We start from the raw sequence: 110,953 nt of genomic DNA, 5'->3' as shown, positions 1-110,953 counted from the left end.
GAACCGCGCCGATGGCCAGCCCGATCAGCACCTCGGCGGCGGTGGTCAGCGCGTGTTCCGCGATCAGCGCGCGGCTGGTCCACAGCGTCGTCAACACCCGCCCCGGGCCGGGCAGGATGTAGGGCGGCAGCCCCGCCAGCGTCACCAGGGCCTGCCAGGCCAGCAGGCCGAAGGCGACGCCGACCGCGATCTTCGCCGCCCGTCTCATTACGCCTCCATCAGCCGCCGGTGCAGCCGTCCCTGAAGCGCCAGCGTCGCCGCCGCGTCGATCGGGCGGGGCGGGGCGCATTCGGGCGGCGCGATGGCGCTGAGGCCCGCCTCGGTCAGGATCAGGACGCGTTGGCCCAGCCGCGCGGCCTCGGCCGGGTCGTGGGTGACATGCAGGACGGTGCGGCCGCTCAGCAGTTCCGCTGACAGGTCCTGCATCCCGGCGCGGGTGCGCGCGTCAAGCGCCGAGAACGGCTCGTCCAGCAGGACCACAGGGCGCTCCTCCATCAGGGTGCGGGCCAGCGCCACGCGCTGGCGCTGTCCGCCCGACAGGGCGTCCGGCCTCTTTGCCGCGTGGCCGTCGAGGCCGACGCGCGCCAGAACCGCGCGCGCCCGGTCCCGGTCGGGGCGCAGGCCGCGCAGCCGGGCGCCGAGGGTGACGTTCTCCAGCGCGCTCAGCCAGGGCATCAGCAGGTCGTCCTGCGCCATCAGCGCCACGCGGCCGGCAAGCGGCGCGCCGTCGCTGGCCTCCGCCGTGCCCTCCAGCGCCACCTCCCCGGCGAGCCCGGCGAAGAGGCGCAGGATGGTGGACTTGCCCGCGCCCGAAGGGCCGAGCAGGCAGGTCCACTGCCCCGCCGGGGCCTCCAGCGACACCGGCCCGAAGACGATCGTGCCGCCGATCCGGGCCGTGCCCGACAGGTGCAGCGCCGGCGCCGCGCTCATCCGCGCAGGCCCATCTGCCAGAACCCGACCTCAAGCCGGGTGGCGGTGGCGAAGCGGTGGCAGAGCCGATGCCAGCGCGGGCTGTCCTCGGGCCGCTCTCCCAGACGGCGGACCACCGCCGCGTCGATCAGCGCGCCGACCTCGCGGCAGGTCTGCTGGTAGTCCGCACCGCCATAGGTGGCGATCCAGTCGGCATAGGGCGTCGCGCCCGCCTCCCCTTTCAGCCGCGCGCCGATCTCGCCATAGCCCAGCACGCAGGGCGCCAGCGCCGCCATCAGGTCGAGGAAATCGCCCGAATGCCCGGCATCGAGCACATAGCGGGTATAGGCGAGGTTCTCCGGCGCCTCCTCGGCCGCGAAAAGCTCCGCCTCGCTGATGCCTTCGGCCGCGCAGGTCGCGACATGCAGGCGCATCTCGCCGTCGATCAGCGCGTTCACGGTGGCCGCGCAGGCGCGCATCTCGTCCAGGGTCTCGGCCTTGGTCACGGCCAGCGCCCAGGCGCGGGAGAAATGGATAAGGAAGACATAGTCCTGCACCAGATAGCGCAGGAAGGCCGCGCGCGGCAGCGTGCCGTCGCGCAGCCCCTCGACGAAGGCATGGCGGGTGTAGTCCCGCCATGCCCCGCCGGCCGCCGCCCGCCACAGCGGGAAGGTCCGGCCATACGCGCTCATCTTGCGCCCAGATCCACGGCGATCCGCTCCACCGGCTTTGCCTCGGTCAGCAGACCGGCCTCCACGAGGAAGCTTTCGAAGCGGGCGTAGCGGCCCCGGTCCAGCGCCGCGGGGCGCAGCGCGAAGCGCGGCAGCGTGTCGGCCCAGGCCTTTTCGTTCAGCTCGTCCCGCAGTTCGGCCGAGGTGCCCGAAAAGATCTCCCAGCTTTCCTGCGGGTGGTTCACGATGAACTGCGTGGCCTTTTCCGTTGCGGCGAGGAAGCGGCGGATCCTGTCGGCATCCATCGTCTCGGGGTTGGCGACATAGACCAGCTCGTCATAGGCGGGCACGCCGTGCTCCTCGGGGTAGAAGCAGCGTCCCTCGACGCCTTCGATCTCCATCTGGTTCAGCTCGAAATTGCGGAAGGCGCCGATCACGGCATCGACCTGGCCGGACATCAGCGAGGGCGAGAGCGACCAGTTGATGTTGATGAGTTCGACATCCTCGGCCGAAAGCCCGCTCTGGCCGAGCATCGCGCCCAGAAGCGCGTCCTCGAAGCCTGCGACCGAGAAGCCCACCTTGCGGCCCTTCAGATCGGCGACCTCCTTGACCGGGCCGTCGGCGCGCACCAGCAGGCAATTGAGCGGCGTGGCCACCAGCGTTCCGACCCGGGTCAGCGGCATGCCCTCGGCCACCTGCAGATGCAGCTGAGGCTGGTAGGAGATCGCCAGGTCCGCGCGCCCGGCGGCGGCCATCTTGGGCGGATCGGAAGGGTCGGCGGGGGCGATGATTTCGACCTCCAGCCCCTGATCCGCGAAATAGCCCTTTTCCCGGGCCACGATGATCGGGCCGTGATCGGGGTTCACGAACCAGTCCAGCATCAGGGTCATCCTGTCCTGCGCCAGCGCCGGCGTCGCGGCGAGCAGGGCCGCGATGAGTGTCACGAGTTTCATGTTCTTTCTCCTAGGGTGTCGCCGAGGGCGACGAGCAAAATCTCTCCGTCCCAGACCGCGGCCAGCCGTTCGGCCGCCTGCCAGGCGCGCAGGCCGGAGCGGCAGCACAGCACGGCGCGCTGACCGGGGGCGGGGACCGGCCCGCCGGGCCCGAAGGCATCGGCCGGCAGGCGCCGGGCGCCGGGGTGCGGCAGCGGGCCTTCGGCCTCGGCCCGCAGATCGGCCACGAAATCGGCCTCGCGGATCTCCCACGGCGCGAGGAAGCGGGGCTGCCGCTCCGGCTCGGGTGCTGCGTCGAAGCGGAAGCCGCCGAAGCGGTAGCTGCGCGCGTCGAAACTGACGAGGCGGCCGAGCGGCGAGGGGGCCATGCCGGCCAGAACCGCCATCGCCATCTGTGCCTGAAGCGCGCCGATCACGCCCACCACGGGGCCGAGCACGCCATCCTCGGCGCAGCTTCCGCCGCGGGCGGGAAGATCGGGAAAGACGGCGCGCAGGCTGGGCGCGCCGCCGCAGAAGCCGCCCGCGTAACCCTCCATGCCCGTAACCGAGGCGCTGATCAGCGGCAGGTTCGCGGCGCGGCAGCTGTCCGACAGGATGTAGCTGGCGGCGAAGCTGTCGGCGCAGTCGAGCACCAGGTCGGTGCCCTTGCAGAGCGGCCCGGCATTCGCGGGATCGAGCGCGCCGCGCACCGGCTCGACCCGGCAGTCGGGGTTGAGCGCGGCGAGATGCGCGGCCGCCGCATGGGCCTTGCTCTGGCCGAGATCGCTTTCGCGAAACAGCGTCTGGCGGTGCAGGTTCGACGGCTCCACCCGGTCGGGATCGACCAGCCGCAGGTCGCCGACCCCGGCACCGGCGAGATATTGCAGCGCCGGCGCGGCCAGCCCGCCGGCGCCCACGACCAGCACGCGGGCCGCGCGCAGCCTAGCCTGCCCCTCGGGCCCCAGTTCGGGCACCGCGATCTGGCGGGCGTAGCGGCTCATCGCGTGGCCTCCAGCCAGCGCCGCATTCGGGCCTCGGGGTCGGCGTGCAACGTGATGTCGGTGACGGCCGAGACGATATCGGCCCCGGCGGCGAAGGCGCCGGCGGCGCGCTCCACGCTCATCCCACCGATGGCGACAAGGGGAATGTCCCCGATCAGGTCCTTCCATGCGCGCACGCGGTCGAGGCCCTGCTGGTGCCATTTCATCTTTTTCAGGATGGTCGGATAGACCGGCCCCAGCGCGACGTAATCGGGCGCCAGCGACAGGGCGCGGTCAAGCTCGGCATGGTCGTGGGTGCTGACGCCCAGCCTCAGCCCGGCGCGGCGGATCGCGGGCAGGTCGGCCTCGTCGAGGTCCTCCTGCCCCAGATGCAGCCAGTCGCAACCGGCCTCGATGGCGAGGCGCCAGTGGTCGTTGACCACCAGCACGGCGCCGTGCTGGCGGCACAGCGCCTGCGCCGCCACGATCTCCGCGCGTAGCTCCGACTCGGGCCTGTCCTTGACGCGCAACTGCACCAGCCTGACACCCAGCGGCAGCGCCCGCGCCAGCCAGTCCACGCTGTCGAAGATGGGATAGAAACGGTCGAGGGTCATTCGAGGAACGCCTTTCCGACAACCGGGGTGGAGGGGGCGGCCATGTCGCGCGGCTCCATCGGGTCGGCCGCGTAGGCCAGGCGCCCGGCCTCGACCGCGAGGGCGAAGCCCTCGGCCATCGCCGCCGGGTCGCCCGCCTTGGCCACGGCGGTGTTCAGCAGCACCGCGTCGAAGCCCATCTCCATCGCCTGCGCGGCCTGGCTGGGCAGGCCCAGACCGGCATCGACCACCATCGGCACGTCCGGGAACTGTGCCCGCAGGGTGCGCAGCCCGTAGATGTTGGTCAGCCCCAGCCCGGTGCCGATCGGCGCGCCCCAGGGCATCAGCACCTCGCAGCCTGCCTCCAGCAGGCGCTCCGCCAGCACCACGTCCTCGGTGGTGTAGGGGAAGACCTGGAAGCCCTCGGCGGTCAGGATGCGCGCGGCCTCGACCAGACCGAACGGGTCGGGCTGGAGGGTGTCGGCATGGCCGATCACCTCGAGCTTGATCCAGTCGGTTTCGAACAGTTCCCGCGCCATCTGCGCCGTGGTCACCGCCTCGCGCACCGAATGGCAGCCGGCGGTGTTGGGCAGCACGCGCACGCCCAGCTGCCGGATCAGCGCCCAGAAATCCGCGCCGGCCCGCTCGCCGCCCGCCTCGCGCCGGACGGAAACGGTGGCGATCCCCGCGCCCGAGCGGCGGAAGGCCTCGGCCAGCACCGCCGGCGAGGGGTATTGCGCCGTGCCCAGCATCAGGGACGAGGCGATCTCGGTTCCGTAGAAGCGTGGCATTGCTCAGCCCCCCTGCCGCGGCGCGACGATTTCCAGCCGGTCGCCCGGGGCAAGCGCCAGTTCCGCCCGCGCGGCGGCGGGCACGAAGGTCTCGTTGACGGCGGTGGCGACCTTTTCGCCGCCATAGCCGAGTTCCTCCAGGATCTCGGACAGCCTGCCCGCGGTCACCGCGACCGTCTCTCCGTTAACCGTGATAATCATCCATCAACTCCGGTGTTGTGCCGTCCAGAACATGCGCTGCAACCATCTGCGCCACGGCCGGCGCCAGCAGAAAACCGTGGCGGTAGAGGCCGTTGACGAAGACGGTGTCGCCGCGCCTGCGGATATGCGGCAGGTTGTCGGGAAAGGCGGGGCGGACATCGGCGCCGATTTCGACGATCTCCGCCTCGCCGAAGGCCGGGTGCAGCGCGAAGGCCGGGTTGAGCAGTTCCAGCACCGAGCGCACGGTCGCGCCGCCCTGCGCGTCGCTCTCGATCATCGTGGCGCCGAGCATGAAATGGCCGTCGCCGCGGGGCACGATGTAGAGTGGGTGGCGCGGGTGCAACAGCCGCACCGGGCGCTTGAGATGCAGGTCGGGGCAGCGCAGCACCACCATCTCGCCCCGGACGCCGCGCAGATCGTTCAGACGCGCGCGCGCCGCCAACCCGCGGCAGTCGATGGTCAGACCCGCGCCCTGTTCGCGTTCGGCGGTCTCGAAGACGACGCCCCTGGCCAGCAAACGCTCGGTCAGCGCGGCCAGCGCCTTGCGCGGGTCGAGATGCGCTTCGGACGGGACATGCAGCGCCCGGCTGAAGCGGCCGCCGAGATCGGGCTCCAGCGCCGCCAGCGCGTCGCCGTCCAGCCATTCATGGCCCTGGGTGCGGCGCGCGAAGCGGTCCAGCTCGCGCCGGTCGCGGCCCAGCGCCACGACCAGCGTGCCGGCGTGGGTGACCACGCCTCCCGCATGCCGCTGCCACCATTGCGCGGATGCCTGGCCGAGCCGCACCACCGGCTCCTCGGCGGTCTCGCCTTCGCAGAACGGGGCCAGCATCCCGCCCGCCCACCACGAGCAGCCATGCGGGCCCGGCGGGCCGTGGCGGTCCACCACCGTCACCTCGCAGCCGCGCGCGACCAGTTCGGTGGCCACGCATAGCCCGGCGACGCCCGCGCCGATGACCGTAACGGCGGCGCTCATGTCCAGACCTCGTGGAAATGATGCACCGGCCCGTGGCCGGTCCCGATGCCCAATTCGTCCGCGGCCCGGATCGCGCCGTGCAGCCAGGCCTGCGCCCGGCGCACCGCCTCTTCCATCTCGGCACCCTTGGCCAGTTCCGCCGCAATGGCGGAGGAGAGCGTGCAGCCGGTGCCGTGGGTGTTGCGGGTGGCGATGCGCGGTGCGGCGACCTCGATCACCGCGTCACGGGTCACCAGCCGGTCGGTGCAGACCGGGCCCTCGGCATGGCCGCCCTTCATCAGCACAGCCCGCGCGCCGAGATCGAGCAGCGCGCGGCCCTGCGCCGTCATCTCCGCCGCGCTGCCGGCGGGCGCCGTGCCCAGCAGGCGGGCGGCTTCGGGCAGGTTCGGGGTCAGCAGGTCGGCGCGCGGCAGCAGGCGCTGCGCCAGGGTCTCCACCGCCGCGTCCTCCAGCAGCGCGTCGCCGGATTTCGCCACCATCACCGGGTCCAGCACCACCGGGCCGGCATAGCCCTCAAGCGCGCCCGCCACGGCGGCGATGATGGCGGGGCTGGCGAGCATCCCGATCTTGACCGCGCCGATCCCGATGTCGTCCAGCACCGCCGCGATCTGGGCGGCGACCATGGCGGGCGAGACCGGCTCGACGCCGTGGACGCCCAGCGTGTTCTGCGCGGTGATGCCGGTGATCGCGCTGGCGCCGTAGACGCCGAGCGCCGAGAATGTCTTGAGGTCCGCCTGAATCCCCGCACCGCCCCCGCTGTCGGAGCCGGCGATCGTCAGTGCTGCCGCTGTGGTCGTCATCTCTTCCTCCTGTTCCGGCGCGGGGATCTGGAGAAAGAGGGTGCAGGAAGATTGCGCCTGCCGATCATGCTCCGTTCCCTACGCCGGTATTGACCGGATCAGGTTCGATGGGTTGGCGCTTTGCCTCTCAGCCCCTTGCGGGGCACCCCAACGGATTTGCAGGATTGGTACTCCTTTGGTTTTCCCAATGCAAGCGGCAGAAACCCCGCGCCGGGTCCGGGCGCGGACCGTCCGGGCCCGCGGGACGCTGCGCGCCGCGCCGGGCCACGAGCGGGAATTTGACAGAAACCGTTGATCTAAATAACCCTGTGGGGTCAGGGAAATCATTTCACGCCAAGGGGGAAGATGAACAAGCTGCGCGCCATGACCGCCTTCCGGCGCGTCGCCGAACTGGGCAGTTTCAGCGCGGCGGCGGCGGATCTTCGGATCTCCAACGCGGCGGTCAGCAATTACGTCAGCCAGCTCGAGGCGGAGCTGGGCGCGACCCTTCTGGTGCGTTCGACCCGGCATCTGGCGCTGAGCGAGATCGGCCAGGCCTACCTGCCGCGGGTGCAGGCCATTCTCGACGAGATCGACGAGACAGAGGCGGCGGCGCGGGGCCTGCAATCCACGCCGCATGGCCGGCTGCATGTCAGCGCGCCGGCCACCTTCGGGATGCTGCATGTCGCGCCCTGCATCCCCGCCTTCGCGGAGCGCCATCCCGAGCTGGTGCTCGACCTGTCCTTCAACGACCGGGTGGTGGACCTGGTCGATGAGCAGGTGCATGTCGCCCTGCGCATCGGCTCCGGCCTGCCCGATTCCAGCCTCGTTGCGCGCGCGCTGATGCCGATCGAGCGCGTGGTCTGCGCCGCGCCCGCCTATCTGGAGCGGCACGGCGCGCCGACCACCCCGGCCGATCTGGCACGGCACAACTGCCTGACCTTCAAGCATTCCGACAGCCGCTACAGCTGGCCGCTGGGCGGAGAGCGCCAGCCGGTCTCGGGCTCCATAACCGCCGACAGCTCGATCGCGCTGCGCGAGGCGGCGCTGGCCGGCGCCGGGATCCTGCTCGCGCCGCGCTTCCTCACCGCGCCGGAGATCCACGCCGGCCGGCTGGTGCCGCTGCTGCGGGACTGCCCGGTCGAGGCGCATACGCTTTACGCCGTGTTCCCGCCCGGCGCGCGGTCCCCGACCAAGGTGCGGCTGTTCCTCGATCACCTTATGGGCTTTCTCGGCGACCCGCCCCGCTGGGAGGCCGGCGGCGGTCAGGCGCCGTCGCCCTCGGCCGGCAGCGCGACCTCGGCGCCTGCCTCGCAGAGCATCCTGTAGATCTCGGCGAAGGCGGTGTCGGCGGGGGCGCTCTCGCCCTTTCTCTGGGTCAGGAAGCGCTCGGCCGGGGCGAAGAAGCGGATCGCGGCGTCGGTCTCGGGGTCGGTGCCCTGCCGGTAGGCGCCGATGCGGATCAGTTCCTCCATGTCGTAATACTTGGCCAGGATGCGCCGGGCGGCCTGCAGGACGGCGTATTCGGCCGGCGAATGGCAGTCGGGCAGCATGCGCGAGATGCTTTTCTGCAGATCGACCGCGGGATAGCGGCCGCGTTCCGCGATGCGCCGGTCGAGCACGACATGGCCGTCGGTGATCCCGCGCACGGAATCCGAGATCGGCTCGTTCATGTCGTCGCCATCGACGAGCACGGTGAAGATCCCGGTGATGTCGCCCGCCCCCACGGGGCCGGGCCCGGCGCGTTCCAGCAGCCGCGGCAGTTCGGAGAACACGGTGGGCGGGTAGCCCTTCGAGGTCGGCGGCTCGCCGCTGGCCAAGCCGATTTCGCGCTGGGCCATGGCGAAGCGGGTCAGCGAGTCGATCATCAGCAGGACCTGCAGGCCCTGGTCGCGGAAATGCTCGGCCACCGCCGTTGCCGTCCAGGCGGCCTGGCGGCGCATCAGCGGCGGCTCGTCGCCGGTGGAGACGATCAGGACCGCGCGTTTCATGCCCTCCTCGCCCAGATCCTCCTGGATGAAGTCCTGCACCTCGCGCCCGCGTTCGCCGATCAGCCCCACGACGATGACATCGGCCTCGCTCTTGCGCGCCAGCATCGCCATCAGGGTCGATTTGCCGACGCCGGAGCCGGCGAAGACGCCCATGCGCTGACCACGGCAGATCGGGGTGAAGATGTCGAAGGCCTTGATCCCGGTTTCCAGCCGCGCGCCGATGCGGCGGCGATCGAAGGCGGGGGGCGGGGCGGCCTTGACCGGGCGCGGCACGGCGCCCTCGTGCAGCGCCCCGCGCCGGTCCAGCGGCCGGCCCAGCGCATCGACCACCCGGCCGATCCAGGTGGCGTCGGGACGCACCGTCGCGCCGAGCGGGCTGAGCTCCACCCGGTCGCCCGCGCTCACCCCGTCCCAGGTACCGAAGGGCAGAACATGGGTGCCGCGCGCGTCGAGGCCCACCACCTCGCCCAGCACCGGCCCGTTGCGGCCATGCACCGCGCAGCGCTGGCCGATCCCCATGGCGCGCTCCAGCCCCGCCACGGTCAGCGAAAGGCCGAGAACGGCGCTGACCGTTCCATTTATCCTTGCTTCCTCAAGGTTTCGCGCGAAGGTGGACAGCTCGGAAAAGACGGTTTTCACGGGATTTATCCGGTAGTCAGCATGATTTATTCATGTTATATCAAGAATAGACTGGAAGGAACCTCAAATGAAACTGGACTCGCTGTCCTTCTTCAAGATCGCCTCGCAGCGGATGCAGTGGCTGAGCACGCGCCAGCAGGTGATTTCCGAGAATATCGCCAATGCGGATACGCCGGGTTTCAGGGCGCGCGAGGTCAGCGGGTTTTCCGAGATGCTGGACGATTCCGCCCGGCCCTCGGGCGTGGTGACCACCAACGCCAGGCATCTCGGCGGCGCGGCGCAGGCCGGCAACGTCCGGGTGCGGGTGGACGACGGGGCCTGGGACCAGAGCATGGACGGCAATACCGTGGTGCTGGAGCAGCAGAGCATCAAGGCCGCCGAGGTCAGTGAGAATTACCGGATGGCGGCGCAGCTCTACCGCAAGGGGCATGAGTTGCTGACCCTGGCGGTCACCGGCATCCGTTGAGGGCTGAAGGACAGGGAGGCAGCACATGGACCCGCTCAAATCCATCTCTTCGATCGCGGCCAGCGGGATGCTGGCGCAGGGCGAGCGCCTGAAGATCGTGTCCGAGAACGTCGCCAACGCCGATTCCCGCGGCACCGTGCCGGGCGAAGATCCCTATCGCCGTAAGACGATCTCCTTCGCCGAGGTGCTCGACCGCGAGACCGGCGCGTCGATGGTGCAGGTGTCGCGGGTCGGCCGCGACGACACCCCTTTCGCGATGGTCCACGACCCGTCGCACCCGGCGGCCGACGAGAACGGCTTCGTCAAGACGCCCAACGTGAACCCGCTGCTGGAGATGGCCAACATGCGCGAGGCCTCGCGCAGCTACGAGGCGAACATGAACATGTTCGAGGCCGGGCGCCGGATGCGCAGCCAGATGATCGACCTGTTGAAGTGAAGGCCAGACCGGCATGACCGAAACCACCCTCCTGTCCACCGGCGCCATCCGCGGCGCCTACCGTTCGTCGCAGGATCTGCGCGCGGATTCCGCCGAAACGGCGGGCGATGCCGCGCAGGCCGGCGGCGCCTCCTTCTCCGAGATGCTGCGCGAGGCCTCGGTCAACGCGCTGCACGAGGCGCGCGCGGCGGATGCGATGGTGCAGGCCGGGCTGCAGGGCGAGGTGAACACCCAGCAGGTGGTTCAGGCGGCGCTGGAGCTGGAATCGACGGTCAAGCTGGCGGTCTCGGTGCGCGACAAGTTCGTCGCCGCCTACCAGGAAGTGATGCGGATGCCGATCTGATGGCCGGGGGCCAAACCGATGAGCGAGAGCGACGTCTACGAAATCCTGTCGGAGGCCTTTCTGACCGTGCTCTACGCCTCGGGGCCCGTGCTGGCGCTGGCGTTGGCGATCGGTCTTGTCATCGCCTTCTTCCAGGCGCTGACGCAGATCCAGGAAATGACGCTGACCTTCGTGCCGAAGATCGTGGCGATCTTCCTCGGGCTGGTGGCCTCGACGCCGTTCATCTATTCGGTGCTGCGGAAACTGTCGGACCAGGTGTTCGACCTGATCGCGGGCGGCGGGCTGTGAGGGTGCGCGCTGCGCTGCGCGCGGGTCTTCTGGCGCTGCTGCCGGCGCTGGCGGGGGCGCCGGCCGGGGCGGGGTGGAGCGGGTTCTACACCAGCACCCGGAGCGCCGCGGCCCGGCGCGAGGCCGCGCCCGCGCCCTCCGGGCCGGTCCCGGCGCAAAGCGTCTGCGTGCGGGAGATCCTGCGCGCCCAGCTGCGCCACGGCATCCCCGACAACATCCTGCTCGGCATCGGGCTGCAGGAGGCCGGCGTGACCCGCAGCGGCGCGCTGACGGTCTGGCCCTGGGCGGTCAACGCGGCGGGCGACGGGCGCCTCTTCGACAGCCGCGCGGCGGCGCTGGACTGGGTGCGGGCGCAGCAGGCCGCGGGCGTCAGCTCGATCGATGTGGGCTGCATGCAGATCAACCTGCGCTGGCACCCCGAGGCCTTCGAGGGCGCGGCCGAGGGGTTCGATCCGGCGGTGAACGTGGATTACGCTGCGCGGTTCCTGAAACAGCTTCATGACCAGACCGGCGACTGGAAGACGGCCGCGGGCTCCTACCATTCCTTCACGCCGGAAAAGCGCGAGACCTACCTCGCCGCGCTGACCCGCAACGTGGCGGTGGCCAATGACCGGATCGACCAGTTCCGCGCCATCGCCGCCGGCGGCGCGGCGGCGGAGACGGAGCAGCCCGCGCGCGCGCCCGAGGCGGCGCGGGATGCCGATGCGGCGGGCGGCGGCATCTGGTCGGCCGGGCTGAGCGCCCGGGCGGACGGCAAGGCGCGCCGGCGCAGCATCTACAGCGAGGCCGAGCTTCAGCCGATCCTGCCGAATTTCCGGCAGGGGTTCTGAGGGGGGCGGGGATGAGCAGCCAGGGCACCAATCCGGCAGGCAAGGGCGATCTCCTGTCCCTGGGGCTGGCCAACCGCGACGTGGGCTTCGCGATCGGCGTGACCCTGGTTCTCGCGGTGCTCTTCGTGCCGCTGCCGCCGGTGATCCTCGATTTCGGGCTGGCGGTGTCGCTGTCGGTCTCGGCGCTGATCCTGATGGTCGCGCTGTGGATTCCGCGGCCGCTGGATTTCAACTCCTTCCCGACGCTCTTGCTGGTGGTAACCATGCTGCGGCTGTCGCTGAACGTGGCCTCGACGCGGCTGATCCTCAGCCAGGGTCATACCGGCACCGATGCGGCGGGCGGCGTGATCGAGGGGTTCTCGCGCTTCATCGTGGCGGGCAGTTTCGTCATCGGGATCGTGATCTTCGCCATCCTCGTCGTGATCAACTTCATCGTCATCACCAAGGGTTCGACACGGATCGCCGAGGTTTCGGCGCGGTTCTCGCTGGATGCGATGCCGGGCAAGCAGATGGCGATCGACGCCGATCTCGGCGCGGGGCTGATCGACGAGGCCGAGGCGCGGCGGCGGCGGAAGGAGCTGGAGGACGAGAGCGGCTTTTTCGGCGCCATGGACGGCGCGTCGAAATTCGTGCGCGGCGACGCGGTGGCCGGGATCATCATCACCCTGATCAACGTCATCGGCGGCATCCTGATCGGCACCGTGCAGCACGGGATGAGCGTCGGCGAGGCCGCGAACAACTACACCACGCTGACCATCGGCGACGGGCTGGTGTCGCAGGTGCCGGCGCTGATCGTGTCGCTGGCCGCCGGCCTGATCGTGACCAAGGGCGGCACAGTGGGCGCGGCGAACGAGGCGGTGCTGGCGCAGCTGGGCCGGTTTCCCAAGGCGCTTTACATGGCGGCGGGGTTGCTGTTCGGGATCGGCCTGCTGCCCGGTTTCCCGGTGCCGGTCTTCGCGGCGCTGGCGCTGCTGATGGCGGGGCTTGGCTATGTGATGCAGCGCAAGGCCGCCGAGGCGGAGCTGGCCGCCCGCCGCGAGGCCGCCGCGGAGGCCGGCGCCGGCGCGCTCAGCGAGGAGGACAGCCTTCAGGAGACCATGAAGCTCGATGAGCTGCGGCTTGAGCTGGGCGAGGCGCTGGTGCCGCTGACCGACAGCGCCGAGGCCGCGCTGCCCGGCAAGATCAAGAGCCTGCGCAACCTCTTCGCCCGCGAATTCGGCTTCGTCCTGCCCTCGGTCCGCATCAAGGACGCGCCGGGCCTGCCGATCAACAGCTACGCCATCCTCGTGCAGGGGGTGGAGGCGGTGCGCGGCGACATCCGGCCGACCAAGCGCATGGTGCTCAACCCGGCCGAGGCGCCGATCGCGCTGCCGGGCGAGCGCACCAAGGATCCGGCCTTCGGGCTGGAGGCGGTCTGGGTCGACGCCGCCCACGCCGCCGAGGCCGAAAGCCAGGGTTATACCGTGGTCGACCCCGAAAGCGTGATCACCACCCACCTGACCGAGGTCATCAAGGACCACATGTCCGACCTGCTGACCTACGGCGCGACGCAGGCCCTGATCGAGAGGCTCGACCGGGACTATCAGAAACTTGTGGCCGACCTGTCGGTGCCCGCGCCGGTGATCCTCGTGCAGCAGGTGCTGCAGGCGCTGCTGACCGAGCGGATCTCGGTCCGCAACATGCCGCTGATCGTCGAGGCGATCGCCGAGATCAGCCGCACCAGCAGCAATGTCACCACCGTGACCGAGCATGTGCGCCGGCGCCTCAGCAACCAGATCTGCAACGCCCTGACCGACGTCTCCGGCTATGTGCCGGTGATCGCCCTGTCGCCGGCCTGGGAACGCGAGTTCAACGATGCGGTGCGGATCAACGGCGACGAGCGCAATTTCCTGATGTCGCCGCAAAGGGTGCAGGAATTCGTGCTGGAGGCGCGCAAGGAGATCCAGAAACACGCGCAGCAGGATCAATGGCCGGCCCTGCTGGTCAGCCCAGAGGTGCGGAGCTTCGTCCGCTCGATGCTGGAGCGGGTCAGCCCGATGACGCAGGTGATTTCGCATAACGAGATCCACCGCAAGGCATCGCTGCGGACCGTGGGCACGATCGGCGGCTAGGGCGATGGACCTGAGCGCCTTTCTCACGTCGCAGGTGATGGGCTTCGTGTTGGTCTTCGCCCGGCTGGGCAGCGTGATGGTGTTCATGCCCGGCTTCGGCGAGACGCAGGTGCCGGTGCGGTTCCGGCTGATGCTGGCGCTGGTGCTCTGCGCGGCGCTGCTGCCCGCCACGCCGGTCGGGCCGATGGCGCTGGGCACGCCGCTGGAGATGCTGCCGGTGCTGGCGCTGGAGATCACGCTGGGGCTGTGGATCGGGATGACGGCGCGGATCCTGATGACCGCGCTGCAATTCGCGGGCTACCAGATCGGGCTGGTCTCGGGGCTGGCCAACGCCTTTGCGCCCAGCACCGGATCGTTCCAGGGCGCGACGCTGATCGCCTCGGCGCTGATGATGGCGGGGGCAACGCTGATCTTCGTCACCGACTTGCATCACGTCATCATCCGGGCGCTGCTGATGAGCTACGAGGTGTTCCCGGTCGGGCGGATCATGCCCGGCGACCTGGCCGAGCAGACCGTGCGCGCGGCGGGGATGAGCCTCTATCTCGGGCTGTCGCTGTCCGCGCCCTTCTACGTCATGGGGCTGGTGCTGAACGTCGGGCTGGGGCTGGCCAACCGGATGATGCCGACGCTGCCGGTGTTCTTCGTCGCCGCGCCCGTGCTGATCGCCGCCGGCCTGTTCGTGCTGGTCGTCGCCGCGCCGTTCCTGCTGCGCGGTTTCCTCGATGCCTTCGCCGACTGGCTCGGCCTTCTGGCCTTCTAGGGGCGGGCGATGTCGGAGAACGAGGACAAGAGCAGCAAGACCGAAGAGCCGTCCGAGCGAAAGCTCCGCAAGGCCCGCGAGAAGGGCGACGTGCCCAGCTCGCGCGAGACCGGCAACATGATGAGCGTCTTCGCGCTCTTCGTGCTGACGCTGTTCATCCTGCCGCAGGCCGGGCCGCAACTGGCCGGCGCGCTGCGCGGCGTGTTCGAGAGCGCGGGCCAGATCGGCGTGGGCGAGGGGCGGCAGGGGTTGGCCGACCTCGGCGCGGTGGTGCGGGCGCTGGGCCGGGCCATCGCCCTGGCCCTGGCGCCCGCCCTTCTGGTGATGATCGTCGCGGCGATCTTCGGCGTGCTGATCCAGGGCGAGACGGTGGTCTCGCTGGATCGGATCCGGCCGAAACTGTCGAAGCTCTCACCTTTGTCGGGGCTGAAGAAGATGTTCTCGGCCGACAGTTTCGTCGAGTTCGCCAAGAACGTGGCCAAGGTGCTGGTGGTTGCGGTGATCGCGGTCTGGGTGGCGCGCGGGGCGGTGACGGGGATATGGCAGAGCCGCGGCTTCGTCCCCGAGGAACTGCCGGGCTACCTGCGCGGCGAGGTGGCGAAGCTGCTGATCGCGGCGACGGTGTTCCTGGTGCCGGTCGCGGTGATCGACATCGTCTGGAAGCGCATGCAGTGGATCAAGAAGCAGCGCATGTCGCTCAAGGAACTGCGCGACGAGCACAAGGAGTCGGAGGGCGATCCCATGGTGCGGATGCGCCGGGCCGAGATCCGGCGCAAGCGCGCGCGCCAGCGCGTGGCCCAGGCGGTGCCCACCGCCAGCGTGGTGCTGACGAATCCGACCCATTACGCGGTGGCGCTGCGCTACCAGCCGGGGGTGGACACCGCGCCGGTCTGCGTGGCCAAGGGCACCGACCTGATGGCCGCCCAGATCCGCCGCCTGGCACGCGAGAACGACATCCCGTTGGTCGAGAACCGGCCGCTGGCGCGCGCGCTGCACGCCAGCGTCGAGGTGGACGACCAGATCCCGGTCGAGCACTGGCAGGCGGTGGCCGAGATCATCGGCTATGTCATGGACCTGCGGCGCAACATCCGCCGCCGCCCGCCGTCCGGGTCGAGCCTGCGCGTGGCGGAGTGAGCGGGCGCGCCGCTATTGCAGCCGCACCCCGACGAGTTTCTGGTCGCCCGGCAGCTTGGATCGTTCGAGGATGATCTTGGAGATCGCCCGCGCCCGCACCGGGTTGAGGCTGGCCAGGATCGGCGCCGCGTCGCGCTCGCTCATCGTTCCCAGGACCATCACCGAGACCTCGATGTCGAGGTCATCCATGATGAAGGCCGCCTCCTTGGGCTTCATGTTGCGGTAGAGGTTCACCAGCCGCTCGACATCGGCGGTCTGGGCCTGCTCGACCCGGGACAGCAGAGTTTCGACCTCCTGCTTGAGATCTTCGAGACGCGCGGTCTCGATCGCGAGGCGCTCGGCCGCCAGCTCCACCTCGGAGGCGCGCTGCGCCAGCGCCTCCTTCTGCGCCGCCAGCAGGGCGCGTTCCTGCTGCACCGCGCCCAGCATCTCTTCGGGGGTCTCGCAGGTCCGTGCCGCGGCAGGCGCGGCCGGAGGGGCGGCTTCCGACGAGGGGGCGGCGGCGGAGGCCGCGGCGACGAAGGCCGTCTCGCGCGGGGCCTCGCGGGGATCGGCGGCATCGAACACGGCGATGCCAGTCTTCGCCGCGCCGGCCAGCGCCAGCGTCACGATGACCAGCCGGAGCGGGTGCCGCAGACTCATGCCCCGCGGCTCCGCGCGGCCTCGAAGAAGCTGCGCACCAGGTCTGACTTGCCGCCGAGGCTGGTGACGCCGGCGCCGGCGACGCGCCGGGGGGCGCGGACCGAGCGGAAGGTCAGCGTGCTGCCGCCGCCTGCGGCCTCCGGTTGCGGGGCGGCGGGGCGGGGCGCGTCGGCCGCCACCTTCTCGGCCACCGATTTCAGCGCCACCACCGAGCTTTCGGAGCGGTCAACGGCGTTCGACAGTTCGCCGACGACGGGTTGCAGCTCCTTCAGCGCGGCCATCAGCGTGCGCACCCGGCGCTCCACCATGAACGCATAGCCCAGCGTCCCGGCGAGGAGCAGCAGAATCAATGTGTCAATCAGCAGTGCCATCATGGGGAAGCCCGTCCTTTCCGTTCAGTGTGCGGGTGACGCGCAGCGCCACCGATCCGTTCCGGCGCCGGCCCATCGCGGCGTGGAACATCTTCTTGCCGCTGACATTCACCGTCACCTCGGCTTCGGTGTCGATTCCGAGGTCCAGAACATCCCCGGGCCGCCAGCCCAGCACCTCTGCCAGAGGCAGTTTCAGCTCGTGCAGCAGGGCCACGAGATCGACGCTGGTGTCCTGGAGGGACTCGGTCAGCAAGCTCTGCCAGCTGCTGTCGCCGCCGATCTGACCGCCGAGGAAGGTCTGGGCCAGCAGCGCGCGGGCGGGCTCGAATGTCATGTTGGGGATGACGAGGACCAGCTTGCCGCCGCGTCCCTCGACCGACACGTCGAGGGTGATCTTCACGCAGGCGCTGCGCGGCGGGGCGAGCACGGTGGAATGCGGACTGTTTTCCAGGTGATCGACGGAGAAGCGGACCTCGGCGACATTCGCGAATGCCTCGGTCAGTTCGCGCAGCGCGACCTCGCAGAGCCGCGTGGCGAGCCGCTTCTCGATCGAGGTGAAGCTGCGCGGCACCCAGCCCGCCTTTTCCGCGCCGCGCCCGCCCAGCATCGTCTCCAGCATGGTGAACAGCAGGTCCGGGTCGATCACCAGCGCCAGAGAGCCCTCCCACGGCTTGGCCGAGCTGACGGCGACGAGCCAGGGCGCGGGCAGGCTTTCCAGCGCTTCGTTGCAGCTCATGTATTCGAAGGCGTCGAGCGTCACCTCGGTCGGCGCCGCGCTGAAGCTTTTCAGGGCGCCGCCCAGCGACAGGGCGAAACGGTCGAAGATCACCTCCATCATCGGCAGCCGCTCGTAGCTGAGCGTGGCCATGCGGATGATCTGTTCCTCGACGCTGGCGGTTTCCAGTCCGGGCTCGGGGGGGCGGCCGGTGCGCGTCGCGGTCATCTGGCCGGGCTCCTCACTGCACGATCAGGTCGGAGACCAGCAGTTCCTGCGGGGCCTCGCTGTCGGTGATGGCGCGGGCGCGGCGCAGCAGTTCCGCCTTGAGCGTGACGAGGCCCATCGTGCCCTGCAGGTCGCGCTCGGTGAGTTGGCGCAGGTAATCCTGGAAGGAATCCCGCAGATAAAGCTTGCGCGCCTCGATCCGGTCGGCCCCCTCGGCATTGGCGTCATAGACCAGCGCGAGGTTGAGCTTGAGAAACCGCGTGGTTCGCCGCCCGGTGGCCGTGGTCGCGGTGATGTTGACGATGATTTCCTTGAAGGGCGTGACCACGAGGGACGGCCCGGCGGCGCCGTCCGCGGCCGATGCCCCGTGCCCGGCCGGGGGCGCCGCGGTGTCCTCGGCCGGGGCGGGCTCTTGCGCGATCTCGGTGCCGGTGAGCAGAGCCACGAAGGCCTTCGGCCCCATCGAGACGGCAAGCCCTGCCGCCAGCGCGGCGCCCGACAGCAGCGTCAGCGCCGCGACCATGAGGATATGCCGGCCCAGCGACTTGCGCGCCGGCGCCGCCCCTTGCGCCCCCTGTTCGGTCGTGCTGCTCATGTCGTCCCGGATGATAGCATGTTTTGCACGAATAAATATGTCGATTGCGATGCGAATAAGCAAGTATAAACTGCAATATATACTTGATTGACAAGAATAGATCAGGCTACCCTCCTGTAGGGCAAGGGGCCATGCAGGGTGCGCGCGTGAAGTCCATCATCGACAATCTGGCAGCTCTGGGCCGGACCCGGCTGATCGCGCTCGCGGCGACCGGGCTGGGGCTGATGCTGGCGCTGTTCTTCGGGCTGTCGTCGGTCATGGCGCCCAGCTTTGTGCCGCTTTACAGCGACCTGACGCCGGCCGGGGCCAGCCGGATCGTCAGCACGCTGGAGCAGGCCGGCTTCGAGGTGGATCTGTCGGGCGGGGGCGCGATCGTCAGCGTGCCGCAGGACGACATCGCCCGCGCCCGCATGACCCTGGCCGACAACGGGCTGCCGAACGAGGGCACGCCGGGGTGGGAGCTGTTCGACAACAGCAGCGGCCTGGGCATGAACAGCTTTCTTCAGCGGGTGAACCGCCTGCGCGCGTTGGAGGGAGAACTGGCGCGCTCGATCCAGACGATCGACGGGATCGACGCGGCGCGGGTGCACCTGGTGCTGCCCGAGCGCGAGGCGTTCTCGCGCTCCCGGCCCGAGCCCACCGCCTCGGTGATCGTGCGCAGCCGGGCCAACCACCAGATCAGCCGCCGGCAGGGGCTTGCCATCCGCGCGCTGGTCGCCTCGGCGGTGCCGAGCATGTCGCCGGAGCATGTCACCGTGCTGTCAGCCAGCGGCGAGACCATCCTGGCCGACGACGGCGACGGCATGGGCGACCTGTCGCTCCAATCGCGTCGCGCGGCCATAGAGGAGCGGCTGGCGCGCAACATCACCGGCATCCTGACCGCGCGCGTGGGCGCCGGCAACGCGCGGGTGCAGGTCAGCGTCGATCTCAGCAGCGAACGGCAGGTGATCCGGCAGGAAAGCTACGATCCGGCGCAGCAGGTGGTGCGCTCCACCGAGAGCCGCGAGGAAACCAGCGAGGGGCGCGAATCCGCGCAGGGCGAGGTCGGCGTGGCCGACGACCTGCCCGCCGAGCTGGCCGGCGGCGGGACCGGCGGCGCGGGATCGTCGAACAGCCGGACCCAGAGCAACGAAATCGTCAACTACGAGATCGGCGCGACGCGCAGCGAGACCATCCGCGAGCCCGGCGAGATCGAGCGCATCTCGGTCGCCGTGCTGGTCAACGGCATCTACAGCGTGGCCAAGGACGGGTCGGTCAGCTACGAGGAGCGCGGCGCCGAGGAACTGGAGCGGCTGGGCCGCCTGGTGCAGTCGGCGATCGGCTACGACCAGGCGCGCGGCGATGCCGTCTCGGTCGATTCGCTGCGTTTCATGGATTACTCGATGGACGTGGGCGAGCCGGTGGGCACCTCGGTGGGCGAGGTGATCTCGGCCAACATCATGTCGATCCTGCGCGGGGTCTTCGCGCTGGCGCTGGTGGCCGCTGTGCTGGCCTTCGGCGTGCGTCCGATGATGCGCCTCCTGCCGGCGGCCGACGCGGGCGGCGCGCTGGCCCTTGCCGGTGCGGAAGCCGGCGCCGGCCCGGCGGCGCTCACCGGCGCGGCGCCCCGCCCGCTTCTGGGTGCGGAGGGGGCGGCGGGCGGCGCGCCGAAGGCGCTCGCCTCGGCGCAGGCCGCGCCGTCCCAGGCGGCGGAGGCCCCGCGCACCGGCACCGTGCTCGAGGCGCTGGACGAGGACGAGGGCGACCTGATCGCGCTGGCCTCGGTGCGCGGCGGCGTGCGCCGGCGGCGGCTGACCTCGATCGGCGAACTGGTCGAGGCCGAGCCCGAGGAATCGCTGAGGGTCCTGCGGCACTGGCTGGCAGAGGAGGTGTGAGGCGGTGAGCTATATCTTCGACCGGAATTTCGACCGCGAGCTGGACCACGAACGCCGCGAGGCAGAGCGCCTCGCCCGCGCCTGCTACACCCCCGAGGATCTGGAGGCCGCGCTCGCCGAGGCGCGGGACGCGGCCTTTCTGGAGGGGCACGCGGCGGGCCGGGCCGAAGCGCTGGCCGAAAGCCTGGAGGCATCGGAGGCCCGCCGGGCCGAGGCGCTCGCGGCGCTCGGGCCGCAGCTGGAGCGGCTGATCGCGGAGGCCGACCGCCACCGCGCCGCGCTGGAGGCGCAGGCGCTGGATTTCACGCTCTCAGTCTGCGAGCAGGTCTTTCCCGAGGTGCTCCGGCGCTGTTCGCGCGATCGCGCCCTGGACCGCGTGAAAAAGACGATCGCGCTCGCGCTCGGCAGCGCCTGCCTACGCGTGGCGCTGTCGCCGAGCGCCCTGCCGCTGCTGCGCCCGGACATCGAGGCGGCGGCGCGCGCCGCCGGGCTGGAGGCCCGGATCGAGATCGCCGTCGATCCGGCGCTGGCGGAGGGCGACGTGCGCATGGAGTGGAACAACGGCTTCATGGACTACAGCTGTGCCGCCATCTGCGACCGCATCCTGACCGCGCTCAGGCAAGCGCAGGCGGGGAACCGTGACACCATCCTGAGGGGAAGGGACGCCAATGTCTGAAACCGAGAACGACGCCAAGGACGCCCCCGGCGCGCGCCTCCAGGGCGGCATCGCCGAGGCGTTGCCCGAGATCGACACGCCGGACGCGCCAGGCACGGTGATCGACAGCATGCTGGGCGGCGGGACGCCGGAGCCAGGCGGCGCGGGGCGCAACATCGACGCCATGCTCAATGTCGGGCTGAACGTGCAGATCGTGCTGGGCCACAGCCGGATGCCCATCGCCAACCTGCTGAAACTCAGCCGGGGCTCGGTGATCGAGCTGGACAAGAAGATCGGAGAGCCGGTGGACGTGGTGATCAACGACCGGCTGGTGGCGCGCGGCGATCTGGTCAAGCTGGAGGGCGAGCGGATCGGCGTCTCGCTGACCGAGATCGTCAAGGACTACATTTCGGGAACCTGACCGCGTGACACACCCCCGCGCCCCTTTCCGTCTGTGCGGCTGCGGCCTGGCTGCGGCGGTGCTGGCCCTGTTCTGGGCGGCGCCGGCGGCGGCGCAGGATGCGGGCGGTTTGCTCGGCTCGCTGTCGCAGGCACTGGGCGACGCGCCGCCGGGGTCGGACGCGCAGGCCTCGCTCAGCGGGCGCATCCTGCAGCTGATCGCGCTGATGACGGTGCTCAGCATCGCGCCGGGGCTGCTGGTGGTGATGACCAGCTTCACCCGCTTTGTCATCGTGTTCTCGATCCTGCGCTCGGCGCTGGGGCTGAACCAGACGCCGCCGAACATGGTGCTTTCCTCGATGGCGCTGTTCATGACCTTCTTCGTGATGCAGCCGGTGTTCGAGGACGCCTGGGAGGGTGGGGTCCAGCCGCTTCTCGACAACGCGATCACCGAGGAGCAGGCGATCGCGCGGGTCGGCGCGCCGTTCAAGACCTTCATGTTCGCCAATACGCGGCCCAAGGACCTGGCGCTGTTCGACGACATCGCCGCGCGCAGCGGAGGAGCGGAGGCCGCCGCGCCGCTACCCGCGCCGGAAAGCGCGGAACAGGCCGGCTGGCGCAGCCTCGTCCCGGCCTTCATGATCTCGGAATTGCGCCGCGCCTTCTCGATCGGGTTTCTGATCTATCTGCCGTTCGTGGCGATCGACCTGATCGTCGCCTCGGTGCTGATGAGCGCGGGGATGATGATGCTGCCGCCGGTGCTGATCTCGCTGCCGTTCAAGGTGATCTTCTTCGTGCTGATCGACGGCTGGTACATGCTGGCGGGCAGCCTGATGGAAAGCTACCTGCCGCTCGCGGGCGGCGGCTAGGCGGGGCGGCGGCGCGCCCCGGGGATGCAATGGAAGGACAGGGCCCATGAACATGGCGACCATCAGGCGGACCACCACCGGCACGGCCTCCGGCCGGGTGATGGGCGAGCGCAGGCTGCGCGGCCCGGAAAAGGCGGCGGTGCTGTTCCTGTGCCTCGGTGAGCAGCGCGGCTCGGAGCTGATGAAGAATCTCGACGAGGCCGACATCCAGAAGATCACCCGCGCGATGGCCGGGCTCGGCGTCATCTCGGCCAAGGCGGTTGAGGAGGTGATGGTCGAGTTCTCGGAAAGCGTGACCAATGGCGGCGGCGTCGTCGGCTCCTTCGCGGTGGCCGAGACCATGCTGCGGAAATTCCTGCCTGACGAGCAGGTGGACGGCATCCTCAAGGAGGTCCGCGGCCCGCTCAAGGAGCGTGACCTCTGGGCGCGGTTCAGCTCGCTCAACGAGACGGTGATCGCCAACTACCTCAAGGGGGAGCACGCCCAGACCGCCGCCGCGATCCTGTCCAACGTCGACCCCGAGGTGGCCGCTAGGGTGCTGCCGCTGATGGGGATCGAGCGGATGCAGGAGGTGGTCGAGCGGATGATCCGCATGGAGGCGGTGCCGCAGCACATGATCAAGCAGATCGAGGAGACGCTGCAGAGCGACATCATCGCCGCCGCCGCCCAGCCCACCGCCGCCGAGCGCCAGCAGCGCATGGCGGATCTCTTCAACCGGCTCGACCGCGACCTGTTCGAGAACATGGCGCCGGTGCTGGAGGAGCGGCTGCCCGACACCTTCAGGAGCATCAAGCAGAAGATGTTCACCTTCGACGACCTGGTGAAGCTCGACATACAGAGCCTCGCGCGGATCATGCGCGGCCTGCAGGGCAATACCCTGCCGATGGCGCTGCGCGGCGCGCGCAAGGAGGTGCGCGATCATTTCCTGAACGCCCTGCCGACCCGGCCGCGCGACATGCTGCTGGAGGAGATGAACACCATGGGCCCGGTGCGCGGCCGCGAGGTGCGCGCGGCGCAGTCGGCGATGGTCGACTACGCCAAGGAACTGGCCGAGGACGAGGTGATCCAGCTGCCCATGGCCGAGGACGACGACGAGATCATCGAATAGGCGGCTGTGGCGCCGTCGCGCCCGGTTCAGGCGTAGGGCAGGCGCGGGGTGGCGCTGATCGCGGCGATGTCGATCGTGACCGGCACGAACCGCCCGCCCGCGCCCGCGGCGAGGGCGCCGTTCATCAGCTGCACGGCGGCATTCTGCTGCAGGGCCGCGGCATTGGTGGCGTCGCTGATGGCCACATATCTTGCCACCAGCTTCTCGACCTCCTTCGGGTCCTGCAGCTTGCCCAGGTCGAGCTTGCCGCGCAGGATCTCGGCCTGGCGGTCGATGTCGAGTTGCACGGTCTCCTCCGGAATGCCGAGGGCGGTGCGCAGGAAGCCGGCCAGCTGTCTGTCCTTGAGGATGTCGAAGGCGTTCCTGACCGTGCCGGCCTTGCGCCGGAATTCCAGCACGCTGCCCACGGTCTCGTTCTGATCGGCCTGGGCGTTGATGAACTGGCGCTGGACGTAGCGATCGACCATCGCCTCGCGCCATTTCCTGCTCAGCGTGTTGAGATTGCCCACGCCGTTCGGGCCGAAGCCAAGGACCTCGTGCATCTCGCGGAACCGCGGGTCGGTCAGGCGGTTGACCAGCGACGAGCGGTCGCCGATGTCGCTTTTCAGGACCTTCCCGATCATCGCCTTGCCGAAGATCTGATCCTCTAGGTCGAAGGCCTTCATCACGAAGACATAGAGGTCGCGGTCGGCCATCAGCTGATCGACCGTTTCGATGGCGCTAACCCGGTCGCGGAAGGTGGTGATGGCGCGCGCGTGCTGGGCGGAATTGCGGATCATCTCGGCCTGGCGGGCGCTGGTCGCGTCCACCAGTTGCAGCCCGAGCCGGGCGTTCATGCCCGAGATCGGGATCATCGCGCCGCGCCTCCGGCCACCGCGCCGGGGGCCGGCGCCTCGGCGATGTCGGGCGCGGCCTCCGGGCGGCGGCCCGAGAGCAGCAGCTCCTCGTGCCGGATCACCGGGCGCAGCGCGCGCAGGGCCTTGTAGTAGTCCGACTGGCTGACATAGTTCGCGGCCTCGAAGATCTGCACCAGGTTGGTGCCGCCGAAGACGGTGGCCAGCGCGGCCAGGTTCTGCTGGATGACCGGCACCAGCTTTTCGCGCAGATCGGCGCGGATCAGAATCGTCTGGATCAGGAAATAGGCCTTGCCCACCGGCGTGGCGGCGGCGTCCTCTTCCAGCAGGTCCTGGCCGCGGATCACATCCGCGTGGCTTTCGATCATCAGCACATGGCGGCGGCCGGAATTGCGGATCGCGCAGCCGTTGACCACGATGCGCTCATGGGGCTTGAGGGTCAGCGTGAGGGCCATCGGATCAACCCTCCGGCCGCGGGGGCTGGCCCGACAGGCCGGCGACGATGCTGCGGTTAATGGCGACAAGCGCGCCAAGGCCCCGCGCGCCGCCCATCACCGCTGTGGTCTGGCGGTCGACCCACAGCGCCAGCGACAGCAGCGAGGCCCGCATGTCTGGCGGAAGGGCGTTGCCCTCGGCGGCGAGGTCGTGTTTCAGAGCGCGCCACATCGCCTGGTTCTCGGTCAGGCTGGCGCGCAGCCCGCCGGCCAGAAGCGCCTGGCGCTCGGATCTGGTTTCGGCGGCGTCGAAGGCCCGGGCATGCTGTTCGAGCTGCCCGGTGAGACGCGACAGGATGCGGCGCTCGATCTGGCGGGGTGTTTCGCTTTCGCGGATGGTCTGTTTGTAGGCGGCAATGCTCATGCGTTCTGCGTCCTTTGCCTTCCGTCATTCTGAACGGGGGAAAACCGCTTTGGCCGTGATCGGCCCGGGTGGTCGGGCCCCGGTTCTCCGGGACCCGTTCACTCGTGGTACGCGACCTGACCCGACTTAGCGGAACAGGCTCAGGATGTTCTGGGGCGCCTGGTTGGCGATCGACAGCGATTGCGTGGCCAGCTGCTGCTGAACCTGCAGCGCCTGCAGACGCGCGGCCTCTTCCTCCATGTCGGCATCGACCATCGCGCCGACACCGCCATCGAGGTTCTCGGTGAGGGCGCCGAGGAACTCCTGCTGCGTCTCGATCGACTTCTCGGCGACGCCCAGCGAGGTGGCCGCGGAGGTCGCGAGCGCGAGCTGGCCCTCGGCCGTCGCGAGATCGGCCGCGAGGTCGATGGAGGTGCTGACGTCGATCGCGGCGAGCGTGTCCTTGATCGCGGTGAGGTCGACCGAGTTGAAGGTCATGGTCGTCGTCGCAAAGGTACCGCCCGAACGGGTGATGCCGGTGACGACGCTGACCGCGGCGCCGCCCGGGGTGGCGCCGTCGGCGTTCACCAGGTCGTCGCCGTTGAAGGTCGACTGGGCGATGGTCGTGGTCATACGCTCGATCAAGCCGTTCAGTTCCTTCTGGATTTCGGTGCGATCCACGGCGTCGCCCTGCGAGAAGGCCACGCGCTCGGCGAACTGGTTGGCAAGATCCATGACCGTCTCGGCGCCGAGGCGGGCCGTGGCGACCGAGTTCTTGGTCAGGGTCAGGCCCTCGTCGATGGCCTTGTACATGCCGCTGTCGCTCTTCATCGTCTCGGAGATGGTGAAGTAGGCGGCGTTGTCCTTGCCCGACTGAACCTTGAGGCCGGTCGAGATCCGGTTCTGGGTCTGCGAGAGGGACTGGTTGATGTTGCGCAGCGTGGAAAGCGCGCTCATCGCGGAGTTGTTCGTGAGAATGGAAGACATGTTCTGCTCCGTTTCTTTCTGAGTCACGATTCATCGTCATTCTGACGAAAAACGGCACCTGCCGTGATGGTGATGTTGGAGCGCAAGGTTTCCAGAAAGTTAACGTTTCAGACCTGCTGGTCGAAGCGTTGCGGAGCCGTCACGGTGCCGTTCCGCGGTTCGCCCCTTGCACCGTAAAGCCCCTTGAGCCCGTGCCGGTCCCGGATCCGGGTGATTTCGGCGACAAGGCCGCCCGTGGCGTCTCGCATCCGCGCGAGCAGCGCCGCGTCATTCTGGATAAGTGACTGTAGGATCTTGAGTTTATCCGGCAATCCGGGCTCTTGGGCGCCGCCTTGACGGACGGCGTTCTCCAGCGCCGGCGCGGCGGCCTCAAGGGCCTCCAGCAGCGCCGTCTTGCGCGGGAAAAGCGCCGCCAGCTTGGCCGTGTCCCCTTGGCCGATGGCGGTGATCTCCTCGCGCAGAAGCGCCGTCAGGGCGTCGATTTCGGCGGATGCCCCGGCGCGCGCCGCATTCTTGTTCGTCCCCGGCATCATCCCTCTCCCTGTGTCGCGGCGGCCTCATAGGCCCCGATTGCGGATTGCACGCTCTGCGCGAGTCCGGTGCGCCCCTGCGCTGCGATCTCGTCGGCCACCGCGCGCGCGAGAAAGCTGCGCCAGGTCTCTTCGGCCTGGCCGCCGCCAAAGCTGCCGGTATCGACGCTGCGCATCATTTCCTCGACCGCCTGAGTCAGGAACAGCGCCTCGAATTCCCGCGCCGCGCTCTGTGCCGCGTCCGGGGCCGCCGCGCCGGGGCGGGCATGCATCCGGGCCGTGACCTGCTGCGCGGCGATGGCGGGCTTTCCGGTGACGTTCATCGCGGTCCTCCTCAGATGATCTCGAGATCGGCATGCAGCGCGCCGGCGGCCTTGATCGCCTGCAGGATGGATATCGTCTCGCTTGCCCCCACGCCGATGGCGTTCAGCCCGTCCACCAGCCGCTGCAGGCTGACATCGCCTTCGAGCATGGTGAAATGCGCCTGTTTTTCCTGCACCTCGACGGTGGTCTGCGGAACCACGACCGTGGTGCCGCCGATGGAGATCGGCTCGGGCTGGCTGACCTCGATGTCCTCGCGCACCATGATGGTCAGCCCGCCCTGGCTGACCGCCACCTTGTCGATCCGCACGTTGTGGCCCATCACGATGGTGCCCGAGCGCGCGTCGATCACCACCTTGGCCACGCTGTCGGGCTGCACGCGCAGGTTTTCGACGCGGGCCATGAATTCGGGCAGGTCGGTCTTGTCGTGGGGACGCACCTCGATCGTGGTGGGGTCGAGCGCGGTGGCGCTGCCGGGGCCGAGGGCCGCGTTGACGGCCTCCTCGACCCGCATGGCGGTGGTGAAATCGGGCGTGCGCAGGGCGATCTGGATCGAGTTCAGGCTGTTGAGGCTGAAGTCGATCTCGTTCTCCACGGTCGCACCGTTCTCGATCCGCGCCACCGTCGGCACGCCCTCGACGATCGAGGCGTTGGCGCCTTGCGCGGCGTAGCCGGCCACGGCGATGGGGCCCTGCGCGACGGCGTAGATATCGCCATCGGCCCCCGACAGCGGGGTCACGATGAGCGTCCCGCCGCGCAGCGACGAGGCGTCGCCCAGCGAAGACACCACCACGTCGATGGTCGAGCCGCGCCGCGCGAAGGGCGGCAGCATCGCCGTGACCATCACCGCGGCGGTGTTCGCGGTTTTCATGTCGTCCTCGGACAGGTTGCCGACGCCCAGCCGCTCCAGCATCCCCTCGATGCTTTTCTGGGTGAAGGGGCTGTTGCGCAGGCGGTCTCCGGTGCCGTTCAGCCCGACCACCAGCCCGTAGCCCACCAGCTGGTTCTCGCGCACGCCCTCGAAGGTGGCGATGTCCTTGATCCGCACCTCGGCCTGCGCCGGTTGGGCGGGCGCGAAGGCCAGCAGCGCCGCCAAAATACCGGCGAGCGGGGCGAGGTGGGGGCGGTGTCGCGTCATGGAGGCCGTCCAATTTGCCATCGGGGTGGGATCAGTCTCGCAAGATTAAACAGCAATAATGTCTGTTGTAGCAAGAACAGATTGAATAAAGTAAAGCAATATATGTGCCAATACTTGACTAATCTTGCATCAGGTTCGTATCATCCCTGGAAATGACCTGACGATGCCCGGCGTCGTCGGGACGCGACCGACCGAGGGACGGATGCATATCTACCTCTTTGAACCACGGGCAGAGCGCCGCCCCGGCGTGATCGCCGAACTCCGGGCCGCGGGCCTGAAGCCAGTGGAAATCGGAGACGATTTCTTTCTTGGGGATCTCGCGCTGCTGACGCGCAAGGGCAGTGAGACGCGGCCCTTCCTGCTGGCCGACACGCCCGGCACGCTGGACAAGATCCGCCTGCTGCGCGAGGCCGGCTGCCGCAACCCGGTGCTGGTGATGCGCGATTTCCGCAACGCAAGGCAGACCGCCGAGGCGCTGGATAGCGGCGCCGACGACGACATCGTGATCCCGCTCAAGGCGGTGGAGCTGCGCTCGCGCATCAATTCGATCACACGGCGGGCCTATGGCCATGCCGCCGAAAGTGTCACCATCGGCGAGGTCACCGCCTATTTCGACGGCCGCGATCCGGAGGTGCAGGGCCAGAGGGTGAAGCTGTCGCGGCGCGAGCACGCGATCTTCCAGCATCTGGCGCTGAACGCGCCGCGCGTGATCTCCAAGGGGGCGATCTATGACGCGGTCTACGGCATGGCCGACGAGCAGCCCTTCGACAAGGTGATCGACGTCTACATCTGCAAGATCCGCAAGAAACTCGGCGGCGCCGCCGCCTCGGGGCATCCGTATATCGAAACGGTCTATGGCCGCGGCTACAAGTTCGCGCCGGCCGACCCGGCCGACCCGGCCGCCGCGGAACCGTTGGCCGGGGTTCTGTCCGCGGCCGAATAGGTGCCACCACCGGCCCCGGCCGCGCCTCACATGAAGTTCAGAAAGCTCAGCCGGGACAGCCGCGCGGTCACCGCATAGGTTGCCTCGAGCTGGGTCTGAAGCGTGGACAGGCGGCTCGCCGCCTCATAGGGATCCACCCCCTCCAGCGACAGGATCTGGCTGTTGTAGAGGTCGTTGCGGTCGGTCTGGGTGGCGATCGTCTGGGCCAGCAGCTGTTGCTGGCCCCCGAGCCGCGCCTCGGTCTCGATCAGTCCCTCGACCCCGGCGCTCACGGCATCGACGGCGGCGCCGACCCAGGCACGGTAGGCGTCCGGGTCGGCGATCTGGGCCGGGTCGGTGGCGGCCAGCATCGACAGGCCGCGCAGCAACTCGGTGAACGGCGCGTCGTTGGCCTGCACCCCGTAGGACAGCGTGACACCCTCCTCGACATGCGCCGTCAGCCGCGGCGACGGCGCCCCGCCCGCATCGAGCCGCGGCGTGCCGTTGTAGAAGGTCGCCTCGAAATTGCGGGCGGGCTGCCCGGCATCGGCGCTGGCGAAGATCGTCTCCAGCTCGGCGGCCTTGGCCGCGGCGTCGGCCGCCCCTGTGAACCCGCCGCCGATCACGCCCTCGACCACGTCGCGCGGCGACAGGCCGGACCGCGGATTCACCTCGTCCCAGCCCTGCAGTGGCGGCTGACCGCTGTCGACGCCGGCAAACAGCGCCGCGCCGTGATAGGAGGCGTTGATCTGGCTCTGCAACTGGTCGAGCGCGGTGCGGGCGGCCGTCTGCATCGCCTCGACGGTCGCGCCGGGCGCATCGCGGCTGGAGATCGCGAGGTCAAGAACGCCCTGCGCCGTGCCGCGGATCACCCCGAGCAGCTCCGCCATCATCTCCATCCGGTTGCCCAGAACCTGGTTCGATGCGATCAGCCCCGCGTTGCGGTCCATCCGCGCGCGCAGCGCCAGCGTCTCGGCTGATCGCATGCCCAGCGAGCGGTAGACATCCGCCCGCGTCCCGGTCGAGACCTCCTGCGAGGCCCGACCCATCTGGTCCTGCAGGTCGGCGGCGATGCGCCGGCGCGTCAGCAGCGCCTGCAGGGTCGAGACCGTCGATATCGGGGTGGTCATCCTCGCATCCCTTCCGTTCAGACCGCGGCCAGCAGCGCGTCGAGCATCTCGCCCAGGGTCCGCATGACCTGCGAATTCGCGGCATAGGCCTGCTCGATCGCCGTGAGCTGCTGCAATTCGTCGTCCACGTTGACGCCCTCGCTGCCCGAGCGCGCGGCGGCGATCGCTGCCGCCCCGGCTTGGAGCCTGTCCAGCCGGTCCTGAGCGTCCACGCGGACGAATTGCTGGCTGGAGATCAGGCTGGCGGCATAGCCGGTCAGCGTCGCCGTGTCGCCCAGCCCGGCCTGCGTGTCGAAGCCGTGCGCCGTCTCCAGCGCCGTGAGGAAGGCGTTGATCTGGCTGGCGTCGCTGGCCGCGCCCGGCGCGGCGGCGCCGACCCCGTCGCGGATCCGCCAGAGCGCGCCGCCCGCCTCGGGGCGCACGGCGGCGTTGACGGACAGCCGCCCGGCCAGCCCCTCGCGCTGGGCCGGGTCATAGGCGGCGCCGGCATCGGTGAACAGCCCCGCCTGCCCCGGCGCGCGCGAGGTATCGGCCGCCTGGAAACCTTCGACCAGCGCGCGGGCGAATTCGTCGAGCTGCAACTGCATCTGCGGCAGCATCTCGTTCTGCAGCGCCAGCGCGCCGGCCAGCCGTCCCTCCTCGAAGCCGCGCACGCCCGCGGCGCCCGGCGTAATCTCGATGCCGCCGGCCGTCAGCCGTCCCGCGGCCGCGTCATAGCTGACCCGCGCCACCGTGCCGCCCTCGATCAGCGGCGTGCCGCCGGCGCTGTGCAGGGTCACGCGGCCTTGAGCGTCGCGGCTCACCCGCAGGTCCATCAGTTCGGAGATCGCGTCGAGGCGCACGCCGAGCGCGTCTTCCAGCGTGGCCCGAGTGGCGGTCGCGCCGTCCTCCCGCGCGATCCGGTCGTTCAGCCCCGAGACCTCGCCCAGAAGCCGGTTCAGGCTCTCCACGTCGCGCCGGACCCCCTCGCGCGCGGTCGCGGCCGCTTCGGCCAGTCCGGTCGAGGCATCGTTGAGCGACCGCGTCAGCGCCTCGGCGGCCTCCAGCGCGGCGCGCTGGAGCGACGGGTCCGCCGGGTTGTTGGCCAGGACGTCGAAGGTGGTCTGGAAATCGGTCAGCCGGGTGGTCAGCGCGTGGGTGTCGCCGGGTTGGCCGAGCCGGGCGGCGTAGGCCTCCAGCCCCTCGGCCACGGCGTCCTGCCGCGCCATACGCCCCAGCTCCAGCCGGTGCATCCTCTCCAGCGCGCCGTTCACCTCGCGGCGCAGCCCGGTGACGGCCACCCCGGCCGTCCTGTCGCCCGCGCCGCCGGACAGGGTCAGCCCGCGGCGCACATAACCCTCTCGCTGGGCGTTGGCGATGTTGCCCGAGGTGACCTCGGCCCATTTTTCAGTCATGCGCAGCCCGCTCTGGCTGGCGGTGAACGCGCCGGTGATGCTCATGCCGGGGGTGCCTCCTTGTTATCGGCGCGCCCGCCCGGCCCCGCGGGGCGACGGGCGGGCGCACCCTGCTCGATCAGCGTTTCAGCCGCATCGTTTCGTCCAGCATCTCGTCCACGGTGGTGATGATCTTGGCGTTGGACGAATAGGCGCGTTGGGTCTGGATCAGGTCGGTCAACTCCTGCGCCACCTCGACGTTGGAGCTTTCAAGGGCGCCGGAAACGATCTTTCCGGTCGAGCCGCTGCTCGCGGTGCCAAGCTCCATCGGGCCGGAATCGCGCGACAGCGTGTAGGCGTTGCCGTCCTGTGCCAGCAGGCCGTTGGGGTTGGTCACCTCGGCCAGCGGGATGTTGTAGAGCAGCTTGCGGCCGCCGTTGTCGAAGATCCCGAAGACATCGCCGCGCTCGTCGATCTCGGCGCGCACCAGCGTGCCGGTCTGGAAACCGTCCGTCTCGTATCTGGGCGCCGAGTAGTCGCCGGCGAACTGGGTGATGCCGTCGTGGCTGCCGGGGGCGCCGATGGTCAGGTCGATCACCTGCGGCACGGCACCGTTGTTGATCGTCAGGGTTGCGACGCCGGTGGCCGGGTTGAAGGCGAAGTTGGCGGGCGCGGGCGCGGTGTTGGTGATGTTGCTGTAGGCCAGCGGGGCGCCGGCGAGGGCGCCGCTGTCATGGAAATCCACCGTGACCGTGCCGTAGCTCGTGCCCGCCGCATCCGAAATGGTCAGGTCCCATTGGTTGGGCGTGGCGCTGGGCTGCCAGGACAGCCGCATCTGGTCCGCCGCCCCGAGCGGCGAGAAGAACTGCGCAGAGGACACGAAGGGCGCGCCGGGCGTGGCCAGGCCGGTTTCCTGCGCCGGCAGGTTGCCCGAAAGGCTCATCGCCGAGGTCGCCTCGCCCGGCAGGGTGAAGCTGCCGACATTCACCGTCTCCAGATCGCCGAAGCCGGTCCGGTTCACCGTGCCCAGCGTGCCGCTGGAATCATAGGGAAAGCCCGCCAGGTAAAGGCCCGCCGCGTTGCGCAGGTTGCCGTTCTCATCGGGCTGGAACGCCCCGGCGCGGGTCAGCGAGTAGTTCGATTCGGCCGGATCGTTGGGGTTTTTCGACACGACGAAAAAACCCGGTCCGCCGATGGCCAGATCGGTGGCGCCCGAGGTGGGACGCAGGGAGCCTTCCTTGACGATCTCGGCGCCTTGCACGGCCTGCACCCCGGCCGGGGCGAAGCCGTTGGCGTTGCTGCTGGTCGAGGTCACCATTTGCGCGAAGGTGCGCCGGTAGCCGTCGGTATTGGCGTTCGCGATATTGTCCGAGATGCGTCCGACCCTGGTGGAATTCGCCTGGAGGCCGCTGACGCCCGTCTGCATGGCGTTTGAGATGCTCATGGAAGGTCTTCCTTTCTTCTCTGTGCCACTTCCTTGGTCTGAAAGATAAAGCGCAAACTTTTCTTGCGGGTTAAAGAATTGGTAAATTCTCGCCGGTTTGCGTATTCTTGCTAATTCAGTTCAGTTCGACACCGCCTGTATGGCCCTCAGGCGGTCGAGGGTCCGGCCCGCATCGTCGACCCGGGCCCGCGCCGCCTCTTCGCGCAGCGGCAGCGTGGCGGGCGCCTCCTGCATCAGGCTGGTGGCGATCTCGGCCCATTGCGGGATGTCGGTGAGTGCGGGAAAGGCCTCGGCCAGGGCCAGCGTCTGCGCGCGGTCCCCGGAGCGGTGCGCCGCGAGCAGCAGGTTGATCGCGTCGCCAAAGCGCAGCGCGTCGCCCTGCCGGTGCCAGAGCCGCGCGTAGGCCGCCTTGGCCGCCGTCCAGTCCTCGCGTGCGAAATGCGCCTCGGCCTTGATCCGCAGGTAGTCCTCCGAGGGCAGGGTCACCTGGGTCTCCAGCACGCGCTCCGGCGCGCCCGTCGCGTCGAACAGCCGCGCCTGGAGCAGGTTCAACCGGTCGCGCAGCGCCGTCGAGTCCGTGTCGATGCCGCGCGCCAGCAGCGCCGCGACCGCCTCGTGCTGGCCGCCCGTCAGCAACGCCTCCGCCTGTTTCAGGCGCAGCGCGTCCAGCCGCTCCGGCGCGACCTCCGCGAGGCCGAGGTCGCGCGCTACCGCGAGGTAGTCATGGATCATCCCGTATTCCCGCGCGGCCACGTCGCTGGCCCCCGCCGCGAGGAACCGCTCGGCGAAGACTTCCGCCAGCCGGTCGAAGCCGGGCGCGAGCCGGTAGTCGCGCGAAATCTGCCGGTGGCCCAGCATGAAATCCGACAGCGGTATGTCGCCCTCGGCGGCGCGGGCATAATAGGTTTCGAGCAGCCCCTGTGCCCGCGTCCGGGCCGCTTCGGCGGTGGGGGTGTCGGGGTAGCTGCTGAAAAGCTCGCCCAGAACCTCCAGCGCCGCCACGCTGTCGCCCAGCGCGATCTCGGCCTCGGTCAGCGCCTGCAATGTCTCCACCGCCAGCGCGTCGCCGCGCCAGATCTGCCGCGCCTGCGCCAGCAGCACCCGCGCCTCGGCGGCGGTCAGCGTGCCGGTCTCCTGGCCCAGGCGCACCAGCGCCAGCCGGGCCCGCTGCGCCCAGCGGTCGCTGCCCGCCGCGACCAGCGCGTAGCTGTCGAAGGCGGCCAGAAGTTCGCCTCCGGCATGGGCCGCGCGGCCCAGCAGGAAGTGATAGGCACTGCCGTCGCGCAACTCGGCGTGGTCCTTGAAACGCGCGGCCAGATCGCGGGCCATCTGCCAGTGCCCGGCCTCGATCGCGGCCTCCAGCAGGCCCGGCAGGACGGCGGCCTGAAAAGGCGCGGGATAGGCGTCAAGCCGGAGGAGCGCGCCGTCCAGATGCGCCGCCGCCTCCGCAGGCGAGCCCCGCCGGAGTTCGTCCAGCGCCAGGAAAAGCGGCCGGTCCGCCCAGCCCTCCCAGCCCGCGTCGAGCCGGGCGCGGTCCGCGTCCCGCAGCGGCGCGCCGCGCGGGTCCAGCAGGTCGAGGGCGAGCGCCACGGCGTCCCCGCGCGCGGCCGGCGCGGGCGCCAGCGGAAGCCCGTCGAGGCCCGACAGGATCGACCGCCCCTCCGGAACCAGCGCCTGAGCCAGGTAGAACTCCGCCATGTCGAGCAGCGCGGCGCCTGCTGCCGCCGCGCCCTCCGCCTGCGCGAAGGCCGCCTGAAGCGCGGCGCGCCGCTCCAGGAAGGGCGCGGCGTCGTGGCGGGTCAGGTCGAAGGCGGGGGGCAGCGCCTGCGCTGCGGCCGGCGCCTGTGCGGGCAGGGGGGCGACCGGCAGATCGGACGCGCGCAGGGTGCCCGGAAAACCCGCGAAGGCCAAGATTATGCAAAGATTAGCGCGCAAGGTCAGCCTTCAGTCCATAAAAAACTTGCGATATCCTAGAATAAAATACACAGTATTCAAGAACAGAGCGAATATCTGTGCGATTTGTTCTTAGGAGTTGCGGGCAAGCACATGGACAATTCCATCTATGTCTCTCTCTCCCTCGCCACCGCCATGCGGCGCGAGATGGATGTGACGGCGAACAACATCGCCAACGCCAACACCGCGGGCTTCAAGGGGGAGCGCGTCGTCTTCGACTCCTTTCTGCATGACGCGCAGGGTCCGGGCGCGGAAGGCGGCACGAGCTTCGTGGTCGATCGCGGCTCCTACCTGGATGAGCGGCAGGGCGCGGTGACGCAGACCGGTAACACGCTGGACGTGGCGCTGCAGGGGCCGGGCTGGTTTTCCTACCAGACCCCCGAGGGGCGGCTGGCTTATGGCCGCGACGGCCGGTTCGGCCTCGACTCGCAGGGCAACCTCATCACGCTGAGCGGCGCCCGCGTGCTGGATATCGGCGGCGGTCCCATCGCGCTGCCCCCCGATCTGGGAAGCAATGTCACCATCACCAAGGACGGCAGCATCACCGCCGAGGGCCGCGGGGTGATCGCCCAACTCGGGGTGTTCACCCTGCCCGACCTGCAATCCTACGAACGCATCGGCAACGGCCTGTTCGTGCCGCCCGAAAGCCGCCCCGGCCAGGCGCGGCCGGTGCCCGATCCCGACACCGAGGTCGTGCAGGGTGCGATCGAGGCCAGCAATGTGCAGCCGGTCGTCGAGATGACCCGCATGATGTCCATCCAGAGAGCCTATGAACGGGCGGCCAAGCTGATGAGCGGCGCGGACGACCTGCGCCGCGACACGCTGCGCCGCCTCGGCCAGACCGGCTGACCCGCCTAACGCGAAGGAGCCCGCCATGAAAGCCCTCGGAATCGCCGCCACCGGGATGCTTGCCCAGCAGACCAACGTGGACGTGATCTCAAACAACATCGCCAACGCCAACACCACCGGCTTCAAGTCCAGCCGCGCGGCGTTCCAGGACCTGATCTACGAGACCCGCGAACGCGAGGGCGCGCTGACCTCGCGCGAGGGTTCGACGCGCCCGACCGGCGTCGATGTCGGGTTGGGCGTGCAGACCGCGGGCACCGTGCGGCTGAACACGCAGGGCGGGCTGGCGCAGACCGAGAACCAGCTCGACATGGCGATCGACGGGCGCGGCTATTTCGCGGTCAACCTGCCCGACGGCAGCCGCGCCTATACCCGAGACGGCTCGTTCCAGCTCTCGGCCGAGGGTCAGCTGGTGACGCTGCAGGGCTACGAGGTCGATCCGGGCGTGGTCTTCCCCGACAACACCGTCAAGGTAGAGGTCAGCGAGCAGGGCACCGTCATGGCCTTCGTCGAGGACGATCCCCAGCCGGTCGAGTTGGGACAGCTGACGCTGGCGACCTTCACCAATGACGCCGGGCTGAAGCAGCTGGGCAACAACCTGCTGCGCTCCACCGTCGCCTCGGGCGATCCGGTGCAGGCCAATCCGGGCGATCCTGGCGTCGGGATGATCCGGCAGGGCTACCTGGAGAATTCGAACGTCAACATCATCCAGCAGATCACCGACCTGATCTCGGCCCAGCGGGCCTATGAGATGAACTCCAAGGCGATCGAGACCGCGGATCAGATGATGTCCACCGCGAACCAGATCAAGTAGATGAAACGCCTGGTTTTCTTTCTGGTGCTGGCGCTGCTGCCCGGCCTCGCCGGGGCCGAGGCGCTGGACGTGCTGATCGAGGAAAAGGCGCGCGCCGAGTTTGGCGCCACCCTGCCGGACACCGGCGAATTCGAGATCACGCTCAAGGCCGGCGGGTTGGAGGAGGCGGTGATGCTGTCGGCGTTCTGGATGGACAGGGCCACCGGACAGTTCGTCGCCAACGCCGTGACCGGCGAGGGGGAACTGCGCCGCGTCACCGGGCTCGCGCTGCTGACGGTGCCGGTGCCGGTCCCCGTCCGTCGCCTGATGCCCGAAGAGATCATCGCCGAGGCTGATCTCAGGGTGCTGCGCCTGCCGCATGGCCGGGTTGGCAGCTTCGCGGTGACGCGGGTCGAGGATCTGGTGGGCATGCAGGTGCGCAGCCTGCTGGCGCAGGGCCGCCCCGTCATGGCGCAGTCGGTGCAGGCGCCGCGGATCATCGACCGCGGCGACAAGGTCGCCATCCGCTACACCGACGGCCTGCTGGAACTGACCGCTCCGGGCCGGGCGCTGGCCGACGCGCACCGCGGCCAGGAGGTCAAGATCGTCAATCTCGTCAGCAACGCCTCGGTGGTCGGGATCGCCACCGCCGAGGGAGTCGTGGAGGTCACCCGATGACCCGTCATCCGTTCCAGGCTGTCTCGCTCCTCGCCCTTGCCGCCGCCGCGCTCAGCGGCTGCGGCGAGCCGGTCTTCGACCGCGACCCGCGGGTGTCAGGCGTGGGCATGGACGTCGAGGCCATGCCCGAGGTCGCCCGCATCCAGGTGCCGATGCCCCCGCAGGAGCCGCGCAAGCTGCGGAAGCGTGCCGAGGCGGCCTCGCTGTGGGAGCGCGGCTCGGGCGGGTTCTTCGCCGATCAGCGCGCCTCCCAGGTGGGCGACATCCTGACCATCAACATCGAGATCGACGACGAGGCGCAGCTGCGCAACGCCACCCAGCGCGAGCGGCAGGGCGGCAGCACGATCGGTTTCCCGGTGTTCTTCGGCTATGGCAGCCAGATCGACAAGATCCTGCCCGGCGTCGGAGCCGAGGATCTGCCCTCGGGGGATATCGTCGATCTGTCCTCCGGCACCCAGGCTTCGGGCTCGGGCGCGATCAACCGCAACGAAACGATCAGCCTGAAGGTTGCGGCGCTGGTGGTGCAGGAGCTGCCGAACGGCAACCTCGTGGTCGCCGGGCGCCAGGAGGTGAAGGTGAACCAGGAACTGCGCGAATTGCGCGTGGCTGGCATCATCCGCCCCGAGGACATCCAGATGAACAACGCCATCGCCTACGACAAGATCGCCGAGGCTCGCATCACCTATGGCGGCCGCGGCCAGATCTCGCGCCAGCAGGCGCGCGGCTACGGCGAGGACGTCATGGACGTAATTCTGCCGTATTAATCCAGAAAAATTGCCCAACTTCGCTGGGATTTTTGCCCCAATGCGGTGCCAGAGATGGACCGCAGAGGCAAATTGACACCGGGTGGACATGAGACAGATGCTGGTAATGATGGCCGCCGTGCCGGCCGCCTGCCTGGCGGCGGGCTACGGCGCGGGCAAATATCTCGCCCCAGCCCCCACCAGGGCCGCGGCGATCGAAAGCGCGGCCGAGGCCCCTTTCGAGGCCGCGGCGGGCGAGGCGGCCGTCCCGACCGGCGAGCGGGCCGCGGCGGGCCCCCATCTGGTCAATCTCGGGCGCATGACGGTGCCGGTCCAAAAGCCGCGCAGCGTGACCTATGTGGTTGCGGATCTCGGCGTTTCGCTGCCGGATTCCCGCAGCGCCAACCACTACCGCCTGGGCGAGAACGCGGCGCGGCTGCGCGACGCCATCCTCGCCTCGCTGACGCGCGCGGCACAGGGGCCGATCCTCAAGGGCGTGGCCGTCGACACCGAGGCGCTGTCGGGCATGATCCGGGCCGACCTCAACGCCAGTTTCCCCGAGATCGAGGACGTCCTGTTCCTGTCCTTCTTCAAGAAGGACGTTCCGCGCGGCTAAGCGCCCGTCACTCGATGCCGAGCACCTGGGTCGAGCGGACCTCCTCGCCGTTGCGCAGGACCAGCATTGGCGCGCCGTCGCGGAAGGCCAGCTGCTCGACCCGCGTGGTGGCGTAGCCGGCGTAGGAGACCGGCGCGTCCTCGGCATCCACCGCCTCGATCGCCACCTCGAAGACGCCGTCGGGCACCGGCAGGCCATAGCTGTCCTTTCCGTCCCAGACCAGGTCGTGCCGGGTGCCGGGATCGGTCGGCAGGCCGCGGATCTCGCGGATGACCGTGCCGTCGGCGTGGCGCAGCACGGCCTTGACGCTCTGCGCCGCCTCGCTCAGCCGGAAGGAGAAGGTTCCGCTGCCGCCCTGCAACTCGATCCGGCCGCTGGGCAGGGTCACGTCGCGCCCGATCAGCTGCATGTCCGCCATCGCCCCCACGCTCGACAGCTGGCTGCTGATACCCTCCAGGTTGGCATTGGTCACGATCGACTGCTCGACCTGCGACAGCTGCGCGAGCTGCGAGACGAAGGTCGTCGAATCCATCGGTTCGAGCGGGTCCTGGTTGGCGATCTGCGCCGTGAGCAGCCTGAGAAAGCTGTCGTAATCGGCGCCGAGCTTGGTCATCGCGCTGCGGCTGGCCGCAACGGGGGCCGCGGGCTGCGCTGCGCTGGTGCTGTCGACGGTCATGGGCTCTCCTGCTCTCAGGTGATGATGTCCAGCCGCCCGGATCCGGGCAGGTGGGCCGCCCGGCGCGGGGCCGGCTCGAGGGTGTTGTTGTCGTTCTCGTCGGGGCCTCCCTGGCGGGGCGCGGGCGGGGCCGTGTCGTCGCGCTGCTGGCGCGGCTGGCCGAACGCCTCGAAGTCGAGGGCGCTGTCCTCGACCGCCACGCCGCTGTCGCCGAGCACCGCGAGAAGCGCGCCGCGGTGATCGCGCAGCGCATTGAGAACGTTTGGATTTTCAGCCCGTAACACCAGCCGCAGCTTGCCGGCCTCGTCGGCGTGCAGGTCGATCTCGATGGTCCCAAGGCCGCGCGGCGACAGTTCGATCCGGGTGTGACCCTCGCTGAAGCTGGTGCCGCGGATCTGGTTGGCGATGCTGCGGGCGAAGCCGCTGGGCGCGGCCGAGGGCTGCTGAGGCGCGTGGGCGCTGCGCGTCTCGGCGGGGTCGGCCGGGCCGGGCGCGCGCAGTTCGGCCGCGGGGGCCTGCGGTATCTGCGCCTGCGGCAGGGGCGCCGCATCGGCGGCGGGGGCCTTGGCCTGTAGGGCGGCGACCAGCAGCTCGGCCGCGCGCGAATGCGGCGCGGCGGGCGTGCTGTCCGCGGCGCCGTCCGCGCCGGGCGGCTGGGGTGTCATCCCCGCGACCGGAGGGTGCGGCGCGGGTCGGGCCGCCTGGACCGGCGGCGCGGGGATTGCGCCCTGTTGCTGTTGCGTGGCCAACGCGGCCAGCGTGGCCGGACGGGGGGGCGCCTCCGCGATTGCCGCCGTCCCCGCGACGGCCCGCGCGGGCGGGACGGGCGGCAGCGCGGCCTGGGCAGGCGCGGGGCCGGACGGGGCCGACGCAGACGCGACATCGCTCAGCCCGAGCAGGCCGGCGGCGAGCGCGAACATGGCCTCGGCCACCGCCACCCCGGCGGCCTCGCCATCGGCCGGAACCGCGGCGGGCGGGGTGGCCGGGGCGGTCAGCAGCGCGGCGAGATTGGCGCCCAGCGTCTGAAGGCTGTCGGCGCCGGTCGCGGCGTCGAAGGCGTGCAGCATCTCGCCCAGCCGGGCGGCCGCCTGGGCGAGGATCGCCTGGGCCGCGTCCAGCCCGCCGCCACCGGCCTCGGCGTCTTTCAGTGCGGTCGTGGTGGCGCTGGCGAGGGTTTCGAGGCCGGCCATCAGCCCAGCCAGGGCCGCGTGCCGGGCCTCCGCGCCGCCGGGGGTCGCGATCTGCCGGGGCAGGGAGAGGGCCGGAGACGCGGCGGCCCCGGACGCGCCGGCGCGCAGCCGGGCGAAAAGCGCGGCGAAGCCCTCTGCCTGCCCGGCCGCGCCGCGGGGTTTGGGGCCTGTCGCGGCGGCCGTTGCGGACGGCGCCGTGCGGGCCGTGAACACCATTTGCATCGCTTTCGCCCGCCTCCTAATTCAGCAGCGCCAGGTGGAACCCGGATTCGAGCAGCTGCCGGCGCAGCCGCATCAGCGCCCGGTTCTCGACCTGCCGCAGCCGTTCGCGCGGCATGCCGAGATCGGTTGCCACCACCGCGACGTGGTCGGGCATGGTTTTCAGCTTGCGGCGGCGGATGATCTCCGCCTCGACGGGATCGAGTGCGTCGAGTGCCTCGTGCAGCATGCGCTCCAGCAGGCCCTGCGAGGAGCGGGCCACCACCGCCTCTTCCGGCGTCAGGTCCGGGCTGGGCAGGCGGTCCGCCGCTGGAATGCCATCCTCGCCCAGCGGTGCGTCCAGCGCGACCTGTCCATGGATCGCCATCTGCGCCTGCGCGGCCTCCTCGCCGATCAGTCGGCCCATGCGGGCGTCGATATAGGCGCGGGGCGGGATGTCGATCACCGTCTTGACCCGGGTCAGCGCGGTCGAGATCGAGGTCATGACCCACCACGAGGAATAGGTGGAGAAGCGCACGTCGAGGGCGCGGTTGAAATTGTCCGCGGCGCGCATCAGCCCGATCATTCCCTCGGCGGCGAGATCCTCGAGATGCACGGGGTTGTTGGTCCAGCGTGACGCCTGCGACCAGGCCTGACGGGCGTGCGAGCGCAGCAACAGCTCCAGCGCGTTGCGGTCGCCGTCTTCCTGCCACCTGCGCAGGGCGTCGCGCTCCTGCTCGACAGGCAGGAGCGGCTCTCTCATCGCTGCCAGGTAGGTGATGGACATAGAAAGAATGCCTCGCACTATCCTTGTCTCGCAAGAATAGAGAAGCACAACCGGATGCTACTTGAAAGAAAACTCTGGTTAACTGTTGGTTAAAGTCCGGCCCGCCGACGCGCTGGCGCTGCCGCTCAACTGTCGCAGAGCCGGGCGGTATGCGCGCCAAGCCGGTCCATCACCGCGTTCTGAACCAGCCCCAGCCATTGGTCGTAGCTGCGCGCGCCACCAGGGAAATGCATCAGCCCCGCGCCGATCTGCTCGGGTCTGGGCGCGGAGAAGCCGGCGTCGATCGTCGCGAGGTAGCGGCGCAGCCGCGGGCTGGCCAGGAAGTCCTGCTGAAGGAACAGGCCGCTGGTCTCGACCCGGCTGTGCTGCGCGCCCGACCAGAATGCGCCCAGAGAGGCCGCGAGCCCTGCCCGGAAATGCGCGGGCTTGAGACCGAGGTGCTGCAGGCCAGAGCCGCTGGCCATGCTGTGATAGGAGCAACCCATGACGTAGAGTGCGGAGCTTTCCCGGTGCAGGGGAAAGACATTGCGGCTGATGACGTCGAGCAGCGCGTTGCCCACGACCATGCCGAGATTGTAGGACATGTCCTCGTCCGTGGTCGGCCCGTCCTGGCCGTCCTCCTCGCTGATCACGATCGCGGTCCCGTAAGGGACGTCGATGCCCAGTTCCTCGACCAGAACATCGCCCAGGGGCAGCCCCGGCAGCAGCTCGGTCTCGTCCGACAGGATGCAGACCCGGTCAACGCCCGCAGTCGCGCTCAGATGCACGGCGCGCACCGGCAGCAACCCCTTGAGCAACCCGGCCATGCGGCGTGTGGCGTTACTCCCTGAGGTTGTAACATCTCCTTGCCAAATCAGTTCGAGCAGCCGCACGTTTCGCATCTGTGGTCCGATTCTGAGTGCAATGTTGGAAACATTCTTAATGCCTCGAATAGGCCTCTGAAAAGCCCAAGATTGAAAATTCTCTACTACATGCATGGTGTTGTTATGCATGGATGCCAAATATGTTGTGTTCGCCCCTATGCAATTCTGGCCGATTTCGTTTCCAAATCTGAGGTTTCTCCGGGTTTGGAGGGATCTGAAGGGTTATTTCAGGTCGAATAGGCGTCCTGTGGATAACTCGCGCAATAGTTGTCAATGCGCCGCAGGTTCGGGCGATGTGGCTCTGTCGCTTGACCGCGGCGCGGTCTTCCTTGCCGCAGGGGCAGGGCGATTCGTTTTCAGGCATAGGGTGGGCTGACGCCGCGCGCCTAATCGCCGGCGGCGGTCAGGGCGGGATCGGGATATTCCAGCAGCACGCTGATGCGGCGGTTTTCCGGCGCCTCCGGGTCTTCGACGTTCAGCGGCGCCGTGTCGGCCAGGCCGGAAATCCGCGATATGCGCGCCGGGTGGACGCCCGCGTCCAGCAGGATCCGGCGCGTGGCGTTCGCGCGGTCGGCGGACAGTTCCCAGTTGCCGTATCCGGCGCGGCTTGCATAGGGCACGGCGTCGGTATGCCCGGAAATCGCAAGCGGATTCGGCAACTCGACGACCGCGGCGCCGATGATGCGGATCAGGTCGCGCGTCTTGTCCTCGATCCGGGCGCTGCCGGAGGCGAACATCGGCCGGCCCTCCCGATCGACGATCTGCACGCGCAGCCCCTCGGGCGTCCGGTCGAAGCGCAGGTTTCCGGCATATTCCTCAAGGTCCGGGCGGGCCTTGATCGCCTGCTCGATCTCGTCTTGCAGCACCTCGAGCCGCGCCTCGCGCTGCTTGCGCTGCCGCTCGATCTCCAGCTGCTCGGGCGTGACCTCGGCGGCGGTTTCCGCGATCGACGCGCCCTCGCGCGGGGCCGGTTCGTATTCGATCACCGTCTCGCGGGCGGCTTCGTCGCGGAGCCGGCTGTCGAAGACCGCCAGGGGGTTTTCCTGGCCGAAGCTCGGCAGTTGCACCTCGCTCTTGGGGCCCTCCGTGCCGCTCATCACGCCGTCGGGGCCGAGGACCTGCCCGTCGAGCACACCCTGTCCGCGTCCGCCCGCCTCGGAGAGGCTGGGGGTGAAGTAATCGGCCAGGCCGCGCAGCTTTTCCTCGTCGGAGGCGGCGAGGATCCAGAGCATCAGGAAGAACGCCATCATCGCGGTCATGAAGTCGGCATAGGCCACCTTCCACCCGCCGCCGTGATGGGCGTGGTGCCGGTCGTCGTCGAGCTTCTTGATGATGATGGTTTCTCTTGCCATTCACTCGGATCCGGGATGGGCGCGCGCGGCCCGCGGAGGGCGCCTCAGCAGGCGCTCTCCCCTTGCGCCGCGCCGGCCGTCCGGCCCGAAGGGACGGCCTCGCGCGCGTATTTCCCGAAGCCCGCCTTCTTGGCGTAGTCGGCCTTTTTCTCGGAATAGCTGGGCGCGACCAGCGGCATGTCCTCGGGCAGGTCGAAGAGGCGGCGGTAGTCCGCCTCCGTCAGGCCGTGCTCCGCCCCGAGATGGCGCTTGAGCATCTTGAACCCCTTGCCGCAGCACAGGCAGTAGACCTTGTCGCGGGTGACCGCCTCGTCGATCGGCAGCGCGGGCCTGGGTTTTTCCTCGGTGGGGGCGGCCGCCTCGGGGGCGGGCGCCGGAGCGGCCTCGGCGCGCAGTTCCCGCTTCAGCTTGGCGAGGAGTTCAACGATCTGGTCCGGTGTCACGTCCGGGCGGGCGGCGTAGGCGGCGACGATCGTCGCGATCACGTCGTCCCTGGTATCTGATGTCGTCATGGCATGACCTCAGTTTCGGGCGATCCGCGCCGGCCGGGCGGCAGCTGTGCGCGCGGCTCCGGGCGGCGTTCTGTGCATCGCCGTGGCATGTTTCTTTGCCGGATAGTCGAATTCTTCGACAAATAGTACTTGTTATTCTTGCACCAATTCGCAGCGTTCTCAACTCTGTTTCTGCTGGTGCATGTTCAATACCTTGTCGCGGTGCTGAATGTAAGTCGCCGCCGCCATCGGATAGTCCCCCGGCAGGCCCCATTTCCTGCGGTATTCGTCGGGACTCATCCCCAGCTGCTCGCGCAGGTGGCGGCGCAGCAGGATCTGCCGTGTTCCGGTTTCGAGGCAGATCAGGAAATTCGGGGTCACGCTGTCTTCGACCGGGACGGCGGGGGCGGAATGCCGCTGCGCCATGTCTTCGGTTCGGCGCGGCCGTGCGGCCCTGCCGGGCAGACCCTCGCGCCACCTGTTCATCAGTTCGTTCAAGGCACTCTTCCCTGTGCACCAGCGCGGCCCACATGGCCATCGCGCCCTCGCTACTCTCGTTTGTCAGGTATGGTCCGGAGGTTAAGGAACTTTGAAAAGCTGCGGAAAAATCGCGCGGCAGTCCCATGATTCCGGCGCAGTGCCGCCGACGCCGTCCGCCGGTCGCGCGATATCGGGCCGTTCAGCGTGGGAGGAGGCGAAAGCCGCGCGTCCCGGTTACCGCGCGGCATCGCGCGAATCGGCGCGCGCGAAGCTCTCGATCATGGTCAGCGCGGCGTGGTCCGGCGCGCCCGGCTGCACCGGCCCCGGACGGGGGGGCGGGGTCGTGTCCTGCCAGGCGGAGACGACGGTACCCGAAACCAGCCCCACCGCCGCAAGGCCGGCGAGGGCCAGGCGGAACGGGGTGATCAGCCGGCGCGGACGCCTCTGCGGCGGGGCCTCGCCCGGGGGCAATGCGGCGCCCGGCGTCACGAACACCCCGGCGGGGGTCACCACCGCCTCCGCCGCGTGCGGCTGGCGGCAGAACCGCGTCGCCAGCGCCTCGGGGAACTGGCTGGCCGGGATGTCCAGCAGCGCGCCCGCGCCGGGCGTCCAGCCGTCGAGCGACCGGCGCGGCAACACGAAACGTTGGAAATCGTCGCGGAGGCCGATCTGCGCCACCGGCAGAGGCTGCGCGTTCTGAGGCCCCTTGCCGGGCTCCAGCACCAGCCGGATGCGGCCGCCGGCGCCTTCCAGGCGGGCCGGCAGAAGGTGACTGCCGCGCCGCGCCAGCACGCTGGCCGGGGCATAGCCCGGCGGCAGATCGGGCACGCTCTCGCGGGGCGGCTCGGAGGGTGGCTCGGTCGCGCGGCGCTCGGGCTGCGCGAAGGAGAACCACGGCGCGGGCGTGGAGGGATCCTGCCGCTCCGGCACCCGCCGGCCGACGGCGGCGTCGGTCATCACCTGGGGGTCGAGCCCCTCCTCCAGCGCGAAGCGGTAGTTGATCGCGTAATCCGAGGCTGTCTCCAGCAGCCGCTCGGCGCCGCTCACGAGGGTCAGCAACTGCTGCCGTTCCGAGAACAGGATGCGCAGGGTGGGGTGGCCGGGCCGTTCCGGCACAACGCTGAAGCCCCCGGCCGGCCGTCGAAGCAGGGCGGCGACGCGGGCCAGGACCCTGTCCTCCTCGTCGCGGTGGTGCACCAGCATGTCGCAGCCGCCGTGCTCGTCCAGGCACAGCACGAGCTTCATGTCCTCCGGCCAGTCGGGCAGAAGCTCCGCGAGGTCGCTCTCGTCGATGAAATAGGCAAGGGCCCCGGGTTTTTGCATGTTGATGCTTCGCTGAGCTTTGGAAAATCTGAAACAATCCTTGCTTATGCTTGTATTATTGTCAATTATTCTTATCAGAACCGCAGGGCGGCCGGCCGCCCAATCGAATTTCTCGCGGCAAGGGTGGCGCAGGATGACATTGTTCCTTGGTCTGATCATGGTGTTCGGCCTGGTCTTCGGCGGCTTCGCGCTGTCAGGCGGCAAGCTGGACATCGTCCTGCACGCGTTGCCCTTCGAGGGCATGATGATCGCCGGCGGTGCGCTGGGGGCCTTCGTGATCGCCAACTCCTTCCTGGTGATCAAGAACTCGATCAAGGGGATCGGCAAGGTCATCAAGGGGCCGAAATGGAAGGCTGAGGATTATGCCGACCTGCTCAACCTGATGTTCGAGTTCGCGCGGGTCTACAAGACGCGCGGCATCATCGCGCTCGACTCCCATATCGAGAGACCGGGCGAAAGCGCGATCTTTCAGCGCTATCCCAAGATCCTCCAGGATCACTTCGCGACGGAGCTGATCACGGATTCGCTGCGCCTGCTGCTGATGCAGTTCGACGACAGGTATCAGACCGAGGATGTCATCAACCGCAAGATCAAGAAACACCACGGCGAGGCGCTCGCCGCGTCGCGGGCGATCCAGACCATGGCCGACGGGCTGCCGGCGATCGGCATCGTGGCCGCCGTCCTGGGGGTGATCAAGACCATGTCCTCGATCGATCAGCCGCCCGAGGTGCTCGGCGCGATGATCGGCGGCGCGCTGGTCGGCACGTTTCTCGGCGTGTTCCTGGCCTATTGCATGGTGCAGCCGATCTCCGGGCGGCTGATGCAGATAGAGGAGGAGGACAGCGCCTTCTACATGGTCATCCGCGACATCATCGTGGCGATGGTGGCCAACCACCCGCCCAGCATCTGCGTCGAGATCGGCCGCGGCAATATCCCGAGCAGCAAGCAGCCGGATTTCTACCAGGTCGAAGGCGCCCAGAAGGAGCTGCCGGCGGCATGAGGCGCTGGGGGATCGCGGCCGCCCTTGTCGCCTGCGCCGGCCCGGCCGTCGCGGCGGGTCCCGGCGGGGACGCGGCGCCGCCGCCGCAGGGTGCGGCCACGACCGTCACCGCCCCCGTCGCGCGGAATCCCCTGCCGCCGGCCATCCTGAAAAAGATGCGCGAGCGGCTGCAAGAGCGCGCGGGACAGGCGGCCCCGTCTCCCGCCGCAGACACGCCCGCGGGGCACTGACATGGCGCGCCGCCGCATCGCCGCGCTTGCCCTGCTGGAGCGGCTGCGGCGGCACGAGATCGAGGAACAGGCGCGCGAACTGGGCGCGTTGCGGGCGCGCATCGCGGAACTGGAGCGGCAGCGCGAGGCGCTGCGCGAACGGCTGCGCCGCGACGCCCATGTGTCCACCATCGAGGCGGCGCCCTATCTCGGCGATTTCATCCGCTCGATCCGCCGCGAGATCGCCGTGCTGGAGGCCGAGATCGCCCGATTCTCCCCCCGCATGGACGAGTTGGAGGCGATCATGCAGGGCAGGTTCGCCGAGCTGAAAACCTACGAGACGGTGCGGCTCGAAAAGGAATGGGAAATGCTCCGCCAGCTACAGCGGCGCGAGGCGGCCGAACTTGAGGAGCTGGCGCTGCAGCGTTGGGCGCGGTGATCCCGGCGGCCGCGCGCGCTTTTGCGCCGTGGTGCGCCCAAGACGCTTTCGACGCCCCGGCTATGCGGAGGAACGGCGGATCGTGCGTGAGAAAATGGCCGGAGTGAGAGGATTCGAACCTCCGACCCCTGCCTCCCGAAGATCGGTGCAGGCGGCCAAGTCATTGATTTCTGGTCAAAGGAGCCCTGTTTTTCGGATGGTTTGGCCAAGGAAGCCAACCAAGTTCAGGTTCGACAGGTTCATTGAACCTAGGAGCACTGTCTACAGAGTTTGCAGTTTGAGATCGGTCAGCGGGACGCTCAAGGGCTCTGTTGCACAAATCGTCTGATGGCCGGGCTACCCCCTTCCCTGGACGGACTTATCCCACAGCTTCAGTCACGGGTATGCCGAGCGCGGTGTAGCCGTTCAGGACGGCGAAACGGACCTGGATATCTGCAACCTGACGCTCGAAGGCGCGTGCCATAAGGCGCTGGCCGAGTAGTTTCACGCAATGCATCTTCGTCTCGACGCGGCTTCGGCGGTGATAGCCGCTCCATCGTCGCCAGAGCGCACGGCCCAGGTATTTCGATGCCCGCAGGGCCTCGTTGCGCGCCACGGCGCCGGCAGTGACGGTCTTCCATGGCTTGGCATTCTTGCGGGGCGGGATGACGGCGGCGGCACCGCGGTCGGCGATGGCATTGTGGCACTTGCGCGTATCATAGGCGCCGTCTGCCGTGACGCTGCCGATCTCCTGATCGGCCGGGATCTGGCTGAGCAGGTCGGGCAGTACCGGCGCATCGCCGATGTGGCTCCCGGTGATCTCGACCGCCCGGACCTCCAGCGTCCAGCACATCTCGGGATCGAACCAGATAGCCAGGGAGCCCCGCTTCTTCAGCACGTCGTTGTCATCAGGCCAGTTCGTGGTCTTGTAGGTCGGGGGTGTCGGTCTGCTCATGACCTCCAGCTATCACGCTGGATTCCCAAGGTGAATCCCGTCACCAATTTGTGCAACAGAGCCCTTCTACAGCCTGCGCGAGGCGCAAATCCTAGTCGAACAATGGAGGAAACACTACAACACGAAGCGACCCCACAGCGCTCTGGGCTACCGCCCACCGGCACCGGAACCCATCGTCACGATGGAACCGCGGCCAATCATGCACCAACAATCAAATTGGACCACTCAAGCGGGGCTGATCGGGGCGATCCGGATCATCCATGTCGCCGGAGGGGCACTCTATATGTGCTCGTCCTGGGGCTCTCCAAAGAATCCTGCAATTTCAATCGGTTTGATGGAGATCAAGTTCGAGGAGGCGATATCTCTGCTACCGCTAATAAAATGCGAGTGGCGCTATCGCTGCGGCGTTTCCTCGCGGATCCCGTAACCTGATGAGCACCCGATGAAGGACATCCTGTCAGAATTTGCCGCCTCCACCCGCGTCACCATGCGGGCCGCCGCACAGGTCGCTGCGCTCGTCGGGGCCACGGTTCTCAACGCCGCCACCGGCCCGGTCAGCATCACCATGGACGAGAATTCCGGGCTTTACACGATCAGCTGGCTCGGCACCCCGGACCGGATCATCGTCCGCTGGAAGCTGATCACGGCGCAGGGAGAGATCTACGTTTGCGGAAATTACGCGCTCAAGGGCCACTCGATGAATCGCCTGAGTCAGAAGGCCATTCGCGACGTGGCGATCCGAATGGATGACAAGATCATCGTGCAGGACCTGAGCTACTTCACACGCCTCCAATCGGAGGGTCAACTGATCGGCGGCATGGCCGCCTGCAAGGGCACCGGCGCCGCGGCGCCGAAGGAGAGGGGGCACACCTTCAGCATCGGCAGCGGAAAGAAGGTCTACCGGGATTAAACTGGGCGGCGCTTCGAAAAAATCATGGGCGGCGCTTCGAAAAAATCAATAGAGATCGAGATGTCAGAACTTGAGTTCCCCTTCACGGCCTACAGGACGTTCTCCGCAACCGAAATGCTGCCGGGTGGCAATTGGCGCATCGTCAGCCCCGATTCGATACGGCGCACCGAGCCGTGGGGGAGTCCGGACGACGCGCCGGCCGAGGGCATGTCCGACACGGAAGCGGCGATCGCAGCGCTCTCCTCGTCCGATCCGCTAAGCACGATCGATTGGGGCGCAAGGGTGCCGACCACGGTCATCGATGTCTATTTCGCGCCCGCGGGCAGCTACATCGACGGTGTCACCGATTTCGGGCCGTCGCAGGGCTTCACGGCATTCGAGAGACGGCAGATTCTCTCGGCGCTCGAGCAATTCGAGCAATACACCAATCTCCGTTTCCATGAGACGACCTCGGAAGACGCGGCCGAGTTCCGGTTGGGCAGCTTCGAACTCGACGAATATGATGCCATCGCCTTCATGATGCCGCCCGGCGATGTCCATTCGGGTTTCATGGCCTTCGACCCGGATTACCTGCAGGCGAGGGACGCCGACAGCGGAAACCCGCTGCTCGCGCGCGGCGGTTTCATCTATGCGGTCCTGCTGGAGGAGCTCGGCCACGGCCTCGGGCTGGCCCATCCCCATGACGAGGGCGGCGCCTCGACCATCCTTCAGGGCGTGGATGCGCCAACCGGCTCCTACGGCGTAGGTAACCTCAACCAAGGTGTCTACACGATGATGGGCTGGACCGAGGGCTGGCCCGCCGGGCCGTATGGCAGAGAGTACTATGATGGCATCTATACCCTTGTGAACGACTTCGGCTACGAGGCCACGCCGATGGCGCTTGATGTCGCGGTGCTGCAACGGAGTTACGGCTCCAATCTCGGTTGGGCCACGGGCAATAACGTCTACCTTTTACCCGAGACCAACGGGGCCGGGACGTTCTTCGAGTGTATCTGGGATGCAGGCGGCATCGACACGATCCGCTACGGGGGCGCGGCCGATGCGACCATCGACCTCCGCCCGGCGAGGCTTTTGGGAGAGGTCGGAGGGGGCGGTTATGTCTCCTATGCGGACGGCATCCGGGGCGGTTACACCATTGCCGCGCGGACGGAGATCGAGAACGCGACCGGCGGTTCGGGAGATGACCTTCTGACCGGCAATGCGGCGGACAACCTGTTGCAGGGCCGCACCGGCAACGACATCCTGAGCGGGCTTGACGGCCAGGACACCCTGCTTGGCGGCGATGGGCACGACAGGCTGGTCGGCGGGGGCGGCAGCGACGAGATCTGGGCCGGCCTTGGCAATGACACCCTGGTCGGCGGCTGGCGTGACGACACCTTGGGCGGCGGCGGCGGCGATGACCAGATCTGGGCCGGCGATGGCGATGACCTGCTCTATGGTGGGGACGGCGCCGACACGCTGGGCGCGGGGGCGGGCGCGGACGAGGCTTGGGCCGGGGCGGGCGACGACACCGCCTATGGCGGCGACGGCGCCGACCGCATCGGCGCGGGGCTGGGCGATGATGAGGTCTGGGCCGGCCTTGGCAATGACCTTGCCTTTGGCGGGTCGGGCACCAACAGGATCGGCGGTGGCGGGGGCAACGACACGCTGTGGGGGGGCGACGATGCCGACTCGATCTACGGCGGCAATGATGATGACGAGATCGGCGGCGCGGCTGGCGATGACGGGGTCTGGGGCGGCAATGGCGACGACCTGCTGCGCGGCGGCGCGGGCGACGACACGCTGGGCGGCGGCGCGGGGGCCGATACCTTCGTCTTTGCCGCGGGGTCGGAGAGTGATCGGGTGGTAGGCTTCACCGATGATGTGGACACGCTGCGGCTGAACGACAACCTGTGGAGCGGCGCCCTGACGGCGCGCCAGGTGGTGACTAATTTCGCCACCGTGACGGGCGGCAACACGGTGTTCGACTTCGGTGGCGGCGACGTGCTGATGGTGATGGGGATCACCGATCCCGTCAGCCTGGTCGACGATGTTCTCATCGTCTGAGGCATGCGCGCAGCGCGCCGGTTCTGTCGTGGCGGACTGCATTGCGTCGTCAATCGGCTTTGTTGCACAAATCCGCTGAGCGGATTCATCTCATGAATGCAGCATGATAGCTGGTCCCCATGAGCAGGCCGATACCCCCGAGTTACAAGACCACGAACTGGCCTGATGACAACGAGGTGCTGAAGAAGCGGGGCTCCCTCGCTATCTGGTTCGATCCCGAGATATGCTGGACGCCGAAGCCGTGCGGCAGGCGTGGCCGCCGACAGGCTTACAGCGACGCCGCGATCCAAACCTGCCTGACGATGAAAGTGCTGTTCGGCATGGCGCTGCGGCAGACGACCGGGTTCGTCGAAAGCCTGTTGTGAACCGCACCGGGTTTACCGGAGGCTCCAACTCCTGAGTAGGATGGAGCATCATGAACAAGACGACGAACAAATATTCTCCCGAAGTTCGCGAACGTGCGGTTCGCATGGTTCTGGACAATCAGGGGCAGCATGAGAGCCGCTGGTCGGCGATCATGTCGATTTCATCGAAGATCGGCTGTGGTTGCGACGTGCAAAGGACGACTGGAAAACACATATACTGTCTTTCTTTTGTTGTATTTCAGATGCTTAAAAATTTCCATCGGTCATCAAGTGCATCCGAGCTGCTCGTCGCTATAACGCAAGTAGGCGATCAGAAAGGAGTGCTCGATTTGTCACCGCGCTATACCCCCAAGACCCTTGCTGAGCGCTGGAGTTGCAGCTCTGAGACTGTCCGCCAGCTCTGCAAGTCCGGCCAGCTCGAAAGCTTCAGAGTTGGTCGCCAGTTTCGCATCCCGGCGCACAAAGTGGAGGAATATGAGCAGCGCAGGAATACAGCATCGGCCGCCTCAATGGTCGCTTCGTCGTTGTCTGGTATGAGAAAGATAGACGCAGACGCCGGTATCGTCTTGAAGCGGACACTCTTGAACGCGCCGAAGCCGAAGTCCGTGATGTCCTCCTTGCCCAGACATCCGCAAAGAATGAACTGACCGTGGAGACGATCTGGAAGGCCTACAGCGAAACCGTCGTGGGCCGCCCGGTTCACGAGAGCATGGAATACACGGGACGCTCGGTGCTCCCTTGGTTCGGGGCCTTCCGTCCTGACCAGATCAGCGTCCGGGACTGCAAGGCCTACATCACCGACCGCAGGCAGGCGGGCATCCAGGACGGCACGATCTGGACGCAGCTCGGCAAGCTAAGGACCTTCTTGAATTGGGTCGAGCAGACCGGATTGATCGATCGGGCGCCCTTCATCGAGCGTCCGAGCAAGCCGGCGCCCAAGGAGCGGTATCTGACGCGCGAGGAGATCACGCGGATCCTCTCAGTCAAGCGTGCACCGCATATCAAGCTGGCGATCCGGCTTATGTTGTCCACGGCGGCCAGGGTGACGGCCGTGCTGGAGCTCACCTGGGAACGGGTGGATTTCGAACGCGGTCAGATCAACCTCCGCACCGGTGAGGGGCAGAGGAAGGGGCGGGCCATCGTCCCCATGACCGAGAGCCTGCGTGCTGCGCTCGTGGAGGCGCGCAGGGCAGCGCTGTCTGACTACGTCGCGGAATGGGCAGGAGGCCCCGTGAAATCCATCAAGAAGGGCTTCAAGGCGGCCGCGGTCGAGGCCGGCCTGCCCGACGCGTCACCCCACGTGCTGCGGCACACGGCGGCGGTTCATATGGCTGAGGCTGGTATCTCGATGGACGAGATCGCCCAGTATCTCGGTTATTCGGATTCGCGGATCACGGCGTCCACCTATGCACGCTACAGCCCGGAGCACCTCCGCAAAGCCGCCCGCGCGCTGGAGTTCGGCTAGCGCTCAGGTTCGATGAACCTCGGAGCACTGTCCTGAAAACAAAAAAGGCGCCCTGGGGCGCCTTGTTTTTATGGTCGGAGTGAGAGGATTCGAACCTCCGACCCCTGCCTCCCGAAGACAGTGCTCTACCAGGCTGAGCTACACTCCGAACCCTTGGCGTCTTCGACGAACCGAACCATCTTTTTTCGAAGTCGGGGCTTCGGATGCGTTCGGCGTCTGGTGACGACGCTGTCGGGCTTACGGCGGCCTCTATCGTCAATTCGGAATATGATGTCAAGCGGTGTTCGGCAAACTTGTTTCGCCTGCCGGCGAAGTCGCGGCGGCGCCTTTGTCGCGGGCCCGCGACGCGGCGCGGGCGGCGCCGGTCAACGGTGTTCGCGGTAGATGCTGAGTTCCTCCAGCAGCAGCGGTCTTTCCTCCAGAAGGACCGTTGCCTCCCGGCGGGCGCCGTCCCGCATGTAGACGATATCCACGCGCTGGCCGACCTTGAGATCGCGGACGATGTCCAGCGCCTGCCGGCGCGTGACGATGCGCTGTCCGTTGACCTCAAGGATGATGTCGCCGCCCAGCAGGATCTCGTTGCCGCCCCACATCACCGGCCAGCTGCCGCCGCGCAGCCCGGCCCGGTCGGCGGCGCTGCCCGGTTCCACCGTCTCGACGAGAAAGCCGGTATTCGCCTCCCAGCCCTCCTGCGGGATGCCGAGCATCATCAGGACCGGCGGTGTGGCGATCTGGCCGTAAAGCCCGTGCCAGGGCCGCGAGACCTTGCCCTTCTCGATCAGTTCGGTCAGCGCGGGGCGCAGCACCCCGACCGGGATGGCGAAGCCGAGGTTCTCGGCCCCCTCGCGGCTGATGGCGGCGGTGATCATTCCGATCAGCCGGCCGCAGCTGTCCACCAGCGGCCCGCCGGAATTGCCCTGGCTGATCGCCGCATCGGTCTGGATATAGGGGGACAGCCAGCTCGACGTGGTCATCGGCAGGACGCGGCTTTCGCCCGACACGATGCCGGCGGAGAGCGATTTGCCGAGGCCGAGCGGAAAGCCCACGGCATAGGCCCTCTGCCCGATCCGGGCCGCGCCATCTTCGGCAAAGGGCAGGCCCCCACCGTCGCCGATCGGCGGCCAGGGGCGCAGCACCGCGATATCCAGCGTCGGATCGACCCCGACGATCTGAACGTCATGGGCGCGGTCGTCGACGAGGATGGCCAGGGTGTTGGCATCCGCCACCACATGGTAATTCGTCGCCACATAGCCGCCGTCGAGCAGATAGCCGGAGCCGCCGCGGGCGGTGATCCGGCCGACCACCCGGAACGGGTTGACCGCGATGGTGAAGATCTCGACCACCTTGTCCTCGACCTTGGTAAACAGGTCGCTCTCGGGCAGGGCGCAGTCGGGTTCCGCCGCCTGCACCGCGCCGCCCGCCAGCAATGCAAGGGTCAGGCCCCGCAAACAGGATACGAAATTCGGCATTTCCCCCTCCCACGCAAAAGGCGCGACAGACGCGCCCGGCGTCGCCGGGGGGGCGGCCTGCCGGCCGGTTGACCTCAGGGCAGTGTGAGGGCGCGCGCGCCGGCGGGCCTTGACGGAGATCAAGTGCCCCGGGGAGGGGCGCGCGGTCCGACCGGCCCCGTCGCACGGACAGGGGCCCGAAACAAGACGCGCGCGGCTTTCGGAAAAGCCGCGCGCGCAATCACACCCCGGAATGGGGAGGTCTCAGAGGCTGGCGTCCAGCGCCGCGACGATGGCGTCGCCCATCTCGCTGGTGGAGACCGGGGTCACGCCCTCCTCGCCCAGCAGGTCGGCGGTGCGAACGCCGTCGGCCAGCACCTTTTCGACCGCCGCTTCCAGCCGGTCGGCCTCGGCGCCCTGATCGAAGGAATAGCGCAGCGCCATGGCGAAGCTCAGGATGCAGGCGATCGGGTTGGCCTTGCCCTGGCCTGCGATGTCGGGGGCCGAGCCATGCACCGGCTCATAGAGCGCCTTGGGCCGGCCGTTCTCCATCGGCGCGCCCAGGCTGGCCGAGGGCAGCATGCCGAGGCTGCCGGTCAGCATCGCGGCGGCATCCGACAGCAGGTCGCCGAACAGGTTGTCGGTGACGATCACGTCGAACTGCTTGGGCCAGCGGCACAGCTGCATGGCGCCGGCATCGGCATACATGTGGCTCAGCTCGACATCGGGGTATTCCTCGTCATGGACCTTCTGCACCACCTCGCGCCAGAGGATGCCGGATTCCATCACGTTGGCCTTCTCCATCGAGCAGACCTTGTTGTTGCGCTTGCGGGCCAGTTCGAAGGCCGAGCGCGCGACGCGCTCGATCTCGGATTCGGTGTAGCGCTGGGTGTTGATGCCCACGCGCTCGTTGCCTTCCTGGAAGATGCCGCGCGGCTCGCCGAAATAGATGCCGGAGGTCAGCTCGCGCACGATCATGATGTCGAGGCCCGCCACCACGTCACGCTTCAGTGAGGAGAAATCGGCCAGCGCGTCGAAGCACTGCGCCGGGCGCAGGTTGGCGAAAAGGTCCATCTCCTTGCGCAGGCGCAGCAGGCCACGCTCGGGCTTCACGCTGAAATCGAGGTTGTCGTATTTCGGGCCGCCCACGGCGCCCAGCAGGACGGCATCGACCTCCTGCGCCTTGGCCATGGTCTCGTCGGTCAGCGGAACGCCGTGCTTGTCATAGGCGCAGCCGCCCACCAGGTCCTCGGTCACGTCGAAGGCGAGGCCGCGCCTGGCGCCATACCAGTCGATGACCTTGCGCACCTCGGCCATCACTTCGGGGCCAATCCCGTCGCCGGGGAGGATAAGAAGGGTGGGGGTGCTCATGGTCGGCATGTCCTTGATCTGAGAATAGGGTGACGAAGGGGTAATGCGTGGCGGCAGACGGGTCAAGCGCCGGACAGGCGCGCCGCCAGCGCGTCCCAGACCAGCCGGATGCGCGGGGTGTGGCGCAGCGCGGCGGGCGCGGCCAGCCAGACCGGCAGGGCGGGCAGCGGCAGATCGGGCAGGATGCGCTCCACCCCCGGCTCGGCCTCGCCGATGGCGACCTGCATTCCGCCGACGCCGCAGCCGGCGCGGACCAGCTGCCAATAGGCGGCCTGGTCGTCGCAGCGCACCGCGAAGAAGTCGCGCGACACCTCCAGCCCGGCGGCACGCATGGTGCGGATGATGGTCTCGTTGGCGTCGAAACCGACGAAATCCAGCGCCATCAGTTCCTCCACGCTTTCCGGCCGTCCCACCCGGTCGAGAAAGGCGGTGGCGGCATAAAGCCCGATCTTCTGGTCGGCGACATGGGCGGCGATGAGGTCGAGCTGGGTCGGGCGATACATGCGCAGCGCGATATCGGCCTCGCGGAACAGCAGGTTCTCCGAACTGTCCGAGGGCACCAGGTCGATCTGGATCTGGGGATGGGCGCGGCGGATCTCAGCGATGATCGGCGGCAGGATGAAATGCGACACGACCGCCGAGGCGGTCACGCGCACCGGCCCGACCAGGCCCGAGTCCTGCCCCGCTGCGGCCAGCTGCAGCCTGGCGGCGGCCTCGCGCATCTGTTCGGCCGGCCCGATCAGGCCGCGCCCGGCCTCGGTCGGGATCAGCCCCCTCGGCGCGCGGGTGAACAGCTCCACCCCCAGCGCCTCTTCCAGCGCGCGGATGTGGCGGCCGATGGTGGGCTGGCTCTGGCCCAGCCGCCGCGCCGCGGCCGACAGTGATCCGGTCTCCGCGACGGCGGCGAAGCTCTGCAACAGGGTCCAGTCCAGCGGGTTATCCATTCAATAATGAATAGCATATCGTTGATCTTGGACAATTCTAAAACGCAGGTGTCTGGCCCACCTTGCCCTCAGCAACAGCAAGCAAGGAAATGTCCCATGACCAAGAAGGTTTTGATTCTCGGCGCCTCGGGCAAGATCGGCCGCCACGCGGCGCAGGCTTTCGGCAGGGCCGGCTGGCAGGTGCGCCTGTTCGACCGTGCCCGCGACGACATGGTCGCCGCCGCGCAGGGCTGCGAGGTGATCGTCAACGGGCTGAACCCGCCCAACTACCACAACTGGGTTGAGTTGATCCCGAGCATCACCCGGCAGGTCATCGCGGCCGCCCGCGCCTCGGGCGCGATGGTGGTGATCCCCGGCAATGTCTACAATTTCGGCGCCCGCGGCGGCGCGCTGTCCGAGGCCACGCCGCAGACGCCGTGCACGCGCAAGGGCGCGATCCGGGTGGAGATGGAGCAGGCCTATCGCGACAGCGGCGTCCAGACGCTGATCCTGCGCGCCGGCAATTTCATCGACCCCGAGCGCAACGGCGACGTGATGAGCATGCTCCTGCTGCACGCGATCAAGCGCGGGCGGGTGACGGCGATGGGCGACCCGGCCGCGGTTCAGCCCTATGCCTATCTGCCGGACTGGGCGCGGGCTGCGGTCTCGCTGGTGGAAATGCGCGACCGGCTGGGTCGGTTCGAGGATGTGCCCTTCCCGGGTCATTCTTTCACCGTTAACGAGCTGCGCAGCACGCTGGAGGCGGAACTGCGCCGCGACCTGCGGGTTTCGCGCTTTCCGTGGTGGGCGATGCGGCTGGCGGCCCCGTTCTGGGAACTGGCCCGCGAGTTGCTGGAGATGCGCTATCTCTGGACCACGCCGCACTGGCTGTCGGACGAGAAGTTCAGCCGGTTCCTGCCTGGCTTCCGGCTTAGCCCGCGGCGCGAGGTGATGCTGGCCGGGTTACCCTCCAAGATCCACCCAGACCAGGCGGTGGCGCGAGGCGCGGGCCGCGGTCTCGGCATCGATCCCGTTCACTGATCCGCCGGCCTCCGGCCACAGGACGCCCGCCGCCCGGACCTGCAGCCCGGCGGCGGGCAGAACGTAATCGACGCGCAGGTTTCCGGGTCCGTCCCAGTCCACGGTGTCCAGCGCCGGGTCGCCCGCGTGGCCGGGATCGGCCGCGGCCCGCGCGCCGGGGCTCTGCGGGCGGGGGTCCTGCAGGCGCGGGTCGGCCAGCAGGGCGCGGATCGCCTCGTGCCGGCCCTCGCCGTCGGCGGGATCGAGATTGGCGTCGCCCAGCAGCACGAAACGTTCCGGCGGCGCGGCCCCGAGCGCGCCGTCGAGATAGAGCGGCCAGAGCCGCAACTCGTCGCGGTTGCGCAGCCCGTTGCGGTCCTCCGGCCCGTCGAAGACGGGGGTGGTGGCATGAAAGGTCAGCAGGTGCAGCCGGCCCTGCGGGGCGTCCACCGGCAGGTCCCAATGCGCCACCGACGACAGGCGCTGGACCGCCTGCGCCCCGGCGCCGGGAAAGGGTTTTCCGCCGGCACTAGGCAGGGCGGCGCCGGGCAGATCGGCCCAGAGCAAGGGGGTGAAATCGCGCATCTCCGGCACCGCCAGCGGATAGCGCGACAGCACCGCCATCCCGCCCTGCCCGGTGAAGCGCCCGTAGCCCTGCGCGTCGCGCGGCGTGTCCGCGCGCCCGTCTCCGTCGAGGTCCAGACCGCTGCGCCGCCCGCTGTTGGGCGGCCCGGCAAAGCGGTGGGGATAGTCCAGCCCGGCCTGCGCCAGCGCCCCGGCCAGCGCGTTCAGCGCCGCGCCGTCGAGGTCGTAATCGATGCCCTGCAACGCGATCACGTCGGGGCGGGCGGCGGCGATCACCGTGACCACGGCCGCGACCTGCGGATCGTCGCCTCGCAGGATGTCGCGCAGCAGCAGGCCGGGACCCTTGCGCGAAAGCTCGGTGTTGAAACTGGCGACGCGCAGCGGATCGGCCCGGGCGGGGCCGGCCGCCAGCAGGGCCAGCGCCAGGATCAGGCCGGCACGAACTCTGCCTCTTCGGCGGGGGCGGCGCGCCGGCGCTGCTCGCGGATCATCCGCGCGATCCGGCCGATGGCGATGCCGCGCATGAAGAGGCTGGAAGGCAGGAGCGCCCATGCGGAGATTATCCAGATCAGCGTTTGCGAATTGTTCGGCGTCACCGGCCCGAAGGCGATCGCGGCCGCCTTGGACACCGCCGGAATGACGAAGGGCAGGATGAAGCCAAGCGCCACGTTGAACCGCGCGTCGCGGGCCAGCCGGTCCACCACGTCGCCGCCGGCGGTCGGGTCGAAGGTGGGCAGGTTCACCCACACGTTGAACGCCCCGTTGCGCGAGGGCCAGTGATTGACGCGGATCAGCAGGATAAACACCCCCAGCGAGACCAGCGACACCAGATAGGCCATGCCGGCGCACATCCGCACCAGCTGGGCATCCTGGTAGGAGGCGTCCGGCGGCAGCATCAGCAGCACCAGGCTCGCCGGCGAATAGGGGAAGTCGATGATTACGCCGACCAGCGCGCCGACCGCGCGCACGAACTGGGTCAGCGGCGTGGGCTCGTATTGCCCCAGGCAGATCATCGTCAGCAGGAACACCGTCACCAGCATCGAGCCGAAGCGGATGCGGTTGAAGGGCGGGGCGTCGCGGAACTCGACCAGGCCGGGGTATTTCGCATTGTATTCGAAGAAGGTCAGTCCGGCGGCGAACAAGGCCACCAGCGCGACGATCTGCGTTGCGTCCGACGGCACATCGGAAAGCAGCAACGACGGCGTTGCGATCAGCAACACCACGAGAAATGCGCGCACGGCGGCGCCTGTGAGTTGAGCAATCACTGCCCCTTGCCCCCATTCAGGTCGGTCGCGATACGTTGCCGCGGCCTTGTCCCACATGGATCCGTCTTGCCGACGGTATGCCTCATAATTGCCTCATTTTTGCCCAAGTTCGAGTCGCCCGGCAAGGGGGTCTCGAAAGTTAAGGGCTTCTTTGAGGCTTTTTCGTGGAGAAACTGTCGCTACTTTGCATCAATATGGCGAAAAAAAGCGGGCCGCCCGGCGGGGCGGCCCAACATCTTGTGGCCGGGCCGGGGGTCAGACCCAGGGGCGCTCGGCGGTCATCCGGGTCTCGAACGCCTGGATCGCCGGGGCCTTTTCGAGGGTCAGGCCGATGTCGTCCAGCCCGTTCAGAAGGCAATGCTTGCGGAACGGATCGACCTCGAACTGGAACACCTCGCCGTCCGAGCTGGTCACCGTCTGCGCCTCCAGGTCCACCGTGATGCGGGCGTTCGCGCCCTTTTCGGCGTCCTTCATCAGAACGTCCACCTGCGCCTTCGGCAGCACGATCGGCAGGATGCCGTTCTTGAAGCAGTTGTTGAAGAAGATGTCGGCGAACGAGGTCGAGATGATCGCCTTGATGCCGAAATCCTTGATCGCCCAGGGCGCGTGTTCGCGCGACGAGCCGCAGCCGAAATTGTCGCCCGCGACGAGGATCTCGGCCTCGCGGTAGGCAGGCTTGTTCAGCACGAAATCCGGCTTTTCGTTGCCGTTGTCGTCATAGCGCATCTCGTCGAACAGGTTCACGCCCAGGCCCGACCGCTTGATGGTCTTCAGGAACTGCTTGGGGATGATCATGTCGGTGTCGACATTGATCAGGGGCAGCGGGGCGGCGACGCCGGTGAGTTTTTCGAACTTTTCCATATCTTGTGTCTCCTGCCGCCGGGGGCGGCGTATGAGCTGCATATGAGTTCCATATGAGCCCGATATGACTTTCTGGCGTATTCGCGCCGCTTACATCAGCTCCCGCACATCGGTCAGATGACCGGTGACGGCGGCGGCCGCCGCCATCGCCGGCGACAGCAGGTGGGTGCGCCCGCCGCGGCCTTGACGGCCCTCGAAGTTGCGGTTGGAGGTCGCCGCGCAGCGCTCGCCGGGCGAGAGCTGGTCGGGGTTCATCGCCAGGCACATGGAGCAGCCCGCCAGGCGCCATTCGAAGCCGGCCTCGATGAAGATGTCGGCCAGGCCCTCTTCCTCGGCCTGGGCGCGCACCAGGCCGGAGCCGGGCACCACCATGGCGCGGATGCCGTCCTTGATCTTCTTGCCCTTCAGGATCTCGGCCGCGGCGCGCAGATCCTCGATCCGGCCGTTGGTGCAGGAGCCGATGAACACGGTGTCGATCGCGATCTCGTTCAGCGGCGTGCCGGGCTTCAGCCCCATGTAGTCGAGCGAGCGGCGCACCGCCTCGACCTTGCCACCCTCGAAATCCTCGGGCGCGGGGACCTTGCCGGTGATCGGCAGAACGTCCTCGGGCGAGGTGCCCCAGGTCACCACGGGGGCGATGTCCTCGGCCTTCAGGGTGATGACCTTGTCCCAATGCGCGTCAGCGTCGGAATAGAGTGTCTTCCACCAGGCCAGCGCGGCCTCGAGCTCGGCGCCCTTGGGCGCGTGCGGGCGGCCCTTGATGTATTCGAAGGTCTTTTCGTCGGGCGCGATCAGGCCGGCGCGCGCGCCGCCCTCGATGGCCATGTTGCACACGGTCATCCGGCCTTCCATCGACAGGTCGCGGATCGCCTCGCCGCAGTATTCGATGACGTAGCCGGTGCCGCCTGCGGTGCCGGTCGCGCCGATCACCGACAGCGTGATGTCCTTGGCGGTGACGCCCGGGCGCAGCTTGCCGGTGATCTCCACCTTCATGTTCTTGGATTTCTTCTGGATCAGCGTCTGGGTGGCCAGCACATGCTCGACCTCCGAGGTGCCGATGCCATGCGCCAGCGAGCCGAAGGCGCCGTGGGTGGCGGTGTGGCTGTCGCCGCAGACCACGGTCATGCCGGGAAGGGTCCAGCCCTGTTCGGGCCCGACGATATGGACGATGCCCTGGCGGATGTCGTTGACGGGATAGTAGTTGATCCCGAAATCCTTGGCGTTCTGGTCCAGCGCCTCGACCTGGATGCGCGATTCCTCGTTGGTGATGCCGTTCACGCGGTCGGGCGTGGTGGGCACGTTGTGGTCGGGCACGGCGATGGTCTTTTCGGGCGCGTGCACGGAGCGGCCGGCCATGCGCAGGCCTTCGAAGGCCTGCGGGCTGGTCACTTCGTGGACCAGATGGCGGTCGATATAGAGCAGGCAGGTGCCGTCTTCGGCCTCGTGGGCGACATGGGCATCCCAGATCTTGTCATAGAGGGTCTTCGGGGCGGTCATCGTATTTCTCCCGCGGGAATGGCTGTGAGATGTGGCTGGAAATGAGGCGGGGCACGCCTCATAGGCGCGCCAGCACCGAATGTGCGGCGCCGTAGAACCGCCACGGCAGGCGGGACCGGTCGTCCATGTCGAAAACCATTTTCATGCCCGCTGAGATACTCGTTCGGCGGGGGCCGTTCAAGGGCGCGCGCTTGTGGTGACGCGCCCGGTCGTGGCACAGTGGCGGAAAAGGGATCCGGCATGCAAGCAGACCCCCTTTCCCTGAGGGAACAGATCGAGGCGCTGCTGGCGCAGGCGCTGGCCTTCGGGCAGAGCCTGGCGACGCCGGGCTGGCGCCTCTACCAGATCCTGATCATCATCGGGCTTCTCTTGCTGTGCCACGGTCTGGCCTGGTTGCTGGGCCCGCGAATGGATGGCTGGATGCGCAGCCTGGAGGGCTGGCCGAAATGGCGGCTGCGGGCGCTGGTGGTGATGCGCCGGCGGCTGCGGCTGATCCTGTTCGTGCTGCTGGCCTGGCCGCTGGTCTGGACCATGCGCGAGGTGACATGGCCCTCGCGCAGCTACCTGATCGCGATCGGCGCGACGCTGGCCACCGCCTGGCTGCTGGTGGGGCTGGCCGCGCGGTTGGTCCGCAACAAGGCGCTGCGCCGGATGGTGACATGGGCGCTGTGGGTCTATGCCACGCTCTATGTCCTTGGGTTGACCGAGACGGCGGCGGCGTTCCTCGACGGGCTCGCGATCGAGTTTGGCAGTTTCCGCCTGTCGCTGCTGGCGGTGGTCAAGGCGCTGGCGGTGACCGGGCTGCTGTTCGCGCTCGCCCGGACGGTCACGCAGACGACGGCGGCGCGCATCCGCAGCAACGAGGATTTTTCGCCCTCGATGCAGGTGCTGGCGATCAAGGTGATGCAGGTGGCGCTTTACGGTGCGGCCTTCTTCATCGGGCTGAAGGCGGTGGGGTTCGACCTGACCGGGCTCGCCGTGCTGTCGGGCGCGATCGGCGTCGGCCTCGGCTTCGGCTTGCAGAAGGTGGTGTCGAACCTGGTGTCGGGGATCATCATCCTGCTCGACAAGTCGATCAAGCCGGGCGACGTGATCAGCCTGGGCGAGACCTTCGGCTGGATCAACAGCCTTGGCGCGCGCTACGTCTCGGTGGTCACCCGCGACGGCAAGGAATACCTGATCCCCAACGAGGATCTGATTACCGGGCAGGTGGTGAACTGGTCGCATACCAATGATTTCGTGCGGCTGGACATCTATTTCGGCACCTCCTACGGCGACGATCCGCACAAGGTGCGCGCGATCGCCATCGCGGCGGCCAAGGGGGTGGGGCGGGTGCTCAACTCGCGCCCGCCGGTCTGCCATATCGTGGGGTTCGGCGACAGCTCGGTGGATTACATCCTGCGCTTCTGGATCACCGATCCCACCGGCGGGCTGACCAATATCCGCGGCGATGTCTACCTGGCGCTGTGGGACGCGTTCCACGAGAACGGCATCTCCATCCCCTTCCCGCAACGCGAGGTGCGGCTGCTGGGCGAACCACCCGCTGCGCCGCCGGGCTGAGCGGCGCGGCGCGGCGTCCGGCCGGGACCCGCGCAGAATTGCCGCGCCCGAGTTGAGATTTCCCAAACGCGATGCTACCTTGGGATCATGCCCGGCGCAGGGCCCCGACAGCGGACCCGGCGCGCGGACGGCGTAACCACTAGGAGGACAATGTCCTGTCTCATCATGCAGATGCGGTGCATGCACCAACCGCAACGGGCGCGCCCATGACGCAAGCCCCCCTGGACCTGACGAGCGAGGCGCTGCTGGAGCGCATCCTCGGTTCCCTCACAGAAGACAAGGCCGAAGACATCGTGACCATCGATCTGCGCGGCAGATCCGCGATGGCCGATTACATGGTCGTCTGCTCGGGCCGCTCCTCGCGGCAGGTGGCGGCGATCGCGGACAAGCTGACGGAGCGGCTGAAGCATGAATTCGGCCGCCTTTCGAAGGTCGAGGGCAAGGATCAGGGCGACTGGGTCCTGATCGACACCGGCGACGTGATCGTCCACGTCTTCCGGCCCGAGGTGCGCGAGTTCTACCAGCTCGAGAAGATGTGGATGCCCGCGGGCGGCGCGCGCGCGAAGAACTGAATGCGGCTGCATCTGTGCGCCGTGGGCCGCCTGCGCGCGGGCCCCGAGCGCGACCTCTACGACGACTACGCCAGCCGGCTGGACCGGACGGGCCGGGCCTTGGGCCTCGGCCCGCTGAGCCTGCACGAGGTGGAGGACAGGAAGGGCGGCGGCATGGCCGCGGAGGCCGCGCTGCTGCGCCGCGCGATCCCGCAGGGCGCGCTGCTCTGCACGCTGGACGAGCGCGGCAAACAGATGAGCTCGCCCGATTTCGCCGCGCAGTTGGCGCGCTGGCGCGACGCGGGGCGGGGCGACGTGGCCTTCGTGATCGGCGGCGCGGACGGGATCGACCCCGCCCTGCGCGCCGAGGCGGAGGCGAGCCTGTCCTTCGGCAAGATGGTCTGGCCGCACATGCTGGTCCGGGTGATGCTGAGCGAGCAGCTCTATCGCGCCGCCGCGATCCTGGCGGGCACGCCCTATCACCGGGCATGAGGCGCGCGAGCTTTCTCCGGGAATTCGAACGCTTTTTCGCAGAAAAGGCGTGGCGCGCGCCCGGTTGTCCTTTCTCGCCGGGCTGCGTAGAAGATTGCCAAGCAAGCGGAAGGCCGAGATGACCATGACCACCCCGAAACCTGTTGTCCTGTGCATCCTCGATGGCTGGGGCGTGCGCGCCGAGACCGAGGCCAACGCCCCGGCGCTGGCGCGGACCCCGACCTTCGATCACATCATGGCCAGCTGCCCCTCGGCCACGCTGATCACTCACGGCCCCGACGCCGGGCTGCCCTCGGGTCAGATGGGCAATTCCGAGGTCGGCCACACCAATATCGGCGCGGGCCGGGTGGTGGCGATGGATCTCGGCCAGATCGACCTGGCGATTGAGGAAGGCTCGTTCTTCGGGAACGCGGCGCTGCAGGACTTCATCGCCAGGGTCAAGGCCGCGGGCGGCACCGCGCATCTGATGGGGCTGATCTCGGACGGGGGCGTGCATGGGCACATCAGCCATGTGCTGGCCGCCGCGCGCGCGATCGTGGGCGCGGGCGTTCCGGTGGCCATCCACGCCCTCACCGACGGCCGCGACGTGGCGCCGAAAAGCGCCGACCGCTTCATCGCCGCGCTTGAGGCCGGGCTGCCGGAGGGCGCCCATGTGGCCAGCGTCATCGGCCGCTACTACGCCATGGACCGCGACAACCGCTGGGAGCGCGTCTCGCTCGCCTATCACGCCATGGTCAATGGCTTGGGCGAAGAGGTGGAGAGCGCGGCCGAGGCCGTCACCGGGGCCTATGCGCGCGGCGAGACCGACGAGTTCATCGAGCCCAGCGTCGTCGGCGACGCGCCGGGCATCAAGGACGGCGACGGCTTCTTCTGCCTGAACTTCCGGGCCGACCGCGCCCGCGAGATCCTGCGCGCCATCGGCGAGACGGGCTTCGCCGAGTTCGAGACCGGCAAGCGCCCGCAGCTGTCGGCGCTGCTGGGCATGGTGGAATATTCCGACCGCCACAACGCCTACATGACCACGGTCTTCCCCAAGCGCGAGATCGTCAACACGCTGGGCGAATGGGTTGCCAAGCACGGGCTGCGCCAGTTCCGCCTCGCCGAGACCGAGAAATACCCCCATGTCACCTTCTTCCTGAACGGCGGCAAGGAGGAGCCCGAGCCGGGCGAGGACCGCTTCATGCCGCCCTCGCCCAAGGTGGCGACCTATGACCTGCAGCCCGAGATGTCGGCCGCGCAGGTCACCGACAAGCTGGTCGAGGTGATCGGCGCGGGCTACGACCTGATCGTGGTGAACTACGCCAACCCCGACATGGTGGGTCATACCGGCGATCTGGAGGCGGCGATCAGGGCCTGCGAGGCCGTGGACCAGGGGCTGGCGCGGGTGCTGCCGGCGCTGGAACGCGCGGGCGGCGCGATGATCGTCACCGCCGACCACGGCAATTGCGAGCAGATGATCGACCCCGAGACCGGCGGCCCCCATACCGCGCATACGCTGAACCCGGTGCCGGTGGCGCTGGTCGGTGGGCCTGAGGGCATACGCCTGCGCACGGGCCGTCTGGCCGATCTCGCCCCCACGGTGCTGGCGCTGATGGGGCTGGAGCAGCCGCCCGAGATGACCGGGACAAGCCTGATCGAGCGATGATGCGGCGGGGCGGTCTTCTGCTGTGCCTGGCGCTGGGGCTCGCGGCCCCGGCGGGGGCGGAGACCGACCCGATCACCGCCGCCCGCCGCGCCGCGCAGGCGCTGGACCAGGCGGGACTCGCCCTGCAGGAGGTAGAGGGCGCGCAGGACCGCGTCGCCGCGCTGACCCGCACCATCCGCGCCTATGAGGCCGGGCTGGCGGCGCTGCGCGAGGGGCTGCGCCGGGCCACGATCCGCGAGCGCGCGCTGGCGCTGGAGCTGGAGGCGCGGCGCGAGGAGATCGCGCAGCTGACCGGCGTGCTGCTGACCATGCAGCGCTCGCCCGAGACGCTGCTGCTGCTGCACCCCGCGGGGCCGCTGGGCACGGCGCGCTCGGGCATGATGCTGGCCGATGTCACGCCGGCGCTGCAGGCGAAGGCCGAGGCGCTGCGCGCCGATCTCGAGGAGGCCTCGATGCTGCGCGCGCTTCAGGAGAGCGCGGCCGGGACGCTCGCCGAGGGGCTGGCCGGCGCCCAGCAGGCGCGCACCGCGCTGAGCCAGGCGATGTCCGACCGCACCGACCTGCCGCGCCGCTTCACCGCCGACCCCGAGAAGCTGCGCCAGCTGCTGGCGAGCGCCGACACGCTGGAGGGATTCGCCAGCGGGCTGGGCGCGCTGGGCGGCGCCGGGGAGGCGAACCCGCTGCCGCCCTTCGAGGCGCTGCGCGGGCGGCTGCCGCTGCCGGTGCAGGGCCGCGTGCTGCGCCGGATGAACGAGGCCGACGCCGCCGGGATCGCGCGTCCCGGCCTGCTGATCGCCACCCGGCCGCAGGCGCTGGTCACCGCCCCCGCGCCTGCCACGATCCGCTACCGCGGGCCGCTGCTGGACTACGGAAACGTGATGATCCTTGAACCGGCGGCGGGGTATCTTCTGGTTCTGGCCGGGCTCGCCGATGTCTATGGTGAGGCGGGCGAGGTGCTGTCCGCGGGCGCGCCGGTGGGGCTGATGGGCGGCGAAATGCCGGGAGTGGCTGCGATTTCGGGCGAAGTTTCCGACGGCGGGGGTGCCGCGCGCTCGGAAACGCTTTATATGGAACTGAGACAGGGCAATACGCCCGTGGACCCCGCCGGGTGGTTCAACGTGACAAAGGACTGAGACACCATGAAGAAATTCGTGATGGCCGTGATGGGCGGCTCGATTGCCGGGATGCTGCTGACCACCCAGATCGCTGGCCCTCTGCTGGCCCAGGAGGCCCAGAAGCAGAGCTCGGTCTATGAGCAGCTCGACCTGTTCGGCGATATTTTCGAGCGCATCCGCGCGCAATATGTCGAGGAGGTCGATGAGGGCAAGCTGATCGAGGCCGCGATCAACGGCATGCTGACCTCGCTCGATCCGCATTCCTCCTACCTGCCGCCGAAGGATTTCGACGACATGCAGGTGCAGACCCGGGGCGAGTTCGGCGGTCTTGGCATCGAGGTCACGCAGGAAGAGGGCTTCGTCAAGGTGGTCTCGCCGATCGACGGCACGCCGGCCGATGAGGCCGGGATCGAGGCCGGCGATTTCATCACCCACGTCAATGGCGAAAGCGTGCTGGGCCTGACGCTGGACAAGGCGGTGGACCTGATGCGCGGCCCGGTGGGCAGCGAGATCGTGATCACCGTGGTGCGCGAGGGCGTGGACGAACCCTTTGACGTGACCATCGTGCGCGACGTCATCAAGCTGACCGCGGTGCGCTCGCGCATCGAGGGCAACACCGTCGTGCTGCGCGTGACCACCTTTAACGACCAGACCTATCCCAATCTCGAGGAAAAGCTGGCCGAAGGCATAAAGGAGCTGGGCGGCATCGAGAAGCTCAACGGCGTGGTGCTCGACCTGCGCAACAACCCCGGCGGGCTGCTGAACCAGGGCATCCGCGTCTCGGACGCGTTCCTCGATGCCGGCGAGATCGTCTCCACCCGCGGCCGCAACCCGGCCGACAGCGACCGCTACAACGCCACCAAGGGCGACCTGATCGAGGGCAAGCCGATGGTGGTGCTGATCAACGGCGGCTCGGCCTCGGCCTCGGAGATCGTGGCGGGCGCGCTGCAGGATCACCGCCGCGCCATCGTGGTCGGCACCAAGAGCTTCGGCAAGGGTTCCGTCCAGACGGTGATGCCGCTGAAGGGCGACGGCGCGATGCGCCTGACCACGGCGCGCTACTACACCCCCTCGGGCCGGTCGATCCAGGCGCTGGGCGTATCGCCTGACATCGTGGTCGAACAGCCCCCGCGCCGCCCTGCCGCCGAGGAGGACGAGGGCACCGCGCGCCGCACCCGTTCGGAGGCGGACCTGCGCGGCAGCCTCGACAACGACAGCCTGACCGAGGACGAGCGCCGCCAGATCGAGGAGGAGCGCAAGCAGGCCGAAGAGGCCGCCAAGCTGCGCGAGGAGGATTACCAGCTGGCCTATGCCATCGACATCCTCAAGGGCCTCTCGGCGCTGGGCAACGGCAAGTAAGGAAGGTGGGCCGGCCTCCGCGCCGGCCCGTTTCGCAGATGACACCCGAAGAGATCGAAACGCTCCCCTACCGCCCCTGCGTGGGCGTGATGCTGACGAATGCGCAGGGCCACGTCTTCGTGGGCCAGCGCCGCGACAGTGAGGTCGCCGCCTGGCAGATGCCCCAGGGCGGGATCGACGAGGGCGAGGCGCCCGAGGCCGCCGCCCTGCGCGAACTGTGGGAGGAAACCGGCGTCACCGCCGACTTGGTCGAGGTGATCGGCCGCACCGGCGACTGGGTGACCTACGACCTGCCGCCCGAGCTGCTGGGCAAGGTCTGGAAGGGCAAATACCGCGGCCAGAAACAACTTTGGTTCCTGATGCGCTTCCTCGGCTCGGACGACCAGATCGTCATAGAGACCGAGCACCCCGAGTTTTCCGAATGGGCCTGGCTGGCGCCCGAGCACCTGGTCGAGAACATCGTGCCCTTCAAGCGCGAGGTCTACGCCCATGTGGTCGAGGAACTGGCGCCGAAGATTTCGGAAGCGTGCCGGTAGGGAACCGAGAAGGATCTTCCCAGGGCGCTTTGATTCGTGACTGGGTTTCGGAAACGAGGGGGGCGCCCGCCTTGGGGGCGGGCGGTCCGTCTGATCGGCGAAGCGCCGCAGTCAGACGGGCAGGCGCCTGAAGAGATCGGGGTAGTCGTAGACGATGCCCTCCTCGTCCACCTCCAGCTCGGCCGCGAAACCGCTCGCGATTGCCTCGTAGAGATACCGCCTGTTCCCGAGCCTGGTGTATCTCTGCTCCGCGGCCCTGGGGTCCAGATCCGGCAGAGGCACATAGGCGACCCTGATCTCCTGCGCCTGCCCCTGCTGCAGCGCCAGCCTGCGGATGGGCAGGCTGTTGGTGAAGGGCGTGGCCGCGATGTCGACATCGATGCAGCCGTCAAGCCGGGGCAGCGCCCCTCCGCCCGCCTCCGTCCAGCTCCCTTTGCCATCCGAAAGGATATGGAGCCCCGTCCCGCCGGCGCGCTCGGCCAACAGTTCCCGAACGCGCCATTGCGGGTCGAGCTTCAGCCGGTAGTGCAGCCCATAGGGGAGGCCCTCGTGCACCCCGATGACGAGGCTGTCCACCACGGTTCCCGTCCCGGTCCGGGCGAGGGACAGGTGTTCAAGACCGGCCGCGTCCCAATCGGACCAGCGTACGACTTTTCCCGACGATTGTTCCATGTGAACTCCCAGCCTGATGTTGTGTCGAACATAGGGTGAACAGCCGGTGGTGTGTCAACCGTTGTTCTGCGCGCCTGCCGTGGACTCCAAATGAGAACAAAAGATGAATATACTGCGACTCACCATGACCTATGCCGAACTCAACATCACCTCCAACTTCACCTTCCTCACCGGGGCCTCCCACCCCGAGGAGCACATGGAGCGCGCCGCGCTGCTGGGCCTGCCGGCCATCGCCATCGCCGACGAGAACTCGGTCGCGGGCATCGTCCGGGCCCATGCCCGCGCGCGTGAGATCGCCCGCGCGGTGGCCGAACGGCGGGCGGCCGACGCCGACCCGATCGGCCCGCCGCGCCCCGCGCATATTCCCGCGCCGCCCTCGGCCCCCATCCATACCGTGCCGCGCCTGATCCCCGCCGCCCGCATCGTGCTGGAGGACGGTTTCGCCGCCACCGCCCTGCCGCGCGACCGCGCCGGATGGGGCAATCTCTGCCGGCTGATCTCGCGCGGGCGGCTGAGGGCGGAAAAGGGGCGCTGCCAGCTGCGCTTCGACGACCTCATGGACTGGGGCGAAGGGCTGGAGCTGCTGCTCCACCCGCCGCGGGCGTCGGAGTTGGGCGGATGGGCATCACGGGCGGGGCGGCTGGCGCGCCGCTTCCCCGGGCAGGTGTCGCTGCTGATGACCCCGCGCTATGACGGGCAGGACGCGGCCCGCTTCGCCCGCCTCGCCGCGCTGGCCGAGGGTCTGGACCTGCCCGCCGTCGCCTCCGCCGCGCCGCTGATGCATCACGGCCGCCGCCGCAGGCTCGCCGATGTGCTGACCGCCATCCGCACCGGCCAAAGGGTGGCGGACCTGGGCCGCGCGGCGCTGGCCAATGGCGAGCAGCGCCTGCGCTCCGCCGACGAGATGCGCCGCCTCTTCGCGGGCCACGAGGAGGCCCTGCACCGCAGCCTCGAGATCGCCGCCCGCTGCCCCTTCTCGCTGGACGAGCTGCGCTACGAATACCCCTCGGAACTGACGGGGGGCGAAACCGCCGCGCAACGCCTGTCGCGCCTCGCCCGCGCGGGGCTGAACTGGCGCTACCCCGCCGGCGCGCCCGCGCGCGTGCGCGGAATGCTCGGCCACGAACTCGCCCTCATCGCCAAGCTGCGATATGAGCCCTATTTCCTCACCGTCCACGACATCGTGCAATTCGCCCGTTCCCGCGGCATCCTCTGCCAGGGCCGCGGCTCGGCGGCGAATTCGGTGGTCTGCTACGCCCTCGGCGTCACCTCGGTCTCGCCCGAGGTCGGCGCCATGGTCTTCGAGCGCTTCGTCTCCGAGGCCCGAGACGAGCCCCCCGATATCGATGTCGATTTCGAACACGAACGCCGCGAAGAGGTGATCCAGCACATCTACGACCGCTACGGCCGCCACCGCGCCGGGCTCTGCGCCACGGTGATCCATTACCGCGGCAAGCGCGCGGTGCGCGAGGTCGGCCGCGCCATGGGGCTGAGCGAGGACACCCTGGCGGCCCTGTCGTCACAGCTCTGGGGCTGGGGCTCACCCAAGGGCATCGAGGCGGCCCGCCTGCGCGAGATCGGCCTCGACCCCGCCGACCCGCGCCTGCGCCAGACGCTGGAGCTGATCCTCGAAATCCAGGGCTTCCCCCGCCACCTCTCCCAGCATGTGGGCGGCTTCGTCATCACCGAAGGGCGGCTCGACGAGCTGGTGCCGGTGGAAAACGCCACCATGGAGGACCGCACCGTCATCTGCTGGGACAAGGACGATATCGACAGCTTAGGCATCCTCAAGGTCGACGTGCTGGCGCTGGGCATGCTCACCTGCATCCGCAAGGCGTTCGACCTCATCGCCCAGCACCACCAGACCGATTACAGCCTCGCCACCCTGCCGCCCGAGGACCCGGGGGTCTACGACATGCTGTGCAAGGCGGATTCCCTGGGCGTCTTCCAGGTGGAAAGCCGCGCCCAGATGAACTTCCTGCCGCGGATGCGGCCGCGCTGCTTCTACGACCTGGTGATCCAGGTGGCGATCATCCGCCCCGGCCCGATCCAGGGCGACATGGTCCACCCCTTCATCCGACGCCGCAACGGCGAGGAGGCGGTCACCTTCCCCTCCGACGAACTGGGCGAGGTCCTGGGAAAGACGCTGGGCGTGCCGCTGTTTCAGGAACAGGCGATGCAGATCGCCATCACCGGCGCGGGGTTCACCCCCGATGAGGCCGACCGGCTGCGCCGTGCATTGGCCACCTTCAAGAAACGCGGGCATGTGTCGGATTTCCACCACCGCTTCATTACCGGCATGCTGAAAAACGGTTATGACCGCGACTTCGCCGAGCGCTGCTTTTCCCAGATCGAGGGCTTCGGCGCCTACGGCTTCCCCGAAAGTCACGCCGCAAGCTTCGCGCTGCTGGTCTATGCCTCGGCCTGGCTGAAACGCCACCACCCCGGCATCTTCGCCTGTGCGCTGCTGAATGCGCAGCCCATGGGCTTCTACGCGCCGGCCCAGATCGTGCGCGACGCCCGCGAACACGGGGTCGAGGTCCGCCCGGTCTGCATCAACATGAGCTTCTGGGACAACGTGATGGAGCCCGACGGCGAGGGCGGCCTCGCCCTGCGGCTGGGCTTTCGCCAGATCCGGCGCCTCGGCGAGGAGGACGCCGCCTGGATCACCGCCGCGCGCAACAACGGCTACCGATCGCTCGAGGATGTCTGGCGCCGCGCCGGCCTCGGCCCCAAGCGGCTTGCCGCCCTGGCCGAGGCCGACGCCTTCGCCGCGCTCGGGCTCAGCCGGCGCGAGGCGCTCTGGGCCGCCCGCGCCATCGCCGCGCCGACCCCCCTGCCGCTTTTCGCCCGCGACCTCGACGGCGAGGGCATCGTGGAGCCGGCGGTGCAGCTGCGCGCCATGACCGAGGGCGAGGAGATCGTCGAGGATTATGTTGCGCTGCGCCTGACGCTGCGCCGTCACCCGCTGGCGCTGCTGCGGCCCCGGCTGACGCCGGCACCCCCGTCCCCCGTTCTTCTGGCCAGAAATATCCCCGCCGGAGGCATGGAATCCTCTGGCGCGCCGGAAAACTCTTGAGCCTCCGGCGGGAGTATTTGCGCCAAGAAGAAGGCGGAGGCGGTTCCCCGTCTCAGCTGTCCTTGAGCAGTTTCAGAAGCTCTTCGCTGGCATAGCCGTCGGGCGTCACCCCGCGCGCGGCCTGGAAGGCGCGGATGGCGTTGATCGTGTTGGGCCCGATGATCCCGTCGATCTTATCGTCGAGGAAGCCCGCGCGTTTCAGGCGGCGCTGCATCTCTTTCTTCTCGGTGAAGGAGAGCGGCTTGTAGCCGCGCGGCCAGCTCGCCTGGATCGGTGGGCCGCCCTTCAGCCGGTCGCTCAGATGGCCGACGCCGATGACATAGGCGTCGGCCACGTTGTAGCGTTCGATCACGCCGAAATTCCTGAAGATCATGAAGGCCGCGCCCTGCGCGCCCGCCGGCAGAAGGATCGAGGCCGCGCCGTGATCGCGCACCGGGCGGCCCTGCATGTCTGTCACCCCCAGCGCCGCCCAGTCCGAGGGCATCCTGAGGATCTTGCGGTCGGCCAGCGCGTGGTTGAAGCCGCGCGGCAGCTTCACCTCCACCCCCCAGGGCTGGCCCTTCACCCAGCCGTGCCGGGCGAGGTAGGCGGCGGTGGAGGCCAGCGCGTCCGAGGGGTCGTCGGCCCAGATGTCGCGCCGGCCGTCGCCGGTGAAATCCACCGCGAAGGCGAGGTAGCTCGACGGGATGAACTGGGTGTGGCCCATCGCGCCGGCCCAGGAACCGGTCATGTCGCGCGCGGCGACATCGCCCGACTGCAGGATCTTCAGAGCGTCGATCAGCTGCCCCTCGAAGAAGCTTCCGCGCCGCCCGTCGAAGGCGAGCGTCGCCAGCGCCTCGATGGTGGGGATCTTGCCGCGATGTTCGCCGTAGGCGCTTTCCAGCCCCCAGATTGCGGCCACGACTTCCTTGTCCACGCCATAGGCGGCCTCGATCGCGTCGAGTTGGTGGCGGTATTTCTTCAGCGCCTCCTGGCCGTTTCTGACCCGCGAGGGTGAGGCGGCGCTGTCGAGGTAATCCCAGATCTGCTTGGTGTATTCGGACTGGTTGCGGTCCTTCTGGATCACGTCCGTATTGTATTCCACGCCGCGGAAGGCGCGGTCGAACACGATCGGAGAGATGCCCTGCGCCAGCGCGCGCGGGCGGAAGCCGTCGATCCAGCGCTGGAAGCCGAGATTGGAGCTGGACGCCTGCATCCGCACGAGGGGGTCCGCGCGGGTCAGCGCGGGCCGCGCCTGCGGTCGGGGGGCCTCGGCGCCCTCGGCCGGGCGCGCGACCGGGCGGGGCGATTGGTCCGGCGTCGCGGGCGTGGCCGGCGCCAGCCCCGGCGCGATCCCGAAAATCACAGCCATCGTCACCAAGACACGCATCGAAAAGACTTCCCTGCTCGTTGTTGTTTGCGCCGATTGTAGCGCGAAGGAAAACAGCCGGGAAGCGGGCAGGCGGCGGGGTCGCGGGGAACCGCTCAGCGCCGCTTGCGGGTGACCTTGCGCTGGGTCTTGGCGGCCTTCCTCTTGGCCACGGTGGCTTTGCGCCGCGTGGGCTTGCCGCGGCCGCGCGCGGGCGTGCGGGGCAGCGCCTTGCCGTCGAGCGACAGCAGCTCCAGCGTCAGCCCGCCGGTCACCGGCACCGCCTCGGACAGGCGCACCGTCACGCGCTGGCCGATGCCGATGGTCAGGCCGGTATCGGAGCCGGTCAGGATCTGCGCGTCCTTGTCGAAGTGGAAATATTCCTGGCCGAGGTCGCGCATCGGGATCAGCCCGTCGGCGCCGGTCTCGTCGAGCTTCACGAAGGCGCCGAAGCGCGCGATGCCGGAGATGCGGCCGGAAAACTCGTTGCCCACGCGCTCGGACAGATAGGCCGCGAGGTAACGGTCGGTGGTGTCGCGTTCGGCCGCCATCGAGCGGCGCTCGGTGTCGGAGATGTGCTGGGCGGTGTCCTCCAGCCGGTCGATGTCATCGGCCGACAGCCCGTCCTTGCCCCAGCCGTGGCCGGTGATCAGGGCGCGGTGCACGACCAGGTCGGAATAGCGCCGGATCGGCGAGGTGAAATGCGCGTAGGAGCGCAGCGCCAGCCCGAAATGGCCCAGGTGCATGGGCGAGTAATAGGCCTGGGTCATCGAGCGCAGGGTCGAGATGTTGATCAGCTCGTCGAATTCGGTGCCCTCGGCCTGGCCCAGCAGGCGGTTGAGCTGCGCGGTGTGCAGCACCTGCCCCTTGGCCAGCGTGAAGCCCGACGCCGCGGCCACCTCGCGCAGCGCCTCCAGCTTTTCGGGGCTGGGTTCCTCGTGCACGCGGTAGAGCAACGGGCGGCGCATCCGCGTCAGTTCCTGCGCGGCTGCGACATTGGCGAGGATCATGAACTCCTCGATCAGCCGGTGCGCGTCGAGCCGGTCGCGGAAGGCGACCGATTCCACCTTGCCCTCCTCGCTGAGCACGATCTTGCGCTCGGGCAGGTCCAGATCCAGCGGCTGGCGCCGGGCGCGGGCGGTCTTGGTCGCCTCATGGGCGGCGTAGAGCGGGCGGATCACCTCGTCGAGCAGGGGCGCGGTCTTGTCGTTCGGGCGCCCCTCGATCGCGGCCTGCACCTCCTGGTAGTTCAGCGAGGCGACGGAGCGCATCAGCCCGCGGGTGAAGCGGTGCGACAGCAGCTCGCCATGCGCGTCGAGCTTCATCCGCACCGCGATGCAGGCGCGCGGCACGCCCTCGTGCAGCGAGCACAGGTCGCCCGACAGGCGGTCGGGCAGCATCGGCACCACGCGGTCGGGGAAATAGGTGGAGTTGCCGCGCTTGCGCGCCTCGCGGTCGAGCGCGGAGCCCGGGCGGACATAATGGGCGACATCGGCGATGGCCACCCAGACGACATGGCCGCCCTCGTTCTTCGGGTCGTCGTCGGCATGGGCGTAGCAGGCGTCGTCATGGTCGCGCGCGTCGGCCGGGTCGATGGTGACGAAGGGCAGGGGGCGCAGGTCCTCGCGCCCGCCCAGCCCCGCCGGCTTCTGGCAGTCGGCCTCGGCGATCACGTCATCGGGGAAGACATCGGGAATGCCGTGCTGGTGGATGGCGATGAGCGACACCGCCTTCGGCGCGCTGGGGTCGCCCAGACGGTTGACGATGCGGGCGCGCGGCAGGCCGAAGCGGCTTCGCGGGCCGCTCTGCTCGGCCTCGACCAGTTCGCCGTCGCGGGCGCCCTGGGTGGCGTCGGCCACGACCATCCATTCCAGATCGGCGCCCTTGTCCACCGGCATGATGCGCCCACCCTCGGCCCCCTTGCGGAAGACGCCGAGAATGCGCTGCGGGTTGGTGCCGATGCGGCGGATCAGCCGCGCCTCGTAGGGATATTCTTCGCCGGTGACCTCGGTCAGCCGGGCGAGGATGCGGTCGCCCTCGCCAAGCGCGGGGTCGGTGGGGCGGGCGACGAAAAGGACGCGCGGCGCCTCTCCCTCGCCGTGCCATTCCAGCGGCCGGGCGTAGAGGTCGCCGTCGGGCGTCGGCGCCAGCACCTGCAGAACGCTGACCGGCGGCAGCTTGTCGGGGTCGCGGTAGGTCTTCTTCCGCTTCTCCAGATGCCCGTCCGCCTCCAGTTCGCGCAGGAGGCGTTTCAGCTCGATCCGGTCAGCCCCCTTGATCCCGAAAGCCTTTGCGATGTCGCGCTTCGAGGTCTGGGTGGGGTTGTCGGTGATCCATTCGAGGATCTGGTCTTTGGTCGGGATCTGGGTCATGAGTCCGCGTAACATGGGGACGCGGTCCCGTCATTGCAAATCCGGCGGCGCTCAGGCGAAATATTCGCGCAGGATGCGGGCGTAGATCGCCTTGAGCTGGACGATCTGGGCCACCTCCACGCACTCGTCCACCTGGTGCATGGTCTTGCCCACCAGGCCGAATTCCACCACCGGGCAGTGATCCTTGACGAAACGCGCGTCCGAGGTCCCGCCGGAGGTCGACAGCACCGGGCTGACGCCGGTTTCGGCCTCCACCGCGCGCGCCACGAGGTCCGACAGCGGCCCCGGCGGGGTGAGGAAGCTTTCGCCCGAGACCTTGGTCTGCATCGCGATCTCGATGCCGCTGTCCCAGGCCACCTTGTCGGCCTCGCGCCGCAGCCATTCGGTCAGGCTGGCCGAACTGTGCGCGTCGTTGAAGCGGATGTTGACCGTGGCGCGGCATTGCGCGGGGATCACGTTGTTGGCGGGGTTGCCGGTGTCGATGGTGGTGACCGCCAGCGTCGAGGGGTCGAAATGCTCGGTCCCGTCGTCCAGCACATGCGCGTCGAGCTGCGCCATCAGCCGCGCCAGCGCCGGCACGGGGTTCTTGGCGCGGTGCGGATATGCGGAATGGCCCTGTACGCCTGTGGCGGTGAAATAGGCGGTCATCGAGCCGCGTCGGCCGATCTTCATCATCTCGCCCATGCGCTCGGGGCAGGTGGGCTCACCCACCAGGCAGGCCGACATCGCCTCGCCGTTTCTCTCCATCCAGTCCAGCAGGGCCACGGTGCCGTCCGTCGCGTCGCCCTCCTCGTCGCCGGTGATGGCGAGGATCACCGCGCCCTCGGGCGGCGTGTCGCGCACGAAGTCGATCGCCGCCGCGGCGAAGGCCGCCACGCCCGATTTCATGTCGGTGGAGCCGCGGCCCCAGAGAAAGCCGTCCTTCTGCGCGCCGCCGAAGGGATCGGCGGTCCAGGCGGCGGCGTCGCCCACCGGCACCACGTCGGTATGGCCGTTGAAGCCGAAGCTTTTCGCCGCGCCCCTGGCGCCCCAGCGGGCGAAAAGGTTGGCCACCCCGCCGCGGTCGACGCGGGTGCAGTCGAACCCGGCGGCCGAGAGGCGTTCCTCCAGCAGCGCCAGCGCGCCGCCTTCGGCGGGCGTGACCGAGGGGCAGCGGATCAGCTCGGCGGTCAGGGCGACGGGATCGGTGGGCTGGGTCATGGCGGGCTCCTTGGCGGTTTGCGTCAGCGATAAACCGGCGGGAGCGTGGCTGCAACGTGTCAGCGGGAAACAGGTCGCCGAACCTTGGGCCTGGCCCCGACCACCCGTCCCGCCCCGGCGTCAGCCCGGGCAGCGCCCGACCTTCCCCCCGGGAGGGCGCTTTTCGCGCCCAGCCTGGCTTGGGCGCCGCCCTCAGCGCCCCGCGAGACGCGTTCCGAATTTCCGAAGGGGCCTACCCCAGAAGCGCGCGCACCGCCGGGCCGATCTCGGCGGGGGTGGCGACGAGGCGATCCGCCCCCGCCAGTTCCGCCCGCGGGCCGTAGCCCCAGAGCACCCCGATCGCCTTCATCCCCACGGCGCGGGCGGCGTCGATGTCGTGGTGGCGGTCGCCGATCATCACCGATGCCTCCGCCCGCGCGCCGGTGATCTCCAGTGCGTGGGTCAGCAGATCGGCCTTGTCGTTGCGGGTGCCGTCCAGTTCGGGGCCGAATTCCAGGGTCAGGTGCCGGGCCAGCCCGAAATGCGCGGTGATGCGGCGGGCGTAGACATGCGGCTTGGCGGTGGCCAGGTGCAGCACATGGCCCGCGGCACGCAGCCCGGCAAGAACCTCGGGGATGCCGTCGAAGACCCGGTTCTCGTAGAGGCCCACGTCGGTGTAACGCGCGCGATAGGCCGCCAGAGCCGCCTGCGGGTCGGGTGCGCCGAGTTTCTCGAAGCTCTCCACCAGCGGCGGACCGATCACCCAGTTCAGGCTGTCGGGATCGGGCGCGCCCAGCCCGAGGCTTTCCAGCGCATGCACGACCGAGCGGGTGATCCCCGGCTTCGGGTCGGTCAGCGTGCCGTCGAGATCAAGAAAGACCGTCGGCATCTTCGTCGCCGTAGAACGGCGTCATCTGGGCGACGATCACGGCGTTTTCCTCCAGCGCGCGGTCCATCAGCCCGGCCTCGTCCTCGGCGATCTCGTGGCCCTGGGCGCGGCGTTCCTCGGCGGTGCCGTAGCCGGTGACGTCGAGCGGCGCGAGGCCGGCCTGTTTCAGCACGGCCACGGTCTCGCGCACCGCCTCGGCCTCGTCCACGCCGGAGGCGTAGCACATCAGCCCGGCGCCGGTGGCGCCTTCGGGCAGCCCGTCGTCGGGCTTGCGCCCGACCTGGACCAGCAGGGTGAAGACCTGTTGTTTCCGCGATTTGGTTGTCTTGTTCATGATGTCCCGATGCGGTGGGTGGAACCCGCCGGCGCTCAATCGCGCAGGAGTTCGTTGATCCCGGTCTTCGACCGGGTCTGCGCGTCCACGCGCTTGACGATGACCGCGCAGTAGAGGTTCACGCCGTTCTTCGACGGCATCGAGCCCGCGACCACGACCGAGTAGGGCGGCACCTCGCCATACATCACCTCGCCGGTCTCGCGGTCTACGATCTTGGTCGACTTGCCGATGAACACGCCCATGCCGAGGACCGAGCCCTCGCGCACGATGCAGCCCTCGACCACCTCGGAACGCGCGCCGATGAAGCAGTTGTCCTCAATGATGGTGGGGCCGGCCTGCATCGGCTCCAGAACGCCGCCGATGCCGACGCCGCCCGACAGGTGCACGTTCTTGCCGATCTGGGCGCAGCTGCCCACGGTCGCCCAGGTGTCCACCATCGTGCCCTCGTCGACATAGGCGCCGAGGTTCACGAAGGAGGGCATCAGCACCACGCCGGGCGCGATATAGGCCGATTTTCGGACCACGCAGTTGGGCACCGCGCGGAAGCCCGCGGCCTTCCATTCGGCATCGCCCCAGCCCTTGAACTTGCTGTCGACCTTGTCCCACCAGCCGGAGCCCTGCGGGCCGCCGTCCTGCAGTTCCATGTCCTTGATGCGGAAGCCCAGCAGCACCGCCTTCTTGGCCCACTGGTTGACGTGCCAGTCGCCGCTTTCCAGCTTCTCGGCCACGCGCAGCGTGCCGCTGTCCAGCGCGGCCAGCGTGTCCTCGATCGCCTCGCGGGTTTCGCCGCCGGTATGCGGGTTGATCGTGTCGCGCGCCTCCCAGGCGGCTTCGATTGCGGCTTCGAGCTGGGCGTTGGACATGGGTTCCTCCGAAAACGTGACTGGCCTCATCAGCCCCGAGCCTATAGACGCAGAAAGGGTCTTAGGCAACGCAGCGGCACAGGAGAAAAGGACGCGCCATGACGGACGACCGATCCCGGGTCTTTCCCGATGCCCTTCAGGATATCGAAACCGCGCGCGAGATCCCCGTCACCCCGCAGACGCAATCGCCCGCCTACCGGCTGGCCTTTGCCGATGATGCGTTCCTGCTGCGCGACGAACTGCGCCCGGTGCGCCTTCAGCTGGAGCTGATGAAGCCCGAGCTCTTGATGCAGGAATACGGCATCAAGAGCACCATCGTGCTGTTCGGCAGCGCCCGCATCCCCGAACCGGGGCAGGAGCATACCGCCGGCACCGAGACCCTGGCCGAACTGACGCGATATTACGCCGAGGCGCGGGAATTTGCCCGCCTTATGACGCTGAAAAGCAAGAAGAACGGCAACCGCGAGAACGTGATCGTGACCGGCGGCGGCCCCGGCATCATGGAGGCCGGCAACCGCGGCGCGGCCGACGCGGGCGGGGTGTCGATCGGGCTGAACATCGTGCTGCCGCACGAGCAGAGGCCGAACGGCTGGGTCACGCCGGAGCTGTGCTTCAACTTCCACTATTTCGGCATCCGCAAGATGCATTTCCTGATGCGCGCCAACGCGGTGGCGATGTTCCCCGGCGGCTTCGGCACGCTCGACGAACTGTTCGAGGCGCTGACCCTGATCCAGACCAAGCGGATGTGCCCGGTGCCGATCCTGCTGTTCGGCCGCGCATTCTGGGAAAACATCATCAACTGGCAGGCGCTGGCCGAGGCCGGCACCATCGCGCATGAGGATCTGGAGCTGTTCCGCTATGTCGAGACGGCCCAAGAGGCGGTCGAGATCATCGGAACCTGGCCCGGCAAGGCGGCCTAGCCTCTGGCGCCGCGCTGCCAGCACCATGACCCAGTAGGACCGGCCGGCGTCCCGCGCCCAGCCGACGCCGATCTCGCGGCCGGTCGCGTTTTCGATATTGGCGCGGTGGGCGGGCGAGGCCATCCAGGCATCGGCCACGGCGCGTGCGCTTGTCTGGCCCGCGGCCACGAAGGCCCAAGGGGCAGCCCGCCGCGGCGACCCGCGTCATCACCGTCGCCCCGCCGGGCCCGTCATGCGAGAGGGTGCGGGTCTCCGCCATCCGGCAGGCATGGCCCTGCATGGCCCGGCCGAGCCTTTCGTCGCGCCCGAAGGCGGGCAGGCCCGCCAGCCGTTGCTGCGCGTTGGTGAGGTCGGTCACGGCGCGGCGCATCTCGGCGAGGTTGCCCGGCACGTCGCAGGCGCGGGCGGGCGCCGGCAGGAGGCCGAGCGCCGTCAGAACCGCTCCCGCCCGGATGGCTGTGATCGCATTCGGCGTGGCCGATCGCCCCCCGCCACGGTCCGCATGGCCGTCAGGGTCGGGAGGCGGCGGGCGTGGCGCAAGCGCGCCGGGGCGCCTCAGCCCAGCCCCGCCTCGGCCTCGATCTCGCGGCGCGACTTGCGGGCGCGCTCGGTCGCGGATTTCAGCTGTCCGCAGGCGGCCATGATGTCCTCGCCGCGCGGGGTGCGGATGGGCGAGGCGTAGCCGGCCTTGTAGACGATGTCGGCGAAGGCCTCGATCCGTTCCCAGTCGGAGCGCTGGTAGGGCGCGCCGGGCCATTCGTTGAAGGGGATGAGGTTGATCTTGGCCGGGATGCCCGAGATCAGCTTGACCAGACGGCGTGCGTCCTCGTCGCTGTCGTTCACACCCTTCAGCATCACATATTCGAAGGTGATGCGTTCCGAGTTCGACAGTTTCGGATAGGCCCGCAGCGCCTCCAGCAGCGCCTCGATGTTCCAGCGCTTGTTGATCGGCACCAGCTTGTCGCGCACCTCGTCTGTGGTGGCGTGGAAGGAGACCGCCAGCATGCAGCCGATCTCTTCGGCGGTGCGGGCGATTTCGGGCACCACGCCCGAGGTCGAAAGCGTGATCCGGCGGCGGGAAAGCGAGATGCCCTCGCCATCCATGGCGATCTTCATCGCGTCGCGGACGTTCTCGAAATTATAGAGCGGCTCGCCCATGCCCATCAAAACGATGTTGGAAACCAGGCGCGGGCGCTCGCCGCTGCCTTCGCCGGGCTCGGGCCATTCGCCGAGATCGTCGCGCGCGACCATGATCTGACCCACGATCTCGCCCGCGGTCAGGTTGCGCACCAGTTTCTGCGTGCCGGTGTGGCAGAAGGAGCAGGTCAGCGTGCAGCCCACCTGCGAGCTGACGCAGAGCGTGCCGCGATCGGTTTCGGGGATGTAGACCACCTCCACCTCGTGCCCGCCGGCGATCCGCACCAGGTATTTGCGCGTTCCGTCGGCCGAGACGTGTTTCGACACCACCTCGGGCACCTGGATCACGAAATGCTCGGCCAGTTTCGCGCGGTAATCCTTGGCCAGGTTGGTCATGTCGTCGAAATCGCGCACGCCCTTCTGGTAGATCCACTGCCAGATCTGGTTCACGCGCATCTTTGCCTGTTTTTCCGGCGTGCCGGCGGCGATCAGCGCCTCGCGCAGCTTGTCGCGGGTGAGGCCGACAAGGTTCACCTTCTCACCCTCCGGCAGCTTGCGGGGGATCGTGACAACATCCTGTGTGATCGGGGCCGTGGCCGTCATGTCGCGCGTCTCCAAGGGAATAGCGGGCTTACATATAGGATTCGCCGGCGCAAATAAATAGGAGGCGGCCGCAAGGCGCTCTCGTCTGGACATGGGGCGGGGCGCCAGGGACGTGGCGGGCGCGTCGGTCAGGGCTGCGGCCCGGCGCTTGCGCCGGGCGGCGCCCAACCCGCCCCCAATTCGGCGGGCGCTGCCCTGGTTTCAGAAACGCCGGCCGATGGCCACGGTCTCATGCGCGGCGCGTCAGCTGCCGCAGCGGGCCTCGGCCTCTTCCATCGCTGCGGTGAAGCCGAGCAACGAGAACGTGTCCTTGGTGACGGTGCCGCGGCTGGAGCGCGCGGTCAGCTCGGCCGCCGCGCCGCGCTTCATCGCGGTCAGGATCTTTGCGTCGTCGGAAGCGGAGGCGGGCCAGGCGTAGCCGACCAGCTCGCCGCTGTCGTCGCGGGAGTTCTGCGTGAACAGCTCGAAGGTCTGGTCGCCGATCACCATCTGCACGGTCGAGCCTTCGGCGAAGGGATAGCCGCCGGTGAAGGAGATCTCGCCCGCCACGCCCGAACCGGGCCGGAAGGTAACGAACAGCAGGATGTCGCCGCGGCGCACCGCCACGACGCGGCCGTCGCGCATGTTCACGGTTTCCTTGGGGCTGGAAACGCCCCAGCATTCGGTCGGGTCGTCCTCGACGAAGACGGACCAGTCGGTTTTCGCGGCGACCCGGTTGGTCGATTCCTGCGCCTGCACCGCGAAGGCGGTCAGCGCCAGCAGTCCCCCGGCAATTCCGCGTCGCATCCAAGATGTCATATGTCTCACAGCCTCCAGCTGCCGTTGCCTCTGTCGCACGCCCCGTCTGGCCGTTTAGCGCACCTTTTCCGGTGGCGGCGTGCATTTCAACTCGATATGCCGGAGACTAACGTAAACCAGCCGATTTTTGAAAGCCCCGTTGGCAGAAAATCGCGCATGCGTGAGGAAAGAGGACGAGATGGCGCAAGCGGTGGAGATGGTCGAGGTCTGGCGTGGCGAGTTCCTGGAATCGCGGCACAGAGGGCATGCGGTGATCTGCGACGCGGAGGGCAACATCGTGCATGCCTGGGGCGACCCGGACGCGGTGATTCTGCCGCGCAGCTCGGCCAAGATGATCCAGGCGCTGCCGCTGGTCGAAAGCGGCGCGGCCGCGGCCTTCGGGCTGGGCGAGGACCGGCTGGCGCTGTCCTGCGCCTCGCACCAGGGCGCGCCGATCCACACCGACATGGTGCGGAGCTGGCTTGATGAACTGGGGCTGGGCGATGAGGCCTTCCGCTGCGGCGCCGAGGTGCCCCGCGACACCGACACCCGCAACGCCATGATCCGTGCCGGCGGCCAGCCCTGCCAGTGGCACAACAACTGCTCGGGCAAGCATTCGGGCTTTCTGACCCTGGCCCGGCATCTGGGCGCGGGGCCGGAATATGTCGATCCCGCCCATCCCGTGCAGCGCGCCGTGCGCGAGGCCTTCGAGGACGTGACCGGCATGGACAGCCCCGGTTTCGGCATCGACGGCTGCTCGGCCCCGAATTTCGCCACCACCGTGCACGGGCTGGCCCGCGCGATGGGCTTTTTCGCAGGGGCGGATATCGACGGCGGCTCCGGCCGCGAACGCGCCGCGGCGCGGCTGCGCGACGCGATGCGCGCCTTTCCCGAGCTGGTCGCGGGCGAGGGCCGTGCCTGCACCGAGCTGATGCGCGCCATGGACGGCCGCGTCGCGCTCAAGACCGGGGCCGAGGCGGTGTTCGTGGCCATGCTGCCCGAGCACAAGCTGGGCATCGCGCTGAAGATCGTGGACGGCGCCACGCGCGCCAGCGAATGCGCCATCGCCGCGCTGCTGGTGAAGCTCGGGGTGCTCGACCCCTTTCACCCGGCGACCCGCCGGCGCATGGATGCGCCGGTCCGCAACTGGCGCGGCATCGAGACCGGGATGATCCGCCCCGCCGCCGCGCTGCGCTAGCTCAGGCGGCGAAGGCGTCCCGGGCGTAGCCCTGGATATAGAGCAGCGCGCTCAGGTCGCCGTGGTTGATGCGGATGTCGCATTGCGCGGCCACCTTGGGCTTCGCGTGCAGCGCCACGCCCGCGCCCGCCAGCCCCAGCATGCCGAGGTCATTCGCGCCGTCGCCCACGGCCATGACCGAATCATGGCCCAGCCCCAGCCGCGCGCTGACCTCATTCAGCGCCGCGACCTTGGCCTCGCGGCCGAGGATCGGCTCGGCCACCTCGCCGGTGAGCCGGCCGTCCTCGATCAGCAGGGTGTTGGCGCGGTGCTCGTCGAAGCCCAGATCCGCCGCCACCCTGGCCGCGAAATTGGTGAACCCGCCCGAGACCAGCACCGCGTAGCCGCCCGCGGCCTTCATGGTGGCGACCAGCGCGCGGCCGCCGGGCATGAAGGTGATGCGGTCTTTCAGCACCCGGTCGATCACACCGGCGTCGAGCCCTTTCAGCAGGCCCACGCGCTCGCGCAGCGCGCCCTCGAAATCCAGCTCGCCGTTCATGGCGCGGGCGGTGATCTCGGCCACGCGGGGGCCGATCCCGGCCACCACGGCCAGTTCGTCGATGCATTCCTGCTGGATCATGGTGCTGTCCATGTCGGCGATCAGCATCTTCTTCTTCCGTCCCTCGGCGGGCTGGATCACCAGATCGATGCCGAGCTTCTGCATCTCCTCCCAGACCGGCCAGCGGTTGTCGGGCAGCTGCGGCAGGTCGAACTCCGCCGCCTCGTCGGGCGCCAGCCAGACCGCGTCGCCGCCGCCCCAGGCATTGCGCAGCGATTCGACCAGCGCGGCCTCGAGATTGCGGGCGGTGGGGGCGGACAGAAGGGTTGCGGTGAACATGGGTGGGTTTCCGATAGTGGACAAAGAGGGCGGTTTCAGGCGTTCACGCGGCGCAATATCGCAGCTTTCCCGCTTGTGCCAGCGCAGAAAGCCCCGTATCTGCGTCCGTGGGACACCCCTCCCCAACGAGGGGCATATATCTGGAAGGATACCAGCAATGGCTATCGAAGCTCCGGCCGCGCGGCCGGCCAATCCGCGTTTTTCCTCGGGCCCCTGCGCCAAAATCCCCACATTCTCTCTCGACAAGCTCGCCGACGCGCCGCTGGGCCGTTCGCACCGCGCCGCCGTGGGCAAGGCCAAGCTGAAGGCCGCGATCGAGACCACCCGCGAGATCCTCGGCATCCCCGCCGACTACCGCATCGGCATCGTGCCCGCCTCGGACACCGGCGCCGTGGAAATGGCGCTGTGGTCGCTGCTGGGCGCGCGCAAGGCCGAGATGCTGGCCTGGGAAAGCTTCGGCGCCGGCTGGGTCACCGATGTCGTCAAGCAGCTCAAGATCGACGCCGATGTCAAGACCGCCGAATACGGCGAGATCGTCGACCTCGCCTCGGTCGATTTCGATAATGATGTGGTCTTCACCTGGAACGGCACCACCAGCGGTGTCCGCGTGCCGAACGGCGATTTCATCCCCGCCGACCGCGCGGGCCTGACCATCTGCGACGCCACCTCGGCCGCCTTCGCGATGGAGCTGCCCTGGGACAAGCTCGATGTCACCACCTTCTCGTGGCAGAAGGTGCTGGGCGGCGAGGCGGCGCATGGCATGCTGATCCTCTCCCCCCGCGCGGTGGCGCGTCTGGAAAGCTACACCCCCGCCTGGCCGCTGCCCAAGATCTTCCGCCTGACCAAGGGCGGCAAGCTGATCGAGGGCATCTTCGTGGGCGAGACCATCAACACGCCGTCGATGCTGGCGGTCGAGGATTACCTCGTTGCGCTGGACTGGGCGAAATCGGTGGGCGGGCTGAAGGGCCTGATCGCGCGCGCCGACGCCAATACCGCCGTGATCGGGAAATTCGTGGCCGAGCATGACTGGATCGACTTCCTCGCCGTTGACCCGGCGACGCGCTCGAACACCTCGGTCTGCCTGAAGTTCACCGACGACCGCATCGCCGACGGCGCCGCCTTTGCCAAGGCCGTGGCCAAGCGGCTGGAGGGTGCGGGCGTGGCCTATGACATCGGCGCCTATCGCGACGCGCCCGCCGGCCTGCGCATCTGGTGCGGCGGCACGGTCGAGACCTCGGACATCGAGGCGCTGATGCCCTGGCTGAACTGGGCCTTCGAGACCGAGATCGCCGCTCAGGCATAAGCCGCGCGCGGGCCCGCCCGCGCAGGACTGACATGCAGGGTGCGCGATGGCGCGCACCCACCCCCATTCCATATTCCAAAGGACCACGAAAATGGCTCCCAAAGTTCTCGTCTCCGACAAGCTCTCCGAAACCGCCGTCCAGATCTTCCGCGACCGTGGCATCGAGGTCGATTTCGACCCCTCGATCGGCAAGGACAAGGAAAAGCTGCTGGAGGTGATCGGCAACTATGACGGTCTTGCCATCCGTTCGGCCACCAAGGTGACCGAAAAGGTTCTGGAGGCCGCCACCAACCTCAAGGTCGTCGGCCGCGCCGGCATCGGCACCGACAACGTCGACAAGGTGGCCGCCTCCAAGAAGGGCGTGATCGTCATGAACACCCCCTTCGGCAACATGATCACCACCGCCGAGCACGCCATCGCCATGATGTTCGCCGTCGCCCGCCAGATCCCCGAGGCCAGCGCCTCGACCCATGCGGGCAAGTGGGAAAAGTCGAAATTCATGGGTGTCGAGCTGACCGGCAAGGTGCTGGGCGTGATCGGCGCCGGCAACATCGGCGGCATCGTCTGCGACCGGGCGCTCGGCCTGAAGATGAAGGTCGTCGCCTACGACCCCTTCCTCAGCCAGGAGAAGGCCGACAAGATGGGCGTCGAGAAGGTCGAGCTGGACGAGCTGCTGAAGCGTTCCGACTTCATCACCCTGCATGTGCCGCTGATCGACAGCACCCGCAACATCCTGAGCCGCGAGAACCTGGCCAAGACCAAGAAGGGCGTGCGCATCATCAACTGCGCCCGCGGCGGCCTCGTGGACGAAGTGGCCCTGGCCGAGATGCTGAAGGACGGCCATGTCGCCGGCGCCGCCTTCGACGTGTTCTCCGAGGAGCCGGCCACCGAGAACCCGCTGTTCAACCTGCCCAACGTGGTCTGCACCCCGCACCTGGGCGCGGCCACCACCGAGGCGCAGGAGAACGTCGCCCTGCAGGTGGCCGAGCAGATGGCCGACTACCTGCTGACCGGCGCCGTGCAGAACGCGCTGAACATGCCCTCGGTCACCGCCGAGGAGGCCAAGGTGATGGGCCCCTGGATCAAGCTGGCCGGCCACCTGGGCGCCTTCATCGGCCAGATGACCGACGAGCCGATCAAGGCGATCAACATCCTCTATGACGGCTACGCCGCCGAGATGAACCTCGACGCACTGAACTGCGCCGCGATCGCCGGCGTGATGAAGCCCGCCAACCCGGATGTGAACATGGTCTCGGCCCCGGTGATCGCCGCGGACAAGGGCATCAAGATCTCGCGCACCACGCAGGGCAAGTCCGGCGTGTTCGAGGGCTATGTCAAGCTGACCGTGGTCACCGACACGCGCGAGCGTTCGATCGCGGGCACGGTGTTCTCGGACGGCAAGCCGCGCTTCATCCAGATCAAGGGCATCAACATCGACGCCGAGATCGGCCATCACATGCTCTACACCACCAACCGCGACGTGCCGGGCATCATCGGCGCGCTGGGCGCGACCATGGGCGCGCATGGCGTGAACATCGCCAACTTCACCCTGGGCCGGACCGGCGTGGGCGAGAGCGCGATCGCGCTGCTCTACCTCGACAACCCGCTGCCCGAGGACGTGCTGGACGAGCTGCGCAAGACCGGCCTCTTCGTGCAGGTGCGCCCGCTGTCCTTCGACCTCTGAGGGCTAAGGACTTGAAACGCCGGACGGCCCGTCGCATCACTGCGGCGGGCCGTTCCATTTCGGCAAGGGGGCAACATGCGCAGCTATGCCATCGGTGACAGCCACGGGCATCTCGACCACCTGCGCGAGGTGCACCGCCGGATCGCGGCCGACCGCGCACGGCTGGGCGACGAGGTGGCGCCGGTGGTCCATCTCGGCGATTATGTGGATCGCGGACCTGACAGTCGCGGCGTGCTGGCGTTCCTGCTGCAGGGGCTGGCCGAGGGGCGGAACTGGGTGCTTCTGAAGGGCAATCACGACCGGATGATGGCGCTGTTCCTGCGCGCGCCCGAGGAGCGCGATCCGCGCCGCCCCGACCTGCACTGGCTGGAGGACCGCATCGGCGGGCGCGCGACGCTGGCCTCCTACGGCGTGGATGTCAGTCCGGACCGCCCGGCGGAGGAGATCCACGAAGAGGCGCGTCGCCTCGTGCCGCCGGCGCATGTCGCCCTGCTGGAGGGTCTGCGCCCCAGCTACGCGCGCGACGGGGTATTCTTTTGCCACGCGGGCATCCGTCCCGGCCTGGCGCTGGCGGAGCAGTCCGAGGACGATCTCGTCTGGATCCGCGGCGAATTCCACGACGACCGGCGCGACCACGGCGCGCTGATCGTGCATGGCCACACCCCGGTGGAGCGCGTCACCCATTACGGCAACCGGCTGAACCTCGACACCGGGGCGGCCTATGGCGGGCCGGTCTCGGCGGTGGTGATCGAGGGCGGCGCGGTGTTCGAGCTGACCGAAGAGGGGCGCCGCGCGATCCGCCCGCCGCGCTGGGTCTTCCGCAAATCCTGAACCCGCGGCCCGGTCGCGTCAGTCCCGCCGGATCACCCCGGTGATGGCGGCGGCGCCCAGCGCGGTGACGACCCAGCCCACCGCCTCGGCCACCCAGCGCAGCCACCAGCCGACCCGCCCCCAGGGCGAGCGCGTGGTCGAGGGGGCCCAGCCCGCCTGCTGCCCCAGTTGCAGCAGCGGAATGAACAGGTCGGCGGCATAGGCATAGGGATGGAAGGTCTCCCAGTCCTGCCCGGCCTGCCCGGGCCGCGACCAGAAGGCGCCGGGATTCTCCGGGTGGCTGCGCGTGGCGTCGATCCAGGGGGCGGAGGTCTGGATGGGGCCGGAATTCGGCGCCATGTCGCCCGCGCGCCAGCACTGGTCATAGAACCAGCCCAGCGCCGCGATCATCGCCGCCGCCATCACCAGCGCGCGCACCGGGCGGTAGCCGTAGCCGATCGTCACCCGCAGCAGCGCGTCGCTGGCCCAGGCCGCGGCCCAGCCCAGCCCCTGGCCGCGTTCGGCCATCAGCAGGCGGCGGTTCTCGGCATGCAGCAGGCGTTCCTTGTGCATCAGCACGGTGCGCGCGTCCTCGCGGTGGCCGATACGGGTCAGCACATCGGCGAGATGCACATAGGGCTGGCTGGTGAAGGGCGTGTCCACGGGCCGGCGGGCGAGCCAGTCCAGCCGCGCCTGCACCGCGGTATCGGCGGAGCGCGAGAAATCGTGGTAGCGGAAGCCATCCAGCCGGATCGGGTGGGCGGCGCCGGGGCCGGAGGGCTCGTCGGTGAGCTGCGCCACCTCGGCCCCGGCGAGGCTGACGATGCCGCGGGTGATCCGGTTGGCGCGCAGATAGAGAAGCCCGCCGACCCGGGCGCGCTCCAGCGACAGGGCGACATCGTGGCCGTGGGCCTCGGTCGCACCGAACATCGGGCTGCCCAGCGCGGTCTCGGTGGGCGTGATCGCGGTGTTCGACACGAAGAGGTCATGGCCCACATGGATCGAGGACAGGAACAGCATGCCCTGCGTGACCAGGGCGGTGTCGCCGTCGGTATAGGGGTAGTTGCCGAGAAAGACCGAGCCCTCGACGTTCAGCGCGGGCGCGAACAGGGCGTCCTGCCCGTCGCTGTGGATCTCGGCCCCGCAAAGTTGCAGATCGCCCCCCAGCCGCGCCCCGGCGAGGCTGATCTCGCCCCGGCTGACGCTGCCGTCGCGCAGGAACAGGCTGCCCGTGAAACTGGCGTTGTCGGCGGCCAGCCCGGCTAGGGCGCTGCCGCTGAAATGCAGCCCCTTCAGCCGCGCGTTGACCAGGTTCAGCGCCTCGTCGAGCCGGCACTCCGAGAAGGTGATGTCATGCGGGCAGTCGCAGCCCTGCAGGTCGAGCACCCCGGTCAGCCGCGCCCCGCGCAGGCGCAGGCCCTTGTCGTGCAGCACTGGCGCGCCGGCCCCGCCCAGCAGGATCAGCCGGACGAGCCCCGCGCGCAGGCAGGGCGCGCTGTCGTCCCCGGCGGGCAGCTCGCCATCGCCGAAGGTGATCCGCTCGGGATCCGCGCATTCGTCGATGAGCGTCTGCTCGGCCTCGGAAAAGGGCGCGAAATCCTCCAGCTTCATGGCAGTGAGCCTGTGTCGCGACGGTCCCGCGCGCGCATTGCGCTCATCCCTGCCGGGCCAGCGCGATCGCCTGGCTCAGGATCTCGCGGTCGCCGATATGGTTGGCCAGGATCAGCACCAGCTGCGCGTTCAGCGCGGCGGTTTCGGTGGCGCTGAGCCCCTTATGGGCGTCCAGCAACTCTTCGTAGAACCCGTCCGGGTCGGGCAGGTTGGGGGTGTCGATCAGTTTCACGGGCGTCCCTCCCACATGGCGGTGATGGCGGCGGTGATGGCGGCGGTCTCGGCCGCGACCCAGCGGGCGGCGACCACCTGGTCGGGCCGGATCAGGTAGAGTGCTTGGTCGGCCTCGCCCAGATAGCGGGCGCGGGTGGCCTCGTTCAGTTCGGCCTCGATCACGCGCAGGCCGAGATCGGGCGCCGCGCCACCCAGCGCCAGCAGGGCCGGCTCGCCCGCCAGTTCCGGCAGCAGCCAGCCATTGCCCTGCGGCGCGTCGGGCGCGACCGAGCCGGGCCGCGACGCGCGCGGCAGGCGCGAATCGTCGGCGCCCGAAGAGGGAAAGCGGCAGGGCACCGACAGGCGGCCTGAATCGACCATCGGCCGGGCGAAGCTGGCCTTGGCGGCCAGCGCCAGAACCTGGTCGCGGAACAGCCGCTCGGCCCCCGGCGCGGGGCTCATGAAACGCGCGGTGCGCGCCGCGCTGCGCAGATTGGCGTCGGCCGCCAGCCCGCGCTCGCGGTCGTAGCTTTCCAGCAGGTCTGGCGCGGCCCGGCCCTGGAGCACTGCGGCCAGCTTCCAGCCGAGGTTGTCCACGTCCTGCAGCCCGCCGTTGCCGCCGCGCGCCCCGAAGGGCGAGACCACATGCGCCGCGTCGCCTGCGAAGATCAGCCGCCCATGCACGAGATCCGCCAGCCTGCGGCACTGGAAGGAATAGAGGCTGACCCAGTCCAGCCGGAAATTCCCGTGCCCCAGCATGGCCGCGATGCGCGGGCGCAGATGGTCGGGCTTGACCGCCTCCTCCGCGTCGTCATCGGGGTTCAGCTGCAAATCCAGCCGCCACAGGTTGTCGGGCTGCTTGTGCAGCAGGGCGGTGCGCCCGTCGTGGAAGGGCGGCTCGAACCAGAACTGCCGCTCGGCGGGCAGGTCAGTCTCCATCTCCAGATCGGCGATGACGAAGCGGTCCTCGAACTGCACGCCCTCGAATTCCAGCTTCAGCCGAGACCGGATCGACGAGCGCACCCCGTCGCAGGCGATCACATACTCGGCGCGCAGCCCGTAGTCGCCGTCGGGGGTCTCGACCGTGACATGGGCGCCGTCGTCGCTCTGCTCGACGGCGAGGACGCGGTTGCGCACGCGCAGATCGACGAGGTCCAGCGCGTCGATGCGCTCGATCAGGTATTCCTCGACGTAATATTGCTGGAGGTTGGCGAAGACCGGAAAGGCATGGCCATCGGCGATGCCCTCGGCCTCGGTCTGTGTCTGCAGGTCGGTGCGGAACAGCTCCGTCTCGCCGCGGAACATGCGCCCGCGCCGCCACGGAACGGCCTTGTCCATCACCCGCTCCGCGATGCCCAGCCGGTCGAAGATCTCAAGGCTGCGGCGCGACCATGAGATCGCGCGCGAGCCCATGGAAACCACGTTGTTGTCGTCCAGAACCACCGAGGCCACGCCATGGTTCGCCAGCTCGATCGCCATCGCCAAACCGACCGGCCCCGCGCCCACGATGATCACCTGCCGGGCCGGTTCCGGCGCGCTCAGCCCCGGCGGCCTGGCATAGGGATAGGGGCGGTAGTCATAGGTCATCCTGGCCTCCTTCGCGGGCAGGATACACAGTTGCGGGGGCTTGCACAGCCGCTTTGCGGGCGCTGTGCGACGTGACGTTTTCCTGTGCCGCGCCGTTCGCGCCGATTAGGCTGCGCGCCAGACAACGGGACAATCGGGAGGCCCCCATGAGCGATATCGTCATCCTTTCCGGCGCGCGCACCGCCATCGGCACCTTCGGCGGGTCGCTCGCCGGCACCCCGCCGATCGAGCTGGGCACCGTCGCCGCCCGCGCCGCGCTGGAGCGCGCGGGGGTCGAGGGCGCGCGGATCGGCCATGTCGCCTTCGGCCATATCATCAACACCGAGCCGCGCGACATGTATCTGTCGCGCGTCGCCGCCATGCAGGCGGGCGTGCCTGAGGGCGCGCCGGCGATGAATGTCAACCGGCTCTGCGGTTCGGGTGCGCAGGCGATCGTGTCGGTGGTGCAGTCGCTGATGCTGGGCGATGCCGATTTCGGCCTGGCGGGCGGCGCCGAATGCATGAGCCGCTCGCCCTACATCCTGCCCGCCGCCCGCTGGGGCCAGAAGATGGGCGACGCAGGCGCGCAGGACATGATGCTGGGCGCGCTGAGCTGCCCCTTCGGCACCGGCCACATGGGCGTCACCGCCGAGAACGTGGCGGCCGGGCACGGTATCAGCCGCGCCGATCAGGACGCCTTCGCGCTGGAAAGCCAGGTGCGCGCGGCGCGCGCCATCGCCGAAGGCCGCTTCAAGGACCAGATCGTTCCCGTCGAGGTGAAGGTGAAGCGCGACACGGTCGCCTTCGACACCGACGAGCACCCCAAGGCCACCACGGTCGAGGCGCTGGCCGGCCTGCGCCCGGTCTTCCAGAAGGACGGGACGGTGACCGCGGGCAATGCCAGCGGCATCAATGATGGCGCCGCCGCGCTGGTGCTCGCCCGCGCCGAGGCGGCCGATGCCGCCGGTCTGACCCCGCGCGCGCGCGTCATCGGCTACGCCCATGCCGGCGTGCGCCCCGAGGTGATGGGGATCGGCCCGATCCCGGCGGTGGAGGCGCTGCTGGCGCGCACCGGGCTCAAGGCCGGCGATTTCGACGTGGTCGAATCGAACGAGGCCTTCGCCGCCCAGGCCATCGCGGTGAACCGCGCGCTGGGGCTCGACCCGGCCAGGGTCAACCCCAACGGCGGCGCCATCGCGCTGGGCCATCCGGTGGGTGCGACCGGTGCGATCCTCACCGTCAAGGCAATGTATGAGCTGGAGCGCACCGGCGGCCGGCGCGGCCTGATCACCATGTGCATCGGCGGTGGGCAGGGCATCGCGCTGGCGATCGAGCGGATCTGAGGCGGTGGCGCTTGGGCCCGGCATGACCGCCGGGCCAGACGCTGACCAATCGCCACATCACCGCAGCCTGATCCGCGCCCGCGCCGCCAGCCCGTTGGCGTCGATCACCAAAAGGGTAACGAAACCCGGCCCCGGCGCGGGCAAGGTGACCTCGCGCTCGCGCAGGCCGGTCAGCGCGGGCCTGCCGTCGAGGAGCAGGGTGAAGGGCGGTGTGCCGTCGCGCAGCTTAACCACCAGATCGCTGCCCTCCAGCGCCATTTCGGCCCCATCGGGCGGAAAGGCCAGTTCAGGCCCCCCGGGCATGGGCGCAAACACCGCGTCGCGCGGGCGGAAGCGGCGCAGGGGTTGCGGCAGTTCCGCGTTGGACACCAGCAGCACCGCGGGCGGCGGCGGGGGCAGGGGAACCGGCCGCGGCTTGAGCCGGGCGAAAGCCTCGAACAGCACCGGCGCGGCCAGTTCCCCGCCGAAGGCGCCGGGCACCGGCGTGCCATCGGCGCGGCCCATCCACACCGCAACCACATGCGCGCCGTCGAAGCCCACCGCCCAGGCGTCGCGGTGGCCGTAGGAGGTGCCGGTCTTGAACGCCAGAACGCCCTGCGGCGCGGCGGGCGGCGCGGGGGTGCCGCGCAGGATGTCGGCGACCTGCCAGGCGGCCTCGGGTGACAGCACGCGCGGGCCCGGCGCGCCGGGCGTGGCATCGGCCCGCCAGCTGAGCGGCACCGGCCGGCCGCCGTTGGCAAGCGCGGCATAGAGGCGCGCGAGGTCCTCCAGCGTGACGCCGAGCCCGCCCAGCGCGACGGCGAGGCCCGGGGTGTCGCCGGGCAGTTCCGGCGTCATGCCCGCGCGCCGCAGATGGGCCATCAGCCGGGCCGGGCCCAGCGCCTCGGTCAGCGCGACGACGGGAATGTTCAGCGATTGCTGCAACGCCTCGCGCAGGCGGATCGTGCCGCGATACTGCCCGTCGAAATTGACGGGGCGGTATTGGCCGAAGGCGGTGGGCCGATCCTCGATCAGCGTTTCGGGATGCGCGAGCCCCTCGTCGAAGGCCAGGCCATAGACCAGCGGCTTCAGCGTCGATCCGGGCGAGCGCGGCGCCTGCGTCATGTCCACATAACCGCGCCGCGCGCTGTCGGTGAAATCGGGCGCGCCGACCGAGGCCAGGATCTCGCCGCTGCGGTGATCGGCGACGAGGATCGCCGCCGACAGCGCCGCGCCCCGCCCCAGCACGGCGCGGGCGGCCAGCGCCTCCAGCTGGGCCTGGAGCGTGGCGTCGATCGTCAGCCGGTGCAGCGGCGCGGTGGGGTTCGCGGCCAGGGCGCGGTCGGCCATATGCGGCGCCAGCGCGGGGAAAGGGTGGCGCGCGCGCGGCACCGGCGCGCGCCGGGCGCTCTGTGCCTGTGCGCCGCTCAGAACGCCCGCGCGTTCCATCCGTTCCAGCACCCGGTCGCGGCCCCGCGCGGCGCGGTCGGGGTATCGGTCGGGACGGCGCGCGGTGGGGGCCTGGGGCAGGGCGACCAGCAGCGCGGCCTCGGCCGGGGTCAGGCGGGCGGGCTCCTTGCCGAAATAGGCGCGGGTGGCGGCGCGCACGCCTTCGAGGTTGCCGCCGAAGGGCGCGCGGTTGAGATAGAGGGCCAGGATCTGCTGCTTGCTCAACTCCCGCTCCAGCGCCAGCGCCAGGCGGGCCTGCCGGATCTTGCCCTTCCACTGGCCGGTGCCGCTGTCCTCCAGCAGGCGCGCCACCTGCATGGTCAGGGTCGAGCCGCCCGAGACGATCCGCCCGTTCCACGCCGCCTGCGCCACGGCCCGCGTGAGGGCCAGCGCATCCACGCCGGGGTGGCTGAAAAACCGCTTGTCCTCATAGGCGATCAGCATGCGCAGATAGAGCGGTTCGACGGCATCGAGGCTGACCGCCAGCCGCCAGCGCCCGTCGGCCACCGTATAGGCGCGCAAGAGCGCGCCGTCGCGCGCGAGAACCTCGGTGGAGGTTTCGGCGATCAGCGGCGGGAACGCTGTCGCCTCGATCCAGGCGTCGAAGCGGTCGCGCGCCGCGGCGGCGGCGTAAAGCAGCCCCACCGCCAGAAAAAGGGCGCGCGCCCTCATTCGGTGACGGTCACCCGACCGGCGTCGGTCCAGGCGCGGCGGTCGGGGCGATACATGTCCTCGACCGAGGCCGCCGGGTGGTGATAGCTGCCCGGCGCGGTGGCGCGCACGATATAGGCCAGCGTGAACGGCTCGGCCTGTCCCCAGTCCAGCGCGGCGAGGAAGCGGTCCTGCCGGAACTCGGTCCGGTTGGCGCCGTCAAAGGGCTCCAGCCAGTCGAGCGCCCGGATGTCGCCGCCGCGCAAAAGGCTGGGGTTGTCGATCTCGAACCCCGCGGGCAGCGGGTCGCTGACCATCAGCCGCGCTTCGGTATCGGTGAAGGGGTCGATCCGCAGCGCCGTGACCAGCCGGGTGCCGGCGGCGACGGTGGAGGGGTCAACCGGGTGCCCCTCCAGCGTGTAGTAGCTGCGGCTGATCGCGTAGTCGCGCCCGCCCGCGGGTTCGGGCTGCGCCGGCACGCCGAAGGTGGTCAGCGTCAGCTGCGCGTCGCGCCCGCTGCCGTTCCGGAACGCCACCGGCACCGCGGCGTCGTCCTCCAGCATCCGCACCAGCGGCCCGGTGGCCGGCGCCCCGTCGATAGTGAAGCCCGCCGCGCCCGCGCGGTCGATCAGCGCGTTGGCGGCCATCAGCGTCCACATCGCCTCCTGGGTGGAGCGCGCCTGCGGCCCGCCCGCGGCATAGGCCGCGAGGCTTTCGCGATCGACCGCCGCGCTGCCGGCCTCGGCGGCCAGCGTCAGCACCGCCGCCGCGTCGCGCCGCGCGGTGCCGTAATCGGCGCGCCACAGCGCGGGCTCGCCGCCGGCGATCTCGGCCGCCATCTGCCGGGCGGCGCGGGCGAACATCGCGTCGGCGCGGGTCTGGTCGCCATAGGAGGCCAGCGCCGCGCCCAGCTGCGCCTTGGCCAGCGGCGTGGCGAAGGCGTCCGCCTTGACGTCGGCGTAATAGCGCAGGTCGCTGATCGCCGCCGCGCCTTCGCGCGCCAGCACCATCAGCGCATAGGCGATATCCTCGCCGCCCTCGTCGAAATCGGGGGCGTAGTTTACCCTGTTGCGCAGGTTGTCCATCGCCAGGCGGAACCCCGTCTGAGGCACGTCCGCCCCTTCGGCACGCGCCCGGCTGAGGAAATCGGTGACATAGGCATCCAGCCAGAAATCCCCCGAATCCGGGTGCCACAGGCCAAAGGCGCCGCCCGCCGACTGGTTCGCCAGCACCGCGTCGATGGATTGCGCGATGCGCTCGCGCGTGGTGTCGCGGCTGGCCAGCCCCATCGCCTCGGCCACCGAGGACAGATAGAGCAGCGGCATCGCTTGCGAGGTGATCTGCTCGGTGCAGCCATAGGGATAGGTGTCGAGCATCCGCAGCAGGCCCGGCGCGTCGAGCCGCGCGAGCGGGCCGATGGCCAGCGTCGCCTGGCCCGTGCCGGGGAGCAGCCCGGCGAAGACATCGGCGCCGAAGCTGAAGCTCTGCCCGGCGCCAAGCGTGAAGCGGCTGCTGCGCGTGGTTTCGGGGTCGTTGACCTGGACCGGCAGGCTCAGTTCCTTGGTCAGCACCCGCCCGTCGGGCGTGGTCAGCGCCACGCGCAGGGTCTGGACGCCGGTCTCGTCCGCCGTCACCGGGATCGACAGCGTGGCCTTGCTCTGCTCGGTCAGCGTCACCCCCGAGGGGATGGCCGCGGCATCGAGCGTCACGCCCTCGGCCGCGACATCCAGCCCCATCCGGCCGGCAGGCCCGGTGGCGTGCACGATCTCCAGCAGAAGGCGCGAACGGTCGCCCGGCGCGAGGAAGCGCGGCAGGCTGGCCGTCACCACCACCGGGTCGCGCACCAGAACCTCCGCCTCGGCCTGCCCCACGCCGGTCTTCGACCAGGCCACCCCCATCAGCCGCACCGTGCCGTTGAAGGCGGGCAGGTCGAATGAGGCGCGCGCATAGCCGTCGGCGCCCACGGTGACGGGGCCGGAGAAATAGGCGACCAGTTCCTCCGTCGGGGGCGGGGCCTGCGTCCGCATCTGCGCGCCCGCGTCGCCGCCCGAGCGCACCGCGCCCATCACGCCCGTCATCCCGTCGATCAGCCGGCCGTAAAGGTCGCGCATCCCCACGCCCAGCTTGCGCTGGCCGAAATAATGGCCCGAGGGATCGGGGCTGTCGAAACCCGTCAGGTTCAGGATGCCCACATCCACCGCGGCGATGGTGGCATAGGCCTTCTCGCCGGGCGTCACGCCATCGACCCTCAGCGCCACCTCCAGCGGGGCGCGCGGGGCGGCCTCCTCGGCCACGTCGAAGGCGGCGCTGAGCTGACGCGCGCCGGGATCGACCTGCGCGTAGGCCAGTCCCAGCGCGCGCGCCGGATTGCGGCCCGCGGGCGCGTCCATCGGGCGGATCAGCGTGGCGCTGACATAGGCGCCCGCGCCCCACTCATCGGTCACCGGCAGGGTGACGATGTTCTCGCCCTCGGCCAGATCGACCGGCCGCATGGCGATCAGGTGGTTCGACATCACCGTGACCAGCGCCTTGCCCGCGTAGCGCGGCACGATCCGCAGGGTGGCGGTCTCGCCGGGGAGATAGGCGGGTTTGTCCAGCGACAGCTCCAGCGTGTCCGGCGTCTCGGTCGCGTCGGCGGGCGCATACCAGCCGGCGTGGAACGCCAGCGAGGCATCGGCGTATTGACCGTCGATCCGTTCGACCGTCAGCTCGTATTCGCCCCAGTCCACCGGGGCCGACAGCGCCAGCCGCCCGCCCTCCATCGTCGCCTCGCCGCCGGCGACGCGGGCGCGGGTGGTCACCGGCTCCCAGTTCCAGCCGCCGTAGAGCTGATACCACTGGTAGCGGGTGGTCACGCGGCTGAGCGTCCATTTCACGCGCATCGGCGCCGGCGCTTCGTCGGCGCCGATCCCGATCACGTCGAACCCGGCCTCGCTGCCCTCGGGCGCCACGCCGTCGAAACGCGGCTTGAGGCCGATCATCGCGCCGGCGGGCGTCAGGCGGCGGGTCAGGCGGCGCTCCACCGGGCGGCCGGAGCCTTCGGAGACGCGCACGCTGAGCCGCGCCTCTAGCGGCCGGGTCGAGACCTCGGTCTCGGGAAATGTGATGGCGGTGACGAGCCGCCCGGCCGCGTCGGTGCGCAGCCCCTCGTCGAGCACGCTGAGCCGCGCGCCGATGTATTCGTCATGCAGCCCGAAGCGGTAGCCGGGCCAGGCGTCGAGCGTGTCGGCGGGGGCCAGCACCACCTCGCCCTCAACGGCCAGGTTGCCCGCCGGCGCGCCGAACAGGTAGCGCGCCTCGAGGCGCAGTTCGGGCCGGTCGGTGGGACGGATCGGGCCGTCGGGCAGGGCGAGGTCGAAATCGATGCGCTCAGGCAGGAAATCCTCGACCAGGAAGCTCTGGCTCGCCAGCGGCGCGGCGTCGGGGTCGGCATGCAGGGCCAGCGTCCAAGTGCCCCTGGGCGCCGCCGCGCCGAGCGCCAGGTCGAAGACATGGCCGCCCGCGGTGCCGCCCTGCGACAGGTGGCGGCTGTATTCCAGCCCGTCGGGCCGGGTCAGGATCGCGGTGAGCGGCAGGCCGGCGATGGCTGCGGCCTGCGCGTCGCGGGTCAGGGCGGTGGCATGCACCGTCTCGCCCGCGCGATAGGCGCCGCGGTCGGTGGCCAGGAACACGTCGATGGGCCCCGCGGGCTCGCGCCCCTCGACGCCGCGGTCCGACAGGTCGAAGGCCGGGTCGGTCAGCGACAGGAAGGCGATGTCGCCCTCCCCCTCCTGCGCGGTGATCAGCGCCGGCGCCGCGCCGCCGCTGCCCCGGGTCAGGCCAGGGGCGAAATGGGCGTAGCCGTCGGCATCGGTCACCGCCTCGCCCAGCACCCGGTTGGCGGTGGAGAGCAGCGTGACCGTGACGCCCTCTTTCACCCCCGCCGTGGCCAGCGAGCGGACGAAGACATGCAGCCCGTCCGTCCCCGACAGCGTGGCCAACCCGAGGTCGCTGACCACGAACCACTGCATCGCGGCGGCGTTCTCGTAGGGGTCCGCGCCGGGCACGCGGGCCTCGAGCGCGTAGATCCCGGCGGGCAGGTCGCCGATGATCCCGCCCATGGGCAGGCGGGTGGTGACGTCGCGGTTCAGCTCCATCCCGGTCTCGCCGGTGCCTGTCCAGATCTCCTCGGCCACCGCGCCCTCGAAATCGCCGGCCTCCCAGACCGAGAGGGGGCGGCCGAAATAATTGTCCTGGAAGGCGCGCAGCAGGTTGCGCTCGGACACCCGGCGCAGCACCAGCGCCACCTTGCCGGTGTTCACGGTGACCACCGGCAGCGCCGCCTCGCCGGTTTTCGGCAGCACATAGGCCCGGCCGGGGAAGCGGACCGAGGGCGCGCGGTCGCGCACATACTGGGTCAGGGTGACGTCGCGGGCCAGCGTCTCGCCGCTGGCCGCCGGCAGCCCCGCGCGGAAGGTCACGCGGTAACGCTGGCCATGCGCCACCCCCTCGATGCAGAGCTGGCGGCCTTCGTGGGCGACGCTCAGCCCCGGTTCGGGCAGGCGCACATAGGGCGCGTAATCGACCCCGGCCTTGACCAGATCCTCGGTGAAGACGGCGCAGATGCGGGGGGCCGCGGCGTCGCTTTCGACCTCGTGCTCGGCGATGCGGAAGCCGTATTTGCCGATGGCGTCCTCCAGCAGCGCGGCCAGGTCGTCGCGCGGGGAAAGCTGCTGCGCCAGGCGCAGCGCGGGGATCATGTCGCGGCCGCGGTCATTGGCCTCCAGCGCGCGGGCCATGACGCCCAGCGCGGTGGCGCGCAGCGCCGCGCCCTCGGCCCGGAGGTAGCCGTTGATCGCCGCCAGCAGCGCCCGCCCGCGATAGGCGCGCGCCTGGTTGCGGTCGTCGGTGCGGATCGACAGCAAGAGGTCGGCGTAATCGACCCACTGGTCGGCCGCGTCGGTCAGCGTCAGGGCGGAGCCTGCGAATTTCATCGCGTCCACGAGGTTGCCCTGCGCGCGGGCCTCGCGCGCGCCGTTCAGCAGCGCCTCGGCCGTCCAGTCGTTGACGTAATGGCGGTTGGCCAGTCCTTCGGCCTGTTCGCGGGCGTTTTCGATGTCCCAGTCGCTCAGGAACGCCAACTCGGCCCGGCGGACGGCGGCCGCGGCCAGCACCCGCGCGCCGGTCGGCAGCACGACGGCCGAGAGCGCCCCCTCATAGGGACTGCGCGCGCCAGCGGCGGTCTTGGGGAAGCAACTGTTGGAGCGGGCGTTGAAGGTGAAGGCGGTGCAGCTGGCGTCGCTCAGGCAGGCGCGGGCGCAGGCCTCGAAATTGGTGTCGAAGATGGCGCGGATGTCGCCGCCGGGAAAATCGACGTTGCGCGAGATCGCGATGCGCCGGTCGGGCACGGGGCCGTCCTGCGCCAGGGCGGGGCCGGAGAAAACGGACAATACGGCCAGAGCGGCAAAAACAATACGCAGCATCGAAAATTCTCCCGGGGGGGTGGTAATGCCGCGACTCTCGCACACGGGCGCGCCCATTTCCAACGATTCCCGGCCCGCGCGAATGACCCGCGCAGAGACGCCTCTTGCCACCGTTCCAATCCGGGTTCAGGATGCCGGGCATGAGCGACACCCCACCTTTCCGCCCGCGCGCCCTTGGCGAAATCGCCATCCGCTGCGCCGACATGGAGGCCATGGCCCGCTTCTATGAAGAGGTCATCGGGCTGGAACGCCTGTCTGGCAACCGCAGCGATGACATCATGTTTTTCCGTATCGCGCCCGGCTTTGGCGGGCATACCACGGTTCTGGCGCTGTTCCGTCACGACACCGCCCCCGCGACCGGCGCGGGCTCGTCGCTGCATCACATCGCCCTGTCGCTGCCTTACGACGAACAACAGGCGGTGATGGACTGGTACGACAAGATCGGCCAGCCCTATCGCCTGGAAATCTTCGGCTGGGTCGGCTGGCGCGGCATCTTCACCGAGGACCCGGAGGGCAACACGGTGGAGCTGGTGGCCTACGACCCCGCGTTGCTGGATCAGGCCGCAGCCTCCACCTGAGTGCGCAGGAAGACCATCCGGTCGTCCTCGGACATCTCCGCGCTGAAGCGGTAGCCGCCGGTGTCGAACTCCTTCAGCGCTTGCGGGTCGGTCAGGCGGTTCTCGCAGATGAAGCGCGCCATCGCGCCGCGCGCCTTCTTGGCGTAGAAGCTGACGATCTTGGCCTGGCCGTTCCGTTCTTCCATGAACACCGGGGTGATGACGCGCAGTTGCAGCGCCTTTTGGTCCACCGCGCCGAAATATTCGGTGGAGGCGCAGTTCACCAGCACCTCGGTGCCCGCCGCCGCGCCCGCCGCGTTCAGCGCCTTCGCCAGCCGGTCGCCCCAGTAGTCGTAAAGGCTCTTGCCGCGGGCATTGGCGAGCCTGCTGCCCATTTCCAGCCGGTAGGGCTGGATCGCGTCGAGCGGGCGCAGCATCCCGTAAAGCCCCGACAGGATGCGCAAGTGATCCTGCGCCCAACGCAGCGCGTCCTCGTCCAGCGTGCGCGCCTCGAGCCCGGCATAGGTGTCGCCGTCGAACAGGAAGGCCGCGGGGCGGGTGGCCTCGGGCGCCGGATCGGCCGCGAAATCGGCGAACCGCTCCGCGTTCAGCCGGGCCAGCTTGTCCGACAGGCCCATCAGTTTTTGCAGCTCGCCCGTCGTCAACCCGCGCGCCACCCCGGCCAGTTCCACCGCGTCGCCCTGAAAATCGGGCGTGGTCGGCGCGGGGCCGTCATGGGGCGACATGTCGAGGCGTTTGGCGGGCGAGATCACGACCAGCATGCGGGGGGCTCCTTCCGGTTGAACCCCTTATCTAGCAGAGCGGCGCGCTTGGTCCAGCCTCAGCCCTCGGCCAGCACCTCGAGGAACGCCTCGCCGAAGCGGTCGGCGCGGCGCTCGCCGAGGATGCGGGTCAGCGTGCCCATGTCGCGCGGCTGCATCTCGGCCAGTTTCGCCAGCTGCGAGGCCGAGCAGCTGAGCGGTTTGTCGATCCCCGTCTCCCCGCGCGTCAGATCCGCCTGCGCCGCCATCAGCCGGTCGTAGAGCGCCCCGCCCTCGCGCCCCGCCAGCTTGCGCCGCGCGGGGTGTTCGGGGGCAGGCACCGCGCCGGTGATGACCTCTAGGAAGCCCGCGCCGTAACGCTCCAGCTTGGTCGCGCCGACGCCCGAGATGCGCGCCATCTCGTCCAGCGTGCGCGGCTTGACCTCGGCCATCTCGATCAGGGTGCGGTCGTTGAAGACGACATAGGCGGGCACGCGGGCGGCCTCGGCATAGGCGCGGCGCTTGGCCTTGAGGGCGGAGAGCAGCGGCGCGTCCTCCTCCGAAACCAGCGCCCTGGCCACCGGGCGCGACGCCTGCGCGCGCAGGGTGTCGCGGCGCAGGGTGATGCTGTCCTCGCCGCGCAGGATGGGGCGGGCGGCCTCGGTCATGCGCAGCGCGCCGTGGCGCTCTGGGTCGGGGCGGACGAGGTCATGGCCCATCATCTGCCGGAAAACCGCCTGCCACTGCCGCTTGTCGAATTCGAGCCCCACCCCGAAGGTCGGCAGCGCGTCATGGCCGCGGGCGCGGATCTTGTCGGTCTCGACACCCAGCAGGATGTCGATCAGGTGCCCGGTGCCGAAATATTCGCCCGTCCGCAGGATCGCCGACAGCGCCTTGCGCACGGCCTCGGTGCCGTCGAAGAGCTCCGGCGGGCTGTCGCAGAGGTCGCAATTGCCGCAAGGCTCGGCCTCCTCCCCGAAATAGGAGAGCAGGCTCTGGCGGCGGCAGTGCAGCGCCTCGGCCAGCCCCAGCAGGGCGTTGAGCCGGGCATGATCGGCCATGCGGCGCTCGGGGGGGGCGAGGCTTTCGTCGATCTGCGCGCGGCGCAGGCGGATGTCGTCGGCGCCGAACAGCGTCAGGGTTTCGGCCGGGGCGCCGTCGCGGCCGGCGCGGCCGATCTCCTGATAATAGGCCTCGATGGATTTCGGCAGGTCGGCATGGGCCACCCAGCGGATGTCGGGCTTGTCCACCCCCATGCCGAAGGCGACGGTGGCGACCACGATCAGCCCGTCCTCCTGCTGGAAGCGGCCCTCGACATGGCGGCGGGCCTCGGCCTCCATCCCGCCGTGGTAATGGCAGGCGGAATGCCCGGCCTCGGCCAGCGCACGCGACAGCGTCTCGGTCTTGGCGCGCGTGCCGCAATAGACGATGCCCGACTGCCCCTTTCGGGCGGCGGCGAAGCTCAGGATCTGGTTGCGCGGGCTGGTCTTGGCGGCGAAGGCGAGGTGGATGTTGGGCCGGTCGAAGCCGTGCAGGAAGGTCTCGGGCGGCTGCCCGTCGAACAGGCGCGTCACGATCTCGGCCCGCGTCTCGGCGTCCGCCGTGGCGGTGAAGGCGGCGAGCGGCACGTTCAGCGCGTGGCGCAGCTTGCCGATCTCCAAGTAATCGGGGCGGAAGTCATGGCCCCACTGGCTGACGCAATGCGCCTCGTCCACCGCGATCAGCCCGACGCCGATGCGGCGCAGCAGCGTCAAGGTGCCGCCGGAGGCCAGCCGCTCCGGCGCCATGTAGAGGAGTTTCAGCTCGCCCGCGTCCAGCGCGCGGAAGACCGCGTCGGTCTCCTCCTCGGTGTTGCCCGAGGTCAGCGCGCCGGCGGCCACGCCCGCCTCGCGCAGCCCCCGCACCTGGTCGCGCATCAGCGCGATCAGCGGCGAGATCACCACCGTCACGCCCTCGCGCACCAGCGCGGGCAACTGATAACACAGCGATTTGCCCCCGCCCGTGGGCATGATGGCCAGCGTGTTGCGGCCCGCGATCACCGCGTTCACGATCTCCTCTTGCCCCGGGCGGAAGGCATCGAATCCGAAGACGGAGGAGAGAAGCTCGGGCGCTGAGGGCATTGCTGTGCGGGATTTTCCGAAAACGGCTCAGGTTTTCACGGACCATCCCATACTAGGAATCGGTGAACAAGCCTCAGAACGCATACATGTTGTTGGCGATCACGATCCGCAGGGCATAGAGGCCCACCAGCACGATCAGCGGCGCCAGGTCCAGCCCGCCGGTATTGGGGAGCAGGTTGCGGATCGGGCGGTAGAGCGGCTCCAACAGCCGGTTCAGCCCGTGCCAGACCTGGGCCACCAGCGGCTGGCGCGTGTTCAGCACCTGGAACGAGATCAGCCAGCTCATGATGATCTGGACGATGATCACGAACCAGACGATGTCGAGGATCAGGTAGAGGATCTGGAAAATCGAGTTCATGGTGCGTCTTTCACTGCAGCGGTCGTGCCCAGAGGTAAGGGCGCACGCGCGAACTGGCAACCGCATAACGCGACGTTGCGGTTGACGCCGCGCCACGCGCGGGCAGGGTCGCGGGCGAAAGGAGCCCGCCGATGTATCCCTTTATCCGCATGACCAAGGAGCTGTGGAAGAACCGCCGCGCCGCGCCGCTGCCGCTGACCGGCACCCATGTGTCGCACCATCTGTGCTGGCCCTGGGATCTCGACATTTGGTGGGAGTTGAACAACGGCCGGGCGCTGACGCTTTACGATCTCGGGCGCATCCCCTTGGCACAGCGGATCGGGCTGATCCCGGTGCTGCGCGCGCAAGGCTGGGGGCTGACCATGGCCGGGGTCTCGGTGCGCTACCGGCGGCGGGTGCGGATGTTCGACCGGGTCGAGATCCGCTCGCGCTGCGTGGGCTGGGACGACAAGTTCATCTATATCGACCAGTCGATGTGGAAAGGAGAGACCTGCACCAGCCAGGCGCTTTACCGTTCGGCGGTGACGGACCGCAGCGGCATCGTCCCGCCGGCGCGGGTGATGGCGGCGCTGGGTCAGCGGGCGGCCTCGCCCGCGCTGCCCGACTGGGTGGCCAACTGGATCGCGGCCGAAGCCACCCGCCCCTGGCCGCCCGCGGGCTGAGCGGGCTCTCTTGCGCGTGCCGCGGTTTGCCTGTCATATCGGCTCAATCAAGGGGGATAGGGCATGGCCGGGGCAAACGCGCGCAGACGTATCTGGGGGTGGTGGTTCTTCGACTGGGCCAGCCAGCCCTACAATACCCTGCTGCTGACCTTCGTTTTCGCCCCCTATGTCAAGGAGTTGCTGGGCGACGGATCGGCCGCGCAGGCGGCCTGGGGCTATGGCGTGGGGGCGGCTGGCCTGCTGATCGCGGTTCTGGCCCCGGCGCTGGGCGCGATCGCCGACCGGGCCGGGGGGCGGATGCGCTTCATCTGGCTGTTCTCGGCGCTTTACGTCATCGGGGCCTGGGGGCTGTGGTATGCCGCGCCGGGCGATTTCAACCTCGCCCTCATCATGCTGCTGTTCGGCCTGGGCCTGGTGGGGATGGAGTTCGCCACCATCTTCACCAACGCCATGCTGCCTGACCTGGGCGCGCGCGAGGAGATCGGGCGCATCTCGGGCTCCGGCTGGGCCTTCGGCTACGTCGGCGGCGTGCTGGCGCTGGCGATCATGCTGCTGCTCTTCGCCGAGAATGCCGAGACCGGAAAGACCCTGATCGGCATCGCGCCCCTCCTCGGCCTCGACCCCGAGATGCGCGAGGGCACGCGGGCCGTCGGCCCCTTCACCGCGCTGTGGTTCGCGGCGTTCATGATCCCGTTCTTCCTGTGGGTGCGCGAGCCGCGGCGCCCGGGCGCCGAGACCATGCGCCAGGCCGTGCGCGCGGCACTGCCCGAGCTGCGCCTGACGCTGCGCCACCTTCCCGAAAGTCGCAGCCTGTTCGCCTATCTCGGCGCGTCGATGTTCTACCGCGACGCGCTGAACGGGATGTATGTGTTCGGCGGCATCTATGCCGCGGGGGTGCTGGAGTGGTCGGTTGTCGATGTCGGCATCTTCGGCATCCTCGCCGCCGTCGCGGGCGCGCTGTTCGCCTGGATCGGCGGGCACGCCGATGCGCGCCTTGGCCCCAAACCGGTGATCGTGGCCTGCGTGGCGGTGTTGACGGGCGTGGCGCTGGGCGTCGTGTTCGTCTCGCGCGACAGCGTCTTCGGCCTGCCGGTGGCGGCCGGGTCCCGCCTGCCCGACATCGCCTTCTACGTCCTCGGCGCGGCCATCGGCGCGGCAGGCGGCGCATTGCAGACGGCCAGCCGCACCATGATGGTGCGCCAGGCCCGCCCCGGCCGGATGACCGAGGCCTTCGGCCTCTACGCGCTGGCGGGAAAGGCGACCTCCTTCATCGCGCCGCTGTCGATCGGGGTGGTCACCGACCTGACCGGCAGCCAGCAGATGGGGATCACCCCGCTGATCGTCCTTTTTCTGATCGGGTTTTTGCTGCTATCCTTCGTCAAACCCGATGGCGAACGAGCAGCCCCATGGTCCGAATCCTGACCTCCCTCGCCCTGATCCTGGGGCTGGCCGCGCCCGCGCTGGCGCAGGACAAGGCGAATGTTCTGTTCGGCGCACTGCGCAGCGCGTCCGATGAGCCGCCCGCGGCCTTCGGCTCCTACGCCAAGGGCTGCGCCGGCGGGCTGCAGGAACTGCCCGAGACCGGCCCCACCTGGCAGGCCATGCGGCTCGACCGTAACCGCAACTGGGGCCATCCCGACACCATCGCCTTTATCGAGCGCCTGAGCCAGGAGGCCACCCGCCACGGCTGGGCCGGCCTCTATGTCGGGGATATCAGCCAGCCGCGCGGCGGGCCGATGACCTCGGGTCACCGCTCGCACCAGATCGGGCTGGACGTCGATATCTGGATGTATCCGCCCAAGCGGCTGAACCTCAGCCGCGCGGAGCGCGAGAAGCTGAGCTCGATCTCGGTGCGCAGCGCGGATCAGAAAAGCCTCAACGGCAACTGGAGCCGGGCGCATCACGAGATCATCAAGGCCGCGGCGCAGGATCCGGCGGTGGACCGGCTGTTCGTCACCGCCCCGGTGAAGATCGAGATGTGCCGAAACGCGACCCGCGCCGACAGGGCGTGGCTGCAGAAGGTGCGCCCGCTCTACGGTCACGACACCCATTTCCACGTCCGGCTGAAATGCCCCGCGGGCTCGACCGATTGCGTGACCCAGACCCCCTCGGTGGCCGACCTGTCGAAGGGTGGCGACGGCTGCGACGAGACGCTGACGTGGTGGGTGACCGATTACCTGAACCCGCCCAAGACGGTCGGAAAGCCGGCGAAACCCGCGCCCAAGCCGCGCCACCCGCGCGATTACACGATGAAGGATCTGCCCCGCCAATGCGCGCACGTCTTGGCCTCCCGCTGATCCTCGCGCTGCTGGCGCTGTCCACGCTGACCTCCGCTACCCCGCCGCCCGGCCGGGCGCAGCTGGCCGGGCGGCTCGGATGGTCGATGCCGGGCGAGGCGTTCGGCGGGCTGTCGGGGCTGGAGCTGACGGCCGACGGCGCGCATTTCACCGCGCTGTCGGACCGGGGCAGCATCGTCACCGGCACCCTGCTGCGCGAGGGCGGCGAGATCGCGGGGGTTGCCGGGCTGCGCCTCGTGCCGCTGAAGGGCACCGAGGGCGGCGCGTTGAAGCGCTTCCAGAGCGACGCCGAGGGGCTGGCGATCCGGCCGGACGGGCGGATCTACGTCTCCTTCGAGAATTTCCACCGGGTCTGGACCTACCGAGACGCCGCCTCCGAGGCCGCCTGGCTGCCGCGCCACCCGGATTTCAAGGTGATGCAGGGCAATGCCTCGCTGGAGGCGCTGGCCATCGCGCCCGACGGCACGCTCTACACCCTGCCCGAGCGCAGCGGGCGCAAGGACTGGCCGTTTCCGGTCTACCGCTACCGGAACGGCACCTGGACCCAGCCCTTCTTCCTGCCGCGGCGGGGCGATTTCCTGCCCGTGGGCGCGGATTTCGGCCCCGACGGCAGGCTCTACCTGCTGGAGCGCGATTTCCGCGGGCTGTTCGGGTTCCGCAGCCGGGTGCGCCGGTTCGACGTCACGGCGCGCGGGCTGAGCGGCGAGCAGACCCTGCTGACCACCCATGCCGGCCAGCACGACAACCTGGAGGGGCTGTCGGTCTGGCGCGACGCGGACGGGGCGATCCGGCTGACCATGGTCTCGGACGACAATTTCAACCGCCTGCAGCGCACCGAGTTTGTCGAATACCGGCTGGACGGCGCGCTTGATCCGCCTGGGCCGGGGCGGTAGAGGGGCGCGTTCGGCATTGACGGCCGCGTCAAGTCTCCGCACCCTGACCAAAACGGATCAACGGATATGACCCGCATTCTTCCCGGCGTGATCGCCATGGCCGCGGTGGTTGTGGCCTCCAACATCCTGGTGCAGTTCCTGTTCGGCCAATGGCTGACCTGGGGCGCCTTCACCTATCCCATCGCCTTCCTCGTCACCGACGTGATGAACCGCCTCTACGGCCCGGGCCCGGCGCGCAAGGTCGTGTTCGCGGGCTTTGTCGCCGGGGTGATCTGCTCGCTGATCGGCACCCGGATCATGGGCGAGTTCGGCCCGCTGGTGACGCTGCGCATCGCGCTCGGTTCCGGCGCGGCCTTCCTGGTGGCGCAGCTGATGGATGTGGCCATCTTCGACCGCCTGCGCGAAGGTGCGTGGTGGCGGGCGCCGCTGGCCTCGACCCTTGTCGGGTCGTCGCTGGATACCGCGATCTTCTTCACGATTGCCTTCTCGGGGGCGCTGGCCTTCATCGAGCCCGGCAATGACGTGTCCTGGGCGAACGAGGCGCTGCCGCTGCTCGGGCTCGGCCCGGTGGTGCCGCTGTGGGTGTCGCTGGCCGTTGCGGACTGGCTGGTCAAACTGGGCCTCGCCCTGCTGGCGCTGATCCCCTTTCGCCTGATCGTGAACCGGATCCGGCAACAGGTTGCGTGAAAAGTTTTGACAAACACAAAATCTGTGGCACCCTCCTAGATAACGGCAGCAACAGAAAGGAGGTGGTCCAGTGTCTAGAGTGATGTTGGCGAGAGGGATCAAGACAGTCGGGGGGGCCGTGGCCTGAAGGCAGACCTTGAGGCTGAACACCCCTGATTGGGCATGGCTCTAACTGAACCATCTCCCATAGATCTCGAAGGGCCGTCTGATCTGGGCGGCCCTTTTCATTTGGCCCGCCCGGGTCGTATGAATTCCATATGAACCGCATATGACCCCCCATATGTGTTTTTCCGTCCCCGGAGCGCCCGCCGATGCTGCGCATCAATGACCAGATCGAGATCCAGGATTGGGAACTGACCGAGCAGTTCGTGCGGTCCTCGGGCCCCGGCGGACAGAACGTCAACAAGGTGTCCACTGCGGTCGAACTGCGCTTCGAGGCGGAGCGGTCGCCCGCGCTGCCCGAGCCGGTGAAGCGGCGGCTGAAGCGTCTGGCCGGGCGGCGCTGGACCAAGGAAGGGGCGGTGGTGATCTTCTGCGACGAGACCCGCCACCAGGCCCGCAACCGCGAGATCGCGAGGGAGCGCCTGGCCGATCTGATCCGCCAGGCGCTGGTGGCGCCGAAGCGGCGGGTGGCGACGAAGCCCACGCTGGGGTCGAAAAAGCGGCGGCTGAAGGCGAAGAAGGAGCGCGGCGAGGTAAAGGCGCTGCGCGGCAGGATCGGCGGCGAGGAATGAGCCGCGGACCAGCCCGGACCGACCGCGCCGAGGGCAGCGCCCGCCGGGAAAAACATGCGTTCTGACCTGCCCCCCACGAAGTCCCGCACCATGATGTAGAGTCTGCTCAACCCTGAAGGAGCAGACGAATGCGAAAGAGCCGTTTCACCGAGGCGCAGATT

The 110,953-nt window shown here is 69.1% G+C and carries 108 protein-coding genes, 1 tRNA gene, 3 pseudogenes and 1 riboswitch (1 of these 113 cut by a window edge); of the genes and pseudogenes, 51 read left to right on the top strand and 61 right to left on the bottom strand.

Annotated elements, in window-relative coordinates:
* The 10 genes in view from KCI33_RS00560 to thiD are tightly spaced (at most 3 nt apart) and all read right to left on the bottom strand, a layout consistent with a single transcriptional unit that may run on beyond the window.
* Positions 1-208, bottom strand: partial view of an ABC transporter permease gene (locus tag KCI33_RS00560; RefSeq protein ID WP_212522797.1) — the beginning only. 530 nt of this gene lie to the left of the window's left edge; the window shows 208 of its 738 coding nt (coding positions 1-208); it begins with the start codon at positions 206-208; its stop codon lies off the left edge, out of view.
* Positions 208-930, bottom strand: coding sequence for an ABC transporter ATP-binding protein (locus KCI33_RS00555; protein WP_212522796.1), 723 nt, complete (start codon positions 928-930; stop codon positions 208-210). The genes KCI33_RS00560 and KCI33_RS00555 overlap by 1 nt, the downstream gene beginning before the upstream one ends.
* Positions 927-1,601 carry a thiaminase II gene (gene tenA, locus KCI33_RS00550; RefSeq protein ID WP_212522795.1) on the bottom strand — a complete coding sequence of 225 codons (675 nt, stop codon included), beginning with the start codon at positions 1,599-1,601 and terminating at the stop codon, positions 927-929. The genes KCI33_RS00555 and tenA overlap by 4 nt, the downstream gene beginning before the upstream one ends.
* Entirely contained in the window at positions 1,598-2,533 is a 936-nt protein-coding gene (locus KCI33_RS00545) for an ABC transporter substrate-binding protein (RefSeq protein ID WP_212522794.1), read from the bottom strand. Before KCI33_RS00545 ends, tenA begins: the two co-directional genes overlap by 4 nt.
* Entirely contained in the window at positions 2,530-3,513 is a 984-nt protein-coding gene (locus KCI33_RS00540) for a HesA/MoeB/ThiF family protein (RefSeq protein ID WP_212522793.1), read from the bottom strand. The genes KCI33_RS00545 and KCI33_RS00540 overlap by 4 nt, the downstream gene beginning before the upstream one ends.
* Complete coding sequence (locus KCI33_RS00535; protein ID WP_212522792.1) at positions 3,510-4,106, bottom strand: thiamine phosphate synthase; 597 nt, start codon at positions 4,104-4,106, stop codon at positions 3,510-3,512. Before KCI33_RS00535 ends, KCI33_RS00540 begins: the two co-directional genes overlap by 4 nt.
* Positions 4,103-4,876, bottom strand: coding sequence for a thiazole synthase (locus tag KCI33_RS00530; RefSeq protein WP_212522791.1), 774 nt, complete (start codon positions 4,874-4,876; stop codon positions 4,103-4,105). The genes KCI33_RS00535 and KCI33_RS00530 overlap by 4 nt, the downstream gene beginning before the upstream one ends.
* A 3-nt stretch (positions 4,877-4,879) precedes the next feature.
* Complete coding sequence (gene thiS / locus KCI33_RS00525; RefSeq protein WP_212522790.1) at positions 4,880-5,077, bottom strand: sulfur carrier protein ThiS; 198 nt, start codon at positions 5,075-5,077, stop codon at positions 4,880-4,882.
* Positions 5,061-6,050 carry a glycine oxidase ThiO gene (gene thiO, locus KCI33_RS00520; protein WP_212522789.1) on the bottom strand — a complete coding sequence of 330 codons (990 nt, stop codon included), beginning with the start codon at positions 6,048-6,050 and terminating at the stop codon, positions 5,061-5,063. Before thiO ends, thiS begins: the two co-directional genes overlap by 17 nt.
* On the bottom strand, positions 6,047-6,850 hold the full coding sequence (gene thiD / locus KCI33_RS00515) for a bifunctional hydroxymethylpyrimidine kinase/phosphomethylpyrimidine kinase (RefSeq protein WP_212522788.1): 804 nt from the start codon (positions 6,848-6,850) through the stop codon (positions 6,047-6,049). Before thiD ends, thiO begins: the two co-directional genes overlap by 4 nt.
* A 58-nt stretch (positions 6,851-6,908) precedes the next feature.
* A riboswitch (TPP riboswitch) is annotated at positions 6,909-7,010 on the bottom strand.
* Positions 7,011-7,195: 185 nt separating this feature from the next.
* Between thiD and KCI33_RS00510 the strand changes: the two genes are divergently transcribed.
* On the top strand, positions 7,196-8,158 hold the full coding sequence (locus tag KCI33_RS00510) for a LysR family transcriptional regulator (protein WP_212522787.1): 963 nt from the start codon (positions 7,196-7,198) through the stop codon (positions 8,156-8,158).
* Here the strand turns inward: KCI33_RS00510 and fliI are convergent.
* The gene (gene fliI, locus KCI33_RS00505) at positions 8,095-9,459 is read right to left on the bottom strand and encodes a flagellar protein export ATPase FliI (protein ID WP_212522786.1); all 1,365 of its coding nucleotides are present in this window, start codon (positions 9,457-9,459) and stop codon (positions 8,095-8,097) included. The genes KCI33_RS00510 and fliI overlap by 64 nt on opposite strands.
* Before the next feature lie 67 nt (positions 9,460-9,526).
* Here fliI and flgB point away from each other — a divergent pair, with 67 nt between their 5' ends.
* The 8 genes from flgB to flhB are packed head-to-tail and all read left to right on the top strand — an operon-like array spanning position 9,527 to position 15,827.
* Complete coding sequence (gene flgB, locus KCI33_RS00500; RefSeq protein ID WP_212522785.1) at positions 9,527-9,925, top strand: flagellar basal body rod protein FlgB; 399 nt, start codon at positions 9,527-9,529, stop codon at positions 9,923-9,925.
* A 25-nt stretch (positions 9,926-9,950) separates the two neighbouring features.
* Positions 9,951-10,361 carry a flagellar basal body rod protein FlgC gene (gene flgC, locus KCI33_RS00495; RefSeq protein ID WP_212522784.1) on the top strand — a complete coding sequence of 137 codons (411 nt, stop codon included), beginning with the start codon at positions 9,951-9,953 and terminating at the stop codon, positions 10,359-10,361.
* A gap of 13 nt (positions 10,362-10,374) precedes the next feature.
* Positions 10,375-10,704 carry a flagellar hook-basal body complex protein FliE gene (locus KCI33_RS00490; RefSeq protein WP_212522783.1) on the top strand — a complete coding sequence of 110 codons (330 nt, stop codon included), beginning with the start codon at positions 10,375-10,377 and terminating at the stop codon, positions 10,702-10,704.
* Positions 10,705-10,722: 18 nt separating this feature from the next.
* Positions 10,723-10,992 carry a flagellar biosynthetic protein FliQ gene (locus KCI33_RS00485; RefSeq protein WP_212522782.1) on the top strand — a complete coding sequence of 90 codons (270 nt, stop codon included), beginning with the start codon at positions 10,723-10,725 and terminating at the stop codon, positions 10,990-10,992.
* The gene (locus KCI33_RS00480) at positions 10,989-11,822 is read left to right on the top strand and encodes a lytic transglycosylase domain-containing protein (protein WP_349252163.1); all 834 of its coding nucleotides are present in this window, start codon (positions 10,989-10,991) and stop codon (positions 11,820-11,822) included. The genes KCI33_RS00485 and KCI33_RS00480 overlap by 4 nt, the downstream gene beginning before the upstream one ends.
* Before the next feature lie 11 nt (positions 11,823-11,833).
* A complete protein-coding gene (gene flhA, locus KCI33_RS00475) occupies positions 11,834-13,933 on the top strand; it encodes a flagellar biosynthesis protein FlhA (RefSeq protein WP_212522781.1) in 2,100 nt (699 codons plus the stop codon).
* A gap of 4 nt (positions 13,934-13,937) precedes the next feature.
* The gene (locus KCI33_RS00470) at positions 13,938-14,693 is read left to right on the top strand and encodes a flagellar biosynthetic protein FliR (RefSeq protein WP_212522780.1); all 756 of its coding nucleotides are present in this window, start codon (positions 13,938-13,940) and stop codon (positions 14,691-14,693) included.
* A 9-nt stretch (positions 14,694-14,702) separates the two neighbouring features.
* Complete coding sequence (gene flhB / locus KCI33_RS00465) at positions 14,703-15,827, top strand: flagellar biosynthesis protein FlhB (protein ID WP_212522779.1); 1,125 nt, start codon at positions 14,703-14,705, stop codon at positions 15,825-15,827.
* Between the two features lie 12 nt (positions 15,828-15,839).
* On the opposite strand, the gene KCI33_RS00460 is transcribed toward flhB, so the two are convergent.
* The 4 genes from KCI33_RS00460 to KCI33_RS00445 are packed head-to-tail and all read right to left on the bottom strand — an operon-like array spanning position 15,840 to position 18,378.
* Entirely contained in the window at positions 15,840-16,469 is a 630-nt protein-coding gene (locus tag KCI33_RS00460) for a hypothetical protein (protein WP_212522778.1), read from the bottom strand.
* Complete coding sequence (locus KCI33_RS00455) at positions 16,466-16,840, bottom strand: flagellar motor switch protein (RefSeq protein ID WP_212522777.1); 375 nt, start codon at positions 16,838-16,840, stop codon at positions 16,466-16,468. Before KCI33_RS00455 ends, KCI33_RS00460 begins: the two co-directional genes overlap by 4 nt.
* Positions 16,824-17,783 carry a FliM/FliN family flagellar motor switch protein gene (locus tag KCI33_RS00450; protein ID WP_212522776.1) on the bottom strand — a complete coding sequence of 320 codons (960 nt, stop codon included), beginning with the start codon at positions 17,781-17,783 and terminating at the stop codon, positions 16,824-16,826. The genes KCI33_RS00455 and KCI33_RS00450 overlap by 17 nt, the downstream gene beginning before the upstream one ends.
* A gap of 13 nt (positions 17,784-17,796) precedes the next feature.
* On the bottom strand, positions 17,797-18,378 hold the full coding sequence (locus KCI33_RS00445; protein ID WP_212522775.1) for a flagellar basal body-associated FliL family protein: 582 nt from the start codon (positions 18,376-18,378) through the stop codon (positions 17,797-17,799).
* Positions 18,379-18,524: 146 nt separating this feature from the next.
* Between KCI33_RS00445 and fliF the strand changes: the two genes are divergently transcribed.
* From fliF to KCI33_RS00420, 5 genes are all read left to right on the top strand, one after another.
* A complete protein-coding gene (gene fliF / locus KCI33_RS00440; RefSeq protein WP_212522774.1) occupies positions 18,525-20,252 on the top strand; it encodes a flagellar basal-body MS-ring/collar protein FliF in 1,728 nt (575 codons plus the stop codon).
* 4 nt (positions 20,253-20,256) lie between these two features.
* On the top strand, positions 20,257-20,928 hold the full coding sequence (locus KCI33_RS18090) for a FliH/SctL family protein (protein ID WP_212522773.1): 672 nt from the start codon (positions 20,257-20,259) through the stop codon (positions 20,926-20,928).
* Between the two features lie 109 nt (positions 20,929-21,037).
* Positions 21,038-21,328 (top strand): flagellar motor switch protein FliN, encoded by a 291-nt coding sequence (gene fliN / locus KCI33_RS00430; RefSeq protein ID WP_249138844.1) that lies wholly within the window; start codon positions 21,038-21,040, stop codon positions 21,326-21,328.
* A gap of 31 nt (positions 21,329-21,359) precedes the next feature.
* Positions 21,360-22,175 carry a flagellar type III secretion system pore protein FliP gene (gene fliP / locus KCI33_RS00425; RefSeq protein WP_249138843.1) on the top strand — a complete coding sequence of 272 codons (816 nt, stop codon included), beginning with the start codon at positions 21,360-21,362 and terminating at the stop codon, positions 22,173-22,175.
* A 46-nt stretch (positions 22,176-22,221) separates the two neighbouring features.
* On the top strand, positions 22,222-23,283 hold the full coding sequence (locus KCI33_RS00420; protein ID WP_212522770.1) for a flagellar motor switch protein FliG: 1,062 nt from the start codon (positions 22,222-22,224) through the stop codon (positions 23,281-23,283).
* A 26-nt stretch (positions 23,284-23,309) separates the two neighbouring features.
* Here the strand turns inward: KCI33_RS00420 and KCI33_RS00415 are convergent, their stop codons facing one another.
* The 7 genes from KCI33_RS00415 to KCI33_RS00385 all read right to left on the bottom strand — a co-directional run bounded on the left by KCI33_RS00415 (position 23,310) and on the right by KCI33_RS00385 (position 27,950).
* Positions 23,310-24,137 carry a DUF1217 domain-containing protein gene (locus tag KCI33_RS00415; RefSeq protein WP_212522769.1) on the bottom strand — a complete coding sequence of 276 codons (828 nt, stop codon included), beginning with the start codon at positions 24,135-24,137 and terminating at the stop codon, positions 23,310-23,312.
* Positions 24,134-24,592: a flagellar biosynthesis repressor FlbT gene (locus KCI33_RS00410; protein ID WP_212522768.1), complete on the bottom strand. Its 459-nt coding sequence runs from the start codon at positions 24,590-24,592 to the stop codon at positions 24,134-24,136. The genes KCI33_RS00415 and KCI33_RS00410 overlap by 4 nt, the downstream gene beginning before the upstream one ends.
* A gap of 4 nt (positions 24,593-24,596) precedes the next feature.
* Complete coding sequence (locus KCI33_RS00405) at positions 24,597-24,995, bottom strand: flagellar biosynthesis regulator FlaF (protein ID WP_212522767.1); 399 nt, start codon at positions 24,993-24,995, stop codon at positions 24,597-24,599.
* 126 nt (positions 24,996-25,121) lie between these two features.
* Entirely contained in the window at positions 25,122-25,961 is an 840-nt protein-coding gene (locus KCI33_RS00400; protein ID WP_212522766.1) for a flagellin, read from the bottom strand.
* A gap of 107 nt (positions 25,962-26,068) precedes the next feature.
* The gene (gene flgN, locus KCI33_RS00395; RefSeq protein WP_212522765.1) at positions 26,069-26,491 is read right to left on the bottom strand and encodes a flagellar export chaperone FlgN; all 423 of its coding nucleotides are present in this window, start codon (positions 26,489-26,491) and stop codon (positions 26,069-26,071) included.
* Positions 26,491-26,814, bottom strand: coding sequence for a rod-binding protein (locus tag KCI33_RS00390; RefSeq protein ID WP_212522764.1), 324 nt, complete (start codon positions 26,812-26,814; stop codon positions 26,491-26,493). Before KCI33_RS00390 ends, flgN begins: the two co-directional genes overlap by 1 nt.
* Before the next feature lie 11 nt (positions 26,815-26,825).
* Positions 26,826-27,950 (bottom strand): flagellar basal body P-ring protein FlgI, encoded by a 1,125-nt coding sequence (locus KCI33_RS00385; RefSeq protein ID WP_212522763.1) that lies wholly within the window; start codon positions 27,948-27,950, stop codon positions 26,826-26,828.
* 163 nt (positions 27,951-28,113) lie between these two features.
* Between KCI33_RS00385 and KCI33_RS00380 the strand changes: the two genes are divergently transcribed.
* Positions 28,114-28,893, top strand: a complete 780-nt coding sequence (locus tag KCI33_RS00380; RefSeq protein WP_249138830.1) for a response regulator transcription factor — start codon at positions 28,114-28,116, stop codon at positions 28,891-28,893.
* A gap of 26 nt (positions 28,894-28,919) precedes the next feature.
* Here the strand turns inward: KCI33_RS00380 and KCI33_RS00375 are convergent, their stop codons facing one another.
* The 4 genes from KCI33_RS00375 to KCI33_RS00360 all read right to left on the bottom strand — a co-directional run bounded on the left by KCI33_RS00375 (position 28,920) and on the right by KCI33_RS00360 (position 34,754).
* A complete protein-coding gene (locus KCI33_RS00375; RefSeq protein ID WP_212522762.1) occupies positions 28,920-30,002 on the bottom strand; it encodes a flagellin in 1,083 nt (360 codons plus the stop codon).
* Positions 30,003-30,019: 17 nt separating this feature from the next.
* Complete coding sequence (gene flgK, locus KCI33_RS00370; protein ID WP_212522761.1) at positions 30,020-31,441, bottom strand: flagellar hook-associated protein FlgK; 1,422 nt, start codon at positions 31,439-31,441, stop codon at positions 30,020-30,022.
* A 73-nt stretch (positions 31,442-31,514) separates the two neighbouring features.
* Positions 31,515-32,819: a flagellar hook protein FlgE gene (locus tag KCI33_RS00365; protein WP_212522760.1), complete on the bottom strand. Its 1,305-nt coding sequence runs from the start codon at positions 32,817-32,819 to the stop codon at positions 31,515-31,517.
* A gap of 120 nt (positions 32,820-32,939) precedes the next feature.
* On the bottom strand, positions 32,940-34,754 hold the full coding sequence (locus KCI33_RS00360) for a hypothetical protein (RefSeq protein ID WP_212522759.1): 1,815 nt from the start codon (positions 34,752-34,754) through the stop codon (positions 32,940-32,942).
* 111 nt (positions 34,755-34,865) lie between these two features.
* Here KCI33_RS00360 and flgF point away from each other — a divergent pair, with 111 nt between their 5' ends.
* The 5 genes from flgF (at position 34,866) to KCI33_RS00335 (ending at position 38,448) form a co-directional block, all read left to right on the top strand.
* Positions 34,866-35,621, top strand: a complete 756-nt coding sequence (gene flgF / locus KCI33_RS00355; RefSeq protein WP_212522758.1) for a flagellar basal-body rod protein FlgF — start codon at positions 34,866-34,868, stop codon at positions 35,619-35,621.
* Between the two features lie 25 nt (positions 35,622-35,646).
* Entirely contained in the window at positions 35,647-36,432 is a 786-nt protein-coding gene (gene flgG / locus KCI33_RS00350) for a flagellar basal-body rod protein FlgG (RefSeq protein ID WP_212522757.1), read from the top strand.
* Entirely contained in the window at positions 36,433-37,089 is a 657-nt protein-coding gene (flgA, locus tag KCI33_RS00345; protein ID WP_212522756.1) for a flagellar basal body P-ring formation chaperone FlgA, read from the top strand.
* Positions 37,086-37,853, top strand: a complete 768-nt coding sequence (flgH, locus tag KCI33_RS00340; RefSeq protein WP_212522755.1) for a flagellar basal body L-ring protein FlgH — start codon at positions 37,086-37,088, stop codon at positions 37,851-37,853. Before flgA ends, flgH begins: the two co-directional genes overlap by 4 nt.
* An 88-nt stretch (positions 37,854-37,941) precedes the next feature.
* The gene (locus tag KCI33_RS00335) at positions 37,942-38,448 is read left to right on the top strand and encodes a hypothetical protein (protein WP_212522754.1); all 507 of its coding nucleotides are present in this window, start codon (positions 37,942-37,944) and stop codon (positions 38,446-38,448) included.
* Positions 38,449-38,455: 7 nt separating this feature from the next.
* Here the strand turns inward: KCI33_RS00335 and KCI33_RS00330 are convergent, their stop codons facing one another.
* The 8 genes from KCI33_RS00330 to KCI33_RS00295 form a co-directional block, all read right to left on the bottom strand.
* Positions 38,456-39,124, bottom strand: coding sequence for a flagellar hook assembly protein FlgD (locus tag KCI33_RS00330; RefSeq protein WP_212522753.1), 669 nt, complete (start codon positions 39,122-39,124; stop codon positions 38,456-38,458).
* Positions 39,125-39,138: 14 nt separating this feature from the next.
* Complete coding sequence (locus KCI33_RS00325; RefSeq protein WP_212522752.1) at positions 39,139-40,536, bottom strand: flagellar hook-length control protein FliK; 1,398 nt, start codon at positions 40,534-40,536, stop codon at positions 39,139-39,141.
* Positions 40,537-40,552: 16 nt separating this feature from the next.
* Positions 40,553-41,299: a sigma-70 family RNA polymerase sigma factor gene (locus tag KCI33_RS00320; RefSeq protein ID WP_212522751.1), complete on the bottom strand. Its 747-nt coding sequence runs from the start codon at positions 41,297-41,299 to the stop codon at positions 40,553-40,555.
* A gap of 125 nt (positions 41,300-41,424) precedes the next feature.
* Positions 41,425-42,105 carry a hypothetical protein gene (locus KCI33_RS00315; protein ID WP_212522750.1) on the bottom strand — a complete coding sequence of 227 codons (681 nt, stop codon included), beginning with the start codon at positions 42,103-42,105 and terminating at the stop codon, positions 41,425-41,427.
* A gap of 443 nt (positions 42,106-42,548) precedes the next feature.
* Entirely contained in the window at positions 42,549-43,514 is a 966-nt protein-coding gene (locus KCI33_RS00310; RefSeq protein WP_212522749.1) for a flagellar motor protein MotB, read from the bottom strand.
* A 44-nt stretch (positions 43,515-43,558) separates the two neighbouring features.
* Complete coding sequence (locus KCI33_RS00305; protein ID WP_212522748.1) at positions 43,559-44,026, bottom strand: MucR family transcriptional regulator; 468 nt, start codon at positions 44,024-44,026, stop codon at positions 43,559-43,561.
* A gap of 159 nt (positions 44,027-44,185) precedes the next feature.
* The gene (locus KCI33_RS00300; protein WP_212522747.1) at positions 44,186-44,503 is read right to left on the bottom strand and encodes a MucR family transcriptional regulator; all 318 of its coding nucleotides are present in this window, start codon (positions 44,501-44,503) and stop codon (positions 44,186-44,188) included.
* A 216-nt stretch (positions 44,504-44,719) separates the two neighbouring features.
* Positions 44,720-45,808 carry a hypothetical protein gene (locus KCI33_RS00295; protein WP_212522746.1) on the bottom strand — a complete coding sequence of 363 codons (1,089 nt, stop codon included), beginning with the start codon at positions 45,806-45,808 and terminating at the stop codon, positions 44,720-44,722.
* 133 nt (positions 45,809-45,941) lie between these two features.
* On the opposite strand from KCI33_RS00295, the gene motA reads away from it, so the two are divergent.
* A complete protein-coding gene (gene motA, locus KCI33_RS00290; RefSeq protein WP_212522745.1) occupies positions 45,942-46,808 on the top strand; it encodes a flagellar motor stator protein MotA in 867 nt (288 codons plus the stop codon).
* A 231-nt stretch (positions 46,809-47,039) separates the two neighbouring features.
* Positions 47,040-47,456, top strand: coding sequence for a flagellar FliJ family protein (locus tag KCI33_RS00285; RefSeq protein WP_212522744.1), 417 nt, complete (start codon positions 47,040-47,042; stop codon positions 47,454-47,456).
* A 358-nt stretch (positions 47,457-47,814) separates the two neighbouring features.
* On the opposite strand, the gene KCI33_RS00280 is transcribed toward KCI33_RS00285, so the two are convergent.
* Positions 47,815-48,390, bottom strand: a complete 576-nt coding sequence (locus KCI33_RS00280; protein ID WP_212522743.1) for an IS5 family transposase — start codon at positions 48,388-48,390, stop codon at positions 47,815-47,817.
* 58 nt (positions 48,391-48,448) lie between these two features.
* Between KCI33_RS00280 and KCI33_RS00275 the strand changes: the two are divergent.
* The 7 genes and pseudogenes from KCI33_RS00275 to KCI33_RS00250 all read left to right on the top strand — a co-directional run.
* Positions 48,449-48,565, top strand: a pseudogene (locus tag KCI33_RS00275) (integrase core domain-containing protein); the annotation flags it as partial.
* Positions 48,566-48,832: 267 nt separating this feature from the next.
* Positions 48,833-49,300 carry a hypothetical protein gene (locus KCI33_RS00270; RefSeq protein WP_212522742.1) on the top strand — a complete coding sequence of 156 codons (468 nt, stop codon included), beginning with the start codon at positions 48,833-48,835 and terminating at the stop codon, positions 49,298-49,300.
* A 60-nt stretch (positions 49,301-49,360) separates the two neighbouring features.
* The gene (locus tag KCI33_RS00265) at positions 49,361-51,346 is read left to right on the top strand and encodes a M10 family metallopeptidase C-terminal domain-containing protein (RefSeq protein WP_212522741.1); all 1,986 of its coding nucleotides are present in this window, start codon (positions 49,361-49,363) and stop codon (positions 51,344-51,346) included.
* Between the two features lie 119 nt (positions 51,347-51,465).
* Positions 51,466-51,708 (top strand): annotated as a pseudogene (locus tag KCI33_RS00260) (transposase); the annotation flags it as partial.
* A 53-nt stretch (positions 51,709-51,761) separates the two neighbouring features.
* Positions 51,762-51,890: pseudogene (locus KCI33_RS17855) on the top strand (IS3 family transposase); the annotation flags it as partial.
* Positions 51,864-52,358, top strand: coding sequence for an excisionase family DNA-binding protein (locus KCI33_RS00255; protein ID WP_349252166.1), 495 nt, complete (start codon positions 51,864-51,866; stop codon positions 52,356-52,358). The pseudogene KCI33_RS17855 and the gene KCI33_RS00255, both read left to right, overlap by 27 nt.
* Positions 52,359-52,360: 2 nt before the next feature.
* On the top strand, positions 52,361-53,176 hold the full coding sequence (locus KCI33_RS00250) for a site-specific integrase (protein WP_212522739.1): 816 nt from the start codon (positions 52,361-52,363) through the stop codon (positions 53,174-53,176).
* 71 nt (positions 53,177-53,247) lie between these two features.
* Here the strand turns inward: KCI33_RS00250 and KCI33_RS00245 are convergent.
* From KCI33_RS00245 to KCI33_RS00230, 4 genes are all read right to left on the bottom strand, one after another.
* Positions 53,248-53,324, bottom strand: a tRNA-Pro gene (locus KCI33_RS00245).
* A 217-nt stretch (positions 53,325-53,541) separates the two neighbouring features.
* Positions 53,542-54,645 (bottom strand): trypsin-like peptidase domain-containing protein, encoded by a 1,104-nt coding sequence (locus KCI33_RS00240; RefSeq protein ID WP_212522738.1) that lies wholly within the window; start codon positions 54,643-54,645, stop codon positions 53,542-53,544.
* A gap of 243 nt (positions 54,646-54,888) precedes the next feature.
* On the bottom strand, positions 54,889-55,995 hold the full coding sequence (leuB, locus tag KCI33_RS00235) for a 3-isopropylmalate dehydrogenase (protein WP_212522737.1): 1,107 nt from the start codon (positions 55,993-55,995) through the stop codon (positions 54,889-54,891).
* Between the two features lie 62 nt (positions 55,996-56,057).
* Entirely contained in the window at positions 56,058-56,939 is an 882-nt protein-coding gene (locus KCI33_RS00230; protein WP_212522736.1) for a LysR family transcriptional regulator, read from the bottom strand.
* 96 nt (positions 56,940-57,035) lie between these two features.
* Here KCI33_RS00230 and KCI33_RS00225 point away from each other — a divergent pair, with 96 nt between their 5' ends.
* Positions 57,036-57,959, top strand: a complete 924-nt coding sequence (locus tag KCI33_RS00225; protein WP_212522735.1) for an epimerase — start codon at positions 57,036-57,038, stop codon at positions 57,957-57,959.
* Here KCI33_RS00225 and KCI33_RS00220 read toward each other — a convergent pair.
* The 4 genes from KCI33_RS00220 to leuC all read right to left on the bottom strand — a co-directional run bounded on the left by KCI33_RS00220 (position 57,882) and on the right by leuC (position 62,146).
* Complete coding sequence (locus KCI33_RS00220) at positions 57,882-58,937, bottom strand: endonuclease/exonuclease/phosphatase family protein (protein WP_249138840.1); 1,056 nt, start codon at positions 58,935-58,937, stop codon at positions 57,882-57,884. The two genes, KCI33_RS00225 and KCI33_RS00220, sit on opposite strands and share 78 nt — an antisense overlap.
* Before the next feature lie 14 nt (positions 58,938-58,951).
* Positions 58,952-59,761, bottom strand: a complete 810-nt coding sequence (locus KCI33_RS00215) for a hypothetical protein (RefSeq protein WP_349252162.1) — start codon at positions 59,759-59,761, stop codon at positions 58,952-58,954.
* Between the two features lie 282 nt (positions 59,762-60,043).
* A complete protein-coding gene (leuD, locus tag KCI33_RS00210) occupies positions 60,044-60,649 on the bottom strand; it encodes a 3-isopropylmalate dehydratase small subunit (RefSeq protein ID WP_212522733.1) in 606 nt (201 codons plus the stop codon).
* Between the two features lie 90 nt (positions 60,650-60,739).
* Positions 60,740-62,146, bottom strand: coding sequence for a 3-isopropylmalate dehydratase large subunit (leuC, locus tag KCI33_RS00205; RefSeq protein ID WP_212522732.1), 1,407 nt, complete (start codon positions 62,144-62,146; stop codon positions 60,740-60,742).
* 240 nt (positions 62,147-62,386) lie between these two features.
* Between leuC and KCI33_RS00200 the strand changes: the two genes are divergently transcribed.
* From KCI33_RS00200 to KCI33_RS00170, 7 genes are all read left to right on the top strand, one after another.
* The gene (locus tag KCI33_RS00200) at positions 62,387-63,706 is read left to right on the top strand and encodes a mechanosensitive ion channel domain-containing protein (protein ID WP_212522731.1); all 1,320 of its coding nucleotides are present in this window, start codon (positions 62,387-62,389) and stop codon (positions 63,704-63,706) included.
* A 206-nt stretch (positions 63,707-63,912) separates the two neighbouring features.
* On the top strand, positions 63,913-64,278 hold the full coding sequence (gene rsfS / locus KCI33_RS00195) for a ribosome silencing factor (RefSeq protein WP_212522730.1): 366 nt from the start codon (positions 63,913-63,915) through the stop codon (positions 64,276-64,278).
* On the top strand, positions 64,279-64,749 hold the full coding sequence (gene rlmH, locus KCI33_RS00190; RefSeq protein WP_212522729.1) for a 23S rRNA (pseudouridine(1915)-N(3))-methyltransferase RlmH: 471 nt from the start codon (positions 64,279-64,281) through the stop codon (positions 64,747-64,749).
* A gap of 124 nt (positions 64,750-64,873) precedes the next feature.
* Complete coding sequence (gpmI, locus tag KCI33_RS00185; protein ID WP_212523073.1) at positions 64,874-66,394, top strand: 2,3-bisphosphoglycerate-independent phosphoglycerate mutase; 1,521 nt, start codon at positions 64,874-64,876, stop codon at positions 66,392-66,394.
* Positions 66,391-67,527 carry a peptidoglycan DD-metalloendopeptidase family protein gene (locus KCI33_RS00180; protein WP_212522728.1) on the top strand — a complete coding sequence of 379 codons (1,137 nt, stop codon included), beginning with the start codon at positions 66,391-66,393 and terminating at the stop codon, positions 67,525-67,527. Before gpmI ends, KCI33_RS00180 begins: the two co-directional genes overlap by 4 nt.
* A gap of 6 nt (positions 67,528-67,533) precedes the next feature.
* Positions 67,534-68,868, top strand: a complete 1,335-nt coding sequence (locus tag KCI33_RS00175; protein WP_212522727.1) for a S41 family peptidase — start codon at positions 67,534-67,536, stop codon at positions 68,866-68,868.
* 38 nt (positions 68,869-68,906) lie between these two features.
* Complete coding sequence (locus KCI33_RS00170) at positions 68,907-69,404, top strand: RNA pyrophosphohydrolase (protein WP_212522726.1); 498 nt, start codon at positions 68,907-68,909, stop codon at positions 69,402-69,404.
* 111 nt (positions 69,405-69,515) lie between these two features.
* Here KCI33_RS00170 and KCI33_RS00165 read toward each other — a convergent pair whose 3' ends face one another.
* Complete coding sequence (locus tag KCI33_RS00165) at positions 69,516-70,076, bottom strand: putative glycolipid-binding domain-containing protein (RefSeq protein ID WP_212522725.1); 561 nt, start codon at positions 70,074-70,076, stop codon at positions 69,516-69,518.
* 103 nt (positions 70,077-70,179) lie between these two features.
* Here KCI33_RS00165 and KCI33_RS00160 point away from each other — a divergent pair, with 103 nt between their 5' ends.
* Positions 70,180-73,155, top strand: coding sequence for an error-prone DNA polymerase (locus KCI33_RS00160; protein WP_249138828.1), 2,976 nt, complete (start codon positions 70,180-70,182; stop codon positions 73,153-73,155).
* 52 nt (positions 73,156-73,207) lie between these two features.
* Here KCI33_RS00160 and KCI33_RS00155 read toward each other — a convergent pair whose 3' ends face one another.
* The 6 genes from KCI33_RS00155 to dapD all read right to left on the bottom strand — a co-directional run bounded on the left by KCI33_RS00155 (position 73,208) and on the right by dapD (position 80,140).
* The gene (locus tag KCI33_RS00155) at positions 73,208-74,524 is read right to left on the bottom strand and encodes a lytic murein transglycosylase (protein WP_212522724.1); all 1,317 of its coding nucleotides are present in this window, start codon (positions 74,522-74,524) and stop codon (positions 73,208-73,210) included.
* Between the two features lie 95 nt (positions 74,525-74,619).
* On the bottom strand, positions 74,620-76,875 hold the full coding sequence (gene rnr, locus KCI33_RS00150; RefSeq protein WP_212523071.1) for a ribonuclease R: 2,256 nt from the start codon (positions 76,873-76,875) through the stop codon (positions 74,620-74,622).
* 51 nt (positions 76,876-76,926) lie between these two features.
* The gene (gene dapE / locus KCI33_RS00145; RefSeq protein ID WP_212522723.1) at positions 76,927-78,075 is read right to left on the bottom strand and encodes a succinyl-diaminopimelate desuccinylase; all 1,149 of its coding nucleotides are present in this window, start codon (positions 78,073-78,075) and stop codon (positions 76,927-76,929) included.
* A 232-nt stretch (positions 78,076-78,307) separates the two neighbouring features.
* Positions 78,308-78,943: an HAD hydrolase-like protein gene (locus KCI33_RS00140; protein WP_212522722.1), complete on the bottom strand. Its 636-nt coding sequence runs from the start codon at positions 78,941-78,943 to the stop codon at positions 78,308-78,310.
* Positions 78,924-79,277, bottom strand: a complete 354-nt coding sequence (locus KCI33_RS00135; RefSeq protein WP_212522721.1) for a hypothetical protein — start codon at positions 79,275-79,277, stop codon at positions 78,924-78,926. The genes KCI33_RS00140 and KCI33_RS00135 overlap by 20 nt, the downstream gene beginning before the upstream one ends.
* Before the next feature lie 35 nt (positions 79,278-79,312).
* A complete protein-coding gene (gene dapD / locus KCI33_RS00130; RefSeq protein ID WP_212522720.1) occupies positions 79,313-80,140 on the bottom strand; it encodes a 2,3,4,5-tetrahydropyridine-2,6-dicarboxylate N-succinyltransferase in 828 nt (275 codons plus the stop codon).
* 98 nt (positions 80,141-80,238) lie between these two features.
* On the opposite strand from dapD, the gene KCI33_RS00125 reads away from it, so the two are divergent.
* Positions 80,239-81,060, top strand: a complete 822-nt coding sequence (locus tag KCI33_RS00125) for a TIGR00730 family Rossman fold protein (protein ID WP_212522719.1) — start codon at positions 80,239-80,241, stop codon at positions 81,058-81,060.
* Positions 81,061-81,615: 555 nt separating this feature from the next.
* On the opposite strand, the gene rlmN is transcribed toward KCI33_RS00125, so the two are convergent.
* Both rlmN and KCI33_RS00110 read right to left on the bottom strand, forming a co-directional pair.
* Positions 81,616-82,800: a 23S rRNA (adenine(2503)-C(2))-methyltransferase RlmN gene (rlmN, locus tag KCI33_RS00115; protein WP_212522718.1), complete on the bottom strand. Its 1,185-nt coding sequence runs from the start codon at positions 82,798-82,800 to the stop codon at positions 81,616-81,618.
* A 243-nt stretch (positions 82,801-83,043) separates the two neighbouring features.
* Positions 83,044-83,586 (bottom strand): invasion associated locus B family protein, encoded by a 543-nt coding sequence (locus tag KCI33_RS00110; protein ID WP_249138827.1) that lies wholly within the window; start codon positions 83,584-83,586, stop codon positions 83,044-83,046.
* Between the two features lie 190 nt (positions 83,587-83,776).
* Between KCI33_RS00110 and KCI33_RS00105 the strand changes: the two genes are divergently transcribed.
* Positions 83,777-84,775 carry an asparaginase gene (locus KCI33_RS00105; protein ID WP_212522716.1) on the top strand — a complete coding sequence of 333 codons (999 nt, stop codon included), beginning with the start codon at positions 83,777-83,779 and terminating at the stop codon, positions 84,773-84,775.
* A 1-nt stretch (position 84,776) separates the two neighbouring features.
* On the opposite strand, the gene serB is transcribed toward KCI33_RS00105, so the two are convergent.
* Complete coding sequence (gene serB, locus KCI33_RS00100; RefSeq protein WP_212522715.1) at positions 84,777-85,652, bottom strand: phosphoserine phosphatase SerB; 876 nt, start codon at positions 85,650-85,652, stop codon at positions 84,777-84,779.
* 157 nt (positions 85,653-85,809) lie between these two features.
* Between serB and KCI33_RS00095 the strand changes: the two genes are divergently transcribed.
* The 3 genes from KCI33_RS00095 to KCI33_RS00085 all read left to right on the top strand — a co-directional run bounded on the left by KCI33_RS00095 (position 85,810) and on the right by KCI33_RS00085 (position 89,470).
* The gene (locus tag KCI33_RS00095) at positions 85,810-86,955 is read left to right on the top strand and encodes a phosphoserine transaminase (RefSeq protein ID WP_212522714.1); all 1,146 of its coding nucleotides are present in this window, start codon (positions 85,810-85,812) and stop codon (positions 86,953-86,955) included.
* Positions 86,956-87,046: 91 nt separating this feature from the next.
* Positions 87,047-88,639 carry a phosphoglycerate dehydrogenase gene (gene serA, locus KCI33_RS00090; RefSeq protein WP_212522713.1) on the top strand — a complete coding sequence of 531 codons (1,593 nt, stop codon included), beginning with the start codon at positions 87,047-87,049 and terminating at the stop codon, positions 88,637-88,639.
* Positions 88,640-88,714: 75 nt separating this feature from the next.
* Positions 88,715-89,470: a metallophosphoesterase gene (locus tag KCI33_RS00085; protein WP_212522712.1), complete on the top strand. Its 756-nt coding sequence runs from the start codon at positions 88,715-88,717 to the stop codon at positions 89,468-89,470.
* 18 nt (positions 89,471-89,488) lie between these two features.
* Here KCI33_RS00085 and KCI33_RS00080 read toward each other — a convergent pair whose 3' ends face one another.
* The 3 genes from KCI33_RS00080 to KCI33_RS00070 are packed head-to-tail and all read right to left on the bottom strand — an operon-like array spanning position 89,489 to position 92,860.
* Positions 89,489-91,060 carry a hypothetical protein gene (locus KCI33_RS00080; RefSeq protein ID WP_212522711.1) on the bottom strand — a complete coding sequence of 524 codons (1,572 nt, stop codon included), beginning with the start codon at positions 91,058-91,060 and terminating at the stop codon, positions 89,489-89,491.
* A gap of 43 nt (positions 91,061-91,103) precedes the next feature.
* Positions 91,104-91,292 carry a DUF2783 domain-containing protein gene (locus tag KCI33_RS00075; protein ID WP_212522710.1) on the bottom strand — a complete coding sequence of 63 codons (189 nt, stop codon included), beginning with the start codon at positions 91,290-91,292 and terminating at the stop codon, positions 91,104-91,106.
* A complete protein-coding gene (locus tag KCI33_RS00070; protein WP_212522709.1) occupies positions 91,289-92,860 on the bottom strand; it encodes an FAD-dependent monooxygenase in 1,572 nt (523 codons plus the stop codon). The genes KCI33_RS00075 and KCI33_RS00070 overlap by 4 nt, the downstream gene beginning before the upstream one ends.
* A gap of 146 nt (positions 92,861-93,006) precedes the next feature.
* Here KCI33_RS00070 and KCI33_RS00065 point away from each other — a divergent pair, with 146 nt between their 5' ends.
* Positions 93,007-94,182 (top strand): acetyl-CoA C-acyltransferase family protein, encoded by a 1,176-nt coding sequence (locus KCI33_RS00065; protein WP_212522708.1) that lies wholly within the window; start codon positions 93,007-93,009, stop codon positions 94,180-94,182.
* 57 nt (positions 94,183-94,239) lie between these two features.
* Here KCI33_RS00065 and pbpC read toward each other — a convergent pair whose 3' ends face one another.
* Together pbpC and KCI33_RS00055 are read right to left on the bottom strand one after the other, a co-directional pair.
* Positions 94,240-96,282: a penicillin-binding protein 1C gene (gene pbpC, locus KCI33_RS00060; RefSeq protein ID WP_212522707.1), complete on the bottom strand. Its 2,043-nt coding sequence runs from the start codon at positions 96,280-96,282 to the stop codon at positions 94,240-94,242.
* Complete coding sequence (locus tag KCI33_RS00055) at positions 96,279-101,723, bottom strand: alpha-2-macroglobulin family protein (RefSeq protein ID WP_212522706.1); 5,445 nt, start codon at positions 101,721-101,723, stop codon at positions 96,279-96,281. Before KCI33_RS00055 ends, pbpC begins: the two co-directional genes overlap by 4 nt.
* Before the next feature lie 140 nt (positions 101,724-101,863).
* Between KCI33_RS00055 and KCI33_RS00050 the strand changes: the two genes are divergently transcribed.
* The gene (locus KCI33_RS00050) at positions 101,864-102,301 is read left to right on the top strand and encodes a VOC family protein (protein WP_212522705.1); all 438 of its coding nucleotides are present in this window, start codon (positions 101,864-101,866) and stop codon (positions 102,299-102,301) included.
* On the opposite strand, the gene yaaA is transcribed toward KCI33_RS00050, so the two are convergent.
* The 3 genes from yaaA to KCI33_RS00035 form a co-directional block, all read right to left on the bottom strand.
* Entirely contained in the window at positions 102,280-103,062 is a 783-nt protein-coding gene (gene yaaA / locus KCI33_RS00045) for a peroxide stress protein YaaA (protein ID WP_212522704.1), read from the bottom strand. The genes KCI33_RS00050 and yaaA overlap by 22 nt on opposite strands.
* A gap of 59 nt (positions 103,063-103,121) precedes the next feature.
* Entirely contained in the window at positions 103,122-105,161 is a 2,040-nt protein-coding gene (gene recQ / locus KCI33_RS00040) for a DNA helicase RecQ (RefSeq protein WP_212522703.1), read from the bottom strand.
* A 73-nt stretch (positions 105,162-105,234) separates the two neighbouring features.
* Entirely contained in the window at positions 105,235-105,519 is a 285-nt protein-coding gene (locus tag KCI33_RS00035; RefSeq protein WP_212522702.1) for a YggT family protein, read from the bottom strand.
* A 131-nt stretch (positions 105,520-105,650) separates the two neighbouring features.
* Here KCI33_RS00035 and KCI33_RS00030 point away from each other — a divergent pair, with 131 nt between their 5' ends.
* From KCI33_RS00030 to arfB, 6 genes are all read left to right on the top strand, one after another.
* The gene (locus KCI33_RS00030) at positions 105,651-106,181 is read left to right on the top strand and encodes an acyl-CoA thioesterase (protein WP_212522701.1); all 531 of its coding nucleotides are present in this window, start codon (positions 105,651-105,653) and stop codon (positions 106,179-106,181) included.
* Positions 106,182-106,244: 63 nt separating this feature from the next.
* Positions 106,245-107,603, top strand: a complete 1,359-nt coding sequence (locus KCI33_RS00025) for an MFS transporter (RefSeq protein ID WP_212522700.1) — start codon at positions 106,245-106,247, stop codon at positions 107,601-107,603.
* A complete protein-coding gene (gene mepA / locus KCI33_RS00020) occupies positions 107,588-108,478 on the top strand; it encodes a penicillin-insensitive murein endopeptidase (RefSeq protein WP_212522699.1) in 891 nt (296 codons plus the stop codon). The genes KCI33_RS00025 and mepA overlap by 16 nt, the downstream gene beginning before the upstream one ends.
* Positions 108,451-109,371, top strand: coding sequence for an esterase-like activity of phytase family protein (locus tag KCI33_RS00015; protein WP_212522698.1), 921 nt, complete (start codon positions 108,451-108,453; stop codon positions 109,369-109,371). Before mepA ends, KCI33_RS00015 begins: the two co-directional genes overlap by 28 nt.
* 66 nt (positions 109,372-109,437) lie before the next feature.
* Positions 109,438-110,058 (top strand): queuosine precursor transporter, encoded by a 621-nt coding sequence (locus KCI33_RS00010; protein ID WP_212522697.1) that lies wholly within the window; start codon positions 109,438-109,440, stop codon positions 110,056-110,058.
* A 311-nt stretch (positions 110,059-110,369) separates the two neighbouring features.
* A complete protein-coding gene (gene arfB, locus KCI33_RS00005; protein WP_212522696.1) occupies positions 110,370-110,792 on the top strand; it encodes an alternative ribosome rescue aminoacyl-tRNA hydrolase ArfB in 423 nt (140 codons plus the stop codon).
* Positions 110,793-110,953: the final 161 nt, after the last annotated feature.

It is taken from the genome of Actibacterium sp. MT2.3-13A (assembly GCF_018139985.1).
In the GTDB taxonomy this organism is placed as follows: Bacteria; Pseudomonadota; Alphaproteobacteria; order Rhodobacterales; family Rhodobacteraceae; genus JAGSOU01.
The sequence above is the reverse complement of the archived record's forward strand: the minus strand, read 5'-3'. Positions and strand labels throughout refer to the sequence as shown.

Bases quoted from the DNA above. Each gene is read 5' to 3' on its own strand.
- KCI33_RS00555 (WP_212522796.1), bottom strand. From the start codon at position 930: ATGAGCGCGGCGCCGGCGCTGCACCTGTCGGGCACGGCCCGGATCGGC.
- tenA (WP_212522795.1), bottom strand. From the start codon at position 1,601: ATGAGCGCGTATGGCCGGACCTTCCCGCTGTGGCGGGCGGCGGCCGGC.
- KCI33_RS00545 (WP_212522794.1), bottom strand. From the start codon at position 2,533: ATGAAACTCGTGACACTCATCGCGGCCCTGCTCGCCGCGACGCCGGCG.
- KCI33_RS00540 (WP_212522793.1), bottom strand. From the start codon at position 3,513: ATGAGCCGCTACGCCCGCCAGATCGCGGTGCCCGAACTGGGGCCCGAG.
- KCI33_RS00535 (WP_212522792.1), bottom strand. From the start codon at position 4,106: ATGACCCTCGACCGTTTCTATCCCATCTTCGACAGCGTGGACTGGCTG.
- KCI33_RS00530 (WP_212522791.1), bottom strand. From the start codon at position 4,876: ATGCCACGCTTCTACGGAACCGAGATCGCCTCGTCCCTGATGCTGGGC.
- thiS (WP_212522790.1), bottom strand. From the start codon at position 5,077: ATGATTATCACGGTTAACGGAGAGACGGTCGCGGTGACCGCGGGCAGG.
- thiO (WP_212522789.1), bottom strand. From the start codon at position 6,050: ATGAGCGCCGCCGTTACGGTCATCGGCGCGGGCGTCGCCGGGCTATGC.
- thiD (WP_212522788.1), bottom strand. From the start codon at position 6,850: ATGACGACCACAGCGGCAGCACTGACGATCGCCGGCTCCGACAGCGGG.
- KCI33_RS00510 (WP_212522787.1), top strand. From the start codon at position 7,196: ATGAACAAGCTGCGCGCCATGACCGCCTTCCGGCGCGTCGCCGAACTG.
- flgB (WP_212522785.1), top strand. From the start codon at position 9,527: ATGAAACTGGACTCGCTGTCCTTCTTCAAGATCGCCTCGCAGCGGATG.
- flgC (WP_212522784.1), top strand. From the start codon at position 9,951: ATGGACCCGCTCAAATCCATCTCTTCGATCGCGGCCAGCGGGATGCTG.
- KCI33_RS00490 (WP_212522783.1), top strand. From the start codon at position 10,375: ATGACCGAAACCACCCTCCTGTCCACCGGCGCCATCCGCGGCGCCTAC.
- KCI33_RS00485 (WP_212522782.1), top strand. From the start codon at position 10,723: ATGAGCGAGAGCGACGTCTACGAAATCCTGTCGGAGGCCTTTCTGACC.
- flhA (WP_212522781.1), top strand. From the start codon at position 11,834: ATGAGCAGCCAGGGCACCAATCCGGCAGGCAAGGGCGATCTCCTGTCC.
- KCI33_RS00470 (WP_212522780.1), top strand. From the start codon at position 13,938: ATGGACCTGAGCGCCTTTCTCACGTCGCAGGTGATGGGCTTCGTGTTG.
- flhB (WP_212522779.1), top strand. From the start codon at position 14,703: ATGTCGGAGAACGAGGACAAGAGCAGCAAGACCGAAGAGCCGTCCGAG.
- KCI33_RS00460 (WP_212522778.1), bottom strand. From the start codon at position 16,469: ATGAGTCTGCGGCACCCGCTCCGGCTGGTCATCGTGACGCTGGCGCTG.
- KCI33_RS00455 (WP_212522777.1), bottom strand. From the start codon at position 16,840: ATGGCACTGCTGATTGACACATTGATTCTGCTGCTCCTCGCCGGGACG.
- KCI33_RS00450 (WP_212522776.1), bottom strand. From the start codon at position 17,783: ATGACCGCGACGCGCACCGGCCGCCCCCCCGAGCCCGGACTGGAAACC.
- KCI33_RS00445 (WP_212522775.1), bottom strand. From the start codon at position 18,378: ATGAGCAGCACGACCGAACAGGGGGCGCAAGGGGCGGCGCCGGCGCGC.
- fliN (WP_249138844.1), top strand. From the start codon at position 21,038: ATGCTGGGCGGCGGGACGCCGGAGCCAGGCGGCGCGGGGCGCAACATC.
- KCI33_RS00420 (WP_212522770.1), top strand. From the start codon at position 22,222: ATGAACATGGCGACCATCAGGCGGACCACCACCGGCACGGCCTCCGGC.
- KCI33_RS00415 (WP_212522769.1), bottom strand. From the start codon at position 24,137: ATGATCCCGATCTCGGGCATGAACGCCCGGCTCGGGCTGCAACTGGTG.
- KCI33_RS00410 (WP_212522768.1), bottom strand. From the start codon at position 24,592: ATGGCCCTCACGCTGACCCTCAAGCCCCATGAGCGCATCGTGGTCAAC.
- KCI33_RS00405 (WP_212522767.1), bottom strand. From the start codon at position 24,995: ATGAGCATTGCCGCCTACAAACAGACCATCCGCGAAAGCGAAACACCC.
- KCI33_RS00400 (WP_212522766.1), bottom strand. From the start codon at position 25,961: ATGTCTTCCATTCTCACGAACAACTCCGCGATGAGCGCGCTTTCCACG.
- flgN (WP_212522765.1), bottom strand. From the start codon at position 26,491: ATGCCGGGGACGAACAAGAATGCGGCGCGCGCCGGGGCATCCGCCGAA.
- KCI33_RS00390 (WP_212522764.1), bottom strand. From the start codon at position 26,814: ATGAACGTCACCGGAAAGCCCGCCATCGCCGCGCAGCAGGTCACGGCC.
- KCI33_RS00385 (WP_212522763.1), bottom strand. From the start codon at position 27,950: ATGACGCGACACCGCCCCCACCTCGCCCCGCTCGCCGGTATTTTGGCG.
- KCI33_RS00380 (WP_249138830.1), top strand. From the start codon at position 28,114: ATGCCCGGCGTCGTCGGGACGCGACCGACCGAGGGACGGATGCATATC.
- KCI33_RS00375 (WP_212522762.1), bottom strand. From the start codon at position 30,002: ATGACCACCCCGATATCGACGGTCTCGACCCTGCAGGCGCTGCTGACG.
- flgK (WP_212522761.1), bottom strand. From the start codon at position 31,441: ATGAGCATCACCGGCGCGTTCACCGCCAGCCAGAGCGGGCTGCGCATG.
- KCI33_RS00365 (WP_212522760.1), bottom strand. From the start codon at position 32,819: ATGAGCATCTCAAACGCCATGCAGACGGGCGTCAGCGGCCTCCAGGCG.
- flgF (WP_212522758.1), top strand. From the start codon at position 34,866: ATGGACAATTCCATCTATGTCTCTCTCTCCCTCGCCACCGCCATGCGG.
- flgG (WP_212522757.1), top strand. From the start codon at position 35,647: ATGAAAGCCCTCGGAATCGCCGCCACCGGGATGCTTGCCCAGCAGACC.
- flgA (WP_212522756.1), top strand. From the start codon at position 36,433: ATGAAACGCCTGGTTTTCTTTCTGGTGCTGGCGCTGCTGCCCGGCCTC.
- flgH (WP_212522755.1), top strand. From the start codon at position 37,086: ATGACCCGTCATCCGTTCCAGGCTGTCTCGCTCCTCGCCCTTGCCGCC.
- KCI33_RS00335 (WP_212522754.1), top strand. From the start codon at position 37,942: ATGAGACAGATGCTGGTAATGATGGCCGCCGTGCCGGCCGCCTGCCTG.
- KCI33_RS00330 (WP_212522753.1), bottom strand. From the start codon at position 39,124: ATGACCGTCGACAGCACCAGCGCAGCGCAGCCCGCGGCCCCCGTTGCG.
- KCI33_RS00325 (WP_212522752.1), bottom strand. From the start codon at position 40,536: ATGCAAATGGTGTTCACGGCCCGCACGGCGCCGTCCGCAACGGCCGCC.
- KCI33_RS00320 (WP_212522751.1), bottom strand. From the start codon at position 41,299: ATGTCCATCACCTACCTGGCAGCGATGAGAGAGCCGCTCCTGCCTGTC.
- KCI33_RS00315 (WP_212522750.1), bottom strand. From the start codon at position 42,105: ATGGCCGGGTTGCTCAAGGGGTTGCTGCCGGTGCGCGCCGTGCATCTG.
- KCI33_RS00310 (WP_212522749.1), bottom strand. From the start codon at position 43,514: ATGGCAAGAGAAACCATCATCATCAAGAAGCTCGACGACGACCGGCAC.
- KCI33_RS00305 (WP_212522748.1), bottom strand. From the start codon at position 44,026: ATGACGACATCAGATACCAGGGACGACGTGATCGCGACGATCGTCGCC.
- KCI33_RS00295 (WP_212522746.1), bottom strand. From the start codon at position 45,808: ATGCAAAAACCCGGGGCCCTTGCCTATTTCATCGACGAGAGCGACCTC.
- motA (WP_212522745.1), top strand. From the start codon at position 45,942: ATGACATTGTTCCTTGGTCTGATCATGGTGTTCGGCCTGGTCTTCGGC.
- KCI33_RS00285 (WP_212522744.1), top strand. From the start codon at position 47,040: ATGGCGCGCCGCCGCATCGCCGCGCTTGCCCTGCTGGAGCGGCTGCGG.
- KCI33_RS00280 (WP_212522743.1), bottom strand. From the start codon at position 48,390: ATGAGCAGACCGACACCCCCGACCTACAAGACCACGAACTGGCCTGAT.
- KCI33_RS00270 (WP_212522742.1), top strand. From the start codon at position 48,833: ATGAAGGACATCCTGTCAGAATTTGCCGCCTCCACCCGCGTCACCATG.
- KCI33_RS00265 (WP_212522741.1), top strand. From the start codon at position 49,361: ATGTCAGAACTTGAGTTCCCCTTCACGGCCTACAGGACGTTCTCCGCA.
- KCI33_RS00255 (WP_349252166.1), top strand. From the start codon at position 51,864: ATGTCGATTTCATCGAAGATCGGCTGTGGTTGCGACGTGCAAAGGACG.
- KCI33_RS00240 (WP_212522738.1), bottom strand. From the start codon at position 54,645: ATGCCGAATTTCGTATCCTGTTTGCGGGGCCTGACCCTTGCATTGCTG.
- leuB (WP_212522737.1), bottom strand. From the start codon at position 55,995: ATGAGCACCCCCACCCTTCTTATCCTCCCCGGCGACGGGATTGGCCCC.
- KCI33_RS00230 (WP_212522736.1), bottom strand. From the start codon at position 56,939: ATGGATAACCCGCTGGACTGGACCCTGTTGCAGAGCTTCGCCGCCGTC.
- KCI33_RS00225 (WP_212522735.1), top strand. From the start codon at position 57,036: ATGACCAAGAAGGTTTTGATTCTCGGCGCCTCGGGCAAGATCGGCCGC.
- leuD (WP_212522733.1), bottom strand. From the start codon at position 60,649: ATGGAAAAGTTCGAAAAACTCACCGGCGTCGCCGCCCCGCTGCCCCTG.
- leuC (WP_212522732.1), bottom strand. From the start codon at position 62,146: ATGACCGCCCCGAAGACCCTCTATGACAAGATCTGGGATGCCCATGTC.
- KCI33_RS00200 (WP_212522731.1), top strand. From the start codon at position 62,387: ATGCAAGCAGACCCCCTTTCCCTGAGGGAACAGATCGAGGCGCTGCTG.
- rsfS (WP_212522730.1), top strand. From the start codon at position 63,913: ATGACGCAAGCCCCCCTGGACCTGACGAGCGAGGCGCTGCTGGAGCGC.
- rlmH (WP_212522729.1), top strand. From the start codon at position 64,279: ATGCGGCTGCATCTGTGCGCCGTGGGCCGCCTGCGCGCGGGCCCCGAG.
- gpmI (WP_212523073.1), top strand. From the start codon at position 64,874: ATGACCACCCCGAAACCTGTTGTCCTGTGCATCCTCGATGGCTGGGGC.
- KCI33_RS00180 (WP_212522728.1), top strand. From the start codon at position 66,391: ATGATGCGGCGGGGCGGTCTTCTGCTGTGCCTGGCGCTGGGGCTCGCG.
- KCI33_RS00175 (WP_212522727.1), top strand. From the start codon at position 67,534: ATGAAGAAATTCGTGATGGCCGTGATGGGCGGCTCGATTGCCGGGATG.
- KCI33_RS00170 (WP_212522726.1), top strand. From the start codon at position 68,907: ATGACACCCGAAGAGATCGAAACGCTCCCCTACCGCCCCTGCGTGGGC.
- KCI33_RS00165 (WP_212522725.1), bottom strand. From the start codon at position 70,076: ATGGAACAATCGTCGGGAAAAGTCGTACGCTGGTCCGATTGGGACGCG.
- KCI33_RS00160 (WP_249138828.1), top strand. From the start codon at position 70,180: ATGAATATACTGCGACTCACCATGACCTATGCCGAACTCAACATCACC.
- KCI33_RS00155 (WP_212522724.1), bottom strand. From the start codon at position 74,524: ATGCGTGTCTTGGTGACGATGGCTGTGATTTTCGGGATCGCGCCGGGG.
- rnr (WP_212523071.1), bottom strand. From the start codon at position 76,875: ATGACCCAGATCCCGACCAAAGACCAGATCCTCGAATGGATCACCGAC.
- dapE (WP_212522723.1), bottom strand. From the start codon at position 78,075: ATGACCCAGCCCACCGATCCCGTCGCCCTGACCGCCGAGCTGATCCGC.
- KCI33_RS00140 (WP_212522722.1), bottom strand. From the start codon at position 78,943: ATGCCGACGGTCTTTCTTGATCTCGACGGCACGCTGACCGACCCGAAG.
- KCI33_RS00135 (WP_212522721.1), bottom strand. From the start codon at position 79,277: ATGAACAAGACAACCAAATCGCGGAAACAACAGGTCTTCACCCTGCTG.
- dapD (WP_212522720.1), bottom strand. From the start codon at position 80,140: ATGTCCAACGCCCAGCTCGAAGCCGCAATCGAAGCCGCCTGGGAGGCG.
- KCI33_RS00125 (WP_212522719.1), top strand. From the start codon at position 80,239: ATGACGGACGACCGATCCCGGGTCTTTCCCGATGCCCTTCAGGATATC.
- rlmN (WP_212522718.1), bottom strand. From the start codon at position 82,800: ATGACGGCCACGGCCCCGATCACACAGGATGTTGTCACGATCCCCCGC.
- KCI33_RS00110 (WP_249138827.1), bottom strand. From the start codon at position 83,586: ATGCGACGCGGAATTGCCGGGGGACTGCTGGCGCTGACCGCCTTCGCG.
- KCI33_RS00105 (WP_212522716.1), top strand. From the start codon at position 83,777: ATGGCGCAAGCGGTGGAGATGGTCGAGGTCTGGCGTGGCGAGTTCCTG.
- serB (WP_212522715.1), bottom strand. From the start codon at position 85,652: ATGTTCACCGCAACCCTTCTGTCCGCCCCCACCGCCCGCAATCTCGAG.
- KCI33_RS00095 (WP_212522714.1), top strand. From the start codon at position 85,810: ATGGCTATCGAAGCTCCGGCCGCGCGGCCGGCCAATCCGCGTTTTTCC.
- serA (WP_212522713.1), top strand. From the start codon at position 87,047: ATGGCTCCCAAAGTTCTCGTCTCCGACAAGCTCTCCGAAACCGCCGTC.
- KCI33_RS00085 (WP_212522712.1), top strand. From the start codon at position 88,715: ATGCGCAGCTATGCCATCGGTGACAGCCACGGGCATCTCGACCACCTG.
- KCI33_RS00080 (WP_212522711.1), bottom strand. From the start codon at position 91,060: ATGAAGCTGGAGGATTTCGCGCCCTTTTCCGAGGCCGAGCAGACGCTC.
- KCI33_RS00070 (WP_212522709.1), bottom strand. From the start codon at position 92,860: ATGACCTATGACTACCGCCCCTATCCCTATGCCAGGCCGCCGGGGCTG.
- KCI33_RS00065 (WP_212522708.1), top strand. From the start codon at position 93,007: ATGAGCGATATCGTCATCCTTTCCGGCGCGCGCACCGCCATCGGCACC.
- pbpC (WP_212522707.1), bottom strand. From the start codon at position 96,282: ATGAGGGCGCGCGCCCTTTTTCTGGCGGTGGGGCTGCTTTACGCCGCC.
- KCI33_RS00055 (WP_212522706.1), bottom strand. From the start codon at position 101,723: ATGCTGCGTATTGTTTTTGCCGCTCTGGCCGTATTGTCCGTTTTCTCC.
- KCI33_RS00050 (WP_212522705.1), top strand. From the start codon at position 101,864: ATGAGCGACACCCCACCTTTCCGCCCGCGCGCCCTTGGCGAAATCGCC.
- yaaA (WP_212522704.1), bottom strand. From the start codon at position 103,062: ATGCTGGTCGTGATCTCGCCCGCCAAACGCCTCGACATGTCGCCCCAT.
- recQ (WP_212522703.1), bottom strand. From the start codon at position 105,161: ATGCCCTCAGCGCCCGAGCTTCTCTCCTCCGTCTTCGGATTCGATGCC.
- KCI33_RS00035 (WP_212522702.1), bottom strand. From the start codon at position 105,519: ATGAACTCGATTTTCCAGATCCTCTACCTGATCCTCGACATCGTCTGG.
- KCI33_RS00030 (WP_212522701.1), top strand. From the start codon at position 105,651: ATGTATCCCTTTATCCGCATGACCAAGGAGCTGTGGAAGAACCGCCGC.
- KCI33_RS00025 (WP_212522700.1), top strand. From the start codon at position 106,245: ATGGCCGGGGCAAACGCGCGCAGACGTATCTGGGGGTGGTGGTTCTTC.
- mepA (WP_212522699.1), top strand. From the start codon at position 107,588: ATGGTCCGAATCCTGACCTCCCTCGCCCTGATCCTGGGGCTGGCCGCG.
- KCI33_RS00015 (WP_212522698.1), top strand. From the start codon at position 108,451: ATGCGCGCACGTCTTGGCCTCCCGCTGATCCTCGCGCTGCTGGCGCTG.
- KCI33_RS00010 (WP_212522697.1), top strand. From the start codon at position 109,438: ATGACCCGCATTCTTCCCGGCGTGATCGCCATGGCCGCGGTGGTTGTG.
- arfB (WP_212522696.1), top strand. From the start codon at position 110,370: ATGCTGCGCATCAATGACCAGATCGAGATCCAGGATTGGGAACTGACC.